This is a genomic window from Myxococcus sp. CA005 (genome assembly GCF_006518205.1).
Taxonomy (GTDB): Bacteria; Myxococcota; Myxococcia; order Myxococcales; family Myxococcaceae; genus Myxococcus; species Myxococcus xanthus.
The window spans coordinates 1-113,685 of record NZ_SRLV01000020.1 but is presented as its reverse complement, the minus strand read 5'-3'; the positions used below and the strand labels follow the sequence as shown (position 1 = coordinate 113,685).

General features: G+C 69.3%; 69 protein-coding genes and 1 pseudogene. 34 read left to right on the top strand and 36 right to left on the bottom strand.

The window, feature by feature from the left end:
- Window positions 1-570 (top strand): annotated as a pseudogene (locus FMQ63_RS11700) (hypothetical protein); the annotation flags it as partial.
- A gap of 84 nt (window positions 571-654) precedes the next feature.
- Complete coding sequence (locus tag FMQ63_RS11695; RefSeq protein WP_011554312.1) at window positions 655-1,464, top strand: sigma-70 family RNA polymerase sigma factor; 810 nt, start codon at window positions 655-657, stop codon at window positions 1,462-1,464.
- Window positions 1,465-1,504: 40 nt separating this feature from the next.
- Here FMQ63_RS11695 and FMQ63_RS11690 read toward each other — a convergent pair whose 3' ends face one another.
- The 5 genes from FMQ63_RS11690 to FMQ63_RS11670 form a co-directional block, all read right to left on the bottom strand.
- Window positions 1,505-4,951, bottom strand: coding sequence for a PD40 domain-containing protein (locus FMQ63_RS11690; RefSeq protein ID WP_043611997.1), 3,447 nt, complete (start codon window positions 4,949-4,951; stop codon window positions 1,505-1,507).
- Window positions 4,945-5,484 (bottom strand): DUF1318 domain-containing protein, encoded by a 540-nt coding sequence (locus FMQ63_RS11685; RefSeq protein ID WP_011554310.1) that lies wholly within the window; start codon window positions 5,482-5,484, stop codon window positions 4,945-4,947. The genes FMQ63_RS11690 and FMQ63_RS11685 overlap by 7 nt, the downstream gene beginning before the upstream one ends.
- The gene (locus tag FMQ63_RS11680) at window positions 5,481-9,170 is read right to left on the bottom strand and encodes an AsmA family protein (protein WP_011554309.1); all 3,690 of its coding nucleotides are present in this window, start codon (window positions 9,168-9,170) and stop codon (window positions 5,481-5,483) included. Before FMQ63_RS11680 ends, FMQ63_RS11685 begins: the two co-directional genes overlap by 4 nt.
- A gap of 143 nt (window positions 9,171-9,313) precedes the next feature.
- Window positions 9,314-10,828, bottom strand: coding sequence for an amino acid adenylation domain-containing protein (locus FMQ63_RS11675; protein WP_011554308.1), 1,515 nt, complete (start codon window positions 10,826-10,828; stop codon window positions 9,314-9,316).
- On the bottom strand, window positions 10,825-11,964 hold the full coding sequence (locus FMQ63_RS11670; RefSeq protein ID WP_011554307.1) for an acyl-CoA dehydrogenase family protein: 1,140 nt from the start codon (window positions 11,962-11,964) through the stop codon (window positions 10,825-10,827). The genes FMQ63_RS11675 and FMQ63_RS11670 overlap by 4 nt, the downstream gene beginning before the upstream one ends.
- 599 nt (window positions 11,965-12,563) lie before the next feature.
- On the opposite strand from FMQ63_RS11670, the gene FMQ63_RS11665 reads away from it, so the two are divergent.
- From FMQ63_RS11665 to FMQ63_RS11610, 12 genes are all read left to right on the top strand, one after another.
- Window positions 12,564-13,949: an alkaline phosphatase family protein gene (locus FMQ63_RS11665; protein WP_011554306.1), complete on the top strand. Its 1,386-nt coding sequence runs from the start codon at window positions 12,564-12,566 to the stop codon at window positions 13,947-13,949.
- A 52-nt stretch (window positions 13,950-14,001) separates the two neighbouring features.
- Complete coding sequence (locus FMQ63_RS11660; RefSeq protein ID WP_011554305.1) at window positions 14,002-16,545, top strand: NAD(P)/FAD-dependent oxidoreductase; 2,544 nt, start codon at window positions 14,002-14,004, stop codon at window positions 16,543-16,545.
- 78 nt (window positions 16,546-16,623) lie between these two features.
- Window positions 16,624-18,834: a beta-ketoacyl synthase N-terminal-like domain-containing protein gene (locus FMQ63_RS11655; protein WP_074960123.1), complete on the top strand. Its 2,211-nt coding sequence runs from the start codon at window positions 16,624-16,626 to the stop codon at window positions 18,832-18,834.
- The gene (locus FMQ63_RS11650; protein WP_171452183.1) at window positions 18,834-23,099 is read left to right on the top strand and encodes an SDR family NAD(P)-dependent oxidoreductase; all 4,266 of its coding nucleotides are present in this window, start codon (window positions 18,834-18,836) and stop codon (window positions 23,097-23,099) included. The genes FMQ63_RS11655 and FMQ63_RS11650 overlap by 1 nt, the downstream gene beginning before the upstream one ends.
- The gene (locus FMQ63_RS11645; RefSeq protein WP_011554302.1) at window positions 23,096-32,017 is read left to right on the top strand and encodes a hybrid non-ribosomal peptide synthetase/type I polyketide synthase; all 8,922 of its coding nucleotides are present in this window, start codon (window positions 23,096-23,098) and stop codon (window positions 32,015-32,017) included. Before FMQ63_RS11650 ends, FMQ63_RS11645 begins: the two co-directional genes overlap by 4 nt.
- Window positions 32,018-32,027: 10 nt before the next feature.
- Entirely contained in the window at window positions 32,028-37,589 is a 5,562-nt protein-coding gene (locus FMQ63_RS11640; protein WP_011554301.1) for a type I polyketide synthase, read from the top strand.
- Window positions 37,590-37,596: 7 nt separating this feature from the next.
- Window positions 37,597-43,086 (top strand): type I polyketide synthase, encoded by a 5,490-nt coding sequence (locus FMQ63_RS11635; RefSeq protein WP_011554300.1) that lies wholly within the window; start codon window positions 37,597-37,599, stop codon window positions 43,084-43,086.
- Window positions 43,083-47,390 (top strand): non-ribosomal peptide synthetase, encoded by a 4,308-nt coding sequence (locus tag FMQ63_RS11630; RefSeq protein ID WP_011554299.1) that lies wholly within the window; start codon window positions 43,083-43,085, stop codon window positions 47,388-47,390. The genes FMQ63_RS11635 and FMQ63_RS11630 overlap by 4 nt, the downstream gene beginning before the upstream one ends.
- Window positions 47,390-48,469 carry a patatin-like phospholipase family protein gene (locus FMQ63_RS11625; RefSeq protein ID WP_011554298.1) on the top strand — a complete coding sequence of 360 codons (1,080 nt, stop codon included), beginning with the start codon at window positions 47,390-47,392 and terminating at the stop codon, window positions 48,467-48,469. The genes FMQ63_RS11630 and FMQ63_RS11625 overlap by 1 nt, the downstream gene beginning before the upstream one ends.
- 18 nt (window positions 48,470-48,487) lie before the next feature.
- Entirely contained in the window at window positions 48,488-49,651 is a 1,164-nt protein-coding gene (locus FMQ63_RS11620; protein WP_011554297.1) for an ArsA family ATPase, read from the top strand.
- Window positions 49,651-50,121: a hypothetical protein gene (locus tag FMQ63_RS11615; protein ID WP_225909326.1), complete on the top strand. Its 471-nt coding sequence runs from the start codon at window positions 49,651-49,653 to the stop codon at window positions 50,119-50,121. The genes FMQ63_RS11620 and FMQ63_RS11615 overlap by 1 nt, the downstream gene beginning before the upstream one ends.
- A 75-nt stretch (window positions 50,122-50,196) precedes the next feature.
- The gene (locus tag FMQ63_RS11610; RefSeq protein WP_011554295.1) at window positions 50,197-55,728 is read left to right on the top strand and encodes a type I polyketide synthase; all 5,532 of its coding nucleotides are present in this window, start codon (window positions 50,197-50,199) and stop codon (window positions 55,726-55,728) included.
- A 4-nt stretch (window positions 55,729-55,732) separates the two neighbouring features.
- On the opposite strand, the gene FMQ63_RS11605 is transcribed toward FMQ63_RS11610, so the two are convergent.
- The 7 genes from FMQ63_RS11605 to FMQ63_RS11580 all read right to left on the bottom strand — a co-directional run bounded on the left by FMQ63_RS11605 (window position 55,733) and on the right by FMQ63_RS11580 (window position 61,776).
- Complete coding sequence (locus tag FMQ63_RS11605; RefSeq protein ID WP_011554294.1) at window positions 55,733-55,993, bottom strand: acyl carrier protein; 261 nt, start codon at window positions 55,991-55,993, stop codon at window positions 55,733-55,735.
- Window positions 55,990-56,778, bottom strand: coding sequence for a thioesterase II family protein (locus tag FMQ63_RS11600; RefSeq protein ID WP_011554293.1), 789 nt, complete (start codon window positions 56,776-56,778; stop codon window positions 55,990-55,992). The genes FMQ63_RS11605 and FMQ63_RS11600 overlap by 4 nt, the downstream gene beginning before the upstream one ends.
- Before the next feature lie 30 nt (window positions 56,779-56,808).
- Window positions 56,809-58,209 (bottom strand): hypothetical protein, encoded by a 1,401-nt coding sequence (locus tag FMQ63_RS11595; protein WP_225909325.1) that lies wholly within the window; start codon window positions 58,207-58,209, stop codon window positions 56,809-56,811.
- Window positions 58,210-58,353: 144 nt separating this feature from the next.
- Window positions 58,354-58,506 carry a hypothetical protein gene (locus tag FMQ63_RS37375; RefSeq protein WP_011554291.1) on the bottom strand — a complete coding sequence of 51 codons (153 nt, stop codon included), beginning with the start codon at window positions 58,504-58,506 and terminating at the stop codon, window positions 58,354-58,356.
- Window positions 58,507-58,567: 61 nt separating this feature from the next.
- The gene (locus tag FMQ63_RS11590) at window positions 58,568-59,896 is read right to left on the bottom strand and encodes a cupin domain-containing protein (protein ID WP_011554289.1); all 1,329 of its coding nucleotides are present in this window, start codon (window positions 59,894-59,896) and stop codon (window positions 58,568-58,570) included.
- Window positions 59,897-59,899: 3 nt separating this feature from the next.
- Window positions 59,900-61,159, bottom strand: coding sequence for a hypothetical protein (locus FMQ63_RS11585; protein WP_011554288.1), 1,260 nt, complete (start codon window positions 61,157-61,159; stop codon window positions 59,900-59,902).
- Window positions 61,156-61,776 carry a DUF6624 domain-containing protein gene (locus tag FMQ63_RS11580; protein WP_011554287.1) on the bottom strand — a complete coding sequence of 207 codons (621 nt, stop codon included), beginning with the start codon at window positions 61,774-61,776 and terminating at the stop codon, window positions 61,156-61,158. Before FMQ63_RS11580 ends, FMQ63_RS11585 begins: the two co-directional genes overlap by 4 nt.
- Before the next feature lie 98 nt (window positions 61,777-61,874).
- On the opposite strand from FMQ63_RS11580, the gene FMQ63_RS38355 reads away from it, so the two are divergent.
- From FMQ63_RS38355 to FMQ63_RS11560, 5 genes are all read left to right on the top strand, one after another.
- Complete coding sequence (locus FMQ63_RS38355; RefSeq protein WP_255509239.1) at window positions 61,875-62,000, top strand: hypothetical protein; 126 nt, start codon at window positions 61,875-61,877, stop codon at window positions 61,998-62,000.
- A 196-nt stretch (window positions 62,001-62,196) separates the two neighbouring features.
- Complete coding sequence (locus FMQ63_RS11575) at window positions 62,197-63,582, top strand: hypothetical protein (protein WP_020478652.1); 1,386 nt, start codon at window positions 62,197-62,199, stop codon at window positions 63,580-63,582.
- Window positions 63,579-65,774: a phospholipase D family protein gene (locus tag FMQ63_RS11570; RefSeq protein ID WP_011554283.1), complete on the top strand. Its 2,196-nt coding sequence runs from the start codon at window positions 63,579-63,581 to the stop codon at window positions 65,772-65,774. Before FMQ63_RS11575 ends, FMQ63_RS11570 begins: the two co-directional genes overlap by 4 nt.
- A complete protein-coding gene (locus FMQ63_RS11565) occupies window positions 65,761-68,691 on the top strand; it encodes a helicase-related protein (RefSeq protein ID WP_225909324.1) in 2,931 nt (976 codons plus the stop codon). The genes FMQ63_RS11570 and FMQ63_RS11565 overlap by 14 nt, the downstream gene beginning before the upstream one ends.
- Before the next feature lie 169 nt (window positions 68,692-68,860).
- Complete coding sequence (locus FMQ63_RS11560) at window positions 68,861-69,559, top strand: LysM domain-containing protein (RefSeq protein WP_011554281.1); 699 nt, start codon at window positions 68,861-68,863, stop codon at window positions 69,557-69,559.
- Window positions 69,560-69,681: 122 nt separating this feature from the next.
- Here FMQ63_RS11560 and FMQ63_RS11555 read toward each other — a convergent pair whose 3' ends face one another.
- On the bottom strand, window positions 69,682-70,593 hold the full coding sequence (locus tag FMQ63_RS11555) for a serine protease (RefSeq protein ID WP_225909323.1): 912 nt from the start codon (window positions 70,591-70,593) through the stop codon (window positions 69,682-69,684).
- Window positions 70,594-70,806: 213 nt separating this feature from the next.
- The gene (locus FMQ63_RS11550; RefSeq protein ID WP_011554279.1) at window positions 70,807-72,117 is read right to left on the bottom strand and encodes a serpin family protein; all 1,311 of its coding nucleotides are present in this window, start codon (window positions 72,115-72,117) and stop codon (window positions 70,807-70,809) included.
- A gap of 151 nt (window positions 72,118-72,268) precedes the next feature.
- Between FMQ63_RS11550 and FMQ63_RS11545 the strand changes: the two genes are divergently transcribed.
- From FMQ63_RS11545 to FMQ63_RS11520, 6 genes are all read left to right on the top strand, one after another.
- Entirely contained in the window at window positions 72,269-72,874 is a 606-nt protein-coding gene (locus FMQ63_RS11545) for a glycosyl hydrolase (RefSeq protein WP_011554278.1), read from the top strand.
- 52 nt (window positions 72,875-72,926) lie between these two features.
- Window positions 72,927-73,484, top strand: a complete 558-nt coding sequence (locus FMQ63_RS11540) for a hypothetical protein (protein WP_020478649.1) — start codon at window positions 72,927-72,929, stop codon at window positions 73,482-73,484.
- A gap of 173 nt (window positions 73,485-73,657) precedes the next feature.
- Window positions 73,658-74,875, top strand: a complete 1,218-nt coding sequence (locus tag FMQ63_RS11535) for a hypothetical protein (RefSeq protein ID WP_011554276.1) — start codon at window positions 73,658-73,660, stop codon at window positions 74,873-74,875.
- Window positions 74,872-75,144 carry a hypothetical protein gene (locus FMQ63_RS11530; protein ID WP_011554275.1) on the top strand — a complete coding sequence of 91 codons (273 nt, stop codon included), beginning with the start codon at window positions 74,872-74,874 and terminating at the stop codon, window positions 75,142-75,144. The genes FMQ63_RS11535 and FMQ63_RS11530 overlap by 4 nt, the downstream gene beginning before the upstream one ends.
- Window positions 75,141-75,725, top strand: a complete 585-nt coding sequence (locus FMQ63_RS11525; RefSeq protein ID WP_011554274.1) for an HMA2 domain-containing protein — start codon at window positions 75,141-75,143, stop codon at window positions 75,723-75,725. Before FMQ63_RS11530 ends, FMQ63_RS11525 begins: the two co-directional genes overlap by 4 nt.
- Window positions 75,726-75,762: 37 nt before the next feature.
- A complete protein-coding gene (locus FMQ63_RS11520; RefSeq protein WP_011554273.1) occupies window positions 75,763-78,195 on the top strand; it encodes a cation-translocating P-type ATPase in 2,433 nt (810 codons plus the stop codon).
- Window positions 78,196-78,198: 3 nt separating this feature from the next.
- Here the strand turns inward: FMQ63_RS11520 and FMQ63_RS11515 are convergent, their stop codons facing one another.
- The 7 genes from FMQ63_RS11515 to FMQ63_RS11485 form a co-directional block, all read right to left on the bottom strand.
- Entirely contained in the window at window positions 78,199-78,714 is a 516-nt protein-coding gene (locus FMQ63_RS11515) for an SgcJ/EcaC family oxidoreductase (protein ID WP_011554272.1), read from the bottom strand.
- 85 nt (window positions 78,715-78,799) lie between these two features.
- Window positions 78,800-79,288, bottom strand: a complete 489-nt coding sequence (locus FMQ63_RS11510; RefSeq protein WP_011554271.1) for an Hsp20/alpha crystallin family protein — start codon at window positions 79,286-79,288, stop codon at window positions 78,800-78,802.
- Between the two features lie 144 nt (window positions 79,289-79,432).
- Window positions 79,433-80,689 (bottom strand): hydroxymethylglutaryl-CoA synthase family protein, encoded by a 1,257-nt coding sequence (locus FMQ63_RS11505; RefSeq protein WP_011554270.1) that lies wholly within the window; start codon window positions 80,687-80,689, stop codon window positions 79,433-79,435.
- Between the two features lie 49 nt (window positions 80,690-80,738).
- A complete protein-coding gene (locus tag FMQ63_RS11500) occupies window positions 80,739-81,776 on the bottom strand; it encodes an alcohol dehydrogenase catalytic domain-containing protein (protein ID WP_011554269.1) in 1,038 nt (345 codons plus the stop codon).
- A gap of 47 nt (window positions 81,777-81,823) precedes the next feature.
- Complete coding sequence (locus FMQ63_RS11495; RefSeq protein ID WP_011554268.1) at window positions 81,824-82,564, bottom strand: CoA-transferase subunit beta; 741 nt, start codon at window positions 82,562-82,564, stop codon at window positions 81,824-81,826.
- Window positions 82,561-83,358, bottom strand: a complete 798-nt coding sequence (locus FMQ63_RS11490) for a CoA transferase subunit A (RefSeq protein ID WP_011554267.1) — start codon at window positions 83,356-83,358, stop codon at window positions 82,561-82,563. Before FMQ63_RS11490 ends, FMQ63_RS11495 begins: the two co-directional genes overlap by 4 nt.
- Complete coding sequence (locus FMQ63_RS11485; RefSeq protein ID WP_011554266.1) at window positions 83,355-84,041, bottom strand: TetR/AcrR family transcriptional regulator; 687 nt, start codon at window positions 84,039-84,041, stop codon at window positions 83,355-83,357. Before FMQ63_RS11485 ends, FMQ63_RS11490 begins: the two co-directional genes overlap by 4 nt.
- Window positions 84,042-84,194: 153 nt before the next feature.
- Between FMQ63_RS11485 and FMQ63_RS11480 the strand changes: the two genes are divergently transcribed.
- The 4 genes from FMQ63_RS11480 to FMQ63_RS11465 all read left to right on the top strand — a co-directional run bounded on the left by FMQ63_RS11480 (window position 84,195) and on the right by FMQ63_RS11465 (window position 88,677).
- Complete coding sequence (locus FMQ63_RS11480; protein ID WP_011554265.1) at window positions 84,195-86,303, top strand: nitrogen regulation protein NR(II); 2,109 nt, start codon at window positions 84,195-84,197, stop codon at window positions 86,301-86,303.
- Window positions 86,293-87,651 carry a sigma-54 dependent transcriptional regulator gene (locus tag FMQ63_RS11475; RefSeq protein WP_011554264.1) on the top strand — a complete coding sequence of 453 codons (1,359 nt, stop codon included), beginning with the start codon at window positions 86,293-86,295 and terminating at the stop codon, window positions 87,649-87,651. The genes FMQ63_RS11480 and FMQ63_RS11475 overlap by 11 nt, the downstream gene beginning before the upstream one ends.
- Before the next feature lie 122 nt (window positions 87,652-87,773).
- Window positions 87,774-88,187, top strand: coding sequence for a hypothetical protein (locus tag FMQ63_RS11470; RefSeq protein WP_011554263.1), 414 nt, complete (start codon window positions 87,774-87,776; stop codon window positions 88,185-88,187).
- The gene (locus FMQ63_RS11465; RefSeq protein WP_011554262.1) at window positions 88,180-88,677 is read left to right on the top strand and encodes a DUF6232 family protein; all 498 of its coding nucleotides are present in this window, start codon (window positions 88,180-88,182) and stop codon (window positions 88,675-88,677) included. Before FMQ63_RS11470 ends, FMQ63_RS11465 begins: the two co-directional genes overlap by 8 nt.
- Window positions 88,678-88,716: 39 nt before the next feature.
- Here the strand turns inward: FMQ63_RS11465 and FMQ63_RS38350 are convergent, their stop codons facing one another.
- The 9 genes from FMQ63_RS38350 to FMQ63_RS11420 all read right to left on the bottom strand — a co-directional run bounded on the left by FMQ63_RS38350 (window position 88,717) and on the right by FMQ63_RS11420 (window position 100,491).
- The gene (locus FMQ63_RS38350) at window positions 88,717-88,935 is read right to left on the bottom strand and encodes a cupin domain-containing protein (RefSeq protein WP_020478647.1); all 219 of its coding nucleotides are present in this window, start codon (window positions 88,933-88,935) and stop codon (window positions 88,717-88,719) included.
- Window positions 88,936-89,085: 150 nt separating this feature from the next.
- Complete coding sequence (locus FMQ63_RS11455) at window positions 89,086-90,870, bottom strand: GAF domain-containing protein (protein WP_011554260.1); 1,785 nt, start codon at window positions 90,868-90,870, stop codon at window positions 89,086-89,088.
- A gap of 87 nt (window positions 90,871-90,957) precedes the next feature.
- On the bottom strand, window positions 90,958-92,415 hold the full coding sequence (locus FMQ63_RS11450) for a CHASE2 domain-containing protein (protein ID WP_011554259.1): 1,458 nt from the start codon (window positions 92,413-92,415) through the stop codon (window positions 90,958-90,960).
- Between the two features lie 72 nt (window positions 92,416-92,487).
- Window positions 92,488-93,654 carry a FecR domain-containing protein gene (locus tag FMQ63_RS11445; protein WP_225909321.1) on the bottom strand — a complete coding sequence of 389 codons (1,167 nt, stop codon included), beginning with the start codon at window positions 93,652-93,654 and terminating at the stop codon, window positions 92,488-92,490.
- Entirely contained in the window at window positions 93,654-95,516 is a 1,863-nt protein-coding gene (locus FMQ63_RS11440) for an OmpA family protein (RefSeq protein ID WP_011554257.1), read from the bottom strand. The genes FMQ63_RS11445 and FMQ63_RS11440 overlap by 1 nt, the downstream gene beginning before the upstream one ends.
- A 133-nt stretch (window positions 95,517-95,649) precedes the next feature.
- Complete coding sequence (locus FMQ63_RS11435; RefSeq protein WP_225909320.1) at window positions 95,650-96,030, bottom strand: response regulator; 381 nt, start codon at window positions 96,028-96,030, stop codon at window positions 95,650-95,652.
- 110 nt (window positions 96,031-96,140) lie between these two features.
- The gene (locus FMQ63_RS11430) at window positions 96,141-97,508 is read right to left on the bottom strand and encodes a sigma-54 dependent transcriptional regulator (RefSeq protein ID WP_011554255.1); all 1,368 of its coding nucleotides are present in this window, start codon (window positions 97,506-97,508) and stop codon (window positions 96,141-96,143) included.
- Window positions 97,505-99,628 (bottom strand): PAS domain-containing protein, encoded by a 2,124-nt coding sequence (locus tag FMQ63_RS11425; RefSeq protein WP_011554254.1) that lies wholly within the window; start codon window positions 99,626-99,628, stop codon window positions 97,505-97,507. Before FMQ63_RS11425 ends, FMQ63_RS11430 begins: the two co-directional genes overlap by 4 nt.
- Before the next feature lie 182 nt (window positions 99,629-99,810).
- The gene (locus FMQ63_RS11420) at window positions 99,811-100,491 is read right to left on the bottom strand and encodes a phosphoribosyltransferase (protein WP_011554253.1); all 681 of its coding nucleotides are present in this window, start codon (window positions 100,489-100,491) and stop codon (window positions 99,811-99,813) included.
- Between the two features lie 387 nt (window positions 100,492-100,878).
- Here FMQ63_RS11420 and FMQ63_RS11415 point away from each other — a divergent pair, with 387 nt between their 5' ends.
- From FMQ63_RS11415 to FMQ63_RS11395, 5 genes are all read left to right on the top strand, one after another.
- The gene (locus FMQ63_RS11415) at window positions 100,879-102,066 is read left to right on the top strand and encodes an SRPBCC family protein (RefSeq protein WP_225909319.1); all 1,188 of its coding nucleotides are present in this window, start codon (window positions 100,879-100,881) and stop codon (window positions 102,064-102,066) included.
- Window positions 102,067-102,343: 277 nt separating this feature from the next.
- Window positions 102,344-103,234 carry a LysR family transcriptional regulator gene (locus tag FMQ63_RS11410; RefSeq protein ID WP_011554250.1) on the top strand — a complete coding sequence of 297 codons (891 nt, stop codon included), beginning with the start codon at window positions 102,344-102,346 and terminating at the stop codon, window positions 103,232-103,234.
- 400 nt (window positions 103,235-103,634) lie between these two features.
- Complete coding sequence (locus tag FMQ63_RS11405; protein WP_011554249.1) at window positions 103,635-104,825, top strand: sensor histidine kinase; 1,191 nt, start codon at window positions 103,635-103,637, stop codon at window positions 104,823-104,825.
- Window positions 104,800-105,513: a response regulator gene (locus FMQ63_RS11400; RefSeq protein WP_011554248.1), complete on the top strand. Its 714-nt coding sequence runs from the start codon at window positions 104,800-104,802 to the stop codon at window positions 105,511-105,513. Before FMQ63_RS11405 ends, FMQ63_RS11400 begins: the two co-directional genes overlap by 26 nt.
- Entirely contained in the window at window positions 105,510-106,616 is a 1,107-nt protein-coding gene (locus FMQ63_RS11395; protein ID WP_011554247.1) for a sensor histidine kinase, read from the top strand. Before FMQ63_RS11400 ends, FMQ63_RS11395 begins: the two co-directional genes overlap by 4 nt.
- Window positions 106,617-106,642: 26 nt before the next feature.
- On the opposite strand, the gene FMQ63_RS11390 is transcribed toward FMQ63_RS11395, so the two are convergent.
- The 6 genes from FMQ63_RS11390 to FMQ63_RS11365 form a co-directional block, all read right to left on the bottom strand.
- Window positions 106,643-108,556, bottom strand: a complete 1,914-nt coding sequence (locus tag FMQ63_RS11390) for a M56 family metallopeptidase (RefSeq protein WP_044275024.1) — start codon at window positions 108,554-108,556, stop codon at window positions 106,643-106,645.
- Window positions 108,556-108,951 (bottom strand): BlaI/MecI/CopY family transcriptional regulator, encoded by a 396-nt coding sequence (locus FMQ63_RS11385; RefSeq protein WP_026113894.1) that lies wholly within the window; start codon window positions 108,949-108,951, stop codon window positions 108,556-108,558. Before FMQ63_RS11385 ends, FMQ63_RS11390 begins: the two co-directional genes overlap by 1 nt.
- Before the next feature lie 79 nt (window positions 108,952-109,030).
- On the bottom strand, window positions 109,031-110,137 hold the full coding sequence (locus tag FMQ63_RS11380; protein WP_020478645.1) for a hypothetical protein: 1,107 nt from the start codon (window positions 110,135-110,137) through the stop codon (window positions 109,031-109,033).
- Window positions 110,138-110,247: 110 nt separating this feature from the next.
- Complete coding sequence (locus FMQ63_RS11375; RefSeq protein WP_011554243.1) at window positions 110,248-111,663, bottom strand: sigma-54 dependent transcriptional regulator; 1,416 nt, start codon at window positions 111,661-111,663, stop codon at window positions 110,248-110,250.
- Between the two features lie 27 nt (window positions 111,664-111,690).
- Window positions 111,691-112,188, bottom strand: coding sequence for an OsmC family protein (locus FMQ63_RS11370; RefSeq protein WP_011554242.1), 498 nt, complete (start codon window positions 112,186-112,188; stop codon window positions 111,691-111,693).
- A gap of 117 nt (window positions 112,189-112,305) precedes the next feature.
- The coding region (locus tag FMQ63_RS11365) for an SLC13 family permease (RefSeq protein ID WP_141276615.1) at window positions 112,306-113,685 on the bottom strand (1,380 nt) is incomplete at its 5' end.

The following is a 113,685-nucleotide window of genomic DNA, read 5'->3' as shown; positions in this document are numbered from 1 at the left end:
CTGCTCCGGGGGGAGGGCTGGAGCGTGCGCTATGATTCGGGCGTGGTGGTGTACCGCCCCGGGCCGGAGGGGGCATGGCGACCGCCGCTGCTCGTGGCCCGCGCCGCGCTCACCCTGGGCGCACCCGAGGCGGATGTGTATTCCCTCAGCCTGCCCATGAATGACTTCGGCCTTCGGCCGGGCCTCACCCTGGCCCTGCAAGGGAGCACGGAGCCCGGGGGCGACGCACGCTCCTGGGGCGTGGACGCGCTCCTGCGCCTGCGCCCGCTGGTGCTCTCGGCCGAGCTCCACCAGGTAGCATCCCCCCAGGGACACGCGCTGCTCGCTCACGTCCGCGCGGGCCTCAACCTGCCGGGGCCGGGGGCCACGGTGCTCGAGCCGTGGGCGCTGGTGGCGCGAGTCACGGGCGGCGCCCTGGCGGACGCCCCGGGCGGGGCGCGGCTGGATGCCGGGCTCAGTTGGTATCTCCGTCGGCAGGCGCTTCGAGCCACGCTGGGCGGGAGCTGGCGGCCTCCCGGGCACGCCGCGTCCGGGGGGCATCTCGGCCTGTCGCTTCAGCACCGGCGCTAGGTCTTGCGCGATGTAACCTCCTGGCGCCATCCAGGAAGGCATCCTGGTGACTGGGCGTTCTTCCGATGAGGAGGCGAAGGGCGGATGTCGACGCGAACCGATGAGCAGTTGATGGAGGCCGCGCGCGCTGGCGACGACAAGGCCCTGGACGAGGTCCTCGCCCGCCATGAGAAGCAGGTGTACCGATTTGGCCTGCGCATGTGCGGCTCCGAGGAGGACGCCATGGAGGTCCTCCAGGAGACGCTGTTCTCCGCCTTCCGGGGCATCCACGCGTTTCGGGGGGACGCGGCGCTGTCCACCTGGTTGTACCAGGTGGCCCGCACGCACTGCTTCCGCCTGCGCCGCCGTCGCGTCGGCGCGCCGGAGGACTTCCAGCCGCTCGACTCGCCCGCGGCCACGAACGTCGCGGCGGAGGAGGCGACGCCGGACATGGTCTCCCACGCGCGGCAGATGGGCGAGGTGTTGCAGGCGGCCATCCTCGCGCTGCCGGAGGCGCATCGAGAGGTGCTCATCCTCCGGGACGTGGAGGGGCTCACGGCCGAGGACGCGGCCAGCGTGGTGGGCATCGAGGTGCGTGCGCTCAAGAGCCGGTTGCACCGCGCGCGGCTCCAGATGCGCGAGCACCTCGCCACCCTCCTGGGGGAGGGCGCCCACGGACAGGGCGCGGGGTGTCCGGAGCTGGCGCAGGAGCTGTCGGAGTTCGCCGCGGAGGAGGTGGACCAGGCCGCCTGTGTGCGCCTGGAGGACCATCTGTCCCGCTGCCCCCGCTGCAGCGACGCGTGTGACGCGCTCAAGCGCACGGTGTCCCTGTGCCGGCGCATCCCCGGGGATGAGGTCCCCGCGCCCGTGCGCGCGGCGGTACGGCAGGCGCTGTCACGCGCGCTGCCCGCCTGAGCCCGCTCGCCTTGGAGCACCGGGAGCCCTGGGGCGCGGCCTACGGGGCCGAACGGGCCTCCTCGGCGGCGGGCGCCGCGAGCGCAGCGTAGATTTCGAACCACGCCAGGTACGAACGCCAGGCCGGGTCACGCAGCTCGACCAGGGTGCGGCGCGCCTTGCCCAGTCGCTGAGGCACGTCGAAGGGCAAGCCTCCGTCGCCCTTCACATTCAACTGTGCCGCGAACCAGAGCACGTCCAGTTGCCCCGGATCGACGTTCGCGTGCGTCCGCGCGACCAGCGAGTCGGAGTGCTTCAACGCCTCGCCCAGCCAGCGCGCCGCCTGTGCCGGGTCCTGCTGGTCCACCGCGTTCTCCGCCAGCCGCAGCTCCGCCAGCGTCACGGCGCGGATGTCCTCATCGCGGTCCAACTGGTCGAACTGCGCAAGGTACAGCTTGCGCCGCGTTTCGAGCGCCCGCGCCGCGGCGTCCAGGCGTCCCAGCCGGGTCTCCGCGTTCGCGCGCAGGCCCGAGGCGATGAGGCGGTAGGAGCGCAGGACATGCTCCGGCGTGGAGTGGGCCCACTTCAACGCGCTCCGGACACCGGGCGTCGCCAGGTCTCGCTCGACCTGCTCCAGGTCCTCCAAGGTCCGCTGCGGCTGACCAGCACCCAGCGCCGCTGCGCCGCGCGCCAGCCGCACCACCATCCGGTTGCGCAGGCCCTCTTCGTCCTGGGGGCTCGCTTCCACGAGCGGCAGCTCCCGGTCATAGAGCGTCAGCGCCCGTTCGAAGCGGCCCGCGGCGAGGTTGTAGAGCGCGGCGCGGTCCAGGGCCAGCGGGAGGAACCTGGACAGCCGCTGCGTGGTCTCCACCATGGCCAGGGCCTTGTCCGCCGCCTGGGCCGCGTCGGCTTCACGGTCGACGTGGAGCAGCGCGTGGGCCCGCGCCATGGACACCGCGAGCCCCGCCCAATTGTCCGCGTACGGCAGCTTGTCCCGCTGTTCGAGGTAGCCCAGGGCGATGTGGAAGTTGCCCACCTGCGTGTGCAGCAGCCCCAGCGCGCCGAGAATCATGGCCCGGTAGCGGACGTTGTTCCGCATCAGGTCCAGGGCCACCATGTAGTAGCGGTTGGCGCGCTCGGCGGCGGCGGGGTTGCGGTTGCGCAGGAAGTCCTCGTGATGGATGGCGCCCAGGAGCGCCTGCACCACGCGCTGGTTCTTCAGCTCCGGCCACGCGGCACGCAGCTCCCTCACCGCCGAGGTCACGGCCTGCGCATGGGCATCCCCCTCCAACTTGGAGAGCTGGCGCGCGGTGACGTAGGCCTTCACGAAGTGCGCGAGCGGCTTCGCCATGTTCGGAGCGGTGGTGGTGACTTCCTTCTCCACCACATCCGGACTGACGCCGGCTCGCAAGCGCAGGTTCATGGCTTCGACGGCGCTCTCCAGCGAGCCCGTCCGCTGCGTCACCAGGTCGAAGTCCGCACGCGCCATGTCCTGGCGTTGCCGCGCCAGCCGCCGGTAGGCGCGGCCCATTATTGCGCGGCGAAAGAGCCGCTCGGCGCGGCGTCGCTCCTCGCTCCCCGGTGGCGTGTCGTCGACGTAGACCATCGCCAGCGATTCCATGATGCCATCGGCGCCGAGCCCCGCCGCCCGCTCCACGGCGTCCTGAACCAGGACCCGTCTGCGCAGCGGGTCCTTCTGCTGCCGGTAGAATCCGAGCAGCGCCTCCCGCACGGCACGAGGAGGCCGCTCGCTTCGGAGCGCATTGATGTGGCGGCCCAGCTCCAGCGCGTACGCGTAGGCCGAACCAACGGGCGCTGTCGTGAGTGCCTGCGCCATCGCCGCGTCCGCCTCGTCGTAGGGGCGTCCCCGGTACAGGGCGCGGACCGCGGCGCGAGCGAAGTCGAGCTGGTCGTCGGCCGGGAAGATGCGGTGCTCGGAGAGCCGCCGGCCCGCTTCAATCAAGGGCTCGCGCTCATGGAGCTTCCGGTACAGCGCGTCTGCTCGCGCGTGGTACGCCTCCAGCACCGCGCGCGGCGTGGTGTCGGCGATTTCGGCCGCCTCCAGCTCCTTCCGGGCCCGCGTGAAGTCACCCGCGTCATCCGCCAGCTCACTGCGCACCACGCGCTGGAAGACAGCGGCCGCGGGGCTGGGCGCGTTCGCGGGATCCAGCGCGGCCATGCGCTTCTGCTCCGCGACACTCAGCTCCTCCACCATGCGGCCCCGCTCGCGCTCCTTCATGGCTCGCCGGTGTTCGATGAGGACGCGGAGCGGTTCCTCCAGGCCCGCGGTGGCGGGGTCGCTCACCGAGCCCAGGTGGCGGGCGTAGAACTCCGCCGCGCTGAAGTCCTCGTAGGCCAGGTGCAGCATGCTCATGCGCATCATCAGCAGGCGGCGAAGTCTGGGCCGCGTCTCGAGCAGCAGCCGGTGGCGATAGAGCAGCAGCTCATCGGCGCGGCGGCCCACCATCCTCAGCTCTTCGCTGAGCCGGCGTGCATCCCAGGCACTGGGGACCTGGCCATCCAGCGGCATCTGGTACACGTCCAGGGACTGCGCGCGTGAACAGGTCGCCGCCAGAGCCGTGGCCGCGGGCGCCGGGTACTGGCAGTTCCAGGAGGCACTGGTGAGCTGGTCCGGATTGGCGGCGGCGGCTTGCTCGGCGGCGTCGTCACGCTCCGTCGCGAATGGCACCCGGAACAGCACGCCGCTGTCGCTGGCATCGATGACGCCATCCGCATTCGAGTCCGTGAAGAACTGCACCACGTACAGGTAGCGCCCATCCCGGGAGAACGTCGGCTGTCCCGTCTGCCCCGGGATGTCGAGCGACAGCGGGACGGGCTTCGCGCCGGGGGCATCCAGGCGCAGCGCCTCCAGATGGGGCGCGGCGCGCGCGGCGAAGCCGGGGCCCACCTGCCGCACGGAGCGCTCGATGGGGACGTACACCAGCCAGCGCCCATCGGGGGAGAGGGTCGGGCTGGTCAGGTTCCGCTCGAGCAGGGGCGTCACGCGCCACTCGCCGCCCAGCTCGACGCGCGACAGGTGGAGGTCGCCCTGGATGGTGGTCCGGCTCACCAGCGCGATGTGCGACGCGTCCATCCACTCCGCCTGGAGGGCGTTGGCGTCTCCTTCGAGACACCTGCGCTCTTTCGCGGTGGGCAACTCGCGCACGCAAAGCTGGCCACCGGCCTGGTTGCGGAACGAGATGTAGAGCAGGTGCTTGCCGTCGGGACTGATGCGCGGCCAGGTGACATCCGCGCCTTCGTCGAACAGCCGGCGCTCGCGTCCGCGCTCCAGGTCCTGCGTGAAGATTTCGGTCGCGATGCTGCGGTTGGACGCGAAGATCAACGTGTTCCCATCAGGCGCCAACTGCCCCAGGAACTGGTCGCCCACGCCCACGGTGAGCCGGGTGGGCGTGCGCAGTCCTCCATCGTTCTCATCGTCCTGCGCCCAGACGCTCCCCGCGATCAGCGTCACCAGGGCCACGACGCCCCGTCTCCGCCGCGTCAGCACTGCTTCTCTCCCCAGGTCCCATCCTCGGCCTCGACCCAACCGCCGCAGACGACACCCTCCGCGTGCACCTTGTGCCAGTTCCGGCGCAGCGTCTCTTCCGGGACGTCGGGGCGGGCCGACCGCATCCACTTCCAGAGCAACTGACGGGAGCGATTCACCCGCTCGACCAGGGCCACGTCGTCGGCTGTCATTCGCCCGGCCTGGCAGCGGCGCCGGGTATTCACCAGCAGCCCGTCCCGCCCTTCGCCCACGCAGTGGCGACGGAGCAGGTCGTCAACGCGGTCCGCGGGCGTCCTGCCGATGTTCTCCACCAGCGGCGTGGGCTGGATGCCCAGCTCTTCCAGTTGATTGGGTGTGAATGGCACCGGCGTGGGATTCATGCCCGCGCGAGCCAGCCGCTGCTCCACGTCCTTGAACGAGCCCGAGGCCTGTTCCTCGAGCGCCGTCGCGCGGTCCACCATGACAATCTCCGGTGCGCTGATGCACCCGGACGTGGCGAGGGCGGCCCACAGCAGCAACCCACGGTGTTTCATGGCGTGGTCTCCGGAGGAGTCATGGATTTGATGAGCTGGTCGACGATGGGGCCCATGGGGATGCCTCGGATTTCGTCGATGCTGAGCAGCTTCGCCAGGCCGCCCATGGTGATGCGCAGGCTGCCGAAGCCGTGGTTGAAGCTCACCCGCACGTGCTCCGGGTAGCCCAGCCGCAAGGCATAGCGGACCCGGTTGGTGGCGGGGTTGACATGGCGGGGGTCTTCGATGTCGAGCAGGTCCAGCAGGTGGCGGTTGCCAATGCGCAGAATCTCCGCGCGGCCATTGATGCTGCGGTCCTTCGCGGAGATGACCACGGCGGCATTGCCGTCGAAGGGCTCGCCTCGGGAGGACTGGACCCCGGTGGCTCGCACGCGGGCCTCCAGGGTGGAGTGCTTGCCTTGCCAGTCCAGGAGCCACTGTCCGGTGATGCGCCCACCGCGAACCCCCATCTCCAACTGCGTCATGGAGACGACGTGCTGGTCGATGGACAGGTTCCCCGCCAGGGGCGCGACGGCGACGAGCGGCGTGCTGATGCGTTTGGCGGACACATACCCGCTGCGGGAGAGCAGGGGATGCTGGTCGGCGAAACGAAGCATCGGGTACGGGTTCACGTCGATGTCGCTCAGCAGCCGCAGTTGTCCCTCGCTGAACTCGAGGTTCTCGGTGAGCGGGACGTTGCCGTCCATCCCTTCAATCTCGAACCCCTGCTCGGGCAGGCGCAGGTTCAAGTCCTGGAGGAGCAGGTTGGAGACGGTCCGGAAGACGACGAGGTCGGGTGAGCCCACGCGGAAGTCGACGGTGACCTTGCCGCTTCCCTCCAGCATCCCGGGGCGCGCGAGCCTGGCCATGTCCTGCGACAGCTCGCCCCGGAGCCCCAGGCGGCGCCGGTCCTCGCTGAGGTCGAGCCGCCCCCGGACCTTTAAATGGGTGCTGGTCCCCGCGTTGGTCAGTTGGAGCTGGGGAACATGGATGACGCCCGTGGGCTTGCGCCGCGCGGAGAACGTCGCTTCCACGTCCTGGACCGGATAGGGCAGCGCCGGGTTCTGTTCGAGCGCGCGAAGCTTCAAGTGCTGCTTCAGCTCGATGTCATCCGCTTCCAGCGCCTCGGCGAAGCTGGCGGTGGTGTCGCTGGTCAGCTCCGAGAAGGACAGCCGCCGATCGCTCAATCCGACCGTGAGCTTCTCCACGCGCAGGTCACTGTGAACGGTTCGCTTGGGACCTTCGACGCGAGACGCCAGCTGCCAATGCAGCGCGGGAACGTTGAGCGAAAGGGCGTCCTGCCTCCAGCGCAGGCCCCGCGCGCTCACCACCGCTGTTCCATCGAAGCTGGCGGTACGCGCCGGGTCCGGGGCGAGTCGCGGGGTGCCATCGGCTGTGACACCCGTGAGCACGCCGCGAAGCGTGCCGTGCAGCTCGATGCCCACCGCGAGCCGCCCGGCATCCAGCTCCGGGGGCACCTGCGCCATGGCCAGCAAGGGCGCCAGGGGGCCCAGTGGGGGAATGTCGCCCTTCACGTCGATGCGAAGGGCGCGGGCCTTCCGGTCGAACGCCGCCGCGGCGTCCAGCATGACCTTCGGCCCTTCATGACTGGTGAGGCCCAACCGGAACGCGGGCTTCCGGCGGTTGAGGTCCAGGGTCAGCGTCTGATGCTGGAGCCCCATGTCCTTCTCACCAGTCCGGAGCCCTTCGATTCGCAGGTCCACATCGCCCTGGTGGCGCCAGGCGTCACCCCGCGAGCGCATCACGACGGCGACGTCGCTGGCCGTCACGTTGTCCCACGCGGGCCGTTGCAGCTTCAGCTCCGTGCGGTGCTCCAGCCGGGGCGCGGATGAGAAGAGCGCCTTCACGCTGCCCTTGGAGTCCAGGCTCACGCCCAGGTGCCGCCACGGAATGCGCGCCGCGACCGAGTCGGGAATGAAGGGGCGGGCGGCGGCGAGGTCCGGGGTCCGAGCGGCCAGGGTGTAAGACACCGCGTCGGTGTCCTTGGTGGCATCCAGGGACGCCTGAATGTCGCCGATGTCGAGCACGAGCTGCGCGCGGCCTCGGCTGAGCTGGGGCTCGTCGAGCTGTGGGAACGCGTTCGACGCATCGAGCTTCACGCGCACGGGGCCTTTCAGCAGCGTGCGCCCATCCGGCGACGACACATGGAGCGCCCCGACGGGCACGTTCGCGCTCAGTGCGAGGGGAGGTGCTGCCGCCAGCGGCGCGCTGAGCTGGAAGCCCATCCGTTCGGCCTGCGCTCGGAGGTCGGGAGTCCGGAGGTCCAGGGACTCCACCATGCCCGACAGGCTCGCGTTCCCGGCGACCTGGAGCGGGGATGAGGGCTCTGGGCGGAGCTGATGTCCCTTCACTTCACCGTGGGCCTTTGGAATCCGCAGGGCCGTGGGGCCTCCCACGTCGAGGCCATCGATTCCGAACGTCAGCTGCGCGGAGAGCCCTTGCCGCGGATCAGGTGTCGCCACCAGGGTGACGCGTCCTCCGCCGAGCGCCAGCCGGACTGGCTCACCCGTCACCCGGAGCGACGCGACGTCCACGTCCAGGCCCAGTCTGCCGCGAGGCCCCAGTTGAGGCATCGCGCTCAGGGTGACGTCTTGTGCGTCCAGCTTGACCTTGCCGCGCTCGAGCGTGAACGGACGCCATTCGGGAGGGATTGCCGCCAGCAGCCTTCCAAGCTCGATGTCCGCCAGGGCGCGTGTCACGACCGGGGGCGCGTCCGCGGCATCCGGGAGCACGGCCTGGGCCTCGAGCTCCGCGCTGTCCGTCAACTGGGTGCGCTCCAGCTCCACGGCGATGTGGCGCTTCTCGACATCGAACCGCGCGGCCACCGCGCCGTGAAGCAGCGACCGGACCGAGAAGCGTGGGTCGAAGGTCTGCTGGGTGACATCGAGGTCCACCTGCGCGCGAGCGGCCGAAGCACCAGCCTCCAGCGAAAGGGCGAACGCCAACTCCGCGAGGGCCGGGGGCGTGGCGGCGCCTTCGTGGCGCAGTTCCAGCGGCAGCGGGGCGCCCGCCTGGCCCAGGTTCGCGAAGACCTTCCATTCCCCGTCGTGTTGCTTCGCTTCGACCCGCGCCGCGAGCCCGCCCAGGGACCAGCGCTCGGCGACTTCGCCACGCTGGACGCGGACGTAGCTCAGCGACACGCCCGTCACATCGACGTGCCCGACAGGAAGCGGCGCTCCCAGGAGGTTGGCGACCTGCTGGGAGGCACTCACCGGCGCTTCAACGGGCGGCGGCTCTGGGGCTTCAGGTCCCGTCAGTCCCGTGAGGGAGGTGGCGCCTGAATCGTCAGCGACCAGGGCGAGCGCCACGTCCCGCACCACCACCCGCTCAATCCGGATGGGACCGGTCACCAGCGCACGGGGCGACCAGTGCGCCTCCAACGTGCCGACGCGCAGCAACTCGGGCGCGGCGGTATGGAACGGAGCGGGTGTCAGCACCACCAGCCCACCCAACTTCAACCCCGAGAGGAGCTCGACCTGGGCGACCTGGTAGTCCACCTGGAGCCCGGTGGCCGCCTTCACCTCGGAGACAATGGGCTGCTTCAGCCAGGGACTGTCCAGGTTGCGCAACACCACCACGGCAGCGACCAGTGCCAGCGCGGGGAGCACGACTAGGATTGTAAAAACCACGCCCGCGATGATTCGAGCCCACCGCCGGCGAGGACGTTCAGCTGTGGTGGAATCCATGTGGCCCGGTTGACGCGCGCGGCCATCATGGTCGGGGGCCTGTACGAAGTCGAGGAGACGTTGTGGGCAGGCGGGCAGGCATGGGGCGGTTGCACGGACGGTGTGGGGAGGGCCGCCAGGCTCCCTGGCGGCCCGTCACCGGCTCAAGGCGCCTGCGTCAGTTCCCTGAGCGCGCGCCGGTTGAGCTTGCCGTTGGGAGTCCGGGGCAGCTCGGGCAGCACGCGGACCTCGTCGACAATCATGTAGCGAGGCAACCGCTCCGCGCAGTGCTTCTTCACCTTGAGCAGGGAAGGGGGCTTGCTGGCGCCGCTGACCACGAAGGCCACCAGCCGCGCTTCCAGGCCGGAGCCGGTGGCAATCACGCCTGCCTCGCGGATGTCCGGGTGCGTGAGCAGCGCCGCTTCGATTTCGCCCGCTTCGATGCGGCGCCCGCGCACCTTCAGCATGTTGTCGCGGCGGCCCAGGTATTCGAACGTGCCGTCCGGCACCTCGCGGCAGCGGTCCCCCGTGGCATACGGCCCGCTCCCATGGCGGGGCTGGCCCCAGTAGCCCAGCATCACCGTGGGGCCTTCCACCATCAGCTCGCCCACGCCGTCGCCTTCCTCCCGCGCTTCCTCTGAGCCCGGCGGCGGCCGGGCCAACCACACGCGGTTGCCACAGCTCGCTCGGCCAATGGGCACCGGCTCGGTGCGGTGGGGCGAAATGTCCGTCACCTCATGGAAGGTGCAGACGTTGGTCTCCGTGGGTCCATAGAGGTTGAAGAACCGCGCCTGTGGCAGGTGCTCACGAAGCGGGCGCAGGTGCCGGATGGGGAACGGCTCGCCGGCGAAGAGCACGGCGCGGAAGGGCAGCGCCCCATGCTTCAGCAGGCCGCCTTCCTGCATCATCAGCATCAGCGCCGACGGCACCGAGTACCAACAGGTGAACCGCTCGCGGAGGACCAGCTCCACCAGCTTCTCCGGCGCGAAGGCCAGCGCCTCCGGGATGAGCGTGACGGACGCGCCGCCCATGAAGGCCGCATACAGGTCCAGCACCGAGAGGTCGAAGAAGAACGGCGCGTGGTTGCTGAAGCGGTCCTCCGGTGTGGTGCCCAGGAGCGCATGGCACCACTCGATGAAGGCCATCGCGTTCCGCTGGCTGATGCACACGCCCTTGGGCGTTCCCGTGGAGCCTGACGTGTAGAGGATGTACGCCAGGTCGTGGTCGCCCGCGCCGTGCGGCGGCAGCGGCTCAGATGAAAAACCGGACAGCCGGTTCCAGCAGATCTCGGGCCCCTTGTCGTCCACCAGCAGGTAGCGCAGCCGGCTCACGCCGGCGTTGTGGAGCTCGGACGCGCGCGTGGTGGTGGTCACCATCACGTCAATGCCGCAGTCGTCGAGGATGAGCCGCGTTCGCGTCGCGGGGTTCAGCGGGTCCAAGGGGACGTAGGCGGCGCCCAGCCGGGCAATGCCCTGCATCGCGGCGACGGCGCGCACGGACTTTTCCGTCCACAGCCCCACGCGGTCTCCCTGCTTCACGCCCAGCTCCTGGAGCGCGCGGGCGATGCGGTTGGCGAGCGCGTCCAACTGGCCGTAGGTGAGGGTCCCGTCGGGACCCTTGATGGCGATGGACTCGGGAGCCTTCGCCGCTGCACGGATGACGATTTGGTCGAGTGTCATAGGCCGAGCTGGTTGGCGATGATGTCGCGTTGGATTTCGGAGGTGCCGGAGAAGATGGCGCTGGGAATGGCGTCACGCAGCACGCGCTCGATGCCCGTTTCGGCCACGTAGCCCATGCCGCCGTGAATCTGGATGGCGTCCAGGCCGCTCTGGATGGCGGCCTCGCTGATGGCCAGCTTGGCCAGGGACACTTCCATGACGGCGTCCTGGCCTCGGTCCATCTTCCAGCAGGCCTGGTACAGCAGCAGCCGGGATGCCTCCAGCCGCTGCTTCATGTCCGCCAGCTTGTGGGAGATGGCCTGGTTCTTCCCCAGGGCCTTCTTGAACTGCTTGCGGGTCCGGGCGAAGTCCGCCGTCTGTTCGAGCACCCGCTCCATCACGCCCACGTAGGCGGCGAAGAGGCACGCGCGCTCCCACTGCATGGAGCGCTTGAACATCGCCGCGCCCTGGCCCTCCGCACCCAGCCGCGCGGACTCCGGGACACGGCACCCCTCCAGGTAGATGGGGGCGATGGGCGACGTGGACAGCCCCATCTTCTCGAAGGCGCGCCCGACGGACAGTCCCGGCGTGTCCTTCTCGACGAGGAAGGCGCTCAGGCCCATGTACCCATGGGCCGGCTGCGTGGCGGCGTAGACGAGGAAGACGTCCGCGGAGGGGCCATTGGTGACGTAGCTCTTGCCACCATCGAGCACGTAGCTGTCGCCGTCCCGCACCGCGCGCGTCTTCAGGGCAAACACATCCGAGCCCGCTTCGGGTTCGGAGATGGCGTTGGCGCCCACCCATTCCCCCGAGCACAGGCGGGGCAGGTACCGGGACTTCTGCGCGTCATCCCCGCTCTCCAGGATGGGCATCACGCAGGCGAAGAGGTGAGCTCCCACGGAGAACACCAGTCCGGTGTCCACGCAGCCACGCCCCAGCGCCTCCATCACCCGTGCAGTGGTCAGTGTGTCCAGCCCCAGTCCGCCATGCGCCGCGGGCACGGGCAGCCCCAAGAAGCCGAACTCACCACAGCGTTGCCACAAATCGCGTGGCAGGGCTTCCTTGCTGGGCTTTGCGGCCTCGGGCAACTGCGCTCGCGCGAAGGCGAGGGCACGGTCATAGAGCTCCACCTGCTCGTGAGTCCAACTGAAGTCCATGTTTTCCTGGCGTTCCAACGGGTGACAGCAACGAGGGGGCGCGCTTCGAACGCATTGCGCTCGCGCTGCATGGCCCTCGGAGATGGATGGTGAGACGTGAGAGGAGTCAGGCGAAGTCTCGCGTGCGCGGGAACGAGTCGTCAAGAACCTCGGGGATGGTGGTCGGGAAGTGTGTCTTTTGAGGTGGCGCTGGATGGGATTGAAGTGCGGGGCTCGGTAATTCCTATCTGCTGGGTCTGGCCCGAGGTGGACTCAATGAGTTACAAATGGGCCGGGACGCGATTTTCCGCTGCCGCGGACCACGTGGTCGCGAAGGCCGGCCGCGCATCCGCGATCGGCGGGGAAACGGGCTGAAATGAGGCCCATGACCCGCCCCTCCAGACCATGTATTCCGTTTCGTTTCACTACCCATTGCACTGGGTACGGTGTCACTCATTCCCGGCGCGAGCGCTCGCGCCAGTGCTTTCCAGCCTATGGCCGCGGTAAAATTCTACACGCGGCTGACCTGGTCGAACTGGCTGAGCACTCATCTCAGACCAGGGTATGGGCCAACCTGGTCGGTGATTGACTGGTTTGCTCGTGAGCAGTTTGCTTCGGGCATGGAACGTTGCGTCGTTTTGGATTTGCCTGGATTGAGCGCGAGGTATGTCGGCCCCTCGGCGCCAAACATGCAGGCATTCGTGGAGCGGGGGCGCATGGTGCCGCTCCAGCCCGTCCTGCCGGCGCTGAACTGCACCATGCAGGCGACGTTCCTGACCGGAAGATATCCCAGCGAGCACGGAATCGTCGGAGATGGATGGCTCAACCGGGAGTTGGGAGAGGTCCGCTTCTGGCCCCAATCCGATGGGCTCGTGCAGACGCCGCAGCTCTGGGACGCCGCCCGCAAGCTCGACCCCAGCTTCACCTGCGCCCGCGTGTGCTGGTTCATGAACATGTATTCGAAGGCGGACTACGCCATCACGCCGCAGCCGTCCTTCACCGCGGACGGGCGGGTGGTGCCTGACGTGTTCACGGAGCCGCTCCACCTGCGCAAGCCGCTCGTCGAGGCGCTGGGGAACTTCCCCGCGTATGACTACTGGGGACCCCGCTACAGCATCCGCTCCTCGGAGTGGATCGCCGACGTCGCCATGTGGCTGGAGCAGCGGCACAGCCCCACGCTCTCACTCGTCTTCCTTCCGCACCTGGACTACACGCCGCACACGTTTGGACCGAACGCGAAGGAGATCCACAAGAGCCTCCGGGAGATCGACGACGTCGTCGGGAAGCTGATTGGCTTCTACGAGTCGCGCGGCGTGCGCGTCATCATCCTCTCGGAGTTCGGCGCGGTCCCCGTGTCCCGGGCCGTCCACCTGAACCGCCTCTTCCGCCGCCGAGGGTGGCTGGCGATCCGGGAAGAGGGCGGCCGTGACGTCGTCTATCCCAGCGGCAGTGAGGCGTTCGCCGTCGCGGACATGCAAATCGCGCACATCTATGTCCGGAACCCGGCGCTCCTGGACGAGGTCAAGGCGCTGGTCGAGGCGGAGCCCGGGGTGGCCCAGGTGCTCGATGCCGAGGGCAAGCGCGCCCACCATCTGGACCACCCACGCTCGGGCGAGCTGGTGGCCCTGGCGGAACCGGATGCCTGGTTCACGTACTTCTACTGGCTCGATGACGCGCGTGCGCCGGACTACGCGCGCACCGTCGATATCTACCGCAAGCCGGGCTACGACCCGCTGGAGATGTTCGTGGACCCGAAGCTGGGTCTGCGCATGCTGGAACTGGGGGGCAGTGTCGTGAAGGAGAAGCTGGGCGTACGCTCGCGACTGGAGGTCGTCTCGATGGACGGCTCCCTCCTCAAAGGGGCGCATGGCCTGCCCACCGGCCCGGAGGATGGGCCGGTGCTGATGACACGACATGGCGAGCTGATCGAGGCAGAGACACTCCACGCTACGCAAGTCCACGACCTCATCCTGGCGCACCTGACCGGACAGCAGGCGGCGGCCTGAACGGCTTCCGCGAGCAACCCGAGCGTTGACGCTGCAAGAGGCGGGACACGGCATGAACAAACTTCCTGGGAGCGCCATTGTCATTGGCGCCAGCATCGGTGGGCTCTGCGCCGCGCGCGTGCTGGCGGACCATTTCGAGCGCGTCACCGTCATTGAACGGGACGTGCTCCAGGATGGCCCTCGCCCGGGCGCGCCCCAGGCCAATCACATCCACGTCCTGCTGCGAAAGGGTGTGGACCTGTTGGAGCAGTACTTCCCCGGCCTCGTCGAGCAGATGACGGCGGACGGCATCGAGCCCTTCGACTTCACCCAGGACCTCCGGTGGTTGCAGTTTGGTGACTGGATGCCGCGCCACCGCAGCGGCATCGTCCTGTACCCGCAGACGCGCTGCTCCCTGGAGCGCTACCTGCGAGGGCGGCTTCGCGCCTATTCCAACGTGGAGATCCTGGAGTCGACCTCCGTGCGGGCGCTGCTGGCCACGCCGGATGGGAGGCGGATTCTCGGAGTCCAGACGCATGACCGCCATGGGGACGGCGGCGCGGTGACGAACCGGCTCGCCAACATCGTGGTCGACGCGAGCGGGCGCGGATCGCAACTGGGCAAGTGGTTGTCGGAGTTGGGTTTCAGCCCGCCGGAGGAGAGCCGGCTGCCCATCAACCTCTGCTACGTGTCACGCCTCTTCGAGCAGCCGGAGACAGCCAGGGACTGGCGCGGACTGTGGATCACCCCGCTGCCGCCCGACAAACCGCGCGGCGGGGCGATGCTGGGCGTGGAAGGCAATCGCTGGATTGTGTCCTTGTTCGGCTACGAAGGACACCACCCGCCCCGCGACGAGGACGGATTCGTGGAGTTCGCCCGCAGCCTCCGCGAGCCGGACATCTACGAAGCCATCAAGGACGCGAAGCCCGTCTCGGACGTCGGGGTGTACCGGGTGCCGGACGTGAGATGGCGCCACTTCGAGCGCATCCGGGACTTCCCCGCGGGGTTGCTCGTCCTGGGGGATGCGTGGTGCTACTTCGACCCTGTCTTCGGCCAGGGCATGTCGGTGGCGATGCTGGAGGCGAACCTCCTCAACGAGGCGCTGCACCAACTCGACAGCCTGGAGGCGGTGACCCAGGCCTGGACGGCGTCCTACCTCCGCACGGGCGCGCAGTGGCTCCAGGGCCTCTGGTTCTTCGTGACGGCGGAGGCCATGCGGCATCCCCACGTCCCCGGTGAGCGGACGCGGCTCATCAAGCTGGCCCAGTGGTACGTCGAGGAGCTCTACGCGCTGAACCACGAGCATCCGGAGATCTACCAGGAGTTCCTCAAGCTGATGCACGTCCAGGCGGGGCCGGAGTTCCTCCTGCGCCCGGACATCGCCTTGAGGCTCGCGAAGCGCGCCTGGCAGCAGAAGTCCGAGAAGGGCTTGGGCACCGAGGCACTGTGGCCCGCCAGCCGGGTGGCGCTGGGAGCGCGCTACGCGGGACGGATGCTGGCCAACCTGGTGGTTCCTCAACGGGTCGGCCCGCGTGATCGCATCTGCCACTTCGACACGGAAGTGCTGTGGAAGCCGGACAAGACGCTGGGGTGGTTCGTCCGGGATGCCCTGCGCGCCCAAGGTCTGCTGAGCGAGGCCTCCGAGGTGCGGCGGTTCCTGGAGTACTGGCTCCCGGTGCAGGGCCTGGGCATCGCGAAGAAGGCGTTGATTGAGTTCTCCTATAACGCGGACGAGCCCGGCCTGGGCTTCATGCTCTACGGCGACAATGGGACGGTCACGCGGGCCTTCCGGGAGTACACGCGGCAGCTCGGCATCACCAACGAGGGCGTCGAGCGGTCCGTGGCCATCTGCGAGACGTTCCGGCCTTCGGACCTGGGCCTGGTGCGCGCGGAGTTCAAGCCCGGAGGCCCCACCCGGTATTCCATTGCCGCCAGCTGGCACTTCGACCCCATGCGCGGGCACTCCGGTTTCGATGAGGCGATGAGCCGCCTGCCGGAGCGCTTCCGGGCAGGGCCCTTCGCGGAGCGGGTGAAGACCCATGCTTCCGCGCTGCGGACCGAATACTACCCGCTGTTCCTGGGGTTGAGCTTCCTGGAGGACGGAACACTCGAATCCAAGATGTACCTGGTGCGCTTCGACGCGAATCGGCCTCCATTCCAGCCTGGCTCGGAGCTGTGGCGCTTCCTCCAGGAAATGGGTGTGTCCGCCCCGGAGCTGGAGCGGGTTCGCCAGCTGAACGCGCTGCTCTGGGAGCACTCCGCGGATAAGATGACCCAGGTCGCCATCGAGGCCTCCGAGTTCCAATCCCAGCCCAAGCGCGTCAACCTCATCTACTGCGGGATCCAGACCTCTGTGGTTCTGGAAGCCATCTCCCGGTTCGGGTATCCCGTGTCCTCGAAGCAATCCGTTCGGGACTTCGAGCGGATGATGCAGACCGATCGCGCGAAGTTCGTCGCGGTGCGGGTGGGGCCCGAAGGATTGAGTCCGCGTCTCAAGCTGTACAAGCACGCCCTTTTTGATTTTGGCGATCTGTCCGTGGTGGAGGACGGAGGCCTCGGGCCGCGTGATGCCACGCCGGCCGCAGTGAAAGACGTTTCGGACGTATGTCTTTATTGATTCTTGTTGGTTGAGAATGAAGTTCAAACAGGTGATGAGTCTGAGCGGCTTGCGAGTCGCCAGCGGAGCCGTGCCTTGATGTTGTGTGAACCCATTGCTGTGATTGGACTGGGCCTGCGTCTGCCCATGTCGGACTGCCCGCGTACGCTCTGGCAAATGCTATGTGATGGGATTGATGCGACGGGGGACATCCCGGCCGGGCGCTGGCCTTTGTCTTCGCTCTTCGACGCGGCACCTGATCGCCCTGGGACGATTCGCAACCGCAAGGCCGGACTGATTGAAGGCGTGGAGCTGGCCGACCCCGCGGCGTTCCGGCTGACGAAGCGGGAGCTGCGGCAGATGGACCCGCAGCACCGTCTCCTCTTCGAGTGTGCATGGCATGCGCTGGAGGATGCGGGCCTGCCCTTCGACGCCGTGCGAGGGAGCCGCACGGGCGTCTTCATGGGCGTCAACTTCAGCGACTTCCAGCGGATGCTGGCGAGGGACTGGTCCTCGCTGGATGGCTATTCCGTCCTGGGAACGACGGCGTCCTTCGCGGCCAACCGGCTCTCCTACGCCTTTGATTTCCGGGGACCCAGCACCGTGTCGAGCGTGGGGTGTGCCTCCTCGACGGTGGCCCTCCATGAGGCGTGCCGCAGCTTGACGCTGGGCGAGGTGGAGATGGCCCTCGCCGGGGGCGTCGAGCTGATGCTGTCTCCGGACAGCAGCATCATGCTGTCCCAGGCCGGCGTGTTCTCCGAGCGGGGGCAGTGCCGGACCCTGGATGCGCAGGCGGACGGCTACGTGCGCGGGGAGGGCGCTGGCGTCGTCGTCCTCAAGCGCCTGTCCAAGGTTGAGCCCGGTGACCGCGTGTACGCGGTGATTCGGGGCAGCGCCGTCAATCACAACGGCCGGAACGAGTGGATCATGGCGCCCAGCGCCTCGGCGCAGGCGGACGTCATCCGGCAGGCGTGTGAGCAGGGCGGGGTGGCTCCGGCGAGCATCGACTACATCGAGATGCACGGCTCGTCGTTCCTCAAGGGCGACGCGGCCGAAGCGGAGGCCATCGGGGAGGCGCTCGGGACGCAGCGGCCGGTGCCCTGCAGGCTCGGCGCCATCAGCAACAACGTGGGTTACCTGGGCGCCGCGGCGGGCATCGCGCAGTTCATCAAGGTGTGCCTGTCGCTGCACCACCGGACGTTGGCGCCGACGATTCACGTGGATGCGCCCAACCCGCTGGTTTCGTTCGACGCGCTCGGGCTGAGCATCCAGACGGAGCTGGAGCCCTGGGCCGCGCGGGAGCCTGGCGTGCCGCTGCGAGCGGGCATCGTCTCCACGTCCCTGGGCGGTGCCAACGGCTTCGTGGTCCTGGAGGCAGCTCCGGCTGCGGTGCTGGAGCGGACGCCCGCGCCGGTCCATTTCCTGGCGCTCTCGGCGCTCTCTCAGGACGCGCTCCGTCAGCGGGCGCTCCAGCTTCGGGACTTCCTCGCCACGACGCCGGACTCGGTGGCGACGCTGGAGGACGTCTGCTTCACGGCGGCGCTCAAGCGTCAGCACCACCGGCACCGTGCCGTGGTGATTGCGGGCGACCGGGCTGGGCTCGTGGCGCTCCTGGATTCGCTCGCGACGTCGAGTGGGACGGCGCTCCTGGTTCAGGAGGGCATGCCGCTGGAGCAGGTGGAGGCCGGGCGTGTCTTCGTCGCGGATGGGACGGTGCCGCCCGAGGTGTTCCCGGTGCGTGCAGGGCGCTGCGTGAGCCTGCCGGTCTACCCCTTCCAGCGTCAGCGCCTGTGGCCCGAGTGGCTTTCACCCGATGAAGTCTGCCGCTCACCCAAGGACGCGCGGCCGGACGCCGCCACCCTGCTTCAGGCCGCCGCGGTGGCCGCCGGGGATGCTTCCCGCGTTCCCGACGTGCATGGGGAGGCCCAGATGCGGGCGTTCCTGCGGGGGCACCTCGCGGACGTGCTGGAGGTCGAGCCCGCGACGCTCGATGTGCAGGGGCGGACCTTCTTCGAACTGGGCCTGAACTCCATTGGGGCCACGTTGTTGAAGGAGCGCATCTCGCGGGCGCTCGAGCTCCCGCTGTCGACGACGCTCTTCTTCGAGCTGCCCCGGCTGGAGTCGCTGGCGAAGCGGCTGCTGTCCCTGCTGGAGGCGCGGCGTGGCCGCCTGCCGTCGGACCCGGGCGAGGTGAGTACGCCCGAGCAGGAGGAGCAGGGCCTGATGGAACGCATTGCCGGGCTGTCCGAGGACGAAGCGCGCGAGCAGATCGCCCGGACGTTGGCCGAACTCAGCCTCGAGGTCGCGTGATGAACCGCAAGGACGGATTCATGGCGGAGTTGTCGCCACTCCAGCAGGCGTTGCTGACCATCGAGAAGCTGCAGAAGAAGCTGGCCACGGCCTCGAATGGTGAGCGGGAACCGATTGCCATCATCGGCATGGCCTGCCGCTTTCCGGGGGGCGCCACCAGCCCCGCGAAGTTCCGTGACCTGCTGTGGGGGGCACGGGAGGCGCTGACGGAGATTCCCAGCGACCGGCAGGCGCTCCAGGGGCTCTATGACCCGGACCCCTCCAGGCCCGGGAAGCTGGCCATGCGCCGCGCCGGCTTCGTGGACGAGGTGGACCGGTTCGACGCGGAGTTCTTCCACATCTCCCGGCGTGAAGCCGAGGGCATGGACCCGCAGCAGCGCTTCTTCCTGGAGGTGAGCTGGGAGGCCCTGGAGGACGCTGGCATTCCCCCACACCAGCTCCAGGGGACGCGGACCGGTGTCTTCGCGGGCGTCCACGCGAAGGACTACGCGTTCGTCACGGGGGGCGGGCTGGAGAAGGTGAGCGCCCACTACTCCACGGGTGTGGACGCCAGCTATGTGGCGGGCCGGCTGTCGTACCTCCTCGGGCTCGAAGGGCCGAGCATGGCGGTGGACACCGCGTGCTCGTCCTCTTTGTCCGCTGTGCACCTGGCGTGTCAGAGCCTGCGGACAGAAGAGTCGACGCTCGCCATCGCCGGAGGCGTGAAGCTCATCCTGGCGCCGCAACTCAGCGTGTTCCTGTCCAAGGCGGGAGCCCTCTCCCCCAGCGGCCATTGCCGCACGTTCGACCGGGACGCGGACGGCATGGTGCAGGGGGAGGGCTGTGGCGTGGTCGTCCTGAAGCGGCTGCGGGACGCCGTTCGGGATGGTGACCGCATCCTCGCGACCTTGCGTGGCACGGGCATGAACCACGACGGCGCCAGCGGTGGTCTCACGGTGCCGAACGTCGGGGCACAGGAAGCGCTGTACCGGCGCGTGTTGCAGCGCGCGGGCATCGAGCCCGGGCAGGTGGACTACCTGGAAGCGCACGGGACGGGAACGCGGCTGGGAGATCCCATCGAGCTGGACGGCGTGTCGCGCGTCTACGGCGCAGCGCGGACTTCGGAGCGCCCGCTGTGGATTGGCTCCGTCAAGCCGAACATCGGTCACACGGAGGCCGCGGCCGGCATCGCGGGACTCATCAAGGCCGTCCTGGTGCTCCAGGCGGGCGAGGTGCCTCCCTCCATCAACTTCGAGCACCCGACCCCGGAGTTCGCGTGGGAGGGCTCAGGGCTCGCGGTGCCTCGAGCGCGCACGGCCCTGGCGGAGAAGGACGGCCCTCATCGCGTCGCCGTGAGCTCGTTTGGGATGAGCGGTGTGAACGCGCATGCGCTCGTCGAGGCGTACGCGGAGGCCGCCCATGCCGCCGTGGACGCCGGGCCGTATGTGTTGCCCCTCTCCGCGCGCTCGGAGCCCGCGCTGCGCACACTGGCGGCGTCATGGCTCCAGTACGTGTCGGAGGCCGGTCCTGGGGCGCGGCTCCAGGATGCGTGCTTCATGGCGGGCGCTGGACGCTCACACCATGCGCACCGTGCGGTGCTCGTGGCGAGGACGCCCGAGGCGCTTCGAGCGGCCCTTCACGCTGTCACGGAGGGACGCGATGCGCCGGGTGTCAATCGAGGTTCAGGCGAGGGCGAGCCCGTCTTCCTCTTCGGTGGCACGGAGCCCGAGGCCAGCCGGTTGATGCGTGAGCTGCTGGGCCGGGACGTCTTCCGCGCCCACGCGGAGAAGGTGGATGCGGTCTTCCGGCAGGTGGCAGGTGGGTCCGTCATCGAACAGGTGGCGGGAGCGCAGGCGGGCGAAGGACACCCGGTGGGCACTCTCCTCGTGCTCCAGCTCGCATTGGCGGAGCTCTGGCGCGCGTGCGGTCTGACCCCCGCAGCTGTTTCCGGCTTCGGCGTGGGAGCGCTCTCCGCGGGAGTGGTCGCGGGAGCACTCAGCGTGGAAGACGCCGTGCGGCTCGCCTTGCAGTTGACGCCAGCGCAGCCCGTGCGTCCTCAACCCGTGAAGTACCCATTCTTCTCCACCGTCGATGGCGCCTGGGTCGAAGCGGGCGCCACGGTACCGGGCGCGTACTGGGAGAGACAGCGCGCCGCGGTGATCGACCCGGCGTCGTCCGTGGCGAACCTGTGTGCGCGGAACGCCTCGGCTTTCATCCAGGTCTCTTGTGAGGCTTCCGTTGGGGCGGCGTTGGAGGCCACTGCACGCAGCCGTGGAAGCAAGGCCGTCATCCTGCGTGCCAGCAGGCCCGGAGATGATGCCTGGACGGGTGTCCTGGGCGTCATCGCGGGTGGGTACTCCTCGGGTGGCTCCATTCGTTTCGAGGGGCTCTTCACGGGGGCGCGCAAGACGGTGGTGCCGACGTACCCGTGGCAGCGTGAGCGCTACTGGTGGGACGGAGCGGTCGCTCCAGCACCGAGCAGCGTGCAGCCCGTCCGGGATGCATCCCCCCGGGACCTCTTCTGCGAACTCACGTGGCATGCGCGTACGGTGGGGCAGGGGCCCGTGGACGCGGAGGGCCGCTGGCTCATCGTGAGCACGCAGCCGGCTGCCTCGGAGTCGCTGCGGCAATCCCTGTCCACCGCCGGAGGCACGGTGCGCGTGGCCATCGTGGGCTCCGAGCAGGCGTCGGTGCTCCGGGAGTGGCTGTCCGAGAGCCCGGCGCCCCGAGGCGTCATCTACCTGTCGGGTTCGGAGCATCCCGAATCACTGGAAGGGCTGCACACATCGGTTCAGCGAGAGGTCCACGCGGCGGCGTCGCTCGTGCAGACCCTGGCGCGGCACTCGGCGCCAACGCTGCCTCGGCTGTTCCTCGTCACCCAGGGCTCGCAAGCCGCTGACGGAGCGGCTGGACCCACGGCGATTGCTGGCGCGCCACTGTGGGGCCTGGGACGGGTTGTCGCCTACGAGCACCCGGAGCTTGCCTGCAAGCGCATCGACATCGAACCCGCGGCCTTCGGTGCGCTGGTGACGGAGCTGGCGCGCAAGGTCTCTGCTTCCGCTGACGACGACGAGGTCGTGCTGCGCGGCGAGCAGCGGCTGGTGCCCTCGCTCACGCAGACCCAAACGATTCCGGAAGGCACGGGAGCGTTTCGTCCCCGGCAAGACCGCACGTATCTGATTACGGGCGGGCTCGGTGGAATCGGACTGCGGCTCGCCTCCTGGCTGGTGGAGCGCGGCGCGCGGCACCTTGCCCTCTGTGGAAGAAAAGGTGAGACCGACGAGGCCCGCCAGGCCCTGGCGCCGCTGCGTGCGGCGGGCGCGCGGGTGGAGACCTTCCGCGTCGATGTGAGCCGCCCGGAGTCGGTGGCGGAGATGCTGGCTGCCGTCCGCCGAGGCGGAGCGCCGCTGGGGGGCATCTTCCACAGCGCGGGTGTGCTGGCGGACAGCTCGTTGTTGCAGTGGGAGCCCCAGGGCTTCGAGACGGTCATGGGCCCCAAGGTCGACGGTGCGTGGAACCTCCATGCGCTGGCCACCGACACCACCCTCGAGCACTTCGTCCTGTTCTCCTCGACGGCGTCGCTGATTGGCTCGCCGGGGCAGGCCAGCTATGCCGCGGCCAATGCATTCCTCGATGCGTTGGCGCACTTCCGTCGCGCACGGGGTCTGCCGGCCATCAGTCTCAACTGGGGGAGCTGGGGCGAGGTCGGCATGGCCGTCGCGGATGCTCGGCGTGGCGACCGGCTGGCGGAGCGGGGCATGTCGCCCATGTCCGTGGATGAAGCCCTGGCGGCCATGGCGCTGGTGCTCGCGGAGAACCGCGTCACCCGGGGCATCGCGCGCTTCGATGTGACGCGTTGGACTGCCAGCCATCCTTCCATCGTGGCTTCGTCGCTGTTCCGGACCGAGTCCGTCACCGATGCCGTCCCTGACGTCATGGAGGCGCCGCGCAAGCTGCGCGAGGTGTTGCTCGCGTTGGAAGGCTCCGCTCGCCGCGGCGTCCTGGAGGCGCGGCTCAAGGAGATGATCAGCGAGGTTGGAAAGATTCCGACGACGAAGCTCTCGTCCACGGACTCGTTCGACGCGCTGGGGTTCGACTCCATCATGGCGCTCGAGTTGCGGGACATGGTGCTGGGCGAACTCGACGTGAGCATGCCTCTCAAGAGTTTCGTTGATGAAAGTTCCATTGAGCAGGTGACGGCTGAGCTTCTCGGAAAGCTCGCTGTGGCCAGTGTGCTCGGCGCTGCCTCCTCGGAGCGCGATGATTCGAAGCGGGTCCTGCTATGACATTGAATGAGCTTCTTCAGGCCCTCGCTGGGCACGGCATCAAGCTGTCGGTGGAGGGGGACCGCCTGGCGGTCGATTCGCCCACGGGCGAGATTCCAGGAGCGCTGCGCGAGCAGCTCGTGGCGAACAAGGCCGCGCTGCTGACCCTGTTGTCGGAGCAGCGCATGCCCCAGGCGGAGACGCTGCCGCAAATCACGCCCCGGCCCGAGGAGCGGCACGCGCCGTTCCCGATGACGGAGATCCAGCAGGCCTACAGCGTGGGCCGGCAGGCCGAGCTCGAGATGAACGCGGCGATGCACGCGTACAACGAGATTGACTGCCACGCGCTCGACCTGGCCCGCTTCGAGGACGCCTGGAACCTGCTCATCGCCCGCCACGAGATGCTTCGGGTGGTGGCGCTCCCGGGCTTCCAGCAGCGCATCCTCCCCGACGTGCCGCGCTACGTCCTGCCCGTGGAGGACCTGCGCGGGCGCGAACAGGAGGAGACGGAGGCTCGCTTCCAGGCCATCCGCGAGCGGCTGTCGCAGCAGGTGCTGGCGCTCGACCAGTGGCCGTTGTTCGAGCTCCGCGTGTGCCAGCTCGACGGGGGCCGCTCGCGCCTCTTCATGAGCATCGATGGAACCTTCATCGATGGTTACAGCTTCCAGATTCTCTACCGGGAGCTCGTCCACCTCTACAAACACCTGGGCGGGGCGCCCGCGCTTCCCCAACTGGACCTGTCCTTCCGGGACTACGCGCTGGCGGTGCAGCATGCGCGCGGTGCTCGTCATGCGCGTTCGCTCGAGTACTGGCGCTCCCGCCTTCCGAACCTCCCGCCCGCGCCGGACCTCCCGCTGGACAAGGACCCGGGTTCGCTCCGGCGTCCTCGTTTCGGGCGCGTGTTCGAACGGCTGGGGCCGGATATCTGGCAGCCGCTCAAGCAGCGAGCCCGCGCGCGCAAGCTGACGGAGCCGGAGCTGCTGCTGGCGGCGTACGCGGAGGTCATGGCGCGCTGGAGCCGCAGCCCTCGCTTCACGCTCAACGTCCCGCACTTCAACCGGCTGCCCCTTCATCCCCAGGTCAACGAGATTGTCGGCACCTTCGCCAGCTTCACGCTGATTGAGGTGGACCACCGGCCGGAGCGGACGTTCACGGAGCGGGCCCTTGCCATCCGGGACCAGCTCTTCCTGGCGCTGGAGCACCGTGAGGTCAGCGGCGTCGAGCTGCTGCGGGAGCTGTTCAGGGCCCAGGGGCGTATCGCGGGCGCCATCATGCCGGTGGTGATGACGAGCTTCGCGTCTCACTCCAAGAGCAAGGACTCGCACTGGGTCGACTTCCTGGCGGAGGAGTTCGGCGAGCTCATCGAGGCGCTGACGCAGACGCCCCAGGTGTGGATCGACCTGCAGATTGTCTACCAGCGGGGCGGCGTCTTCCTGAACTGGGACGTGGCGGAGGAGCTGTTCCCGTCCGGCATGATTGAAGACATGTTCTCCAGCTTCTGCGCGCTGCTACGGCGCCTGGCGGAGGACGACGCCGCGTGGGACCAGCAGGGGCTGGACACCCGTCCGGTCCGGCAGGTGGAACTGCTGGCCCGCGTCAACGACACGGCGCGCCCGCGGAGCGGGGAGCTGCTCCACACGGGCTTCTACCGCCACGCCGCGGCACGCCCGGACGCCCTGGCGCTGGCCTCGTCGAGCGTCAGGCTGAGCTATGGCGAGCTCGCCCGGCGCTCCAGCCGGCTCGGACATGCGCTGCGCGAGCGTGGCGCCGCGCCCAACCGCATCGTCGCGATTGTGATGGAGAAGGGGTGGGAGCAGGTCGTGGCCGCGCTGGGGGTTCTCAGCTCGGGAGCGGCGTACCTGCCCATCGACGCGGGGCTGCCGCACGAGCGGCGCGTCTTCATGATGCGGAACGGCGGGGCCGAGCTGGCGGTGACGCAGCCGAAGTTCGCCCAGGAGTCCTGGCCCGAAGGGGTGCAGGTGCTGGTCGTCACGCCGGACGCCTTCAGTGAGTACAGCGAGGCGCCACTGGCGCCCGTGCAGAAGCCCGAGGACCTGGCGCACATCCTCTACACCTCCGGCTCCACGGGCCAGCCCAACGGGGCCATGCTCACCCACGCCGGGATGGTCAATGGCGTGGAGTGGACGAACCGGAAGTTCGGCGTCGGGCCGGAAGACCGCGTCATCGCGCTCAGCGCGCTCCACCACGACTTCTCCGTCTACGACGTCTTCGGCACCCTGAGCGCGGGCGCGGCCCTGGTCATGCCGGACGCCTCCTCGCGCAGGGACCCCTCCCACTGGGCCGAGCTGATGTCCCGTCATGGCGTCTCCATCTGGAGCACCGTGCCGGCGATGATGGAGATGCTGCTGACGTATCTCGAAGGCAGCAACGCCCGGCTGACCTGCCCGTTGCGTCTGGTGATGCTCGGAGGAGATTGGCTCCCCGTCACCATGCCCGCACGGCTGCGGGCGAAGTTCGGCGACGTGAAGCTGATGAGCGTCGGCGGCCCGACGGAGACGTCCCTGTGGAACATCTCCCATCCGGTCGTCGAAGCCGACGAGCGGCGCCGCAGCATTCCGTACGGAAAGCCCATCTCGAACACGAAGTACTACGTGCTGGACGAGCACCTGGACGAGCGTCCCATCTGGGTGCCCGGCGAGCTGTGCTGCGCGGGCGTGGGCGTGGCGCTGGGCTACGTGGGCGCGGGAGCGGGCTCGAAGAAGTTCACCGTGCACCCTCGGACGGGTGAGCGCCTCTACCGCACCGGCGACCTCGGGCGGTATCTGCCGGATGGCACCATCGAGTTCCTCGGCCGCGTCGACTTCCAGCTCTCCATCCGTGGACAGCGCATCGAGCCGGGTGAAATCGAGGCCGCGTTGCTCCAGGAGCCGAGCATCAGCGCGGCGGTGGTCGGGGCGGTCGGCGATCACCACGAAAAGCGCCTGGTCGCCTATGTCGTCGCCTCGGACACGAAGCGCGGCGTGGATACCCGGCACGTCCGCGAGTTCCTGTCCCGCAAGCTGCCCGAACACCTGGTCCCAGCGACCTACGTCGTGCTGGAGGCGCTGCCGCTGACCCGCAACGCCAAGGTGGACCGCAAGGCGTTGCCGCATCCGGACCACGTCGCGCGGCCCACGCAGCGCGAGGAGAGCAAGCCCGCTGCCGCCGCCCGTCCAGGCCGTGAGGCCCAGGCGCTTCAGCAGTCCATCGCGAAGGCCGTGGCGGAGGTGCTGGGGGTTCCAGAGGTCCACCCGGACCGGAACTTCTTCGAGCTGGGCGCCAACTCGGTGCACCTCATCAAGCTCCACCTCGAGCTCAAGGAGAAGCTGGGGCTGTCGGTTCCCGTCACGGACCTGTTCGGCAGGCCCACCGTCAAGGTGCTCGCGGCCAGGCTCGCGGCGGCGGGCGGTGAGGAGAAGCCCGAGGTGGCACTCGCGCCGCGGGAGGAGACGCCGCGGACGCAGGATGCGCGGGACATCGCCATCATCGGCTTGAGCTGCCGCTTCCCCGGGGCGTCGACGCCCGAGCAGTTCTGGCAGAACCTGATGCAGGGCGTGGAGTCGGTGGGCACCTTCACCGATGACGAGCTGCTGGCCGCGGGCGTCAGTCCGGAGGCGTTCCGGAATCCCGGGTACGTCCGCTCGTCGGCGGTGATGGATGACTTTGACGCCTTCGACGCGGAGTTCTTCTCGCTGACGCCCCGTGAGGCACGCGCGTTGGATCCGCAGCAGCGGGTGTTCCTGGAGTGCGCCTGGGAGGCGCTGGAGCACGCGGGCTATCCGCCGTCGGGGCGCAACGGGCTCGTCGGCGTGTATGCCGGGAAGAGCGTCAGCCACTATCGCTATCCCTACCCGGACCTGACGCGCCCCATCGGCTTCTTCCAGGACCTGATGGCCCAGGACAAGGACTTCCTGGCCACGCAGGTGTCCTACAAGCTCGACCTGCGCGGGCCCAGCATCAACGTCCAGACGGCGTGCTCCACGTCCCTGGTCGCGGTGTCCGCGGCGTGCGCGGCGCTGAATGAGGGCAGTTGCGACCTGGCGCTCGCGGGTGGCGTGGCCATCAAGGTGCCCCACCGCGTGGGCTACTTGTACGAGGAAGGCAGCGTCTTCTCGCGCGATGGCCACTGCCGTCCCTTCGACGCCGGGGCCAACGGAACCATCCCGGGAAGCGGCGCTGGCATCGTGGTCCTCAAGCGCCTGAGCCAGGCGCTGGCGGATGGGGACCGGGTGCTCGCCGTCATCAAGGGCTCCGCCATCAACAACGACGGGCACCGCAAGGTGGGCTTCATGGCGCCCGGCGTCGAGGGCCAGACGGACGTGGTGCGCCGTGCGCATCAGCACGCGAAGGTGGACCCGCGGACCATCTCCTATGTCGAAGCCCATGGCACCGGAACGGCCATTGGCGACCCCATTGAGGTCTCCGCGCTGACGGAGGCGTTTGGGGGACAGGTCCAGGCGCAGTCGTGCGGCCTGGGCTCGGTGAAGGGCAACATCGGCCACCTCGACAGCGCGGCGGGCATCGCTGGGCTCATCAAGGTCGTGCTCGCGCTCCAGCACCGCACCTTGCCGCCCACGCTCCACTATCAGTCGCCGAACCCGCGGCTGGAGCTCGACAAGACGCCCTTCTACGTGGTGGACAAGGCCCGGCCGTGGACCGCGACGCAGGGTGTCCTGCGGGCGGGGCTCAGTTCGTTCGGCATCGGCGGCACCAACGTCCATGTGGTCGTCGAAGAGGCGCCGCCGCAGGCGACGCCAGCGCCGGACGTGCAGCCGTTGGACCGCTCGCGGCACCTCCTGGCGCTCTCGGCGCGGAGCCCGGAGGCGCTGCGGCAGCTCGCGGGCCGCTACCGGGCGGCGCTCGAAGCACCGGGCGCATCGCTCGCGGACGTGTGCTTCTCCGCGAACACTGGGCGTGTCGCCTTCGACCACCGGCTCGCGGTGGTGGGGGAGGACGCCGCGCAGGTGGCCGCCGTCCTGGGCGCGGCGGAGCGGAAGGACGAGCACCCGGGGGTCGTCCAGGGAGAGGCCGACACGAAGCAGGCGGTGAAGGTCGCGTTCCTGTTCTCCGGTCAGGGCTCGCAGTACGTCGGAGCCGCGCGCGAGCTGTACCAGACGCATCCGGGCTTCCGCCGGCGCATCGACTCGTTCGACCAGATGCTCCGTGAGTATTGGGACCGTTCGCTGATCTCCGTCCTCTACGCGGAGCCGGGGACGCCATCGCCCATCGACCAGCTCGACTACGCCCAGCCGGTGGTCTTCGTGTTGGAGTACGCGCTGGCCGAGCTGTGGATGTCGTGGGGCATCCAGCCGGACGTATTGCTGGGACACAGCACGGGCGAGCTGGCGGCGGCCTGCATCGCGGGCGTGTTCAGCGTGGAGGATGGCCTGAAGCTGGCCGTTCACCGCGGACGGTTGATTCAGCAGCTTCCGGAGGGCGGCAACATCGCGGTCTCCGCCGCGGAGCCGGAGCTGCGCCAGTTCCTCGCCCAGGGCGGTTGGGCCAGCTCCATCGCGGCCGTCAACGGGCCGGACAACGTCGTCATCTCCGGCATCCCCGCGGAGATCGTGGAGATAGGCCAGGCGCTGGACGCGAAGGGCTACAAGGTCAAGCGGCTGAACATTCCGCGCGCGGCCCACTCGGTCATGATGGAGGCCATCCTCCCGGAGTTCCGGGCCGTCGCCGCGTCGCTGCGTTATTCGCCGCCGTCGATTCCGATGGTCTCCGGGATGACTGGCGAGCTCATCACGGACGGGCTCTGCACGCCGGACTACTGGTGCAGCCAGCTTCGCAACCCGGTGCAGTTCGGCCGGGGCGTGGAGGCGCTGTACCGCGACGGCATGAGCGTCTTCGTCGAGGTCGGCCCGAAGGCGACCCTGCTCGGCATGGCGGCGCGCTCGGTGCCCGAGGGCGCGGGCACCTGGCTGCCGAGTCTGCGCGCCGATGATGGGGGCTGGCGGCAGATGCTGGAGAGCCTGGCGGCGCTGTACGTGCGCGGCGTTGCGGTGGACTGGGCGGCAGTGGATGCCGGCTACCCACGGCGCAAGGTGGAAGTCCCCACCTATGCCTTCCAGCGTCAGCGCTACTGGGAGGAGGGCGCGGGCCTCCAGCGTCCCAACGGGCGAAGCGTTTCCCGCGCCGAGCACCCGCTGATTGGCGAGCGCGTGCCCCTGGCCGTCCTGGAGGCCGGTGAGCTGCTGTTCGAGGCCACGCTGGGGCCTGCCTCGCAGGCGTTCCTGGGCCAGCACCGCGTCTTCGGAACGCCCACACTGCCTGCGACTGGCTACGTCGAGATGGCATTGGCCGCTGGGACCCGGCTGTTGGGCACGACCGCGCTGGAGTTGACCGACCTGGCCATCCTCAACGCGATGACCTTCCCGAAGGATGCCGAGCGGAAGGTGCAGTGCGCCGTGCGCCGCGACGGAGAGGGCAGGGCCGCTGTGCGCATCTTCAGCCGGACGGGTGAGGGCTCGGAGCGCGCGTGGAGCCTTCATGCGACGGGCACGCTCGCCGTCCTCGGTGATGATGCAACGGCCACCGAGGCGCACGACCTCGACAGCGTGTTGAGGGACCTGCAGACCCCGCTTCCCGTCGAGGACTACTACCAGCGGGCACGGAACGCGGGCGTCGACTTCGGGCCGGAGTTCCAGGGCATCACCGAGCTGCGCCGGGAAGGCGAGCAGGTCCTGGCGCGCATCGAGCGCCCGGCGGGCCTCGGGAGCGGCGGTGGCTACCTCGCGCATCCCGCCCTGATGGATGCCTGCCTACAGGTGGTGGGCGGCGCCTATCCGGACATGGATGGCACCGAGCTGTACGTGCCGGTGCACATCGAGCGGCTTCACGTGCTGGGCAGCATCGAAGACGGCGTGTGGAGCCATGCCGTGGTGCGGCCGGTGGATGAGGCTGGGAAGCGGTTGCGTGCGGATGTCCGCATCTTCGGAAGAGATGGCGCGCTGCGCGCCTGGGTGCGTGGCCTGGAGCTTCAGCGCACGAGCCAGGAGGCGCTGCGTGCCGCGCTCTCCACCTCGCTGGATGAGTGGCTCTACGAGCGGCGGTGGGAGCCGCTCGCATTGGAGGGGACTCGTCCGGAGACGCTGGTGCCCGCGAGCGGCGCGTGCCTGATTCTCTCTGAGCGCGACGGCGCAGGGCAGCAGCTCGCACAGGTGCTGAAGCGCGATGGCCGCGCCTGCTTCGTCGCCATCCGTGGCACACGGTCGCACCGTATCGATGAGACCACCTTCGAGGTCCCCGACGCGCCCGACGCGCTCGTGGAGGCCTTGCGCGAACTGCCGCTTCCGGCGGCACTGTCCGACGTCATCCTGATGTGGGGCTCCCATACCGAGGAAGCGGAGACGCTGGATGCGGATGCGCTGGGGCAGGCGGCTCGGGTGACGGGGGGGGGCGCGCTGGGACTGCTCCAGTTCCTTCTGGACCGTGGGTACTCCGGCACCGTGTGGCTGGTGTCGCGTGGCGCGCAGCCCGTGAAGCCGGGCGTTCCGTTGACCGGGATCGCCCAGTCGTTGCTGTGGGGCATGGCGCGGCCCCTGACCATCGAGGCGTCGGAGTTGGATTGCCGGTGTGTCGACCTCGATGCCCAGGGCGAACCGAGCGCCCAGGTGGAGTTGCTCGCGCAGGAGATTCGCCGCCGCGCGGAGGTGGCGGAGGACCAGGTGGCCTATCGCGATGGCCGCTACGTCGCGCGACTCCGGAGGGTCGAGTCACGGAAGCTCGTTGAAGCATCCGCGGAGCGAGTCGAAGCCTTCCGGGCGGACCGAAGCTATCTCGTGGCGGGCGGGCTCGGACGCCTGGGCTTGCTGACGGCGGAGTTGCTGGCGAGCCGGGGGGCACGAAACCTGGTGCTGACAGGCCGGGGCGCTCCGGGGCCGCAGACGGCGGAACGTCTGGAGCACCTGCGCCAGCAGGGTGTCCGTGTCGAGTACCGGCAAGTCGACATCGCGGATGCGGAGCCGCTGGCCGCGCTGCTGAACGAGGTGGCGCGGGACATGGCCCCTCTGGGCGGCGTGTTCCACTCGGCCGGTGTGCTGGATGACGGCGTGCTGCGGCAGCAGCGCTGGGAGCGCTTCGAGACCGTGCTGCGGCCGAAGTTGCGCGGCGCCTGGAACCTGCATCGTCTGACCGCGGGCCTGCCGCTGGACTACTTCGTGATGTTCTCCTCCGTCGCATCGCTCGTCGGCTCGGCGGGACAGTCGAATCACTGCGCGGCGAACGCCTTCGAGGATGCGCTGGCGCACCACCGCCGTGCCCTGGGCCTGCCTGCCCTGAGCATCAACTGGGGCATCTGGGCCGGTGACGCGGGCGCCCAGGTGTCGGTGAGCGAGGAGGCTCGGACGCCGGGCTTCGGTGTCATTCCGAAGGCGCAGGGCCTGCGCGCGCTGGAGCTGCTCCTCACATCGCGCGTTCCTCAGGTCGGCGTGGCCGCCATCGACTGGGCCGTCTTCGGCAGCGGCCGGTCCACGCCCTACGCCGCGGAGTTGCGCGAGCGGGCAGGGGGCGAGCGCACGGTGGAGCGCGCGTCGTTCCTGGACACACTCACGGCGGCGCCCATCGAGATGCGTCGGCAGTTGCTGATGGACTACGTGCGCGAGCAAGTGGCGTGGATGCGAGGCGTGGGCTCCAGCGAGTCCATCGACCCGGCGCGTGGGTTCCACGAGCTGGGCATCGACTCGCTGGCGGCGCTCCAGCTCAAGAACCGGCTTCAGAGTGGGCTCGGCGTGTCGCTGCCGGCCACGCTCGTCTTCAATTACCCGACGGCAGAGAAGCTCGCGACGCAGCTCATGGACGCGTTCATCCCTCTGGAGTTCACGGAGGAAGCGCGCGTCACGTCGAAGTCAGACGCCCCGGTCGAGAGCCCACTGGAAGGGCTGGCTGAAGCGAACCTCGCGCACCTGCTCTCCGAGCAGTTGTCGAAGATGAACTAGGGACGGAACGATGTCAGCGCAAGGAAGCGATACGAGCTACGGCGAGCTGATGAAGCGCGCACTTCTGAAGTTGCAGGAGACGCAGTCGAAGCTCGATGCCCATGAGCAGGAAAAGCACGGGGCCATTGCCATTGTCGGCATCGGCTGCCGCTTCCCGGGGGGCGTTACCAGTCCTGGCGAATACTGGCGCCTGCTCTCCGAGGGCGTGGACACCGTCACCGAGATTCCATCCGACCGGTGGAACGCGGACAGCTTCTTCCACCCCGACCCGGACCATCCCGGTGGCATCTACACGCGCCACGGGAGCTTCCTGAGGGACATCGACCAGTTCGAACCGCGCTTCTTCGGCATCTCCCCGCGTGAGGCGGCGCGGATGGACCCGCAGCACCGGCTCTTGCTGGAGGTCGCCTGGGAGGCCGTGGAGCGTGGCGGCCGGAATCCGACGAGCCTGAGCGGGACGCGGACTGGCGTGTTCGTCGGGCTGATGGGGCAGGACTACACGCAAATTGCCACCCAGTCCCCGGAGCTCATCGACGCCCACACCGGCGCGGGGAATGGCGCGAGCGTCGCCGCGGGACGCCTGTCGTATTCCTTCGGACTCGAAGGGCCTAGCCTCACGGTCGATACCGCGTGCTCCTCGTCACTGGTCGCGGTGCACCTGGCCATCCGCAGTCTGCGTCAGCGGGAGAGCGACTTCGCGCTGGCGGGCGGGGTGAACCTGGTCCTCTCTCCCGTCGCGACGCTGATTGAGTCGCGCACGCACATGCTGTCGGCCGATGGCCGGTGCAAGACCTTCGACGCCTCGGCGAACGGCATCGGGCGAGGGGAGGGCTGTGGGCTCGTCTTCCTGCGGCGCCTGTCGGACGCGATCGCGGATGGGGACCCCATCGTCGCGGTGATTCGCGGCTCGGCGGTGAACCAGGATGGGCGGACCAGTGGGCTCACGGTGCCCAACGGGCTTGCCCAGCAGCGCGTCATCCGGGATGCCCTGCGGGACGGACAGGTGGAGCCCGCGAAGGTGGGCTACGTCGAGGCTCACGGGACGGGGACGTCGCTGGGCGACCCCATCGAGCTGGAGGCCCTCGCGTCCGTCTACTGCGCCAGGACGGGACGGCAGCAGCCCCTGATGGCCGGCTCGGTGAAGACGAACATGGGGCACCTCGAAGGTGCGTCCGGTATCGCGGGGTTGATCAAATCCGCGCTGTGCCTGGCGAACGAGGAGGTCCCGCCGCATCTCCACCTGCGCACGCCCACGTCGCATGTGGACTGGAAGCAGTTGGCCATCGAAGTGCCGACCGCGCGCCGTCCGTGGCAGGGGACGGAGTCGCGCTTCGCGGCGGTGAGTTCGTTTGGCTTCTCGGGGACGAACGCGCACGTCGTCCTGGAGTCCGCGCCACGGCCGAAGTCTCCGGTCCGGGATGTGGAACGCTCGCGTCACGTCCTGGCGCTCTCCGCACGCTCGAACGCCAGTCTTCGCAGGCTGGCCGGGTCCATCGCGGAGGAGCTGTCGCTGGGCCCCGCGGAAGGGCTCGCGGATATCTGCCACACGGCGAACACCGGCCGGAGCGCCATGGAAGAGCGCGTGGCCTTCACGGCTTCGACCTCCGAGGAGCTGACCGAGGCGCTGCGTGCGTTCAGCCGTGGAGCGCCCACGGTCCGCGAGACCTGCGTGGAAGGCCGCCGCGACGCCGAGGCACCGCGCGTCGCGTTCATCTTCACGGGCCAGGGTTCCCAGTACGCGGGCATGGGCCGGGAGCTGTTCGACACGCAGCCCGAGTTCCGCCGGGAACTCCTGCGCTTCGAGGGCATCCTGAAGCCGCACCTGGAGCGGCCGCTCACCGAGGTGCTCTTCCAGGACACGGAAGGGGCGCTGGACGAGACGCGATACACCCAGCCAGCGCTGGTGGCGCTGGAGCTGGCGTTGGCGCACCTGCTGCGAGCGTGGGGCCTGCGCGCCGACGCGGTCCTGGGCCACAGCGTGGGCGAGTACGCGGCGGCCATGTTCGCGGGCGTCCTGGAGCCCGAGGCCGGCTTGCCCCTGGTGGCTGAGCGCGCTCGGCTGATGCAGGCGCTGCCCGAGCGCGGCGCGATGCTGGCCGTGTTCGCCGAGTCTGCGCGCGTGCTGCCGCTCATCGCCGGGCATCCCCGGGTGACGGTGGCGGCCATCAACGGGCCGCGGAACACCGTCATCTCGGGGGACAGCGCGGCCATCGAAGCCGTGGTCCAGGCGCTCGTGGAGGCGGGCATCGAGAGCCGGCGATTGAAGGTGTCACACGCGTTCCACTCTCCGCTGATGCAGCCGATGCTGGCGGAGTTCGAGCGGGCCGCGAGCCGGGCCTCCTTCCAGAAGCCGCGCCTTCCCCTCATCTCGAACCTCGACGGACGCGAAGCAGGCGAGGCCATCACCCAGCCGGCCTACTGGTCCCGGCATGTCCTCCAGCCCGTGCGCTTCGAGGACGGCATCCGGACGCTCCTCCAGCGCGGGGTGCGTGTGTTCCTGGAGGTGGGCCCGAAGCCCTCGCTGTCCAACCTCGCGCGGGACGTGGTTGCGGGTGAAGAGGCGCTGTGGCTGGAGACGCTTCACCCCCGCCGCTCCGACTGGGCCGGCCTGCTCCGGGCGATGTCCGAGCTGTATGTGCGCGGCGCCAGGCTGGACTGGGAGCGCTTCGATGCGGGCTATGCGCGGACCCGCAAGGCCCTGCCGACCTATCCCTTCGAGCGGCAGCGGTACTGGCTGGATGTGCCCGCGCCGTGGACGCGCACGTCGCGCCGTGCGTCGACTCACCCGTTGCTGGGGACGCGTCTGGAGTCCGCCGCTTTGAAGGAGGGGACGACCGTCTTCTCCAGTGAGCTGTCGGCGGGAACCGTGCCTTTCGTGGCGGACCATCGGGTGTACGGCAAGGCGGTGGTTCCCGCGGCGGCCTACGTGGAGATGCTGGCCTCGGCGGCGGCGCAGGTGCTCGGAACGGAGTCGCTGCGGCTGGAGGACATCTCCCTGCTTCAGCCGCTGGTGCTCCCCGAACAGCAGACGCGGGTCGTCCAGACGTTGCTGGAGGACCAGGGCGAGGCGGGCCTTGCGTGCAAGGTGGTGAGCCGGGGGGACGAGCGCTCGGAGGAGGGCGGCGGCGGATCGCGCGCGGCCTGGGTCACCCATGTGACGTGCCGGGTGTCGGCACTGAGCACCGTGGCCCCATCGGTGGATCGGGAGGCGTGGGGTCGTGACTGCGCGACGCCTGTTTCCATTGATGAACTCTCCGCCGTCTTCACGCACCACGGGCTCGACTATGGGCCGTCCCTGCGGGTGCTGACGTCGCTGCATCGGGGGACTGGGGCCGCGCTGTCGTTGGGCCAGGTGGAAGACCGGAGCGGGCACTACCGCGTCCACCCGGCGCTCTTCGACGGCTGCTTGCGCACGGCGGCGGCGGTGTCGCGGCTCACGGAGGAAGACGCGCTGCACCTCCCCGTGGCCTTGCAGACGCTGGACCTGTACCGGCCGCTGCCGGAGCGGGTCTGGACGTATGCGGCGCAGCCTCCCCGGGAGGGACAGGAGGGCTTCTCCGCGACGGACCTGACCCTGTGTGACGACGATGGCGCCGTGGTGGCTGTCGTGTCGGGGTTCTCGGTGCGCAAGGCCGAACGCGACGTGTTGCTGCGTGGGCTCGAAAACGACTTCCAGGACTGGCTCTACCGCCTCAACTGGGTGTCGCGTGCCGTCACGGAGGAAGCCCACTCCGCGAATCAGCATTGGGCCGTCTTCGCCAGCGAGGACGACTTCGCCTCGGACCTGGTGCAGGTGCTTTCGCAGCGTGGCGAGCGCTGCACGTTGGTGCGCAAGGGGGAGTCATTCAGCAGCACGCCAGAGGGCTTCCGCATCAATCCCGCCAACCCGGAGGACCATGCGCGGTTGGTCAAGGCGTGGGCGAATCAGCCTCCCACGGGGCTGTTGTACCTCTGGGGCCTCGATGAGGGAGGCCATGCGGGTGACGCGGGCGCCAGGCTCGACGCGGCTCAGGAGTTGGGATGCCTGGGCGCGCTGCGGTTGACGCAGGCCCTGGCGCATGGACAGGGAGCGTCGCCCCGGCTGGTGCTGGTGACGCGGGGCACGCAAAGCCTGCCCTCCGATACGCACGGCGCCCGCGTCGCGCAGGCGCCGCTGTGGGGCTTCGGACAGGCCGTGGCGACGGAGTTGCCCGAACTGCGGTGCCTCCGCATCGACCTGCCCGCGGAGCCCCGGTCCGAAGACCTGGGCACCTTCGTGCGGGCGCTCGCGTTGCCGGATGGGGAGTCTGGCGCTGCCATTCGTGGCGGCGGTCTCTACACCCCCCGGCTCGAGCGGGCCCGTTCACGGTCGGTCGCGGCGAAGAAGGTGTCCATCATCGGGGAGGCCACCTATCTCGTCGCGGGAGGCCTGGGGGGACTCGGCCTGCGTGCAGCCAACTGGTTGGCGGCACAGGGCGCACGGCATCTGGTCCTGATGGGGCGCAGTGCTCCGTCGCCTGAAGCCCGCGCCCAGCTCGATGCGCTCGAGTCCCAGGGCGTGAAGGTGCGGGTCGCACGGGTGGACATCGCGTCTCACGACGCCATGGCGGACCTCTTCGCGAGCCTGCGCGAAGCCCCGCCCGTGCGCGGCATCATTCATTCGGCGGGCGTCCTCCGCGATGGAACGCTCGCCAACCAGACGTCCGAGCAGTTCCGGGAGGTGCTGGCCCCCAAGCTTCAGGGCGCGTGGAACCTCCATGCGCTCAGCCAGGGCATGGCGCTGGACTTCTTCGTCTGCTTCTCGTCCGCCGCGTCGCTCATCGGGTCGCCGGGCCAGTCGAACTACGTCGCCGCGAATGCCTTCCTCGATGCGCTGGTCCATCTGCGCCACGCGGAGGGGCTGCCCGCGCTGACGCTCAACTGGGGCTCGTGGGCTGAGACGGGCATGGCGGCGCGGCTGGAGCGGGCAGCCTCCGCGCGGCCGGGGGCGCAGGGCTTCGGCGCCATTCCCGTCCAGCAGGGCTTCAGCGTCCTGGAGCGGCTCATCGGGAGCGCGCAAGTCCAGTGGGGCGTCTTCCCCGTGGACTGGACGCGGCTGGCGGAGCAGTTGCCAGGGCTCGCGCGGCAGGCGCTCGTCCAGGGCTTGCTGGGGAGCGTGCCACAGCGGGCGCAAGCGCCGGCCTTCCGCGCGCAGTTGGACGCGGCGCCGCCGAATCGCAAGGCGGAGTTGCTGCGTCAGCACGTCGCGGGGCAGGTGTCCGCGACGTTGGGCATGCCGGAGTCGGAGCGGCTGTCCGGAAACGAGCGCCTGTTCGAACTGGGCGTCGATTCGCTGCTGGCCATCGAAATCAAGAACCGGCTCGCGAGCAGTCTCGGGCGAAGCCTGCGTTCGACGCTGATTTTCGACTTCCCCACCGTGAACGGACTCGTCGCGCATCTGGCCGAGGAGCTGGAGCTGGGGACAGAGGTTCAGAAGAAGCAGGAAGCATCGCGGGAGGCGCAGGGCGCGCTCTCCGCGGAGATTCAAGGGCTGTCGGAGCAGGAGCTGACGTCCCTCATCGACCAGGAGCTGGAGAGCGCGCTCACCAGATGAGACCCTGATGGCGAAACTATCTACACGCATTTCCGAATTGCCTGTCGTCAAGCTCGCGTACCTCGCGAGCCAGCTGCGCTCGAAGAAGGAGCTGCTGGCGGCCGAGCCCATCGCCGTGGTGGGCATGTCCTGTCGCTTCCCCGGCGGAGGTGACCTGCCAGAGACGTTCTGGGAGCTGCTCGCCGAGGGCCGCGACGCGACACGGGAGGTGCCCGCCTCACGCTGGGACGTCGACGCGTTCTACGACCCCACGCCCGGTGTCCCGGGAAAGATGTACACGCGCCGAGGCGCCTTCATCGACGGCGTCGACCTGTTCGACCCTGGCTTCTTCGGCATCACGCCGCGTGATGCCAAGGGCATGGACCCACAGCAGCGCTTGTTGCTGGAGGAGTGCTGGCGAGCCTTGGAGCGCGCCGGCATCCCACCCGCCGGCCTCACCGGGAGCCGCACCGGCATCTTCCTGGGGCTGATGCACAACGACTACAACCTGCTGGGCATCGCCGAGAACATGGAGTTCCACTCGGCGTCGCTCAATTACCCGTCCGTCGCCGCGGGACGCATCTCCCACACGCTGGGCCTTCAGGGGCCCGCGGTCTCCGTGGACACGGCGTGCTCGTCGTCCGCGGTGGCCATCCACCTGGCCTGTCAGAGCCTCCGCAACGACGAGAGCGACCTCGCGCTCGCCGCGGGCGCGAACCTGAACCTCTCTCCCGTCACGGTGATGGTGGAGTGCCAGAACCGCATGCTGGCGGCGGATGGCCGCTGCAAGACGTTCGACGCCTCCGCGGACGGCTTCGGGCGCGGCGAGGGTTGCGGCGTCGTCGTGCTCAAGCGCTTGTCGGATGCGCTGGCCCATGGCGATGCCATCCTCGGCGTCATCCGGGGCTCGGCGGTCACACATGACGGCCGCAGCAGCGGGATGATGGTGCCGAACGGACGCTCGCAGGAGCGCGTCATCCGGGCGGCCCTGGATAGCTGTGGCGTGGAGCCGGACCAGGTGGGCTACATCGAGGCCCATGGGACGGGGACACTGCTCGGCGACCCCATCGAGATGGAGGCGCTGCGGTCCGTCTTCGGGCGCAAGGGCGCTCGCGGTGAGCCGCTGTACGTCGGCTCGGTGAAGACGAACATCGGGCACCTGGAGGCAGCCGCCGGTATCGCGGGGCTCATCAAGGTCCTGCTCGCCTTGCAGAACGAGGCCATCCCCGCCCACCTGAACTTCGAGCGGCCCAATCCGAACATCCGCTGGGACGACCTGCCCGTCACCATCCCCACGGCCACGCGGCCCTGGCTGCGCGGTGACAAGCGCCGTATCGCGGGCGTCAGCAGCTTCGGCTTCAGCGGCACCAACGTGCACATGGTCGTGGAGGAAGCCCCCGTGCTGGCGCGGCCCCGCGTGGACGCGGAGCGCCCGGCCCATGTGCTGACGCTGTCGGCGAAGAGCGAAGCCGCGCTCGAAGCGCTGATGGAAGCGCAGGAACGCGCGTTGCCGGAGGACCCGGCGGCGCTGGGAGACTGGTGCTACACGGCGAACACGGGCCGCTCCCAGTTCGAGCACCGCGCCGCTGTTTCGGGCGCCACGGCCGCGGAGCTGCGCGCGAACCTGACGCGGCTGCGCGAAGAGAAGCTGCGCCCAGCGCGCGAACCCCTGCGCGGAACGGAGAGCCCCCGGCCTGTCTTCCTCTTCACGGGGCAGGGCGCGCTTCGCCCTGGAGTGGGGCGGGAACTCTTCGAGACGCAGCCGGTGTTCCGGGCAGCGGTGGAGCGGTGCTCGAAGGCGCTGGAGGGCCTGCTCGATTGCAGCCTCGAAGCGCTCCTCTTCGGTGAGTCTTCCGCGATGCTTCTGGAGGACACGCGCCATGCGCAGCCCGCGCTGGTGGCTCTGGAGTATGCGCTGGCGGAGCTGTGGGGCGCCTGGGGCGTCACGCCAGCGGCCCTCATCGGGCACAGCCTGGGAGAGTATGCCGCGGCCGCTGTCGCGGGGGTGTTCAGCATCGAGGAGGCGCTGCGTCTGGTCGTGACGCGTGCGCGGCTCATCGGCGAGCTGCTGGGCCCAGGCGCGATGCTGGCGGTCTCTGCTCCGCTCGACACGGTGAACCGGGCCATCGCGCCGCACGCCGGCTCGGTCTCCCTGGCGGCGGTCAACGGCCCTGATGACGTGGTCATCTCCGGGACGCCCGACGCCATCACCGAGGTGGAGCAGGCGCTGTCGAGCCAGGGCATCCAGACGAAGCGTCTGCGGATGTCCTACGCCTTCCACTCCACGCAGATGGAGCCCGTGCTGAAGCCGTTCGCCGAGGCCTTCCAAGGGCTCACGCTGTCGGCACCGCGCATCCCGCTGGTGTCCACACTGGAGGGCCGGCGTGTCGGCGACGAGGTCTCCCGGCCCGAGTACTGGTGCCGTCAGATTCTAGAGCCCGTCGCCTTCGCCAAGGCGCTGGAGGCGTCGCGGGAGGACGGGCACCGGACCTATCTGGAGCTGGGGCCGGCGCCCATCCTGGCTGGCATTGGCCGCAGGACGTTCCAGTCGGAAGAGCTGTGCTGGCTCCCCAGCCTGCGTCCGTCCACCGGAGAGACAGCGCAGCTGCTCTCCAGCGTGGCGGAGCTGTACATGCGTGGCTTCGACGTGGATTGGGCTGCGTTCGATGCGCCTTTCGAGCGGCGCCCGCGCTGCTTGCCGACGCATCCCTTCCAACGTGAGCGCTACTGGATGGACTTGCAAAGCCCCGAGAATCGCCGGGGCTATGCGGCGCGTGACGATGCCGCGCGAGGCGATGCGCACTCCCTGCCGGGGACACCGCTGTCGCTCGCGGGGGCGAAGGAAACGCGCTTCGCGGCCCGGCTGAGCAGGCACGAGCCCGCTTTCATCGAGGAGCATCGTGTGCTGGGCAACCCAGTGCTGCCGGCCGCCTGCTACGTCGAGATGGCGCTCGGCGCCGCGCACCACGCGACGTCTGGCGGGAAACCTCTGGAGCTCACGGCCATCGAGCTGGAGCGGGCGTTGGTCTTCGCCGAGGGACAGTCACAGGACGTCCAGACGGTGCTGACGCCCGAGGAGCAGGGCTCTCGCTTCGAAATCTTCGGGCAGGCGACAGGGACGGCGGATCGGAATTGGGCCCGGCTGGCGCAGGGCCGCATCACCGAGGGCCGCATGAACCCGGAGCACGTGGCCCTGGAGTCGGAGCTGTTGCAGGCGTTCCCCCGGCAGGGCTCCGTCAGCGCGCACTACGACATGATGGCGCGCGGTGGGTTGGAGTACGGCCCTTCGTTCCGAGGCATCGATGCGCTGCGGTTCGGCGGGGAGGGATGCCTCGCCCACGTGCGGCTGCCCGATGCGCTCGTCATCGGTTTGGGGGACTACTGGCTGCATCCGTTGCTGCTCGACGCATGCTTCCAGACGGCGGCGGCGGCGTTCACGGACGGCGGCGCGCAGGTGGCGGGAGAAGGGCAGGGACGCATTCCGGTCGCCATCGAGCGGCTGCGTTGGTTCAAGCGGCCTGGGAGCAGCATCTGGGTGCACGCCCGAACCGGGGCGCGCACGTCGCTCTCGGAGGGACTGGCGAGCGCCGACCTCCGCATCCTGGACGAGGACGGCACCGTCGTCGCCGAGGTGGAAGGCCTGCTGCTGAAGCAGGTCGACCGCCGCGCGTTCCAGGCGGCCTTCTCGGGGGCGATGCAGGAACTCCTCTTCGAGCTGGCGTGGCGGGAGCAGCCCGCGCCCTCCGCGCGTGACCAGGTGGCTTCGCAGTCCGGGCCTTGGCTGTTGCTGGTGGACTCGGATCGCGTCGCGGACGAAGTCAGGACGTTGGCGCGGCAACGCGCTTGGATCTGCGTGGTGGCCACGCCCGGTGCGTCCTACGAACGCGTCGACGCGAACCACTACCGGCTGAACCCCCATGACGCGGCGGGCTTTGACCGGCTGCTCCAGGACGTCTCCGCTCCAGCGGCAGTGGCCTATCTGTGGGGGCTCGGCGACCGTTCTCCCGAGGCCCTCTCCGGCGCGGTGACGTCGAGCACCTTGGGCGCGCTTCACCTCGTGAAAGCGATGGCGCGTGCCGGCTGGGCGCAGCCGCCTGCCCTCTGGATGGTGACGGAGAGCGCGGTGGCCGCCACGCCCACGGATGCGGTGGAGGGCTTTGCTCAGGCCTCCCTCTGGGGCTTCGGCCGCGCTGTGGCCATCGAGCACACGGAGTTCATGTGCCGCATGGTGGACCTGGAGCCGGGCTCCGAATCGCTGGAGCGCTTGTTCCTCCTCATGGCGCAGCCGCCGCAGGAGAACGTCTTGGCCCTGCGCGGCGGCCGGATCCTGGGCGCGCGCCTCGTGCGTCCTGGCAAGCCACCTGAACGCGCTGCCCCCGTGCGTATCCGCCCCGATGGCGTCTACCTCGTCACGGGAGGCCTCGGGGCGCTGGGGCTCGAGACTGCGGAGTGGCTGGTGGGGGCCGGGGCGCGGCACCTGCTGCTGGTGGGACGGAGCGAGCCCACGGACGCGGCGAACGCTCGGCTCGCGGCGCTGACCGCCCGGGGCGTCGGCGTCACCGTCGCGCGCGCGGATGTCTCACGACAGGAGGACGTGCAGCGACTGGTGGCGAGCGTGTCAGAGCGGGGCCTGTCCCTGCGAGGCATCATCCACACGGCGGGCGTGCTGGAGGACGGCGTCATCCTGCACCAGGATGCGGAGCGCTTCTCGCGCGTGTTCGCGCCCAAGGTGCAGGGCGCGTTGAACCTGCACCGCGCCACGGCCGGGATGCCGCTGGACCTCTTCGTCATGTACTCGTCCGCGGCCTCGCTGGTGGGCGTGGCGGGACAGTCGAACTACGTGGCGGCGAACAGCGTCCTGGACGCACTGGCGCACCACCGGAACCGCCTGGGTCTGCCAGCCCTCAGCATCAACTGGGGACGGTGGGCGGGCGCGGGCATGGCCGCGAAGAGCGCGGACCGGCCGGAAGCGTCGGATGCCGCCAGCCTCTCACCCGAAGTGGCGCTCCAGGTCTTCGAACAACTGCTGGAGCAGGGGGCCGTGCAGGTGGGCGTCGTGCCCTTCAGCGTCTCCTCGCTGGAGGCGGGGCCTTCGCCCGGCCATGGCCCCTTGTTCTCCGAGCTGATGCTCCGTGAGCAGGCCCGGTCCGCGGCGGCTTCGCGGATGCATGAGCTGATGGAAGAGCTGAAGCGGGCGGACGGGGAGCGCCGGCGCGCGCTGCTGACACGGTACGTACAGAGCCGGCTGGGGCCCTTGCTGGGCTTCGCCCCGGACCACGAGGTCCTCCAGAAGAGGATTTCCTTGAACGAGATGGGGCTCGATTCGCTGCGCGCGGTCGAGCTGAAGAACCGCATTGGCCGCGAGCTGGGAGTGGACCTGCTCATGGCGCGTTTCATCGACGGCACCACGCTCGACGGGATTGTGGATGCGCTGAGCACCCAGCTCGAGCTCAAGGAGCTGCTCGCGCGTGCTCCCGCGGCGGAGGCCGCAGCCGACATCGAGGAGTTGACGGTATGAATCTGGGGGAACTGCTCGCCGAGCTGAATCGGCGGGGCCTGGAAGTCCGGGTGGAAGGCGACGCGCTGAGGCTTCGCGGACCGAAAGGCGCCGCCACCGCAGAGCTTCGGCAGGCACTGGCGGAACACAAACCCGAGTTGCTCGAACTCCTGCGTGCCCATGACCGGGGGCAGGAGGAGGCGCCCATCGTCCCGGTTCAACGCACCGGGCCCGCGCCGCTCTCCTATGGGCAGACGCGGCTGTGGTTCCTCGACCGCTTGGAGCCTGGGAGCACCGCCTACAACCTGATGCTGGCGTTGCAGGTCGAAGGGCACCTCGACGTAGCCATCGTGAAGCGCTGCTTCACCGAGGTCATCCGCCGCCACGAGGTGCTGCGCACGCGGTATGCCGAGCACGCGGGCGTCCCGGTCCAGATTGTCGACCCGGAGCCCCGGTTCGACTTCCGCGTGCTCGACGAGCGCGAGGTGCTGGCCTCCGAACCCGCGGGCGTGGAGGCCTTCCTCCAGCGAGAGGGCAAGCGGCCCTTCGACCTGTCCACGGGCCCCGTGATGCGTGTGCTCATCATCGAGCGGGGGCCCCAGGGGCAGTACCTCCAGCTCTGCTTGCACCACATCGCGGCGGACGTGTGGGCGCAGGCCATCCTCGTCCGCGAAATCGTGACGTTATATGGCGCCTTCGCCAGCGGCCAACCTTCGCCGTTGCCGCCCCTGACGCTCCAGTACTCCGACTTCGCTGTCTGGCAGCGGGAGTACCTCCAGGGCGAGGTTCGCCAGAAGCTGGTGGACTACTGGCGCAGGAAGCTGGAGGGGGCGCCTCCGCTGCTCGAGCTCCCCACGGACCATCCTCGCCCCAAGGTGCAGTCGAACCGAGGCGGCGAGGTCCGCTTCGAAGTGGGCCCCCAGCTCACCGCCGCCCTGAAGGCACAGAGCCACACGGCCCGCACCACGCCCTTCGTGGGGATGCTGAGCGCGTTCTTCGTGCTCCTGCACCGCCTCACGGGGCGTGAGGACCTGGTCCTGGGCGCGAACTCCATCAACCGGACGCGTACGGAGCTGGAGCCGTTGGTGGGCTTCTTCGTGGACAACCTGGTGATGCGGGTGGACCTCGGTGGCGGCCCGGGGTTCGCCACGGTGCTGGAGCGCGTGCGTGAGACGGTGCTCGATGCCTTCGCTCACCAGGACCTGCCCTTCGACCTGCTCGTGGAGGAGCTGAGGCCCGCGCGCAGCCTGGGCTTCAACCCGCTGTTCCAGGTCGTGTTCGCCTGGGTCCGCGCTTCCGGCGAGGCCCAGGACGAGACGGGCCTCCGCATGCGGCCGCTCGAGTTCGAGGCGGAATCATCGCGCTTCGACCTCAACCTCTTCGTGGATGACCACGGCGACCGGCTGTCGGCGCGGATGGTGTTCAACCGCGACCTCTTCGAGCAGGGCACCATCCAGCACTACGTGGACTGCTTCCAGGTGCTGCTCGAAGGGCTCGTGGCCGAGCCCCAGCGGCCGGTGGGCGAGCTGCCCGTGCTCCCCGCGGATGTCCGCGAGCGCGTGCTCCGGCAGTGGAACGACACGGGGACGCCGGAGGCGGAAGGCGCGTGCCTCCATGCGCTCATCGAGGCCCAGGCGCTGCGCACGCCGGATGCGGTGGCCATCGTCGTGGACGACTGGGAGCTGACCTACGGCGAGCTCGACCAGCTCAGCGACCGGGTCGCAGCGTCACTCCAGGATTTGGACGTGGGACCGGAGGTGGTGGTCGGCGTCTACCTGGACCGTTCGGCGGAGCTCATCGTGAGCCTGCTGGCGGTGATGAAGGCAGGGGGCGCGTTCCTCGCGCTCGACGCAGACGAGCCCGTGGACCGGCTCCGCCACATCGTGGCGGATGCCCGGCCCCGGGTGGTGATTTCTTCCGCGAAGCTGTCCGAGCGCCTCTGGGGCATGGGGGGCTTCGTCACGCTCCACGTGGACGAAGGCTACCGGGACATGCCCGCCGCGCCGGGCCAGCAGCTCCGCCGCGACGTCCTCCCCGACCACCTGGCCTACATCCTCTACACGTCAGGCTCGACGGGCCGGCCCAAGGGCACGGAAATCACGCACCGGAGCATCGTCAACTACCTGCGCTGGAGCGTGGACGCCTACCGGCTTCGCGAAGGGACGGGGAGCCCGGTGATTGGCTCCGTCAGCTTCGACGGAACGCTGACGAGCCTCTTCGCGCCGCTCCTGGCGGGCCGCGCGCTGTTCCTCGTGCCACGTGGTCACGAAATCGACCAGTTGACGTCCCGGGACTACCCCGAGCAGGGCTTCAGCTTCATCAAGATGACGCCGTCGCACCTGCGGGCCTTCAACGGCCTGGGGCGCACGCGCGAGGTGCTCGGCCGCACCCATGCGGTGGTGCTGGGCGGGGAAGGGCTGCACGGCGTGGATCTGGCCCCATGGCGGGAGCAGGGCCTCCCCACGCGCGTCATCAACGAGTACGGCCCCACCGAGGCCGCGGTGGCGTGCTGCTTCGAGACACTGCTGCCGGATGGAACACCTCCCCCGGAGCGGGTGCCCATTGGCCGGCCCATCTCGCACATGCGGTTGTACATCCTGGACCGGTACCTCCAGCCCGTGCCCGTTGGCGTACCCGGCGAGCTGTACATCGGCGGCGTCGGACTGGCCCGAGGCTACCTGCGCCGGCCGGACCTGACGGCGGAGCGCTTCGTCCCCAACCCCTTCGACGGGGGCCTGGAGGGCTCGCGGCTCTACCGCACGGGGGACCACGCCCGGTACCTCTCCGACGGCCGCATCGAATACCTGGGCCGCCAGGACGACCAGCTCAAGATTCGCGGTCACCGCGTCGAGACGGGAGAGGTGGAGGCCGCGCTGGGCCGCCATCCCGACGTCGTCCAGGCCGCGGTGCTCCTGCAGCGCCTCCCGAGCGGGGCGCCGCGCCTGGTGGCCTACGTGCAGCCCCAGTCGATGGAGAACGGTGACCTGCGGGCCGAGCTGCGCAAGTCCCTGCGTGAGGTGTTGCCCGAGTACATGATGCCGGAGGTCATCGCGGTCCTCCCGGAGCTGCCGCTGACGCCCAGCGGGAAGATTGACCGCAAGGCGCTCCCGCCCGTGGCGTCCGAGGCCCCCGTCGCCAGCGCGCTGGCCCGCACGGAAGCGCGGACCGAGACGGAGCGGCAACTCCAGGCGCTGTTCGGTGAACTCCTGGGACTGAGCTCCGTGGCGCCCACCGACAGCTTCTTCGAACTGGGAGGCCATTCGCTCCTCGCCGTCACGCTCATCTCGCGCATCTCCGCGAAGCTGGACATCGAGGTGCCCCTCAACGAGGTGTTCGACCGGCCCTCCGTGGAGTCCCTGGCGCACTGGATTGACGAACACTCCAGCAAGGTCACCGCGCTGATTCGCCAGCTTCCCGCCTGTGTGGTGGCGCTGAAGCCCCTGGGACACAAACCGCCGCTGTTCCTTGCCCCGCCGTCCGCTGGCAGTCCGGCCGTCTACGTCACCCTGGCCCGCCACCTGGACGCGGAGCAGCCCGTGTTCGGCTTCCAGATGCCTGGCGTCATGGACGACCAACTGCCACCCGAGACCATCGAGGACACCGCCGCGCTGTATGTGGCGGCCCTGCGGCAGGTCCAGCCGCGCGGGCCGTACCGGATCGCGGGCTGGTCCTACGGAGGACTCGTCGTCTGTGAAATGGCGCGGCAGCTCGAAGCGCTCGGGGAACAGGTGGCGCTGCTCGGCTTGATTGACGGCGCGGCGTTGGACCGGTTGTCCGCGCACGACGGTACCCCGCAGGAGATTCCCGCGGGCTCCCAGCTCATCAAGGTGCTGGGGGAAGCCCAGATGCCGCGGGACTATGCCAGCCTGAGATTGATAGGCGAATGGATGGGAATCAGCCTGCCCGAGGCATGGGCAGACCTGCTTCGTCGGGATACAGATGGGCAGTATTCATACCTGTGGCGTTTCTTGCGAGACAGCGCGCTGACGGCCCGGAATTTCCTGGCAACACGCCGCTCGGAGCAACTCTATACGTTCTCTTCGTATGGAGGCTCCGCCACACTTTTCAGGACGGGTCCGGTGACGATTGGAGGCGATCCGCTCGTCGACAGTGTGCGCAGATTCGCGCTCGCGGGGACGGAAGTGATACCGGTTCCGGGCAATCACATGACGCTCATCATGGATGAACGGAATGTCGCCGTGCTTGCAATTGAAATACAGAAATGTCTGGATAGGGCTTTGACGCTCCCGCCAATCGCAGAAATGTCTCGGGCGGAAATGCCAGCAAAGGGGCTGGCTGCGCAGCTCCTCATGGAGGTCATGTAATGCCGCACCGAGTCCTTGCAATGGATGGTACGTCTATTTCCGGCGGTGAAGGGTATGTCACCGCGGGCTTGCTCAAGTCGTTGAAGGAGACGCTGACCAGCCGCGGAGGCGGGCAGAGCCTGCTGAACGACGTGGAGCTGTTCTCCGGCACGTCCGCGGGCTCCTTCAACGCCGCGTTCTTCGCCACCTACGAGAACCCCGATGACGCCTTCCCCAAGATCCTCGACTTCTGGGGTGAGGTCGTCCAGATGAACCGCAAGGCGGTGTCGCTGGGGCGGACCGCCATGGCGCTGACGGGCAACGCCGCGCTGCTCGACTCCAGCTACATGCGCGACTTCTTCTGCAGCTACTTCGGCGCCACGTTGCGCCTGGGAGACCTGAAGCGGAAGGTGGCGCTGCCGTCCTTCCAGCTCGACGGCCACCGCAAGTCGCTGCGGACCTGGAAGGCGAAGATCTTCCACAACACCGGTCCGGACAACGACTCCGACCACAACGAGCTGGTGGTGGACGTGCTGATGCGCAGCGGTTCGCCTCCGCTCTCCTATCCCGTCTACCAGGGCATCCGGGAGCAGGGCAGCGGCTACGTCGACGGCGGCATCTTCGCCAACAACCCGTCGCTGGTGGCGCTGGCGCAGATCATCAACAACATCACCCGCAAGAGCCGCACGGAGAAGGTGGAGACGCTGGAGACGGAGCCGCCCGACCTGACGAACATCCTGATGATGTCGGTGGGCAACGGCTGCATGTCGTCGTACCTCACGCCGCACTTCTGTAAGGGCGTGGCCAACTGGGGCTTCTCCAAGTGGCTGCTGGACTTCCACGACCCCATGGTGCTCGTGAAGATGATGCTGGAGGCCGGCTCGGACGCGGCGGACTACCAGTGCCGCATGATTCTGCGGAAGAAGTACTTCCGGCTGAATCCCGTGGTGGACCAGACGCTCTCCGCGGCGAACCTCAAGCAGGTGGAGTCCACCGTCCAGAGCCTGCTGAGCACCCAGTCCACCGTCTCGCAGCTCAACCGTGCGCAGACGTGGCTCGGGAAGTCGGGCTGGGTGTCTGACGCGGCCAAGGCGGCCTAGCGCGAGAGGTGGATTGAGATGGCCAGGATCATTCTTGTCTCCGGTACCGGCGGTTCCGGGAAGACCACGGTGGCGGCCGCGACGGCGCTCGCGGCTTCCCGCCGGGGTCTCCGGACCCTCGTGCTTTCGTTCGACCTGTCCCGCGGCCTCAGCGCCGCCATGGGCGTCGAGAGTCCGCTCTTCTCCGGCCCCCGGGGCGTTCCCGTGGGCGTCAACGACCACCTGTCCTTCCACGAGGTGGACGTTGGCGAAGAGCTCCGCCGGGGATGGAACGGGGGCCAGGGTGGACTGGCCGCGCTCGTGGATGGCGGGCCGGAGCGCGTGAACGCGGAGGAGGTGGCGATGACGGCCGAGGCGGCCCACGTCGTCATGCTCCTCCGGTTGGGCGAGTACCTCCACGAGCAGCAGCACGACCTCGTCATCGTGGATTGCCCGTCCACCCGCACGGCCCTGCAGTTGCTCAACACCGTGCCAGCGATGAGCTGGTACGCACGCCAGCAGCAGACCCCCACGCAGGCGGGGCGCAAGGCACGCCTGCTGGCGGCGAGCCTCCACGGCGCGGACGCGAGCCTGGAGGTTCGCGACCGGCTGAACGCCGTGGACGCGCTGCTGCACGACCCGGAGGTGACGACCCTCCGGCTGGTGACCACCGCGGACACGGTGGCCGGACAGGAGGCTCAGCGGGCGTACACGTACTTCAGCCTGCTCGGCCTGGCGGTGGACTGCGTCGTCATCAACCGACTCGCACCGGAAGCCGCCGACGCCGGCTCCGACCCGATGCGGGCGCAGCAGTCACACGTGGAGAAGCTCCAGCGCGCCTTTTCGTCGCTGCTGGTGTTGAAGGTCCCGCACCAGGCCATGGAGGTGGTGGGGGAGAAGCCGCTGGAGGTCTTCGCGGAGCAGCTCTACCAGGGCGAGGACCCCGTCCGTCTCACGGCCCCGCAGCCTGCCCTGGGCATCCGCAAGGACGCAGTGGATGCGTACTCGCTGGAGGTGCGGCTCCCCTTCGTGGCGAAGAGCGATGTCGAGCTCTCCCGCCGCGGCGCGGAGTTCGTCATCCAGGTCGGGGCCGTCCGGCGCAACGTCGTGTTGCCTCGGATGATTGCACTCCTCCCGACGTCGGGCGCCCGCATGGAGGGTGACCGGCTGATCGTGAGTTTCCAGAAAGAAAGAGGTGTTTGATGTCCACGCAAGATGATCGTTATCCGCAGGGTTCCTTTGGCGCTTCGCCGGAGTACGGCGCTCGGTTCGCCGAGCTCACCAACGCCCTGATTCCGGGCGGGCGGGGGCTGGTGCAGCAGCTCTTCCGCGCGAAGCAGGAGGCGCTCAAGGGCGTCGCGCAAATCCTCGATGCGCAGATTCACGAGCTGCAGCACATCGACGCGGCCATCGAGGACCGGGCGAAGCAGGCGCACACGGCTCCGGCGGCGGGTCAGCCGAACCGGTCCGGCGTGTCGTTTGGCGACGTGCTCCAGAAGGCGGGGGACCTGATCCTCGCGAAGCGGCCGAAGGGGACGACGGGTTCCGAGGCTGGCGCCCGGCCCAGTGACCGCCGTGCGCCTCCGGAGAGCGCTACCTCTCCGGATTCAAGCAGCCCGGCCTCTGCGTCCAGCTCTGCACCGGAACCGCTGGAAAAGATCTCCATCAGCTAGTCGAAGCGAAAGGGGTGGGCAGTGTCGGATGAGTCCATTCGAGTGAGGATGTCCAACGAGGAGAATGCTCTCTCGATGGAGTCGATGACGCCCTTGCAACGGGCGGCATTGGCCATCAAGACCCTCCGGGCGCGCGTGGATGGATTGGAGCGCGCGCGCTCGGAGCCCATCGCCGTCATCGGCATGGGGTGCAGGTTCCCCGGCGGCGCGAACGACCCGCGCGCCTATTGGGAGCTGCTGCGCGGCGGCGTGGATGCCGTGAGCACGGTTCCGCCGGACCGCTGGGACGTGGACGCGTACTACGCGGCGGACCCGGACGCGGGCTGGAAGATGGTGGTCCGTGAGGGTGGGTTCCTCAACCAACCCATCGCCGGCTTCGACAGTGAGTTCTTTGGCCTGTCGCCGCGCGAGGCGAACTACGTCGACCCGCAGCAGCGCTTGATGCTGGAGGTGTCGTGGGAGGCCCTGGAGGACGCCGGAATCGCCCCGGGCTCCCTGGTGGGCAGCGACACGGGCGTCTATGTCGGCTTCCTGAGCAGTGACTACGGGCGCGTTCCCTTCAACGCGGTGCAGACACGGGACCTGCCGTACATGGGGACCGGGAACGAGCTGAGCTTCTCCGCGGGACGTGTGTCCTACGTCCTGGGCCTCCAGGGGCCGTCCATGGTGGTCGCGACCGCGTGCTCCTCGGCGCTCGTCTCCGCCCACCTGGCCTGCCAGGCGCTGCGGCAGGGGGAGTGTTCGCTGGCGCTCGCGGGCGGGGTGAACGTGATTCTCCGGCCGGACAACAACATCGTCCTGTCGAAGATGCGGGCGCTGGCGCCGGATGGGCGCTCGAAGACGTTCGATGCATCCGCCAATGGCTACGGGCGCGGCGAAGGGTGCGGCGTCCTGGTGCTCAAGCGGCTCTCGGATGCGCAGCGGGACAAGGACCGCATCCTCGCCGTCATCCGTGGCTCCGCGGTGAACCATGACGGGCTCAGCGGCGGCCTGACGGTCCCCAACGGACCCGCGCAGGAGAAGCTGCTGCGCAAGGCGCTGGAGTCGGCGAGCCTGGCCCCAGCGGACGTGAACTACATCGAAGCCCATGGCACGGGGACGCCGCTGGGCGACCCGATTGAGCTGCGGGCGCTGGACGCGGTGCTCCGGCATGGGCGCGGCGCGGACGCACCGTTGCTCGTCGGCTCCGCGAAGACGAACCTCGGACACCTGGAGTCCGCCGCGGGTGCCGCGGGGATGATCAAGGTCGTGCTGTCACTGGGACAGGACGAGATTCCTCCGCACCTGCACTTCCGTACGCCCAACCCGGCCGTGGACTGGCAGCAGTTGCAGATCGCCATCCCCACGCAGGTGACGCCGTGGCCCAAGGGCGACAAGCCCCGCGTGGCCGGTGTCAGCGGCTTCGGGCTCAGTGGCGTCAACGCGCATGTCCTCATCGAGGAAGCTCCGCCCGCGCCTGCCCGGACGCCGGATGCGACGCCGCGGCCGATGCACGTCCTGACGCTGTCCGCGCGCAGTCCCCAGGCGCTGAACGAGCTGGCGCAGCGGCATGCGCAGGCGCTCGGCGGCCCGGGGCTCGCGTCACAGTCGCTGGAGGACATCTGCTTCACCGCGAACACCGGGCGGGACGCCTTCCGTCACCGGCTCGCGGTGCTGGGGAGCTCACAGGAGGCCATGCAGGCGCAGTTGACGTCCTTCCTGTCCGGGCAGACGTCATCGTCGGTGCTGCGCGGGAAGGCGGACGGGGCGCCCCGGCTGGCCTTCCTGTTCACCGGGCAGGGCGCGCAGTGGTTGGGCATGGGGGAGGAGCTCTTCCGCACCGAGCCCACCTTCCGCGAGACGCTCCTGCGTTGCGACGCGGTGCTGAAGCCGTTGATGGGCCAGTCGCTCATCGACCTGCTGCACCCCGCCGAGCGGGACGCGCAGGCGCGAGCCCGGCTGGACGAGACGGGCTTCACCCAGCCCGCGTTGTTCGCGCTCGAGTACGCCCTGGCGCAGGTGTGGATGCAGTGGGGCCTCCGCCCGGACTACGTGATGGGGCACTCCGTGGGTGAGTTCGTGGCGGCCTGCGTGGCCGGCGTCTTCACCCTGGAAGAAGGACTGGAGCTCATCGCCACGCGCGCCCGGCTGATGCAGTCCCTGCCTGCGGGCGGGACGATGGCCGCCGTGTCCGCGGATGCCGCGGAGGTGGAGGCGCTGCTCTCCCGGTATGACGGGCAGGTGTCCATCGCGGCCCTCAATGGTCCCCGCAACGTGGTGATTTCGGGGCGCGAGGCCGCCGTCAATGAATGCGTGGCCGAGCTGACGCGGAAGGGCAAGCGCGGCACGATGCTGCGCGTCTCGCACGCGTTCCACTCCGCGCTGATGGACCCCATCCTCGACGCGTTCTCCAAGGCCGTGGCGAAGGTGAAGCTCCAGCCCCCGTCCATCCCGCTGATTTCGAACCTGAGCGGGCACGAGGCGGGGAAGGAAATCCTGACGCCTGGGTACTGGGTGCAGCATCTTCGTGAGCCGGTGATGTTCGCCCGGGGCATGCAGACGCTGGAGCAGGCCGGTGTGAAGGCCTTCCTGGAGGTCGGCCCGAAGCCCACGCTGGTGACCATGGGCCAGTCCTGCATCACGCAGGAGGACACGCTCTGGGTGGGCAGCTTGAGGCCGGAGCGCTCGGACTGGCAGCAGATGCTGGAGGGGCTCGCGGCCCTTCACGTCGCGGGCGTGCCCGTGGACTGGCGGGGCGTGGACCAGGGGCGCGAGCGCCACAAGGTCGCGTTGCCCGTCTATCCCTTCCAGCGGCGCAATCACTGGATGGACCTCAACGGGTCCACCTGGGACATCCCGGGCGTGAGCACCGCGCCGGAGGCAGGGGCCACGCGAGGACATCCCCTCTTGGGCCATCCGCACGCGTCGCCTTCACAGGTGCGGCAGTTCGAGTCCTCCGTGGGCGCCGCGAAGCCCGCCTTCCTGAAGGACCATGGCGTCTACGGACAGATATTGATGCCGGGAGCGGCCTACGTGGAGATGGGGCTCGCCGCGGGAGCTTCGCTCTTCGGTGCGGTGGGCGGGACGGTGGACGAAATCACCTTCTCGCAGGCCCTCTTCCTCCCCGAGGAAGGGGCGCGCCGGGTGCACCTGCTCTACTCGCCGGAAGGCGAGCGCGCCGGGCGCTTCGAAATCCACAGCCAGGAGGAGCGCACGGGAGAGGGTGAGCCCGCGTGGATCCTCCATGCCCACGGAAAGCTCTCCGCGACGACGGCCGCGCCAGCAGAGCGCGTCGACGTGGAGCGTCTGCGGGCCTCGCTGACTCGCGAGGTGCCGGTGGAGGGCTACTACGCGAAGCTGGGGCAGGCGGGGCTCGCGTATGGCCCCAGCTTCCGAGGCATCCAGGCGCTCTGGCGGGGTGAGAACGCGGTGCTGGGGCGCCTGGCCCTGTCAGGCAGCGCTGCGGCGGACGCGGGGCAGTACCAGCTTCAGCCCGCGCTCCTGGATGCGTGCTTCCAGATGGTGGGCGCCGTGCTCGACGAGGAAGGGGATGCCGCCTACCTCCCCGTGGGTGTCGGCAAGGTGCAGGTGCAGCGCGGCGGGCTGGGTGAGGTGTGGGCCCATGCGACCCTGGCGCGGAGCGATGACCCGAAGGGCCCGGGCTACGTGTGCGACATCCAGTTGCTCACGGCGGATGGGGAGCGCGTGGCCACGGTGGAGAAGCTGCTGCTCCGGCGCATCACGCGGGAGGGACTCCTGGGCGCGAAGAGCAAGCGCTACCAGAACTGGCTGTACGAGCTGGAGTGGCAGGCCCGGCCGCTGGAGGCTCCAGCGGCAGGGGCGGAGGCGGCGCACGCCGGGACACAGTGCCTCATCCTCGCCGACGCGGCGGGGCTGGGCGCGCGCCTGGCCGAGCGACTGACGCAGCAAGGCTGGCACGTGGTGACGGTCCCTGCTGGAGCGCGAGCCACGGTCGATGGCCGCGATTCAGCGCTCGCGCTCCTGGGCCAGTTGCGCCCGGAGGCGCTGCAAGGGCCCCTGCATGTCATCGACCTGTGGAGCCTGGACGGTGGTGGGGACGACGTCCCCGCGCAGGCCCTTGGGCACGGCACGCGGGTGCTCGTGCTCGCCCAGGCGCTCGTCGAGGCCAAGGGAAAGAGCACCTCGCTCTGGTTGGTGACTCGCGGTGCCCAGGCGACCTCGGAGAAGGAGCGCATCACCCACCTGGGGAGTTCGGTCCTCTGGGGCCTGGGCAAGTCCATCACGCGCGAGCATCCGGACCTCCATTGCCGGCGTGTGGACCTGGATGCCAGTGCGTCCGAGCACGAAGTCGCGCAGCTTCATGCGGAGTTGCTCGGTGGCAGCGGCGAGGACGAGCTCTCGCTGAGAGGAACGACGCGCCGCGTGCCCCGGTTGGTGCGCAGCCGGAAGCTCCGTGGGGCGAGCGGCGAGGCCGCACTGAAGCCGGACGCGAGCTATCTCGTCACGGGAGGCCTTGGCGGACTGGGGCTCATCGTCGCGGAGCGGCTGGCGGAACGCGGAGCGCGCCACCTGGTCCTGATGGGGCGGCGTGAGCCGGGGCCCGAGGCGCGCACTCGACTGGATGCGCTGGAGCAGCGCGGCGTCACCATCCACTGCGTGCAGGGCGACGTGGCCGTGGCCGCTGACGTGGAGCGCGTCCTCGCCGGGCTGTCGGGACGCGTGCCGCCCCTGCGTGGCGTCATCCACTCCGCGGGCGTCATCGATGACGGCCTCTTCGTGCAGATGACGCCGGAGCGGCTGGCCAAGGCCTTCGCGCCCAAGGTCTCCGGTGGGTGGAACCTCCATCGTGCGTTGCAAGGCACGGCGCTGGACTTCTTCGTCGTGTTCTCCTCGGCGGCGTCGCTCATCGGATCGGCGGGACAGGCCAACTATGTGGCCGCGAACGCCTTCCTGGATGCGCTGGCCCGCTCCCGCCAGGCCGACGGGCTGCCCGCCCTGAGCCTCAACTGGGGCGCCTGGGCCGAGGTGGGCGCGGCCGCGGAGGAGCAGATCCGCCGCCGCATGGAGCAGTTGGGCTTCGGCGTGATTCCTCCGGAAGACGGCCTCCAGGTGTTCGAGCAGTCCCTGGGGCTGAGCGGTCAGCTCGGTGTTCTTCCCGTGGATTGGGCGGTGCTCGGGCGGCGCGGACGTTCGCCGCTGTTCGAGGCCTTCATCGAGAAGGCCAGCCCCGCGGCGAGCGAGGGGATTCGTCAGCGGCTGGAGCGGCTCGAGCCCAAGGAGCGGCGCGGTGCCTTGCGTGCGCACGTGGGCGAGCTGGTCAACGGCGTGCTGGGGCGTCCCACGACGGAGCCACTGGACCCGAACCAGGGCTTCTTCGAGTTCGGCATGGACTCGCTGATGTCCGTGGAGCTGCGCAACGTCCTGCAGCGGAGCCTGGGCACCTCGCTGCCCGCGACGGTGGCCTTCGACAACCCCACCGTCAACGGGCTGGTGGACTACCTGGCGGCCGAGGTCCTGGGCCTGAAGGAAGAGGCAGCCGCGCCCGTGGAGGAGGCTCCCGAGGACGCGGAGCTGGAGTCGCTCCTGGCGGACGTCGACAGCCTGGACGATGACACCGTCCAGGCCATGCTGCGTCGAGGCCGCTGAGCGGCTACGGCTGCCGGGGCCTCGCGTCGTAGACGAGGTCGGCGATGGCGGAGATCGTCTGGAGGTTTTCGACCTTCAGCGACTCCGAGGGAATGGTGATGCCGTACTTCTTCTGGACGAAGCCCATCATCCGGGCGGTCTCCAGCGAGTTCAGCACGCCGAGCTCCAAGAGGGGCGTGGAGGAATCGAGGTCCTCCGCGTCCCCGTCCAGGAGTTCATTCGCGACATAGCGGGTCAGGACATCGAGCAGGTCGTCTCTGTTCATGGTGCTGGGGTTGCTCCGACTGCGAGTTCGGCATGGACGGCCTGGACCACCTGGGCCGTCAGCTCGTTGAGAAAGAAGTGGCCGCCTGGAAACATCTTCATCGAGAAGGACTGCTGTGTTTGCAGTCGCCACGTGTCGAGCGCGGCTTCCGAGACGCGAGGGTCGCGAGTGCCACCGAAGGCACACAGCCGCACTGGAAGCGGAGGCTCCTCCTGGTAGGTGTAGCGCTCTGAAATCTTCAGGTCGGCGCGCAGGATGGGGAGGATGAGGTCCAGGATCTCCGGCTGCGCCAGGACCTGCTGCGGAATGCCGTCGTAGCGAGCGGACAGCTCGCGGATGAAGTCGTCTCGCCGCAGGCCGCTCAGTGGGGGAAGTCCACTGCGCCGGGAGGGCGCCTCGGAGCCGGAGACGAGCAGGGTGCCAGGCAGCGGAAGGCCCCGGCGGCGGAGTTCGCGCGTCAGCTCGAAGGCGATGAGCGCGCCCAGGCTGTGGCCGAAGAAGGCAAAGGGGCCATCGAAGAGGGGCGACAGCTCCCGCACGAGCGCGTCCAGCAGTTGTGGGAGCTCCTCCACGGACGGCTCATGCAGGCGGTTCTCCCGGCCGGGAGGCTGCACTGCGCACACCTCGATGTCCGCCTCGGGGAGCAGGTCAGGCCAACGGAAGTAGGGAAGGCTGCCGGCTCCCGCGTAGGGGAAGCAGAACAGCCGGAGACGAGGCGACGCCTGGGGTTTGCGGCGGACGAGCCAGGGGGACTCGGCCGCCGCGATGCTGGATTCAGGATTCATTGATGATGGATGAGGTGAGGGACAGAGGTTCTATTTCCGGCAGCCGTCGCGGACCCCGCGGGCCGTCGCCGCGAGGGCCTCGATTCCCAACGCGAGCCAGTCCGCGCCGTCGCGCGAGAACCGCTCGGCCAGCTCGGCGTCCACCACCGGGGCCCGCTTTGAGCCAGGGCGAAGCTGCTGGAGGAAGTTCTCCCGGGCGGTGACGGAGTTCCGCGCGGAGCGCTCCGCGAGCTTGATGCCGCTGGCGAACACCTCCGACAGGTTGGGGTCGCGCAGGTTGGACGGAGAGCCCTCGGTTGATTCGCGGCAGCGCCGCGCGAAGTCCGCCGCGGTGTGCTTGGAGGGCGAGGCCAGCAGCACGCGCTCCAGCACGGAGGCCTCCGGCCCGGGCACGTCGAAGTTCGCCGCGTCTCCCTCCGCCTCGCAGACACCCATGGCGTCCAGGGCCACTTCTGGCGCCAGCGCCCGAGGGCAGCCCCCGAGCTGTTGCAGCTCCCGCCGGCAGGCCTCCACGTCCACGGGCGGAAGCGGCAGGGCGGAGATGAGGGAGAACAGCGAGTGCAGCACGGGCAGCTTCACGGTCTCCGAGCCTGGCAGCGCCTTCAGGACGCGCTGCACGGAGTCCCAGGGCTTGGGGTCTCCGGGCGTGTACAGCTTGAGGTAGTCCTGCTGGAGGAAGCTCAGCCAGGCCTCCGCGAAGGACTGGGCGCGCTTGCGACTCTCCGGCGAGGCGATGCGAGAGGCTTCGTCATACACCGCGAGGAAGTACTCGAGGCAGATGGCCTTGCGCAGCCGGATGATGCGCTCCCCCGCGGTGGTGGCCAGCGTCGCGGGCGGCGTCATGGACAGTCCCAGCAGCTCGAGCTCCTCCGCGCTCAACCACAAGCGCCCCCGGTCGAGATCCGCCTGGAGGTCCACCCCGTCGTCGAACATCTGCAGTCCCACGGCGGAGAGCTTCGCGATGCGCCGCACCGTGGCTTCGTCCACGTCCGCGAGCTGGAGCCGCTGCGCCATGTAGGCGCCCGGAACGGCCTTCAGGTACCAGAGGGAGAACAGCTCGTGCGCAGTGAGCGGACGGCCCTGGTCCAGCGCGTCCCGTTCCGCGGCGAAGGCGCGAAGCTGCTCCACGAGCCTCCGGCGGCCGTCGATGAGCGGGGGCGCGGCGGCCATGAACTCCCGCAGCGCCACGATGGCGTCCAGGTCATCGGTGAGGAGGGTGGCGTCGTCGAGGGCCGCGTACCCGTTCGCGCGGACGAACGCATCGATGCGCCGGACGCCGAACCCGTAGTACGTCCAGAGGCGGCCTTCAGACTCCGTGGCGGCAATCTGTGGCAGGTAGCCCAGCACATCGGCTTCGAGGAGCCATCGCCGCATCGCGGCGAGGGAGATGTCGCTCAGTGGGTTGCCCTGCAGGTCGACAGCGCTTTTCATGTCACGGCTCCACGGGAGATCCAGGAGGGTGACAGGATAGTGAGGGGGGCTGCATGCTCCAGAATGCCTTACATCGGTTCTGCGAGGCACACTGCGCAGGTTGGGAAGCGGGCCGCTGGGACGATGCCCAGCGGCCCGAGGCCATCAGTAGGGGGAGCAGTAGATGCGCCTGCAGGTCAGGTTCATGGCCGTCGTGGCAGCGGGAACCGTGGCCTTCTCCATGACGTTCATCAGCTTTACGAGCTTCTGCTTGGTCTGCTTGGACGATTGGGGGGCCTTCGCCTTCGTCTTCGTCATGACACTCCTCCATCGATGGATGTGGACTGCTGGCCAAGCCTGGGCGCTGACGGCGGATGCGTCAAGCGCTGAGAGTGATTGCGCGAACTGCGTGAAGTTTTTTCAGGACGCCACGCATTCCTTCACGCGTTGCGGCGATGACTTCTGAATCATGTCTCGCAGCGCGCCGTGTCCCAAACGGGCTCAGCAACTCCTCGACGCTTACAGCCGCGCCGGAGTTCAGCTTTCGGAAGAATATTTCAATGGCGCGTCCACCACCCGCGCCGCGCAGGGCATGGCCGTTGGCGGAACAAATCCACCGTGTGGCGCTGTCTCGTTCGAAGAGGACGGGGAAGCTCGGGTCCACCCGCACGTGGTGTGAGTCACGCAAAGGCTTTTCACGGGTGGGCGGTGGCACGGGCTCGAAGCCTCCCGAGGTCAACCGCTTGAGCCAGGTGGATTGGATGTGCCGTCGCGCCTCTTTCGGGTGGCTGACATCGCGAAACGCGCGCACGGCTTCGGTGAGCGCCCGGGGCAGCTCCGTGGCCAGGACACCGTTCTTCGAGAGGGCACCGCGGGCCAGGGGCGAGGCCGATACCCGCGCGAGCCGCGTCTGCTTCCACTCCTGGTCGGCGAGCGACGTCTCGTCGAGCATCCCGCGCAGCAGGTCGTCCACGGAATAGATGACGTGGTGCTCGGTGATGGGGATGCCGACATTCAGGCTGCTGGCCACGCCTGCGCCGGCGCTCTCGCCCACGTGGTAGTACGTGGAGGGCCAGTAGAGGATGTCGCCGGGCTCGACCTCCGCGACGAAGGACGACGCCAGGTAGGGCTGGTAGTCCAGGATGGTGGAGACGTCCTCGCTCCACGGCCGCTTGTGCCAGAAGCGCATCCGCTTGCGTCCGCGCAGCGCGAACATGAACGTGGTGAAGCGGTCCAGGTGGACTCCCACGGGGCTGTGCTCGTAGGTCCCATGGAACAGCGAGGTGATGCCGCCCGTCACGGGCATGCCCACGCGCTGCCACAGGCCGGAGAAGAAGGCGCGTTGCCGTGACCAGAGCTGGAAGCCGGAGGCGTGCATCGTGGCGATGATGAGGGCGTAGCGGCGCTCGCCCAGTTGCGAGGCGATGCGGGCGTCATACCCGTCCAGGGAGCCATCGGACTTTCTGGGCAGCCACTCCCGGGAGCGGAGCTGCCGCAGCCGGTCCACCGTGAAGGTGACGTCGGGCCGTGACGCCGGCTCGTAGCTGCGGGACAGGTAGCGCTGGGTGGCGCCGGCCGATGCCTCGAAGACGTCGTCGACGGTGAAGGGGGAGGCCTGTGTTCCCTTGAAGAGCACGGGGCGCTGGTTCCAGTAGCGCCTGACGAAGGTGTCCCAGTCGAAGCGGGTCGCGATTTCCAAGGTGGGCATCCGTCAGGCCTCCGCTCCGGTGATGACGTGAATCCCGCGCAGCCGGAGGAGCGCCGCCAGCGTGGCGCGACTGGCCTCTCGCTGCGGACCGGGGCGAGCCAGTTTGCACAGCTCACCGACGCAAGGCGGCGCTTCCGAGGACAGTGCGTTGATGAGCCGCTGTCCCAGGGCCTCGTTGGGGCCGGGGAAGGCATGTCCGTTGACGGCCCAGATCCACAGCCCCGAAGGGTCCTTCATCCGGATGATGTCCACGGTCGGCGTCTTCCTCACCCGGTCGGGGTCTGACAGGGGTGGGGCCTGGTCCGGCGGCGGCACGGGCTCGAGCGCGCAAGCGCTGACCCTCCGGGCCCAGATGAGGCGCAGGACCTGCTGAACGTCTTCTTCCCGAGTCAGCGCGTGGAGCGTATCCGCGGCCTGCTCGACGGATGGAATGGTTGCCTGCGCGCCCCTGCGCGGCCGGCGCCAGGGGTAGGGGTGGTAGGGCACACGCTCATCGTGCGCGTGCCGCGCTTCGAGGAGCCCCACGAGCACGTCCTTGGCCGCGTCCGTGGGCCGGCTCCCCTTGACGGGAATCCATACCCGGACGGCCATGCAGTCCCCCTGGGCTTCTTCGAGCTGCCAGTAGCGAGAGGGGCTGTAGAGCAGCTCACCGGGACCGGCCTCCAGGGTGGTGGCCTTGTCCAGGTGGCGGTCGAAGTCCTCGGTTTCGTTGGGGGGCGAGCCCCAGAGCTTCTTCCAGAGCCGGACGCGCAGCCGGCCCTGGAGCACCAGCGTCACCAGCGAATGGTGGGGCCGCTTCGCGATGCCGTAAGGGCCTCGTGAGAAGCGGCCCAGCAACAGGTCGGTGGCCATGGGCAGCACCGGGACGCCCACGCGCTCCAGGAGCCCCCTGAGGAAGTCTCGCAAGGCGCTCCAGAGGGCGAAGTCGAACATGAACGGTTGTTCGACGTGGAGCTGGAAGGATGCGCCGTCCAGGTGCTTGGAGGCGCGGCGCGAGAACGACTCCAGGGACGCGTCGTCTTCACCCGGGAGGAGCGTTCCCGGGGCGGCGAGCCTGGCGGCCTCCACGAAGAAGCGCGCGTCGGGAAGGGCGCGAAACCGCGTCCCGTGGCGGAAGGGGGCACAGGCGGAGATCGCGGCCTGGAAGACCTGGTCGACGGGGAGGATGGGGCCGGGCAGTGCCAGGCGCGCGGGTGCCTTCTCCCAGTGTTGCTTCACGAAAGGCTGCCAATCGAAGGCGCGGTGCATGGCGGCTCCCGTCACGAAGGTTGGAATGTGCGGCGAATCTTCCGCGCATAGGCGGCGAGCGACGGCAGGTTCATCTCCTTCCTGCGCAAGTCGACGCCGGCCTCCTTCTCGATGGGGTAGGGGACGAGCTCTCCCTTCACCTTGCGGAACTTCGTTCCATAAAGCTGCTTCTTCCCCTCTCGCATGCGCACCACGTCCGTGAGGTAGGCCACCTGCTGGATGGGAACGTCGGCGCGCGCCGCCGCGTCCCGCAGCAACTTCAGGCAGCGTTTCTGGAAGGCCAGCGAGCAGTCGGCGTGTTGAATCAGCCGCCAGGCGGCCGCGGCCCCGCTTCGGCCCACGAGGCGATGCCCGGGCCAGCCGTGGACCTTGATCGTCTCACGCAGCCAGTCGATGCCCGCCTCGGTGAGCGCATTGAGCTTGCGTTCAAGAGCACGGTCCTTGAACTCCGTCGCCACCCACGCAGAACGCAAGGTGCTGTCGATGCGGTCCAGCCGTAGCAGTTGCGTGCGGAGGTCTCGATTGACGGTGGGGCGAGGTGCGGCGCTCGATGTCCGGGCCGCTCGCGAAGCCTTTTGGGACGGCCGTTCTTCATGGCGTCGTGAGTCCCGCAGTCGTTCAATGAGGCTCATGGCCGTCTACATTATCAGACAGTCGCGACCACTCCGTGGAAGGACTGCAAGGCAATGCCGTGCGTCATGACCCAGAATGCTTGGTGCCAGACGGGCGCATGGCTCTCGTTGGCGTGCTCCATGTCGACCGTGGTGTGCTCCAGCAGGTGAACTCCCGCATCTGCTCGAAGGTGGCGTGGTCACGCAGGAACGCGAAGATGGGGTGCGTGACGTTGGATGGATGAGGTTTGTTCACTGTGGGTAGTGGCAGCTTTGGCTCTCGGAGAGCTGGGACATTTTCAAGACACGGCTTTCAGAAGCCTTGTCATGAGCCACTGCGTCATGGGCCAGAGAGGTCCCCAATGACACGCTGGCCATACTCCCCGGGGAGTAGGTCCCCTGTCTTTCCAGCACGGCGCCGAGATGCGAGCCTGCGCGTGCATGCCCACGCTCACGCCGCTGAAGAGTCCCGCCGATGCCCTCTGCTGGGTGGCGCCGCCCGCGGAGAATCCCGAGCTGACCTCCGAAGACCCGCTCGCGCTCGACTATGTCTCGCAGCAGGTGGGGCTCTGGGGGTTGCCCACGCTGACGACCCGCTCCAGCAGGGCCCAGGCCTACGCGATGGTGCTCTATGGATTGCAGCTCGTGGAGCGGGCCATCGAGCACCATTCCTACCCCGCGACGGACGAGGTTCGGCGAGAACTCTTCGAGCGTTGGGAGCGCTTCTGGGCCCTGGCCACGCTGGAGTTCCGTGAGGGCCAGCTTCCTCGGGGCGATTGGGATTCCATGCGGGGCGTGCGAGGTGCGCGAAATGCGTGGCGCTCAGGTGCGTCGAGCCTGCCGCTCGACTTCCAGCTCATCTCGCGTCAGCAGGAGCTGGGAAACCTGGGGGCCTACCTGGCACCGCTGCGGCGCTCTGGGCTCGTCATCGAGGGTTCCCTGCGGCCGGGCCCGGGCGCGCTGGCGCTCATCGATGCGTTCTGGGACGAGCCCTCGGAGAACAAACACCGGGGGCGATACGAGGAGTACGCGCTGGTGGCGCTGGACAGGAAGTCGACGAGCATCGCGCGGGTTCACGGGCGGCTGACGTTGGCTCAGGTGGGGCGGTTCAGCCGTCTGAGCTCCCTGGTCGAGCGCGGACGCACCGCCCAGCAGCACCGGTTGTTCGAGGCCCTCTTCGTGCACGCACGGGACCCGCACTCGTTCGCGATGAGCCAGTTGGTCGAGTCGGCAGCGAAGGCCGGGGTCGCTGCTCCGCGAGACATCCTCGACGCTGCGCTGGCGGGCCGGCTGGGACGGCTCTCGGATGAGCTGCTGGCGCTCCTGCTGACGGCGCGCCGCTTCGGTGAGGTGATGCAGGGACTCGTCGGGGCCTTCGACCGGGTCTATTCCTGTCTGGATGGCGCCGGTTGGGTCGCTCCCCGCGAGCGCATCGGACGCGAGGCCCTCGATGCGGAGACACTTGGGGCGCTGAAGGGCGCATGCGCGGCGCTGCTGTCCTCGCCGAGGGTCGGTGCGATCCGGCGACTGCCCATGCATGGCGCCGCTTTTCTTCGATTGGTCGAGGCGCTGGTGGACGCGGATTCACTCGCGGCGCTAGACCTGTTGCTGCTCTATCACTCCAATGTACAGCGCGAGCGGCGACGCGGCGAAGGCTGGATTCGCAACGAGGCCGGCAAGCTCGTGCTCATCGTCACGTCCTACACCGCACGGCCAGAGTCGGCACGCTTCCCCTCGTTCAAGCTGGATGTGGTCCGCACGTTGCTGACGGACCTGGGACGGCTGCCCATGAGCCGGGAGCTGGATGTTCTGGAAGGTGCCGCATGATGATCGAATCCCGGAGGCTCATCGAGCAGGTCCTCGTCTCCGAGCAACCCTGCCTGGGAGCCGTCTTTTGCTCCTATACATTCGACCCTTCCTATTTCGAGGACCGCATCCTGCGTGCATTGCTGCGCCTGCAGGGGGACCCGGAGGAGGAGGCTGTCCGCTACCATGAGGAGGCCCGCGCGGCGCTGCGCGAGACACCGGTGGCTTGCTTCGTCGACGCGCGTGTCCGCCGGGGAGGCCGTCGCCTGCCGTATGACCTCCAGCTCATCCGGGAGCGGACGTTCCACCCGAAGGTCATCCTGGTGCTGTACGACGGGGAGGCGCGCGTCGCCGTGGGCTCGGGCAATGCCACCAGGCCGGGCCACGAGCAGAACGCCGAACTCTTCTTCACGCGCACGTTGCGCTACGACGTCCCCGCCGACGCGGCGTTCCTACGGAACGTAGACAGGTTCCTCAGAAGCTGCGCGGCGCTCGCGACCCACCCGGGCACCCAGTTGACGCTGGTCCGCTCCGCGCTCGCGGCAAGAATCTCCGACACGCCGTTTCCCAGCGGCCAGGCGCCGACGGATGCGCTCTTCGTGGACACCTTCAGCGCGTCCATGCTCGATCATCTGAGAGAGGCGCTCCCGGAGGACGCGCGAGTCACTCGTGTGGGCATCCTGTCCCCGTTCTTCGAACTGGATGACCTCGACATCGCGAATGACACGACGGGGCTCGCGTCGGTGCTCTCCGAGTTGCTCGCGCTTCGCCCCGGGAGTCCGCCGCCGCTGGACCTTGGCGTGCCATGGGAGGACGCACCACTCGCCCCTCCCTATGGCGGGGGAACGCCCGTGCTCGCGGAGGGCGAAGGGCGGCTGTGGGCCTCGCGTTATCGCGAGTCAGTCGACGGCGAGGACATCGAGCGCCTGGAGTACTTTGGGGTCAACCGCGTCACGGCGAAGCGTGTCGAGATCCAGCTCGGCTCCGGGCGGCCTGGACGGTACGAGAGAGACGCATTCGAGCATGAAGTCGCGGAGGGGCGGATGTGGCCCGTGGAGCCGCCGACGGTCCATGCGCCGAGGCGAATCCTCGAGCGCATCGTCCGCGAGCACGAGATCCAACTCTGGCTCCATCCAACGGCGACGCTGACACCTGCCGGGCGCGCGAGCCGACGCCCCCTGCATGCCAAGCTCTTCCTGCTGACGGTGACGACCGCAGGCAGGACGCTGACCTATGCGCTCATCGGGTCCGCCAACGCCTCCGCCGCCGCGCTTTCGTGTGGGGTGGAGCAGGGTGGCAACGTCGAGGCGGGCGTTCTGCTCTGCCTGGACGGAGAGGTGCGCTTGTCGGAAATGCTGCCCTCGCTGGTGTGCGCGCCCTTCGAGTCAGCGCGCTTCGAGGAGCGAGATGCGCCCGGGGCCGAGGTCGACTTCTCGGCGTGGCTCGAGGACGTCGTCCATGACGCGGCCGCTCGCACATTGACCGTCACCTGGAGTCAGCAGGGGCCAGGGGGACTGGGGGGCTGGGCCTGGTGGTACCTGGACAGGGAACTGGCGAAGGGCGTGGGGCCGCGCTCGGGTCCGGTGGTACTCTCCGACTTCGATCTGGCCGCGGCGGGAGCCGAGCTGGAGTTCCGCGCGGCGGGACGGTCGTGGCTTGTTCCCATCCGCGTCGCGGACCTCGCGATGCTGCCCACGAGTGCTCATCTCGCGGGCCTGGGAGTCCGGGAGTTGCTGGCGCTGTTGGCGCGGCGTGTGGGCGCGGAGCGGTTGTCGACCCTTCGCGAGCAGCGCGGCGTGGCGGGGGTCGACTCCGTCCTGGACTCCGTATTTGGCGAGGGCTTTGGCCCCACGGACGTCTTCAAGGCCTGGTGGGGGCTGAAGGAGGATTTGCTCGCCGCATCGACGGTCTCCGCGTTTCGTTATCGGTTGTTGGGGCCGACGGGGGCCCGGACGCTCTGGGAGCGGCTGCGCGACTTGCCTCGGGATTCCGTGTCCGATGACGAAATCTGGGTCTACGGCTGCGAGCTGCTTCGAGAGCTGGAGCAGCTCGTGTTGCCCGAGAGCGCGGATCTGGAGGCGAAGCAGGCGCTGCTCGCGGAGCTGCGGACCCTGCTGCGCGCGGACTTGACGCGGCTGCGACCGCGAGGTGCCGGGTGGCTGGACGGTGTCGTTCGTTTCTACGGGCTTGAGGGCACCCATGGAAAGACGTGAGCGGACGTGGTTGCGGAGCTTCCTGCATCTGGATGCACGGGCTGATTCGACGGTGCCCCTGCGTGACATCGAGCGACAGGAGGACACCGTCCTCCGCGCGCTGGAGCTGTTCGATGATCAGCCAGGAGTTGTGCTGGCGGATGAAGTGGGAATGGGGAAGACGTATGAGGCGCTCGGCGTCCTTGCGGCCCGGTTGCATGTGCTGCCGGATGCCCGGGCGCTGATTCTCACCCCGGGGCCCGACCTCAATACGAAGTGGTCCAAGGAGCTGCGTGCCTTCTGTGACACCAGCCGCCCCATGTACCGGGGCTTCGCGGGTCAGTCCAAGACCGCGAGCACCCTGGCTGAGCTGGTCGCGGCCACTCGCGAGACGCGAATCACCATCGCGCCCGTGAACATCTTCGCGGGAAGTCGCTCCTTGGCGGACCAGGCCTGGCTGCTTTCGTTGTGGGCGGATGCACAGGGGCTCGCCGGCAATCAGGTGGCGGCCATCTTTCGTCGCTACCGGGAGGGCGCGGTGGCGCGCGTGGACGTCGAGCAGCAGGCGTTCCTCGATACCTTCGAGTGGTCGGTCATCAGACCCCATGTCCGAGAGGCATTGAAAAGACACAAACAGCGCGCGGGAGAGGGCTCACTCGACGCGCTCTGGAAAAGCGAGGAGTACGACGGCTTCGCGAACCAGAGGTGGGTCGATGATGCGCTGATGGACCTGCGCTTTCGTCTGGTCGGGCAGCTCATCCCCGACTTCGACCTGCTCATCGTTGACGAGGCCCATAAGCTGAAGAACGTGGACTCGGTACGGGCCACCGGGGTGCGCACTGTTTTCGAGGGGCGCTTCGACAAGGCGCTGTTCCTCACGGCCACGCCGTTTCAGCTCTCTGTCGACGAGCTCAAGCAAGTGCTCTCGCTCTTCGCCCTGGCCCGGTCCGCGCCTGCGGACCTGATGGAGCAGGCCCAGCGATTGTTGGACGACGTGGGGGACTACAAGCAGGCCTATAACGAGCTTGAGCGCGTCTGGTCACAAGCGGACGAGGCCGTCGTCTCGGACTTCGGCGCGTTGTTTGCCAGGGACCCCCAGCTGGTGGAGGAGCCGGCAGATGCGTCCCTGCGGGCGGTGGTCCTGTGCGCGCGCCGGTTGCTGTCCCTGAAGACGGAGCGCATCGAGCCGGGCTTCCGGCGGTGGATGATTCGGAGCCTCCGGGAGGACAAGCGTGTCTACCGCAGGAGCCACCGCCCCCGACTGCGGGCCCAGGGTGGGGCGGGCGTTCCCTTCATGCTTTACGAGCGGTTCATCGCGGAGCTCTTCCGGGGGAAGAGCCGCACTCATAAGGCGGCGGTTCAGATCAACATGGTCTCCTCCTATGGGGCCGCGCGCGAGGGGGCGCTGCTCTCCAGTGAGCGGCAGGCCCTGCCCGACGGCGACGCCGAGGCCTACCGCGGGCTCTTGCGGAGCGTGGTGGGGGAACTGCGCGTGGAGCAGGGGGGGCACCCGAAGGTGGACCACGTCGTGCGGGACGCGCTGGAGGCTGTCGCCCGCGACGAGAAGACGCTCATCTTCTGCGCCCGCATCGAGACGCTCCGTGAACTGAAGCGGAGAATCGAGGCGGAATGGGAGCATCACTTGCTGGAGCGATGGAGGAAGGTGTTTCCGGCCGCGAGCCACGGCGACATCTTCGAGCACGAGCTGGACGGCAAGCGGGTGGATGGACATCACTCTCGCCTGCGTGATCGGTTCGGCCGCGCCCAGGATGCGCTCTACCTCGCGCTGCGAGAGCGGTATACCGGTACGCTGTTGGAGGGCGTCGTGGTGGAGGGGGCCCACCTTGAACTCGTCATCGAGCGGGCGAACGGCCTCCTGCGCCAGCAACGCGTTTCGAAGACGCAAGCGGAGCGGATGGACTGGTCCCTGGTCAAACGCTGTGTCGAGCAGGCCGTGGCCCTCTTCGTGCGAGACGGAGTATTGGCGGGGGATGTCGACCCGGAGGTGTTGAGGCGCCTGACGGACGCGCGCTTCGTGGCGCTCGGCTTCGATCTCGTCGCCGACGACGTCGAGGACTCCGCCGAGGGAGACAGGACGCCTTCCTGGACGATTGACGCAGGGGACGCGGCCCTCGTGCTTCGCCGCGAGCATCTCTGGTCCTACCTCAAGGGTGCCCTGTTCGAGGTACCTCCCGAGCTGCGGGTCCGCACCGTCGAGCGGCTCGCCAGCTACCTCGTCGCTCGCAATGTCCCCTTCCTTCCGGAGCTGCTGGCATTCGCGAAGGAGCAGGGCGTTGACGTGGAGGCGGTGGAGTCCCGGGCGCTGTCGTCGGTGGTGGACCGCTTCTGGACCACGCCTCGGGGACGGCCCTGGTTCGAGTTGCTGAAGCGCTTCCTGATCTATGCGGGGAAGCTCGACGAGGAGCGGCGGCGCGAAGTGCTCGATGATGCGGTTCGCGCGGGGGCGCTCGTCCGCCACACCGTGGAGGGCGAGAGCCGGGAGCGGCTCCGCGAGGCCTTCAACACGCCACTGTACCCGATGGTCCTCGTGGCCAACGAGGTCATGCAGGAGGGGCTGGACCTGCATCATCACTGCCGTCGGGTGGTTCATCACGACCTGGCGTGGAACCCCGCACAGCTCGAGCAGCGCGTGGGTCGCGTCGACCGGCTGGGCTCGCTCGTCCAGCGGCTTCGCGCGCGACAGCCGGACACCACCCTGGACGTTCACCTTCCGTTGATTGCCAACACCATCGACGAGCGCCTGGAGCGAACGGTTCGGCTGCGGGAGCGCTGGCTGGAGTTCCTCCTGGGGGCGGCGCCCCGCATCGAGGAGTACGGCTTGGCGGATGACCCCCTGAAGCCTCTGCCAGATGCTTTCGCACAGGCGCTCCGCGTGGAGCTGGGGCCGGTGGCGAAGGCACGGCTGCCAGACGGGTGATGCTCACTTCGGCACGGAGGCGGCATCGCAATCGAGCGCCTCCAGGTTCCTGGTTTTATTCGGATTTTCGCGATTTACGGCCCCTCATTTTCCTGCGGATTCCAAGATTTTGGGAAACCGGACGCAACTCCGGGAGGGCCGTGACGACAATGGGAACCAGGAGACCTGAATGTCCACGTCCATCAATTCGAGCCGCCGGGGAGCATCTTCCTCCTACCTGATTCGCAAGGGGGACACCCTCTCGGAGCTTGCCGCTCGCTTCAAGACGTCGGTGAAGGAGTTGGCGCGCATCAACAATATCGCCAATCCAGACCTCATCTACGCGGGTGCCACGCTGCGCCTCCCCGGGAGCGCTGGCGGCCGCGCCACGGGCCACAGCGGCAAGGATTCCTTCGACTCTGGCAAGAGCGGTCCGCGGGGCTCCGGCGGTGCGTCGGGCGGCGGAGAGGTCAGCGGGAGCGGCGGTGTGGCCCCGGGCCAGGCGACCCCCGCGATGCGCAGGCTCGCCGAGGCGGGCCGCCAGGCCGCGCTGGGCATGGGCGGGTACAACAGCCAGGGCCTGTGCGCCACGGGTGTGAGCCGGGCCATCCAGAACGCCTTCGGCATCAAGGTCTGGGGCAACGGCAACCAGATTGACAACAACCTGCCGCGCGACAAGTTCAAGCAGGTCAACATGTCGCTCGAGCAGGCGCTGAAGATTCCGGGCCTCGTCCTCACCTGGGAGAGCACCTCCACTCGACTGGGCAGCATCTACGGGCACACGGCCATCACCACCGGCGACGGCCACTCGTCCGCCAGCGACTTCATCGAGCGCAACACGACCAACAGCGGCCGTACCGGGTTCAAGGTCTTCATGCCCCTCATCTAGTTCCGCCGCACGGTGGAACCTGTCGTCTCATCGCCTCCGGGGCATTCGACCGGGGGCGATGTCGTGTCCGGGATTCAAGTTCACGGGGGACCGGCGCCTGACGGAGCCCTCTCACGCGCCCGCTATCTGACGGCGCTGTAGGTCCGGATCTGCGTGTTGATCCACGGGATGTAATTGGAGACCCGCGTATAGATGCCGGGCAACCCCGCCCTCGCGCAGCCCACGCCGAAGCTCACGATTCCCTGGAGCACGTACCCTTGGGGCCCCGGTACGATGAGAGGTCCTCCGCTGTCCCCTTGGCATGCGTCCTTGCCTCCTTCCTTGTAACCAGCCCCGAACATCGCCTGCTCGTTGATGGTGATTCCATGGGGGCGATAGCTATTGGCCACGTCCCGGTGATTCAGGGTGGGGACCCCCACCTGCAGCAAGAGGGAGGACGTGTCATACCCGCCCTCCCGTGTCAGGCCCCAGCCCGCGACGGTCGCCATCGTGTTGTCTGCAACCCGATCCCCGCTGGCAGGGAGACAGACAGGTGCGCGGGTGCCTCCAGATGCGTACTGCGCGGCCAGATTGGGGCGCATGGTGGATGACTGACCGCAGGCACCGGCAACGGCCTGGTCGAACTTGATGGGCCGGTCGAGCTTGAGAACGGCGATGTCGTTCATCGTCGTGTCCGGATTGTATTGCGGGTGAAGGACCGCCCTCACCACCCGGGCTGTGGCTTGTCCCGCGGTGGGGCGGTACAGGTCATGAGCCCCTGCGACCGCGGTGACGTTGGACGTACCGTCGTAGAAACAATGGGCAGCGGTGAGGACGATATCGCTCTCTTCCTTGGCGCCGACCCGCACGAGGGCGCCACCACAGAAGTGGCTGGTGCCCTGCTGCAAGCTGACAATCCACGGGAAGGAGTGAGGCCGAGCCTCGATTCCTCCCACAATCTCCTGGTCCATCTGGCTGATCGTATCGACCGGGTCTCGCTCCACCTCCGGACCACCGCACCCCAGCAGACCGACCGCGACGACCACTCCGCTCATGAATCGCAATGCAACCTCCCGTTTCAAGTGCGGAGGCCGTCAGCAATCCACATGCCGGATTGCTGCCCAATCGAATCACGTGCTTATCCGCGGAGCAGCAGGCCTTGCTCGCGTCATGACACGTCAAGTGGAGGCGCTTGACGCGTCAGTCGCACCTTCCTGAACCCTGTTCGTCGCGGGGCACCGGCGCGGGGGCGTGGTGCCACGGGGGCATCAAGGCTTCACGAACCGCCCCAGGAACAGCACGTTCTGCGTCGCCACGTGTTCGATGACGAAGATGAACGGCCGATTGACGTGGATCGGCTTTGGCAGTGACACGGGGACCATTCCCACGGCAGTCGCGGCGGCGGCCTCCGTCCCAAGCTCGTTCACGGCCACGAACGCCTTGTGATTCACGGTCGCAATCCTGAGCTTCGTGGGGGAGATGGCCGAAAAGTCAGCGCCCTCCGTGAACGCGTCCTCCATGCCCAGCGCCTGCAATGCGGGGATGAGGGGGAGCTCGGACTCGATCTGGAAGCGCGGCAGCTGGATGTCGATCTGATGGTTCTCGAGCCGTGCGCGGACGTCTTTGAAGAAAGCGGGAGACAGCCGGGATTCCACCTCCTCGAAGCGCTCCCACTCCGGGACGACGAGCACCATGCGGAAGGTGCCTCCGGCATAGTCCAGGGTGACGGCTTCGAAGCCATCCCCCTCCATGTACTGCCCCCTGCCGCCGCTCATCGTCGGGACCTGGTGGCTCGTTCCATCCAGGGCCCGGAAGGCCGCGTTCCGCGTTCCTTGCTCGCGGAACGGCCACGACCACGCGCCTTTGAAATAGACGGCGTTGATGAGCATCAAGCGCGTCGCGTTCGGGAGGGACTCTTCATTGACCAGGTCCTGGATGCGGTCTCTCGTGTTCACCTCGACCCAGCGGTTGATTTCCGCGCGCGCACCGGCCGCGTCGTTCTCGAAGTCCATCAGACGCATGCCGGCGCCGTAATGCCGGGCCAGGGTGTCGAGGAATCCGTCATGGAAGGTCATGCCCTGCTGACCCCATGCCGAGTTCAGGGAATGAAAGGTCGGCGGTGTCCCCGAAGCCGGGGGAGGGCTCGCGGGCTTCGCCAGGGCGCGCTCCAAGGCGTTCGCCGTGGGGTGGTGCCTCGACTGGGACAGGGAGAAGCGCAGTGCCTGGGCCATCTGCGCCTCGGTGTTCCCCCGTGCCCCGGCGTAGACCGTGGAGAGGGCCTGCGTGACGCTGTAGGGCGAGAAGAAGAGGTTCTGCTTCTCCTGGATGGCGCGCTGATAGAGCGCCACACCCAGGCTGGTGTTGCCGCTGACGAAGGCCGCCAGCTCTTCGTCGATGGTGGGCGCTCCGTCCCGAGGGGCCGACGAGGCGACGTACTCGCCCGGCGCTTGCTCCAGTTCCGGGGGAAGGCAGCTGGCGTCCGCGGTGGGCGGCTCCGAACCGCACAGGGTGCTCTCACAGCCAGCAAACAGTAGGGCAGCGGTGCAACAGGCGACGACTTGGATTCGAGGGACGACCATGGGGCCTCCGTGGATGTTTGGAAGAGCCGTGAGCCAAAGCAAGACGCGTGCTCGACGCGCGGCCAAGTGAATTCCAGGGCTTGTCGCTCCTGATGCTCCGGCGCGCCTCAGAAAACCGTGGACGCTCTCGACGGAGCAGCTGGGGGCCTGATTGGGCGCGGCGCGGATTGAGTCCATCCTCCGGGCGAATCCGCGCATCCAGTACCTGCTGCTCCTCAACGAGCCCAACCTCACGGACCAGGCCAACATGTCGCCGCAGGCCGCGGCGGAGCTGTGGCCACGGTATGAGCGTGTCGCCCAGAACACCGGCGTGAAGCTGGTGGGGCCGGCGATGAACTGGGGCACCTTGTCGGGCTATGGCGACCCCGTTGACTGGCTGGACGCCTTCTATTCCGCCTATCGCGCCGCCAACGGGAACCGCGACCCGCACATCGATTACCTCGGGTTCCACTGGTACGACTATGGCCTGGATTACAACCTGGACCGGCTCACGAAGTACGGCAAGCCGTTCTGGGTCACCGAGTTCGCCAACTGCCACAGCCAGCCGGATGGCGCGCAGATTGACTCGGTCGCCAAGCAGCGGGTGCAGATGACGGAGATGGTGGCCGTCTGCGAGCGGCGCGAGGACGTGTTCCGCTACGCGTGGTTCACGGGGCGGTGGACGAACGACCCGTGCTTCGCGAGCCTGCTCGGCGCCGCGGGCACGTTGACCGAGCTGGGTGAGCACTACGTGTCACTGCCCACGGGCGCACCGTAGGCCACGCTCGGGGTTGTCCCAGGGCCACCGCGAGGAGAGAGTGGGCGCCGCGATGAGTGAATCCCCTGATGCGTTCCTGCTCGGCATGTTCCAGAAGTCGGGCCTGGCCTGCGGCTCCGTGGACGAGGCCTGGCAGCGCTCCGAGTACCTCTATCCCTTGCTGGGCTGGCTGACGGCGCGGTTCCCCGAGCCCATGGCCTTCCAGATTTGTGCGGAGTGGCTGCGGCTGGCCGCGACACGCGTCGAGGGCGCCGCCGCCGCCGCGGACCTCTTCGCCCAGGCCCGCGGTGAGGCACCTCGCCAGGGGCACGTCATCGCGGGGGCGTTGGGGGACCTGCGCAATGCGTCCATCCTCGAACAGAAGCCCGCCGTCGCCGCGTTCGCGGACGCGGCCAGCCACCTGTGTGAAGTCTGGGCCGCGGTGACGACGAACGAAGCGGACGCGGAGACGAATCCCTGGGCCCGCGCCAAGGCCGCCGCGGGCGCCATGGTGACGGCGCTGGTGGCGCAGCGAGGTCAGGACGAGAAAGACCCGGCGGCGAAGGCGCAGGCGCGTGTCGAGCTCACCGAGCTCCTGCGCGCTGTCCGGGCGGCCATCACCGTTCGCTGAGGCCACCGTCAACCCGGCGGCGTAGGCGTTGCCCCGCAGGACCGGTTCTCCCGGTCCTCGAATCTCCCTAGCTTGAGTGCGCCGATTCCTGGAAGCCCACATCGGATGCACCCCCCACCAGCCGTGTCGCGCCCTCCAGGTCTGGCGCGCACGGCTGTTCCGCACTCAAGCCCATGACACGAACCGCTCCATTTCATCCGGAAGACGCCGCGACGCCGGCGGCCGCACTGCACCCTTTGCGAGACTTCGCCGAGAAGCTCGGGCGTGAGTTGCGCTTCGAGGACATCCGTTCGGGCGCGTGGCACGCCCGTCTGGTGACCGCCTACGTGCGTCACTACGAGGCGCGGCGCGCCGGTACCACGTCCGCCGTCCGTGCGTCCGAGACGGATGCCCTCATCCGGCGTGCCAGCAAGGAGGCTGCGCTGGTGGGGGCAAGCGCCGCGGGTATCTCCACCAGCGCGGCCATGTTCACCCTGGACACCGGCTTCGTGGGGGCGCTCGTGGCCGTCCCCGTGGCAGGATCCGCCATGGGATTGGACACGATGCTGCGCTCGCTCATCCAGGCCCGGATGATGTGCGACGTGGCGTCCGCGTTCGGCGTGCGCATCGACCCGGATGACCCGTGGGATCTGCTCCACCTGAACGCCCTCACGGCGGGCTCGGAGACGTGGGAGGACGCGGACCACGGCGGTGCGGGGCTCGTGGGCCGGATGCTGACCGAGGACACGGAGGCGGCGGAGCGGAAGCTGGGCAACCGCTTGATGGGAGAGGGCGTGCTGCGAAACCTCCTTCCCTTCGCCAGCGTCCTGACCTCCTCCGTCACCAGTTGGCGGCACACGCGCCGGCTGGGCGAGGCCTCGGTGGAGTATGCGCGCTACCGCCGCGCCCTGGACGATGCGTTCTCCGCCGTGCGGGCCGTGGACGCGCGGTGCGTGGAGCTGCTCATCGAAGGCGCCTGGTGCCTGTTCGGAACGGATGGGGTGCTGAGTTCCGAGGCGACGGTCATGCTGGCGCACCTGCTGCGCAACAGCCCTTCCGCGGCGCGCAAGCGACTGCTGGAGCGCCTGGGCGAAGACGAGGCGCAGTGGGTCGAGCGTCTCCACGAGGTGCCCGAGCCCGCGCGGGATGCCTTCCTGCACGCGCTCGAAGTGATTGCCGCGGTGGATCTGTCCATGTCGAACGCGGAGTGGCTGCTGCTGCGGCAGGCCGCCGCCGCGCTCAACCGTCCGGTGCGTCGCGAGCGGGTGCAGGCCCTGCTGAAGCAGTTCCGGACCCACGGGGTCGTTCGTTCGCCGCAGGGCGACTCGTTCGAGCCGCGCGACGGGCGGATGCCGTCGTCTCCCGTCGCCGGGCTGGGCGCTGACGCCCATGCCGCTCCGGGGGGGCTATGAAGACGGCGGTGGCATTCCTGGCGGGCGTGGCCAGCGGCTGGATGGCCCGGAGCACCGTCGACAACTCACGCGGTGCGGTCGTCTCCGTGGCGACGGCGGCGTTTGATTTGGTGGCGTGGACGCGGCGGGTCATCGCCACCGAGCGTGAGTACCTCTCCGACCTGGTGGCGGAGGCGCGCTCGCGGGCGAACCTTCATCAGGCCCACAGCCGGCGTGCGGCGGACAGTGGTGCCCGGCCCGTCGCGGACAGTCGAGAGGGGCACGCATGAGGCTCGACCCGGACTCGGGCGCCATCGAAGGGGAGTGGTTGTTGCTCGTGCACCACTCCCCGGGCCGGCTTCGTGTGCGCGCGAGCTGCTTCCGAGATGACTCGGCCGTCGCGGACCGCGTGCGCGGTGAGCTGGGGGAGACGCAAGGTGTGTTCGGCACCGTCCATTCCCCACTCACGGGCAGCTTGCTCGTCGAATACAGCCCGGACGCGGCCGACGTGGAGTCGCTCCTGGCGGCCATCGTCGACACGGCGGGCCTGGACGGCATCGTCGACGCCAAGTTCATGGCGAAGTCGCGGAGGGCTCCGGCCGAGCACCTGGTGAGAGGCGCCCGGTGGCTGGACGGACGGGTGCGTGAGCTGACGGGGGCGGGCCTCTACGAGTTGATTCCCGTGGTGCTGACGGCCACGGGCATCTACTCGCTGGTGGCGAACCCGTCGCAGAAGGGCTGGCTGCCTCGCTGGGACAACGCGCTGTACTGGGCCTACAGCGTGTTCCGTGACGGTGTGCGAGAGCAGGAGCTGGAAGACGCCGCGCGCGTCAGCGGGACGGTGCCCTTCCGGCCCCGGCCCCACGTGTGAGGTCGCGGTTGCACTGCGTTCAGCTCGGGGGGCGTTCATGCGGGCGGAGGTGGAGTTCCTGAGTGGCATGGCGCGCGGCTTCAAGGGGCGCGCGCACGATGTCCTGGATGGGCATCAGCGGCCCGTGTCCGTCCACGTCACGGACGTGGCTCCGGGCCGGCTCCTCATCCGAGGCGCGGCGGAGGATTCCAAGACGCTGCGCCAGTTGCTCGGCTGGTTGGAGTCCCGCCCCGAAGTCCAGGTGGCCACGTGTCAGCGCAGCACGGGCCTGGTCAAGGTGCACTACCAGGAGGCCTCGCGCTTCCCTGGCGCGTTCGCGCTGCGGGTGCGGGACTTCGCCTTCACGTTGCACCAGCTTCCGCCCAAGCCGTTCCAGGTGGAGGTGCTGCACGCACTGCCCGGTCGCGTGCGCTTGCACGTCCGAGGGCTCGAGGACGACGACATCCTCAAGCTGGCGGCCTGGGCCGCGACGCTGGCGGGGGTGCACAAGGCGAGCGCCTCGCCGGCCATCCATTCGCTGGTGGTGAGCTTCGACCCGGAGATGCTCAACGCGAGCCAGTTGATGGCGGCCCTGCGTACGAGCGATCCATCCACCTGGCCCGCCGCGCCCGAGCCGCCCCGGCGGGAATGGGCCGCCACTGTCTTCAATTCGGCGGTGCTCGCCGCGTGCGTCGTGAACGCGGCGCCCATGCCCGTGTTGGCCGCGGGCGTCGCGTTGACGAGCCTGCCGCTGGCACAGCGCGCCTTCCAGTCCGTCGCGGAGCGGCGCATCACCGTGGACCTGCTCGACCTGGTGGCGGTGGGGGTATCCCTGGCCACGGGGCAGGTGCGGACCGCGGCGCTCATCACCTCCCTGCTGGGCATTGGCGACTTGTTGATTGAGCGCAGCGCGGACCGCGCCCGGTCCGCCATCTCCCGGCTGATGCGGCTGGAGGTGCTGTACGCCTGGCGACTGCGGGTGGACGGAGAGGTGGAGCAGGTCCGGGCGGACCGGCTCAAGGAGGGCGACCTCATCGTCGTGCACGCGGGGGAGAGCGTGCCCGCCGACGGGACGGTGGTGTCCGGCACTGCGTGGGTGGATGAGAAGGCGCTCACGGGTGAATCCGAGCCCCGCGTCCGCGAGGCGGGAGACCGCGTGCTGGCCGCGTCCGTGGTGGGCGAGGGCAGCCTTCGGGTGCGGGTGGTGCGCGCGGGCGTGGAGACCACGGCGGCCAAGATTCTCCACATCCTCGAAGGCGCGGGCGCCAAGCCCATGACGCTGCAGGCGAAGGTGGACTCGGTGGCGAACGGCGTCGTGCTGCCGACCTTCGGGCTCGCCGCGGCGACGTGGCTGTGGACGCGCGAGGCGTCACGGCCCATCAGCATCCTCATCACGGACTTCGGGACGGGTGTTCGCATCGTCGTGCCGGCGAGCGCGCTGGTGGCGATGACGCTCGCGGCGCGTCAGGGCATCCTCATCAAGGGGGCGCAGTACCTGGAGCGGCTGGCCCAGGCGGACACCATCGTCTTCGACAAGACAGGTACGCTGACGTTGGGTGTCCCGGAAGTGGTGGACGTCATTCCCGTTCGGGGCTGGGACGCGCGCGAGGTGCTGTCGCTGAGCGCCGCTGCCGAGCTGCGTCAGTCTCATCCCGTGGCGGAGGCGGTGCGCAGGCACGCCCAGACGCAAGGCGTAGAGGTGCCGCAGCCCGAGGCGGGACTGGAGGAGTTCGTCCTGGGGCGGGGCGTCTGCGCCCAGGTGAACGGGCGCCGCGTCTGCGTGGGCAGCGCGCGCTGGATGCAGCAGCAAGGTGTGGACGTGACGGACGCGGGCTCGGCGCTGGCCCGGTCCGTGCCGCGCGATGTCGCCACCCTGTGGGTCACCGTGGATGGCGCGCTGGCCGGGTGCATCAGCTACGTGGAGACACTGCGGCCGGAGAGCGCGGGCGTGGTGCAGTCCCTGAAGGAGAACGGGCGCAGGCGCATCGTGCTGCTGTCCGGGGACTCGCCGTCGCGGGTGGCGGAGGTCGCGAGCCGGTTGGGCGTGGACGAGGCCATCGCGGAGCTGCTTCCCGAGGACAAGGCCACGCAAGTGCGCACGCTCCGGCGCCAGGGACGCATCGTGGCCATGGTGGGGGATGGCATCAATGACGCCCCGGCGCTCGCGCTCGCCGACGTTGGTATCTCCTTGAGGGGGGCGACGGACGTGGCGCTGGAGACGGCGGACGTGGTGCTGCTGCGAGGCAGCCTCGATGACCTGTTGCTGGCGTTCGACGCAGGCCGCGACACCCTGGCCCGCGTCCACCTGGGGCTCGGGCTGGTGCTGGTGCCCAATGCCGTGGCCATGGTGCTCGCGGCGCTGGGATGGCTGCCGCCTGTCGCCGCCGCCGTGGTCAACAACGGCTCCACGGTGGTGGCTGGCTTCGCCGCGCTGGCGCCGCTGTTCCGTCAGGCGCGCGCCGCCCAGCGCGAGGATTCCACCACCCACTGAGCATCAGGGCGTCTGGGGCGCGGCCGCCTGGGGCCTGGGCTTCACGTCCGTGTTCTGGCCGGCCATGATTTGCCACTGCCCGTTCACGTGCTTCATCACGTACCGCATCTGCGTGCGCAGCAGGCCGGGCTCGGTGTCCTGGACGCCGGGGGGCAGGCCGGGATGGCCCGTCACCTCGTGTGTGGTGTCGACAATGGCCAGGTCCTCCTGGATGAACTGGACCTTGCGCACGGTGACCTGGCTCTGGCTGCCCTTGAAGATGGTGGCGAAGATGCCCGCGTGGCGCTCCTGGATTTCATCGCGGCCTTCGAAGACGGTGCCCACGATGTTGATGAAGGCCGCGTCCGGGGCGAAGTCCTTGGACCAGGCCACCGCGTCCTGGCGGTTCCAGGCCTCCGTCTGATCACTCACGAGTTGGAGAATGTCCGCCTCCGCTGGCGCCGCGCCGGTGGTCGCGCACGCGGACGCCAGCAGGAGGAGGGTGGCCAGGAAGGGGAGGGGAAGGGCGCGGCGCATCATTGGGTAGCCTTCTTTCGGGAAAAGCCGGTTGTCGTGCCAAGTCCCATAACACGGCCGGCTTCTCCCGATCGCCCCTCCTGGTGGCTCAGGCTTTCGCCTTCTCACTGCGTTCGCTACCGCCGACCTTGATGCGCTTGGGCTGCTCCTCGGACTTCTTGGGGATGCGCACGTTGAGGACGCCACTCTTGAAGTCCGCCTGGACGTTGTCGGCATTCACACCCCGGGGGAGCGTGAAGGTGCGGCTGAACGAGCCATAGTTGCGCTCGTAGGCGTAGTAGCGGTCGCCTTCGTCGCGGCGCTCTTCTTCCCGCTTGCCGCTGATGGTCAGCCGGTTCTCCGCGAGGGTGATTTCCAGGTCCTTCTCCTCCACGCCGGGGACATCGGCCTTGAAGATGAAGGCATCCTGGGTCTCCTTCACCTCGAAGTCGGGCACGAAGCCGCCTTCCCGTGTGCCCTGGGGGCCGAGCATCCGGCCGAGGTCGAATCCCAAGAGCTCCTGCATGCGCTCGAAGGGGTCCCAGCCGCGTGGGGCTCCCAGCATGCTTCCGCCTCTGCGGGCAGGTAGGTCCGCCATGATTCCGTCTCCTTTCAGCCGTGCCCCGTTCATCGAGGCAGGGGTTTCGAGGTTCACGGTAGGGAGATGGCGGCGGAAGGGGAGGCACCGGGAAGCCTGCCGGTGCCTCGTCACGCGTCTGGGATGGGCGCCCGGCGCCCTGCGTCAGTTCCCTTCGGCGTACTGGCGGCGGTGGTCGCGAATCTCCGTCAGCCGGAAGGCTCCGGGCGACGGGGCCACGGCCTCGGGCGCATCCGCCGGCAGCTTCATCAGGCGCTCGTATTCCTCGATGGAGACGCGCTCGCGCCGGGCCAGCACCGCCTCCAGGTCCGCCTTCGCCATCCGCTCGGCGGCCTTCTCGCCCACCGTGCCGGAGTAGAATTCGGCCGCGCAGCCGCTGCCGTAGGACAGCAGGCCAATGCGCTGTCCCGCCAGCGCGCCGGCCTCGTGTTGCAGCAGGCCCGCCAGCGCCAGGTAGAGGGACGCGGTGTACACGTTTCCGATGCGCGAGTTGAGTCCCAGTGAAGTCGCCACCTGGGCGTCATAGCTGGCGGCCGACTTCGCCTGCGCCTCCCGCGACTCCGGCGTCGAAGCCGCCGCGTCCGCCGCATCCTCCAGGTCGCACAGGCGCAGTTGGGTGTGCGCCTTCCGGGCCATCTTGCAGAAGGGCACGTGGTAGGCGATGCGCGCCAACTGTTCGCCGGGCAGCGCGTCCGACCAGCGGACCAGCCCCGCCGCCAGGGCCTTCTCGCGCCAGCCCCGGTAAGCGCCGGACAGGGCCTCCAGGTAGCAGGTGATGGAGTAGTGCCCGTCCACCAGCGCCTCCCGCCGGCCCACGGGCCGCCAGAAGTCATACACGTCCATGCTGCACACGCCGTTGAGGCCCACGTCCATGGCGAGCAGGTCGGGTTGCTCGGAGACCAGCAGCGCCACCGCGCCTCCGCCCTGGGTGGGCTCGCCCGCGGTGTTCAGCCCGTAGCGCGCGATGTCCGAACACACCACCACGGCCACCTTGCCCGCGCCCGCGCCGGACGCAATCCACTCCACCGCCGCCATCAGCCCGGCGGTGCCGCCGTAACACGCGTGCTGCGTGTCATAGGTCCGCATGGTGCGCGGCAGCTTCAGCAGGCCCTGCACGTGCGAGGCGACGGGTTTCGAGTGGTCGATGCCCGTCTCTGTGCCCACCACCAGCATGCCGATGCGGGACGGGTCCACGTCCTGCTGACGGATGAGGCGGGCCGCCGCGGTGGCCGCGAGGGCCACGGTGTCCTCTCCGGGGTCGGTGACGGCCATCTCCCTGGCGCCCAGGCCCGCCGTGTACTTGGCCGGGTCCACGCCGCGTGCCCGGGCCAGGTCTTCGATGTCCACGTACCGGGACGGCACCGCGACCGCCAACGCTTCGATTCCCACGCGCTTCTTCATCGGACTCCTCGATTCCTTGTCGTGCTCTGGATTCCAGCCGCCGCTTTGCTCACGCCTCGGGGGGCACCAGCACCAGCCGGCCCGCCACTTCGCGGTTCTCCAGCCGGAAGTGGGCCTTCGCGGCCTCGGCCAGGGGCACCGCGTCCGTCACGAACTGCCGCACGCCGCCGGTGGCCGTCAGGCGCAGGGCCTCGTCCAGCTCCGCCTGCGTGGTGGCGTAGGCCCCCAGGATCTCCAGCTCCTTGACGATGACGAGCCCCGGGTTGAGCTGCACCATCCCCGACTCCAGGTTGCCCACCACCACCACGCGGCCTCCGGGCGCCATGGACTTCAGCGTCTGGTCGAACGTGGCGCTGCCGACGATTTCGACGGCCACGTCCACACCCGCGCCCTGGGTGCGCTTGCGGACGTCCGACGCGAAGTCCAGCCCGCGCGACACGATGACCTCGTCCGCGCCCGCCTCCTTCAGCGCCTGCACCTTCGCCTCGCTGGACGTCACCGCGATGACGCGCGCGCCGTCCAACCGCGCGAGCTGCACGGAGGACAGGCCCACGCCGCCACTGGCGCCGGTGATGAGCACCGTCTCGCCCGCGCGCACCTTGCCGCGCGTGCGCACCGTGTGGACGGCCGTGCCGGTGGTGCAGCACACCGTGGCCGCCTCGTTCCAGGGCAGCGACGCGGGCACCCGGCCCAGTCCGCCGACGGGGGCCACCATGAACTGGGCGTAGCCACCGGGCAGCTCCTCGCCGAAGAAGCGGTTGTCCGTCTTGCAGAGGCTGTTGCGGCCGCTGCGGCACAGGGCGCAGTCGCCGCACGACATGCGCTGGAGCGTCGCGGCGCGGTCTCCCGTCTTCCAGCCTGGCGTGTCCGGGCCGACTTCAATGACTTCACCCGCGGCCTCGTGGCCAAGAATCGCGGGCACGCTGGTGCGGGGCAGGTTGCCTCGGCGGTTGATGACGTCGTGGTAGCAGACGCCACAGGCATGCACGCGCAGGAGGACCTCGCCACGCCCGGGACGGGGCATGGGCATGGTCTCCATCTTCAGGTTGCCCGCTTCACCAAAGCTGCGCAGTACGACGGCTTTCATCTGGGTGCCTCCGTGCATCTGAATTCGTGGAAGGGGAACGGCCCTGCTCAGGCGCCGACGAGCGCGTCGCGGTAGCCGTGCGGATCGATGGCGCGAATGGCCGCCACCGTCCGGGCATCCGGAAGCGAGGTGACGGACAGCGCTTCGGAGACCTGGAAGGCGAAGCCCGTGCGCTCCGCGATGTGCTCTTCCGAGGCCCAGGGGTGTCGCGCGAGCAGCCGCGCGCCGGACGCGCCCAGTTCGAACACGCCCAGGTCGGAGATGAGCGTCACCGGCCGGCGCGGATCTCTCGTGGTGGCGACCTGCACCTCCGGCACCAGGTTGCGGCGCGACTGGCGCGGCACCAACAGCACCGGCCGGCGCACCCACTGCCGCAGCGTCGCTGCGCCCGCCACGCCGGGGAACTTCGTCCGCGGCTTGTCCAGGCTGCCGCTGGCCGTCATGTTGGTGCGGCCCTCGGCATCCACCTCGGCCGCGCCGAAGAAGACGGTGTCCACCCGGCCGCGCCGCGCGTGGTCGAACAGGTCCGGAATGGTGATTTCCGCGGACCGGCCATCCAGGTAGCCCAGGTCCTCGGAGGAGGGCAGCAGCGTGGGAATCTCCGGATCCAACGAGCCCACGCAGGCCAGGTACGTCAGGTCCGGCGCGTGCGTCGCGCGCGCCACGGCGATGGCCAGGATGGCCAGCGGTGACGCCACGCCCGTGGCCACCACGCCGCCGTCATCAATCTGCCGCGCCAGCAGGGAGACCACGGTCTCCGCTGGGGTGATGTCCAGCGTCGCGCTCATGCCGCCCTCCGCGTCAGCAACGTTTCCAGGAACTCCGCTTCACGGCCCGTCTCCGCCAGCGACAGGTAGCGGGCCAGCATTTCGTCGTCGTGCGGGTAGAGTCCGGCGCAGCCGGTGGGCAGGGCGCCGCCGGGAGCCAGGACGATGCGGTCCACCTGGAAGCCGGGCAGGGTGGCGCGAGGCAGCTTCGCCACCCGCTCCTCCACCGTGGCAATCACCCGCTTCGCCGCGCCCGCCACCAGCAGGTCCGTGGTCGGGTCTTCCATGTAGAGGTTGCCGCGCTCGTCCGCGGCGCGCGCGTGGAGCAACGCCACGTCCGGATAGAAGGCAGGCTCCACCGCCACGCGCAGGCCGGTGAAGGGGTCCTCCACCGTGGGAGGCGGCTCCGTCCGTGCCAGCCCGGACACGTCCGCGTCCGGCGCGGGGATGAAGGGCAGCCCCATGGACGCGGCGCGCAGCCGCTGGACGACGCGGTAGCCATCATGTTCGCGCCAGGCGAGGGTGCCTTGCTCCATGGCCCGCTTGAGGCAGGGCATGGGACGCACGCGGCCCTGGAGGCTCAGCGCGCCGAAGGCAATCTCCAGCCTGGCCAGACAGCCGCCCGCCACGAGGAACTCCGCGGGCAGCGGGTTGGGGAGGGAGATGAGGCCCAGGTCGCGCTTGCCCTGCGCGATGAGCTCCATCACCAGCGCCATGGGGGCGCGACCCAGCATGAAACCGCCGGTGGCCAGCGACGCGCCATCCGGAATGGAAGCCACCGCCTCCTCCAGCGAGCACCAGCGCGCCGTCTTCATGCGTCCTCCGAATCCGTGCCGGTGGCCGACACGCTCGGCACCATGCGCAACGGGGAGGGCCCTGCCTGTCCAGCGGTGTCCCCAGCGGCGGCGAAGGGCGGGAACAACATGCCCACCATGCCGTCGGCGATCTGCTCATCCGTGAGGCGCCCGTCCGGCTTGAACCACTTGTAGATCCACAGCACCATTCCCAGGAACGAGAAGGCGCCCACCGTCGGGTCCACGGGGCGGATGAGGCCCTGCTGCGAGGCCTGCGAAAAGGCCTCCTCCAGGAAGTCCACGTACTTCTTCTTCCGGGCGTCGATGAAGGCGCGCGTCTCGCCGGTGAGCGTGGCGTGCTCGTGGAGGATGATGATGACCTCCTTGCTCCACCCCCGCGTCACCAGCAGGATGTTGTGGCGCATGCACGCGCGAAGCCGCTCCACCGGATTCGCGATGTCCTGCACCCGCGAGAGGACCTGCTCCTCGAACAGGTCCATCCCGTAGTTCATGATGGCGAAGAGCAACTGCTCCTTGTTCTGGATGTGGTGGTAGAGGCCCGCCTTCGTCATCCGGCACGCGGCGGCGATCTCCTGCATCGACGTGCCCTCGTACCCCCGGTCACAGATGAGCCGCGCCGCCGTTTCAAGGATGGCTCGGTAGCGCTCGCCCTCGTCCGGCTTCCGTCCTCCGGTGTTCGTCACGTCTGCTCCCTTCTGGAGACCTACCGACCGGTAGGTAGCAGCGCCCGACGCGGAGTGTCAATCGCCAAAGTCGGCCCCCGGGCCGGCGAGCCTCCTGATTTCCCTGCTATTTCAAGGGGTTGGGGAGGGGCTGGCGGTTAGACTCCGCGGGCCATGCGGTACGCGCTCGTCCCCATCCTGTTGCTCTGTGTCGCCCTCACGACGGTGGGGGTGGGGGTGTTCACCCTGTTGGAGCGCAACCGGGAGGCGCAGTGGCACCAGTTCGCGGTGGAGCGCCAGGCCCAGTTGGATGAGGCCACACGCGGGGTGGCGGAGACGCTGGAGGACGTGGCGGAGGACCTGCGCTTCGCCGGGGAGCTGATGTCCCAGCCCGGCACGTTGGCGGAGCACCGGCGGGAGATGCGGGCCCTGTTGGAGGCGGTGGGCCAGTACAAGGTCCTCATCGCCTACGACGCCAACGGCAAGGAATGGCTGCGCATGTTGGACCGGCGCATGGGCAAGCAAGTAGCGCGAGCGCCCGTGTTGGCGCAGATGGCGGAGGCGGCCCGGCGGGCCCTGCTGCGGCCGCCGGGGGACGTCACGCTGTCACCTCCCATGGAGGATGGCGGCTTGGACTCGCTGCGGGTCATGGCCACGGCGCTGCCCGTGGATGAGCAAGGCCGGCCCGAGGGCGCGGTGGCGGTGCTCGTCGACACGACATCCTTCTTCACGCCGCTGCGCATCGTGACGTCGGACCCGGACGCGCGGCTGTTGCTCCTGGGCACCTATGGTCATCCGACCTCCGCCAGCGACGCCACCCTGGCGGACTGGTTCCGGCGCCTGGAGACGGAGGGCGCATGGGTGCCGGGCTTCACGACGCTGGCGGCTCGCATGCGCGAGGGGGAGCGCGGCGCGTTGCCGCTGCGCGCGGAGGAGGCCGAGCGATTGGGCCTGGGCCGCTCGGAGGCCATCGCCGTGTTCACGCCCATCCGCGTCCGAGGTGGCAGCCATTGGGCCGCGGCCACGTTGGTGTCTACCGCGACGCTGCGATCGCATCAGCAGGCCCTCATCTGGCGGCTCCTGGCCGCGGCGCTGCTCGTGGCGCTCTTCCTGGTGACGTTCGCCGTGTACGTGGTGCTGGCGCAGCGCCGCGCGGCCGCCTTGCGAGAGAGCCGTCAGCACGCGGACCAACTGGCGCACCTGCACGACAAGACGCAGAAGATTCTCGACCACATTCCTTCCGGGGTGCTGGCGCTCACCGTGGACGGGCGCATCAGCGCGGTGAACCAGGTGCTCCGCGAGCGCATGCCTCCGGACGCCATTGGCGCGCCGTTGGAGACGGCGTTCCCCCAGGCACCGGCACCCGTGGTGTCCCGGATTCGCGCCCTGGTGGAGGCCGCCGCGAGCGAGTCGCGCGCCCATGGCATCCTGGGTGAGACGCTGGTGCTCTTCGGCGAGGAGGGCCGTTTCAATCTCCACGCGGTGCCGCTGGAGGCGCGCCACCCGGAGGTCCAGACCTTGTTGGTGGTGGAGGACCTGAGCAACGTGCGCGCGCTGGAGACGCAGTTGCTGCGCGCGGAGAAGCTGGCCACGGTGGGGGTGCTCGCCGCTGGTATCGCGCATGAGATTGGCACGCCGCTGGGCGTGGTGCGTGGGCGCGCGGAGTACGTGCTGGGCAAGCTGGGCAGGGAACACCCGCAGGGGCCTGGCATTGCCGTCATCATCGAGCAGATCGACCGGGTGAGCCGCACGCTGCGGCAGCTCCTGGACTTCTCGCGCCTCCAGCCCACGGCGGTGCGGCCGGTGCCGCTCATCTCCCTGCTCCAGGACGTCCAGGAGTTGCTGCGCATGGAAGTGGAGCGGCGCGGGGTTCGCTTCGAGGTGACCGTTCCGGAGACGCTGCCTCCACTGGCCGCGGACCCGGACCAGCTCCAGCAGGTGCTGGTGAATCTGGCGCTCAACGCCTGCCACGCGTGTGGCGAGGGCGGGCAGGTGACGCTGGCCGCGGCGGTGCCAGAGGCGGAGCCGTGGGGGCTGGTGGCGCTCACCCTCCGCGACGACGGCTGCGGCATTCCCCGGGAGCACCTCAATCAGGTATTCGACCCCTTCTTCACCACCAAGAAGCGGGGACAGGGCACGGGACTGGGCCTGACGATGGTGGCTCACGTCGTGCGCAACCATGGTGGCCGGCTGGAGCTGGAGAGCGAGGAGGGGCGGGGCACCTGCGTCACGGTGCTTTGGCCCATCGCGAAGCCCAGCGCGGAGGAGCGGCATGTCGGTTGAAGGACGCATCCTGGTCGTCGATGACCACGTGGACATGGGCCTCATGCTGCGGGAGCCCCTCACGGACGCGGGGTATGTCGTGGACCTGGCTACGGGCGGCGAAGCGGCCATCCGGATGGCGCGCGCACAGGCCTACGACGCGGTGCTGTGTGACTTGCGCATGGAAGGGGTGGACGGCCTGGACGTGCTGGAGGCCGTGCGGGCGCTCGACTCGGACATCCCCGTGTTGATGATGACGGCCTTCGGCGGCGTGGAGAGCGCGGTGGAGGCGATGAAGCGCGGCGCGTACCACTACTTCACCAAGCCCTTCCGCTTGGATGAGGTGCTGCTCTTCCTCGAGCGCGCCTTGAAGGAGCGCAGGCTCCAGGTGGAGAACCGGGCCCTGCGGCGCGCCGCCGCCGAGCGCAGCGGGCTGGGGGCGCTGGTGGGCCGAAGCGCGGCGATGCGGAACCTCTACGAGCTCATCGACCGCGTGGCCTACGCCCAGGCGGCGGTGCTGCTGCGAGGCCCGAGCGGCACGGGCAAGGAGTTGGTGGCGCGCGCGCTGCACTTCCAGGGGCCTCGCGCCTCCGGGCCCTTCGTGGCGGTCAACTGCACGGCGCTGCCACATGACTTGCTGGAGAGTGAGCTGTTCGGTCACCTCAAGGGGGCCTTCACCGGCGCGACCCACGCCCGCCGCGGCCTCTTCGTGGAGGCGGATGGGGGCACGCTGTTCCTGGACGAGATTGGCGACATGCCGCTGGAGCTCCAGGCCCGCCTGCTGCGCGTCCTGGAGGACGGCGAGGTGCGCGCGGTGGGCGCCGACGGCAGCCGCACCGTGGACGTGCGCATCGTCGCCGCCACGCACCAGGACCTGGACGCCCGCGTGCGCGAGGGCCGCTTCCGCGCGGACCTGTTCTACCGGCTCAATGTCGTGACACTGCTGTTGCCTCCGCTGGCGGAGCGGCGCGAGGACATCCCCTTGTTGGTGGAGCACTTCACGGCTCGCGCCCGCGCGCGCAACCCTCGCTCCCGCATGCAGTCCCTGTCTCCGGAGGCGGTGGCCGCGCTCGCGACCTTGCCTTGGCCGGGAAACGTGCGTGAGCTGGAGAACCTGATAGAGCGGCTGGCGGTGATGGTGGCGAGCGAAGTCGTGGGGCTGGAGGAGTTGCGCCCACACCTGCCACCCGAGGCGCCGGAGGTGCAGCCCTTGGTGATGGCGCAGCACGCGCTGTGGCCCCTGCGGCGGCTGGAGGCGGAGTACATCGCGTGGATGGTGACACGCTGCGGCGGGAACAAGACGCGCGCCGCGGAGGTGCTCGGCATCGATGTGTCCACCATCCACCGGCGCGAACGGGAGCGCGGGTAGGGGCGCGCGAGACACCGTGGTAATCCGCCAGGGACGTCTGGCGTGATGCAACGGTTCATCCGCACGTTGCCCGGGCTCTCGGGGCGGGGACAGCGGGCATGGGCATTGCTTGATGTTGCAACGTGAAGTCCTCGTCCATTGCCCGTGCCCTCCTGCTCGGAGGGGATGCGTCGCTCAGCTCGCTCCTGATGGACGTGCTGGCCGAGCTGGGCATCGCGCTGGAGTCGGGCGCGCCGGCCGGTGGGTGTCCAGACCTCGTGCTCGTCCACGTCGAGCGCGGTGAGAGTCTCCAGCGCCGGCTTCAGCGCGCCCGGGAGCTTTCGCCCCAGGGGCCCATCATCGTGCTGCTGCCCTTCGCCGATGAGCGGCTGATGGGACTCGCCCTGCGGCTGGGCGCCCGCGACTGTTTCGCGCTGGGCGGGCCGCTCGGTGAGCTGCGCCGGGTGTTGCTGGCCCACGTTCCAGGTCATCCGAGTTCCGTATTCATCTCTCCCGGCGGGGCCGTGCCGCCGTCGACCGAGTCGCCCCATGATTGAGCCTCTCGCCGTGTCCGCGGTGCCCGCCACTCCCGCGTTTCCGGACCGCCCGCTGGTTGCGCCGCCCGCTCCTTCCGAAGTGCCGCTCTTTCAGGACGCCGGCCTGCGTGTGACGACCGAGCGGATCGTCGCCCGGGGCAAGACGCTGCTGCTCGCGGACGTCCAGCGGGTGGAGACGGTGCGGCGCACGCCTCGCATGGTTCCTGTGTTGGCCACGCTGGGCCTGTGCATGAGCGTGGGGCTGCCGGCTCTGTCCGCGCTGTCCGTCTCCAGCAGCACGGCGAAGGGGGGCTATGAGGCGGCGCTGATCGCCGTCGTCATGGTCATCTTCGGCTGCATCGCGCGGCTCGTCCTCGCCGAGGAGTCGTACCGGCTGGTGCTGCATACCCGCGCTGGCTCCTGGCGCGTGCGCGCGAGCAAGGATCCGAAGTCCCTCATGCTGCTCGCCGGGCTCATCCAGGACGCCGTCGCGGCGCGGGGGCAGCACTGAGCGAGCTCGCTGCGGCGGAGCCAGAATCGTTCGAAGGCTTCAGCGCCCATTCACGGCCCGCGTGAAGACGTCTCGCAGCCAGTCATTCACGTCGCAGTCCAGCACCCGGTGGACGCGGTCGGTGTCGCTGGGGTTGTCCACCCGGTGGGGACGGTTGAAGTCCAGGTACCAGCACTCACCGGGCTGGAGGACGACTCGCTCGCCGCCGAGGAAGAAGGCCACGTCGGGGTGCGTGGTGATGGGGACGTGGAGCCGCACCTCGCCGTCCGCGCAACCACGCCTCGGCGGACAATGCCGCGAGCTCCTGCTGGCGCGGCGCGGCGTCGAAGTGGAAGGGCAGGCGCAGGCGGTCGGGCACGGGCGTCGACATGCGGTGCTCCTCGTCGCGGTGAAGGGCTCCAGCGTGGCTCATGCCAGCCGCAGTGGCCGGTGCTCCGTCTTGGCCCGGATGAGCGCTGCCTGGGCTCGGGCCAGCGTTCCCTGAGGGTCTTCCTCACCCTCGACGGTGACGGTGGCGGACACCACATCGGGAGCGCCAGGGGTGTCGCGCAGCTTCTGCCGCAATGCTTCGGCCCGCGCTGCGTCCACACCAGGAAGGGCCAGGAGGAACGCCCCGCCTTCCCATCGCACCGCGAAGCCTCCAGGGACTCCCAGGGCTTCGGTGATGCGGGCTCCGTCTCGCAGTGTGGCGTCCCCCGCGTCGAAACCTCGGGTCGCGTTGATGCGCCCCAGTCCCACCAGGTCCGCGAGCAGCACGCTGAAGGGCATGCCATCCCTGCGGCAGCGGCCAATCTCGCGCAGCACTCGTTCCTCGCCCGCGCGCCGCGACACCAGTCCCGTCAGCGCGTCCACCCGGTGCTGCCGCTCCCGCTCCTCACGGGCTGGCCGGGTGTGTCCGATGTCGGTGAGCGTCAGCATCTGCGCCATGCCGCCAGGGATGGCGAAGGGCCGGGCCACCCAGCGCAGCCGGTGCGGTTGGGGCCGCTCCAGGACCAGCGTCAGGCGGAGGCCTCGGGACGATTCGGAGGCCAGGTCGAGCTGCCGCAGCGTGCTCGCCGGGTCCGCGGTGAGTCCCGCGACGTGCTGGCAGAAGGCATCGAACGTCATGGCCGGGAAGGGCTCCGGCGGCAGGCCCAGCAGGTCCGTCATCGCGGTGTTGCACGCGTGGGGTTTGCGTCCAGGCGCCACGACCAGGGCCGCTACATCCAGGGCCTGCACCGCATCACGCAGGAGTCCCAGGGCCGACGCTTCCGTGAGCGCGGGCTCTGCCGGGGCCTTTCCGGTGGCCGGTTTCATCCGGGCCCGTTGTTCCAGGTCCTCCGCGACACGGTTCGCGAGCTCCCGCAGCGCGGCCAGGTCCTCGGCTCCCAAGACGAGCGGGCGCGTGTCGATGACGCACAGCGAGCCCAGGACTTCGCCCGTGGAGGTCAGCAGCGGTGCGCCCGCGTAGCTGCCCACAATGCCGTCGCGCACCAGTGGGTTGTCACGAAAGTAGGGATGGCGCCGGGCGTCCGGTACGACGAGCGGCTCGCGCCCCTGCACCACGTGATGACAGAACGCCCAGTCGCGCGGCGTGCCCCGGTCCTTCGCGAGGGTGGGTGGCAGGCCGACGTGGGCCTTGAACCACTGGCGCTCGCCCAGCACCAGCGTCAGCAGCGCCACGGGAACACCGAAGGCCTGGGCGACCTCCTTCACGAGCTGCTGGAGCTCCGCCTCGGGCGGTCCGTTGTCGACCAGGTGCATGGCCGCGATGCTCGCCAGCCGTTGCCGCTCCTGCTCCGCGGCCCCCTCCGCCGGAGGCGGCTGTGGTGCGAGCTGCCCTGCGAGTACGCGACGCAGCGTGTCTCGCATCACCTCCGCGGAGGCCCGGCGACTGAGCAACGCATGGATGCCCAGCGCCTCCTTGAGCTGCCATGCGCGGACGCGGAGCTCGTCGAAGGCAGTGACCACCACGACCTGTGTTGCGGCGGAGTCCTCCTGTTCCCGAAGCCACGTCAGCAACGCGAAGCCGTCCAGCCGGGGCAGCGCCAGGTCCGTGACGAGCAGCAGGGGCGCACCTCGCTGGCGCACGACATCTTGGGCATCCGCTCCATCCTTGGCGACGACGCCTTCCAGGCCTTCCTCCGTCATCAGGGACAAGAGGCCAGCGGCTCGCTGTGGGTCGGGCTCGGCGATGAGGGCGTAGCGGAGCATGTAGGAGCGGGGATGCTGCCACGGCTGCTGCCTGGCTCAAGGCTTCGTGTGGCGCGGGTTCGCCCGGAGCGGTTCTTTGGCTATCCGCTAGTCCTGGTGCATTGCGTCGGCGCGGGCGCGCTGGGCATCTCGCTGTGGCGCCGCCGGCTCCACGGATGCCTGGGGGTAGCGGATGAAGAGCCGACGGAGGGCGCCTCGCTGCCGGCCCATCTCCTGCGCGCGCGACGCCGCGTCCACCACCAGCATCAGCAGGAGGCCCACCCACGAGGGGACCAGCGGAATGACCCAGCCTGGGTCCGACGCCAGCCACGCCACCAGCGCCGTGTGCAGGACCGCCAGCGTCACCGCCCATCGGAGGACCGCGCCGGACGTGCGCGCGCGCCGGCAAAGCCAGACGAAAGCCGCGAGCACCGCCGCGGTCTCCAGAACGCCCAGCAGCGCCACCAGTCCCGACGAGCGCATCAGCCGGCCCGACCGCAGGTTGTCCAGGGCGAAGGCGTGAATCTCCACGCCGGGCACCGCCACCTGGCCGGGCAGGGTGCTCTGGCCATGCAGCCCCGTGGCGGTGACACCCACGAAGACTGTCTTGCCTCGCAGCGCCAGGTCCAAGCCCACCGAGCGCGGGTCCGCGTGGAGCAGGTCCGCCAGACTCACCCGGGGAAGCCAGTTGGGTGCGGGCAGCCGCATCAACGGCGCGCCGTGGTCCCATGCCGCCAGCTCACGCAGAGGCTCCGCCCGTTCGGGCGTCAGGTGCAGCGCGGTGGCCAGTGCCAGCGAAGGCCAGGCCTGTCCGCTCACGCCCACGGCGTAGGGATATCGACGGATGACGCCGTCACCGTCCACCAGCATGTTGAGTGTTCCACTGCCCCGAGCCGCCATGCGCAGGGGCGCGATGCTTCCCGCCACCTCCCGGGCCTGGAGCCGCAGTGCGTGGGCGGGCAGGGCCAGCGGCGTGCCGAGGGCGCCATCCTGGAGGGGCGCCATCACCGGGACGTCGTCCGTGAGCGCCGCGGCTCCCAGGACGACACCGTTCCCTTCCGAAATCGCTTCGGCCAGCCGGGCATCGCCGTCGCGCGCGAGGAGCCGTGCCTCCAGGTCCGCCGCCAAGGCTTCACCCGCGGGCTGCTCCGTCAGCCCGGAGCGGCGGAGCGCCTCCAGGATGTCCTCACCCAGTTCCAGCGCGTCACGCGGCCCGGGCTGGTCGAAGACGACGTCCACCGCCACTGCGGCGGGGCGCTGGGCGGCGAGCGCATGGAAGGCGCGGGCCCACGTGGTGCGTGACAGCGGCCAACGCTCGCTCAGCGTCGCGAGGGCGCGGTCATCCACTTCCACCAGCACCAGGTCCGCGCTCGGCGGCACGGCGGGCAGCAGTCGGCTCACCGCCTGGTCGTAGAGCGGGCGCTCCAGGAAGCCCGGTGCGCCACCGGTGGCCGCCGTCACCCCCGCCAGCGCGATGCCCACGCATGCACCCAGCACCCGCAGTACTGCGGGCGATGGCAGACGGAGGCCGTCGCGGCGGTGGGGCTCGGCGGGACTGGAGTCCATGGGCGGGGGCCTGCTGGGAGGCAGGGCCCGGCCATCATGCGTGTGCGAATGGGCGCACGCAACGCAACAGTCTCAGGGCTGGACGTCGAAGGCGTAGATCTTCGAGGGGAAGCCCACGAAGCCGTCTCCGTCCACGGCCATCACCCGCCAGAACCACTTGCCCTGGCGGGGCCCGGGAATCGCCAGCTCCGGGCTGGCGCTGTCATACGTCTGGACGCTCGCGGCGAAGTCCGCCGTGCGAGCCACCTCCACGCGGTATGTCGCGGCGCCCTCCAGCGTCCGCCAGGACACCTTCGGGGCCGTGGCGAACGCGCCTCCCCGAGGGCCCACCAGCGTGGGCGCCGGCAGCAGCGGGCGAGGCGGCTCCGGAGGCGAGCCCGGCTTCGCGCGCGAACCATGTCCGCCCGACACCTCGACCTCGGCCTGCTCCGCGCTGAGGGCCACCTTGCCTTCCAGTGTTTCCAGCCGGCTGGTGCCGTCGTCCTGGGCCGACACGCGGAACCGGGTGCCCCGCACACCGGCCACCGCGCCGCGCGTGCGGACCTCGAAGATGGAGCCCGCGCCACCCGGCGCCGCGTCCGTCTCCACGGTGCCTCGCAGCAAGTCCAACTGCACCTTGCGCTGGAGGTTCGCCATCAGCTCGATGGCGCCCACCTTGATGAGACTGTTCTCCACCACGCGCACCATGCTGCCGTCCGCCAGGGCCAGCTCGGCCCGGGCGTCCTCGCCGGTGCGCAGCAGCTCGCCCGGGTAGAGCGCGTCACCCACCGTCCGCGCGAGGAGTTGGGCTTCCGTCGCGCCGGCCTCCACCGCGCCGCTGGCCGCCCGTAGCCGGGCCACCGCGGGCTGGGCGGGCCGCTCCACGTAGGCGAACTGGAGCTGTGCGGGCTCGCCCTCCACGGACGGCGGCGCCATGGCGGACACGCGCGTGCGGGGCACGCCCGCCGCCACCAGCACATCCGCGGCCCGTTTCGCCGCGGCCAGGCCCTGGCCGTCCAGCCGTTCTGCGTCCGGAAGCTTCGCCGCCACCGTCACGGAACGGATGGCGGGGCGCGCCAGGAGCGCTTGGGCTACGTGCGCCAGGCACGCGTCCGTCTCCGCGCCCTGGGGGGCCAGCGGCCGGCCGAACACGATCCGGCCGCTGTCGAAGCGCAGCCCGCCGCACGGCGCCTGCGTCTGCGCGGCGAGCGCGGGTGGACCCGCCAGCATCACCGCCATCATCCAAGGGGCTGTCCGCATCAACGCGTGCCTCCTCCCGTCGAAGGCTCGGCGACCTTCACGATGTTGAACTCGACGCGCCGGTTGTTCTCGCGCCCCTTGGCCGTCTCGTTGGTGTCGACCGGCTTCGCTTCACCATAGCCCACCGCGTCCAGCCGCTGCGCCGCGATGCCTTCCTTCACCAGGAAGGCCACCACATTCCTCGCCCGCCGCTGGGACAGGTCCAGGTTCTTCATGTCGTTGCCCTGGTCATCCGTGTGGCCTTCCACACGGACCATCAGGATCCGCGGGTTCGCCTTGAGCGTGGCGGCCACCTGCCGCAGCAGGCCGTGGGACCTGGCCAGAATCACGTCCTGGCCCGTGCCGAAGTACACCTTGTCCAGGATGACGATGCGCGCGCCCTCCACGCGCACCTGCGCCTTGCCCTTGTCCGGGCAGCCGTCATCATCCTGCACGCCGTTGATGGTCTCCGCCTCCAGCGGGCACTGGTCCTCGGCGTCCGGGATGCCATCCTGGTCGTTGTCGGGGTCGGGGCAACCGTCCTCGTCCTCGAAGCCGTCCAAGTCCTCCGGCTCGGTCTGGCACAGGTCCTCCGAATCGACAACGCCATCCTTGTCGGTATCCACCGGCGCGGGCGGCAGCGCCAGGGGCGCCGGGGCCGGTGCGGGCTGGCCCGCTTCGGTGGGTGGCTGGTGGGCGTTCGGGTCATCCGGGCAACCGTCCTCGTCCTGGAAGCTGTTGAAGGTCTCCGGCTCGGTGGGGCACACGTCGGTGACGTCGGGGATGCCGTCACCGTCATCGTCCGGGTCCAGGCAGTTGTCGTCGTCCTGGAAGCCGTCGAAGTCCTCGGGCCCCAGGTCGCAGACCGGCGCGGTGGAGGCGGGGCCGCCCTTGGATTCAAACGGCGTCCAGGCCACACCCGCGAGCACGCGGAAGGACGGGGTGCCATAGCCCCGCGACAGGCCCGGGCCCGCGCCCACATGCGCAGCCAACCCCGGGGTGAAGCGGTATTTCAGCGCGGCCAGGACTTCCATGGGCCGCTCCTCGGCGCTCGTCTCCTTCAGGCCCAGCGCGCCCGCCAGGGTGGCTTGCGCCGTGAGGGCCTGCGTGAGGGGCACCTCGGCGCCCACCGCGTAGGCGAACTCGTTGCCCACGCGGAGGTTGCGCAACTGCTCCTCGCGGCGGACGTTAAAGCCCACGTTGGCCAGCAGGCGGACGGCGGTGGTGGCCCACTCCGCCACGAAGCGCGGCTGGAACGTCACCGTGTCCGAGCCCAGGAACTTCGAGCCGCCGCCCGTGGGCAACGTCAGGGGCGCCGTCACCGCCAGGTGGATCCCGCTGTCGGTGGAGAGCAGGCGGACCTTCGGCACCAGCCGCAGGTCACCCACGCCCGTGGTCCCCACGCCGTTCGACAGGTCCGGCGCCACCGCGGCGGCGGGTTCCGACGTCGTGTGGGAGATGGGCAGCGCGACGCCAAGCTCCACCCGGTCGAACAGGGAGATGGCGCCCATCAGGTCCAGCGTGAGCTGGCTGTCCACGATGCGGTAGAGGAACCGGTCCGCTCGCGGGTCCACGAGGTTGAGCGGATCATTCGCGTAGTTGAGCGACGCGCCCAGGTTCCAGGAAAGGTGCGGCGCGATGCGCGCGCCGTGCATGCCGAGCACGTCATAGGCACCCGGCGCCGGCTTGTACTGCTGCACGTCGATGGCCTGCGACGCCGCGGGTTGGGCGCTGGCGGTGGCTGAAGCCACCAGCAACAACGGGGCGGCGAGCCGTGTCACGCGGCGAAGGAAGCTGCGCGGTGAGGACCGTGTGAAGTGAGGAAGGCGCATGGAAGGTCGAGGCTGGGACGGGCCCCGCCGAGGAGCCGCGAAGGTTGTCATCGGCGGATGACTGACTCAAGAAACGATGAGCCGTCGGTGTCCCAGTTGTTCGGGGCCGTCCCGGCGAAATGCAACTCGATGACGCATCGTCGCGCGGAGCCAGGGGGCTCGCACGCGGCGGCAGGGGCGCGAACTACACGGCGGCGGCGGCGAGCAGGCGTGAGACGTGCTCAGCCAACGTGGGCAGCGGCTGCGGCTTGGAAAGCACCAGGTCCACGCCCAGCGCCTGCGCGCGGTCGGTGAGCTCCTGGGTGGCGAACGCCGTCAGCAGCACCACCCGCGTCTGGGGCGTGTAGCGGCGCACGAAGTCCGCCAGCATCAGCCCTTCTTCGGAGAGCGTTCCGCTCAGGCGCAGGTCGCTGATGACCAGGTCGTAGCGGCCCGTCGTCATCAGGTCCAGGGCCTCGTCCAGCGCGCCGGCCGAGTCCACGCGGTAGCCGGCCCCGGAGAAGAACTGGCCCAACACCCAGCAGAGGGAAGACTCGTCGTCGACGATCAGGATGTTCTGAGCCACTGAGCGGGCCCTCAAGCAAGCTCAGGGCCAGAGACAGGCTTGTCTCGGTTCCAAGCAAATTCGGGTGCTTGCTCCCGCGCAACGGCTCAAGACTGCTTGCTGCGTCCAGACTACGGATCCGGTTTCTGGAATCCGGACCGGTTGATGCCCAGGCGCTTCAGCCGCTCGTAGAGGGATGACCGGGGGATGCCGAGCCGCGCGGCGGCGCGCTCCACGTGGCCGTGCTCGCGGCGGAGGATGCGCTCGATGTGGCGGCGCTCCAACTCCTCGAGGGTGAGGTGGTCGTCGGCGTCGGAGGCGGGCTCGCCGGCGGTGGCCTCGAAGCGCAAGTCTCCCCGGGACAAGGGCCCGCCGCCGGACAGCAGCACCGCGCGCTCCAGCACGTTGCGCAGCTCGCGGATGTTGCCAGGCCATGCGTAGCAGGTGAGGGCCATCTCCGCGTCGGGTCGCAGCCCCACGCTGCCGCGGCCTCGAGCCGCGCCCAGCTCTGCCAGGAATTGGTGCGCCATCCCGACGATGTCCTCGGGCCGCTCACGCAGCGGGGGGACATGGAGGATGAGCGTGCTGACGCGGAAGTAGAGGTCGCTGCGGAACCGCTTGTCCCGAGCGGCCACGGCCAGGTCCTGGTGCGTGGCCGCGATGAGGCGCACGTCCACGCGGCGGTCCCTCACGTCGCCCAGCCGCCGGAAGCGCTTCTCCTCCAGCACCTTCAGGAGCTTGGGCTGGACGGCCGAGTCCATGTCGCCAATTTCGTCCAGGAAGAGGGTGCCTCGGTCGGCGACCTCCAGCAGGCCCTGTTTGGCGGCCACCGCGCCGGTGAAGGCGCCCTTCTCGTGGCCGAACAGCTCCGAGTCGAGCAAGTCCTTGGAGAGCGCCGCGCAGTTGAGGTCCACGAAGGGCGCGTCCTTGCGCGGGCCGCCTTCATGCAGCCACCGCGCGAGCACGCTCTTGCCGCTGCCCGTCTCACCGGTGATGAGCACCGGGCTGTCGCTTTCGATGATGCGTTCGGCCTGCGCCTGGAGCGCGCGGATGGTGGCGCTGCCACCCATGAAGGGATTCACCGTCCCACGGAGGATGCGCGAACGCTCCGCCAGCAGCCGCTGCCGCTCGCGGCGCTGCGACACCAGCCGGTCCAGCACCACCTTGAGGACGGCCAGTTCCACCGGCTTGGTGAGGAACTGCTCGGCGCCTTCCTTCACGGCCTGGACGGCCAGCTCGATGGACCCATGGCCGGTGAGCACCACCAGGGGCACCGAGGCGTCGATGTCCTTGAGGCGCGGCAGCAGCTCCAGCGCGGTGCCGTCCGTGAGCCGGTAGTCCACCACGGCCACGTCGGGACGCGAGGTGCGGAACGCCTCTTGCGCCTCGGCGAGGCTGGTGGCCTCGTCCACGTCGAACCCATGGGCGGTGAGGAAGCCTCTCATGCCCAGGCGGATGCCGGGCTCGTCGTCCACGAGAAGGATTCGGGTGCGCGTCATGAAGTCAGGGAGTCTACGTGCTGGGTTGATACACGCGAAGAAACAGCAGGAAGCAGCAGTGTGACTTCCGCGCCGCCCTCCGGGTGATTGCGCAAGCGGATGATACCCTGATGCTCCTCCAGGATGCGTTGGACGATGGACAGGCCCAGCCCCGTGCCGCCGCGCCGCTTGCTGAAGAAGGGCTCGAAGACGTGGGACAGGTCCTCCGCGCGAAAGCCCGGCCCACCGTCGCGCACGGTGCACCGCACCCAGGCCCGGCCCGCCTCTTTCACTTCTTCCGTCGCCACCCGCACCGCGCTGCCCGCCGGTGAATGCTGCACCGCGTTCTCCACCACGTTGCGAAACACGTGAAACAAACGCCGGGCGTCCATTCGAACGCGGGGCAGCTCCGCCGCCAATTCGCGATTCACATTCACACCGGCGCGTTCACTGGCCAGGGCACATGCGGAGAGTGCATCCATCATCACCGGGAGCACGGGACCTTCCACCCATTCGCCGCGGGTGGGGCGGCCGTACTCGAAGAGCTCCTGCGTGAGGTGGTTGAGGCGCTTCACCTCGCCGCGCAGCACGTCGACGTAGGGCTTGAGCTCCGCGCGCGCGCCGAAGGTGGCCTCCACCGCGTCGACCACCGCGGAGATGGAGAAGAGGGGGTTGCGGACCTCGTGGGCCACGCCCGCGACGATGGCGCCCATGGCGGCCATCGTCTCACTGCGCCGCAGGCTGGCCTGGAGCTCCAGGAGACGTGTCACCTCCGTGGCCACCAGGATGATGCGCGAGTCCTCGCCGCCGGCTTCCTCCACCCAGGTGGCGGACACCTCCCACGTGCGGCGCGACACCGGGTCGCCCAGCTCGCGGGTGGCGCTGGCGCGGGTGCGGCGCAGTTCCTCCACCAACGGCAGTGCGTGCGACCAGGGTGGGGCACTGGCCGCGGTGAACAGCGGCTGGCCGGACGGGTCCATGCCTCCGAAGAGCGCGATGGCGGCGGCGTTGAGACGCTGGACGGTGCCATCCGCCCCCAACACCATCAGCGGCGAGGCCACCGCGTCGAAGGTGCGGCGCCATTCCTGGGCGGAGCGGCGGAAGCTGTCATGCAGGCGCTGGCGCAGGTCATCCGCGAGCCGCCGGTCGGTGATGTCGGTGACGACACAGCCGACATGCAGCTCCGCCTGCGCATCCAACGCGGAAGCGGCGGCGCGGCTGCGCACCCAACGCACGCGGCCGTCGGCGCAGATGAGCCGGTGCTCCAGCTCCGCCTCGGCGCCGGGGGCCAGGCCCTCGATGCTGGCCCGGTAGCGGGCGCGGTCCTCGGGGTGGATCATCTCCGCCCACAGCGGCGGCGGTCCGCCATCCGGTGCGGGCTGGACGAACGCGGAGGCGGCATAGCCGGTGGTGCGCTCGATGACGGGCGTGCAGTAGAAATCGCGCAGCCTCCCGCCGCGCAGCTTGCCGCCCCACAGGTAGTCCGGCAGCGAGCGCGTCAGCACGTCCAGCCGGCCCTCGTGCTCCTGGAGGCTCTCCTCCGCGCGCATGCGCTCGGTGAGCTCGGACATCGCGGCGATGACGCCCAGCACCTCGCCGTTCGCGCCGCACACGCGCAGATAGCTGCCGAACCAGAAGCGGCTTTCGCCCGGCGCGGCGGGCGTCTCCACCTGGAGCAGGGTGTCCTGGATGGAGGCCCCCGTGCTGAGCGCCAGTTGGAGGCGCGGAGCGATGAGCTTGCCCAGGTCGGGCATCACCTCGGTGACGTGCCGGCCCAGGTGCCGCTCCGTGGGCAGGCCATGCATCGCCGCCAGGGCCGTGTTGATGTGAACGTAGCGCAGCTCGCGGTCGAAGAAGGCGAAGCCCACGGGCGTCACGTCCATGACGGCTGCGCGAAGCGCGCTGGCGTCATCCGCGCTGCGCAGGGCGGCGTCCCGTGCGCGGTGAGCGCGCTCCCGGGTTCGCAGGAGCAACAGCGCCAGGGTGCCGCTGATGAGCAGCCCCACCGCGGCGGTGAGGAGGACGCGAGCAGGGGGGCTCACCGCCCCGGAGTAGCTCCAGACTCCCTCGACAGCCGCGGAGAGAGTCGTGGCCACCAGGACGGCCAGCATCAACTGTCGACGGGAAGGAAACTCGTGCATGCGGTGGGCGGCGAGCGTGGGAGCTTAACCGCAATCCCCGGTCGGACGGTGGCTCGCCGGGCATTGGCGTGCCGCCGTGGTGGCGCCGCGGACGAGGGAACGGGCCCATGGATGTCCACATCCGGTTCGAGGGCCGGGCGCGCAGCGGCGCGGAGTTCTCCGTGCGGCACGAGGCGCCGGGCTCAGGCGGAGGGCTGTGCTTCGCTGGCAGCCCCTTCCCGGGTTGCCTCGGCGAGCAGGGCGCGCACCTCGTCGTCCTCCGTCTGCGCGAAATCGCGGTACCACAGGCCCACGGAATAGAAGGGCTCGGGCATGCGGACGCAGATGACCTCGTCCGCCACCTGGGCCAGGCTTTCGCAGGACTCGGCCGCGGCCACGGGCACGGCCACGATGATGGCCGCGGGCTCCAGGAGCCGCAGCGCCGCCACGGCCGCCCGCATCGTCGTTCCAGTGGCCAGCCCGTCATCCACCAGGAGGACGGTGCGCCCACGCACGTTGGGGGGCGGCCGGCCTTCCCGGTAGCTCTCTTCACGCCGCTGGAGCTCCACGGCCTCGCGGCGGGCCGCGGCTTCAATCTGTTCGCGGCCGATGTTCAGCTCGTTCACGACCTCGCGGTTGAGCACCCGCACGCCCCCGGAGGCGATGGCGCCCATGGCCAGCTCCTCGTGGCCGGGCGTGCCCAGCTTGCGGACCAGGAAGACATCGAGCGGCACTCCGAGCTTCCGTGCGACTTCGGCGCCCACGGGCACGCCGCCACGTGGCAGCGCCAGTACCAGGGTGCCGGGTTGCCGCGCATGGCGCCGCAGGTGGTCCGCGAGCACGCGGCCTCCCTCATAGCGGTCCTGGAATTCGGGCTCTCGCATGCCGCCACTCCTCGCCGCTCCCTGGAATGGAACGGGCGCTCGTCAGGAGAAAGCTGGCCACGCCGGTGGCCTCGTGGAACGGGGCGGGCGTTCGCGTTGGCACCCGTTGCTCGCCTGGGCTCCCGCCCTCCCACCGCGTGGGTGCGGCGTGCTCGTCCGCCGCGCTCCCGGTGTTGAGCACGCGATGAATTCCGACCGTCCAGGCGGATTGGGCACCGTCCTGGCTGCCCAGTCAGCGCGAGGACCTCCGGGCCCCGGGCCGCCCGGTTGGTGATCAGCCATCCCCCGCGGACGCGAGCGAGGCAGCCCCTTCCCGTCTGCTGCACCGCGCCATCGCCGCCGTCACGTTCCGTGGAGCGAAGGACACGAGCCAGAAGGAGGCGGACGATGAAAGCTGCCCTATGGGGAATCGGTGGCGCGGGGCTGGGCCTGGGGCTGATGTACTGGACGGACCCACGCAGTGGCCGCTGGCGCAGGTCCCATCTGCAGGGGAAGGCCGTCCACGCGGCGCATGAGGCGGGAGGCGCGGTGGGCGTCGTCGCTCGGGACCTCTCGCAGCGCTCGCGCGGCGTCTTTTTCGAATCGATGCGCAAGCTGCACCGGGAACCGGTGGAGGACCTCGTCCTGGAGGAGCGGGTGCGCTCGGCTCTGGGCCGGGTGTGCTCGCATCCCGGAGCGATTCGCGTGATGGCTCGGGATGGCGTGGTTCGGTTGGAAGGCCCCATCCTTCGCGAGGAACTCCGGCGCGTGCTGCCCCGCATCGGCAAGGTGCAGGGGGTGCATGGGCTGGACAACCAGCTTGTTCCGTATGCGGAGGGCTCAGCGCATCCGGCGCTGCAAGGAGGCAGCATGCGCTCGGGTGAGTCGAGGCCCTTCTTCCAGGAGCACTGGTCGCCGTCCGAACGGCTCTTCGGGGCGCTGGGCGGCCTGACACTGACGGCCTGGGGGCTGGGACGCCGCGGAGTGGCAGGAACCCTGGCGGCTGTGGGCGGCGTGATGCTGGGCACGCGGGCCTTCACGAACCTGGGGCTGCGGCGGCTCACGGGGATGGGCGCGGGACGGCGGGCCATCACCCTTCACAAGGACATCAACGTGAACGCGCCGGTGGAGGAGGTGTTCGCCTTCTGGAGGGAGATGCAGAACTTCCCCCGGTTCATGACACACGTGGATGAAGTGATTCCGGGCGTCGAGGGCCGCTCGCACTGGAAGGTGCGCGGGCCCGCGGGGCTGCACTTCGAATGGGAGGCCGTCGTCACGAAGTTCGTGCCCAACAAGGTGCTGGCCTGGAAGAGCGTGGAGGGCACGGCGGTGGAGAACCTGGGCGTCATCCACTTCGAGTCCACGCCGCGAGGCGGCACTCGGGTGGACATCCGGCTGTCCTACAACCCGCCAGCGGGGGCCATTGGCCATGCCTTCGCGAAGCTGCTGGGCGCGGACCCGAAGAAGCAGATGGATGACGACCTGCTGCGCTTCAAGTCGCTGCTGGAGCGGGGAAGGGCCACCGGCCGTGAGACGGTGACGCGCGAGCAGATCGCGCCCCGACGTATGTCGTCCCGGGGCCCCCTCACTCACTAGGCGGTGCCGGCCCCGGCGCTTCAATCACTTCCTGATTCGCTGGGGCTCCGTTTCCCTGCCGGGGCTCGTGGCGACCATTCAGCGGGCCAAGACACCTGAAGCCCCGCTGCGGGCCTTCATCTGCCACGTTCCAACTGTCCGGCCGCATGGCGATTTCAGTGGGCGCGCTCAGGCGCCCGACGTGCGCTGACTGGACCATCCGGCGTGCTCTGGCACAATGCGGAGCGTCTCGTGACTCCCTTCGGACGCACCGGAGGCAGCGTGCGCAGGGGGCGCGATGCGACTCGACCTCGCGGATCTTCGCTTGTTCCTCTGCATCGTGGATGCGGGGAGCATCACGCAAGGTGCCCAACGCGCGAACCTGACGCTGGCATCCGCGAGCGAGCGCCTGCGAAGCATCGAGGATGCGGTGGGCGTCAAGCTGCTCGAGAGGCGGCCTCGGGGCGTGGTGACGACCGAGGCCGGTGACGCACTCGTGCACCACGCTCGGTTGATCCTGCATCAACAGGAGCTGTTGAAGGATGAGTTGAATGCGTTTGTTTCAGGCCGGCGCGGCACCATTCGCCTCTATGCCAACACCGCGGCGCTGACCGAGTACCTGCCCGAGAAGCTGGCGCCATGGCTTGCCAGGCACCCGAGGCTGAACATCGACCTGAGAGAGCGAACCAGCGCGGATATCGTCAAGGCGGTCGAGGCAGGCCTGGCGGAGGCCGGACTGATTTCGGACGCCGTGGAGACGGGCACGCTTCAAGTCCGCCCGTTGGAGCCCGCCCCCCTGGTGCTCATCATCCCCGCCGGGCACCCGCTGGCTGCATCCAAGAGCCTCGCGCTCCGCGATGTGTATCGGGAGCCCTTCGTCGGCCTCGCGGCCGAGAGCGCCTTGCAGGAGCACATTGATGGGCACGCACGTCGCGCGGGATTCGACGTGTCCTTCCGCGTCCGGATGAAGGGCTTCCGGGGGCTGTGCGAGATGGTGTCTCACGGCGTGGGCCTGGGCATCGTCCCGGAGCGCGTCGCCAATCGGCATCAGCGGGAGGGCACCTATCGGAAGGTGCCCCTTTCGGAGGCCTGGGCCCAGCGTCGGCTCTGTGTCTGTTTCCAGGACTGGGACGGCCTGTCATCTCCTGTTCGTGCGTTGCTGGAGTACCTGCTCGGTGGAGGGGAATGACGGCACACCCGTGTCAAGGGGGAGCAGGCGCATACCAGAACAGAGTGCAGTCTGAGGGCTGTGGGGATTCGCCGTGCCCCCATGTTCGCGTGCAAACCTTGCGCCCGTTGAATCCGGATGCGGGATGCGCGCACTTCCTGCACGCGTCCTTGGGCCGCCCTCCGTGCACAGGCACTGGCCTGGGGCTTGCTGAAGCGCCCTCGCCGGGCCGGAATGACCTGGCTCCAGGAGCCTTCATGGCCATTCGCGGTGCGCCACAGGCGGTCCATGTCACGTCCCCGGCGGAGTCCTTGGACTCGCGGGCCGTGGCCCCTGGGCGGCGTGCCGAGCCATCGCGAAGCGGGGGAGGAAGTTCCTGCGCTCATGCGTTCAGCGCGGATAGGCTCTTACCCCAGGACTCATGGCGGAAACCTTGTTCGAGGAATTGAAGCGGTACGTGGGGTTCAGCTCGGCGGACGAGCAGGCTCTCGTGACCTTGCATGCCACCGCGAAGCCCCACTTCGCGCGCTTCGCTCGCGTCTTCTACGACCGCATCCTGGAGCACGAAGGGGCTCGGCAGGCGCTTGAAGGGGGCGAGAGCCAGGTGGGCCACCTGCGCGGCACCCTGCAGGTGTGGATGGACCAGCTCCTCCGCGGCCCCTGGGACGAGGCCTACTACGCGCTGCGCTGCCGCATTGGCCGCATGCACGTGCGCATCGCCCTGCCGCAGCACTACATGTTCGGCGCGATGAACATCCTGCGGCAGGAGTTCAACAGCCACATCGACGCCACCTACCTGGAAGAGCCCGCGGCGCTCCGCGCGGCCCGCTCCGCGGTGGGGAAGATTCTCGACCTGGAGCTGGCCATCATGCTCCACACGTACCGGGAAGATCTGCTGGCGCAGCAGGCGCGCAGTGAGCGGCTGTCCACCTTTGGCCAACTGGTGGGTTCCATCGGCCACGAGCTGCGCAATCCGCTGGGCGTCATCGAGACGTCGCTCTACATCCTCCGGGGGCGCCCGGGGGCCATGGACGAGCGCACGACGAAGCACCTGGACCGCATTGGCGACCAGGTGGGCATCGCCAACCGCATCGTCTCCGACCTGCTGGACATGATTCGGGACCGGCCCCTGCACCGGCAGGAGGTCTGGTTGGACGAGGTCTGGCAGGAAGCGCTCAAGGCCGTGCAGCGGCCCGACGCTGTCGTCGTGAGCGCGGAGGGACTGACCTCATTGCCCGCGGTTCAAGGAGACGCGGGGCAGCTGCGCCAGGTGTTCGTGAACCTGCTCGACAACGCCGTCCAGGCCCTGGAGGAGACGGGCGGGACGGTGTCACTGTCCGCTGCCACGCGCGAGCCGGAGATGGTGGAGCTGGTGCTGGAGGATTCCGGGCCGGGCGTCAGCGACGTCATCCGCCGCCGCCTCTTCGAGCCGCTGATGACGACGAAGGCGCGCGGCATCGGGCTCGGGCTCGCGCTGGTCAAGCGCATCGTGGAGCGGCATGGGGGGAGCATCGCGTATGTCCCCCGTCCCGGCGCGGGAGCGCGCTTCGTGATTCGGCTTTCCCTCGTCGCTTCGGAGGAGACGCATGCGCCAGTACCTCCTGTTGGATGACAACGTGGCGTTCGCGGAGAACCTCGCGGAGATTCTGCGCGACGGCGGGGACGCGGCCACTGTCGTCACGAGCGGTGACGAGGCCGTGCGGTTGGCGCGCACCACGCGCTTCGACGTCCTGCTGACCGACATGCGCATGCCCGGCATGAGCGGCGCGGATGCCGTGCACCACCTCCGCCGCGTGGACCCGGGCCTGGCCGCGGTGGTCATCACCGCGCACCCACGCCAGGATGACTTGGAGACGGCCCGGCGCGAAGGTCTGCTCGCGGTGCTGCCCAAGCCCGTGCCCATCCCCACGTTGGTGGAGCTGCTGTCCGGTGCTCGCCGGGATGGGTTGGTGGTGCTGGTGGAGGACGACCCGGCGCTGAGCGACAACATCGCCGAGCTGCTGCGCGGGCGCGGCTTCTCCTGTGTGACGGCGGCCTCGGTGCTGGACGCGGACCGAATCCTCTGCGTGCAGCCCTTCGCCGCGCTGGTGGACCTGCGCGTTCCCGGTGGGCCGGATGGTGAGGCCCTGCGACGGCTGCGCGCGCGCTATCCTCACCTGCCCACGTTCGTCATGACGGCCTATCCCGACGCGGCCCCGCTTGACGGGACCACGGGCGTCTTCTCCAAACCCTTCGACCCAGGCGCGCTGATGGAGGTGCTGGAAACGGCGCACGCGGCACGTCCCACCCACGCCTTATGAGCGAGCCCACCTCTCCGTCCCGTCCGTCCGTCCTGGTGGTGGATGACAACGCGGCCTTTCTGGACAACTTGGAGGAGTTGCTCGGGGACGCGGGCTACGCGGTCCGCGGCGCGTCCAGTTGCAAGGCGGCACGCGAGCGGGTCCGGGAGGGCTTCGACGTGGCGCTGGTGGATCTGCGCCTGCCAGACGGAGACGGGACGGCGCTGGCCGCCGAGCTGAAGGCCGCGTCGCCGGACTCGGAGGTGGTGCTGCTCACGGGCTTCGCCACGTTGGAGACGGCGGTGGCCGCGGTGCGGGCGGGCGCGTGTGCGTACCTGATGAAGCCTTGCGCGCCGCAGGAGCTGCTGCTGACGCTGGAGCAAGCGATGCGGCAGGTGCGCCTGCACGCGGAGAAGCGCGAGCTGGCGCGGCGCGCCCAGGTGACGGAGAAGCTGGCGGCGGTGGGGACGATGACGGCGGGCCTGTCCCACGAAATCCGCAATCCACTGAACGCGGCGGCGCTCCAGCTCTCCGTCCTCGAGCGGCGTCTACGGCGTCTTCCGGATGGACAGCAGGCGCCCTTGCTGGAGCCGCTGCTGTTGGTGCGCGATGAGATTCGCCGCCTGGATCACATCCTGGAGGACTTCCTCCAGTTCGCGAGGCCACGCGAGTTCCGTCCCGCCTCCGTGGACGTGAACGAGATGCTGCGGCGGGTGGTGGATCTGCTGAGCGGGCAGGCCGCGTCCCGCAAGGTGTCGCTGGAAGTCACGCCACGCGAGGCGCCGGTGCCGTCGGTGGCGGGCGAGGAGGAGCGGCTGCGTCAGGTGCTCATCAACCTGTGCCTCAACGCGCTGGAGGCCACGCCAGCGGGAGGCACCGTGACGCTGTCTGCGGGGCACGAGGGCGGGCGCGTGTGGCTCACCGTGGACGACAGCGGCCCGGGTGTTCCCCAGGAGGCCCGGGACCGCATCTTCGAGCCCTTCTTCACCACGAAGGCTCAGGGCTCGGGGCTGGGGCTGTCCATCGTCCATGCCATCGTCACGCAGCATGGTGGTTCGCTGGAGGTGGACACCGCGCCCGGTGGGGGCGCTCGTTTCATCCTCCGGATGCCGCTGGCGGGGTAGGGCCCGTCAGCGGAATGTAGGATGCGCTACCGGCGCGCCGTCGGGCTGTGGAACTCGAAGGTGTCGCAGTCGTCGCACGTCCCTGGGGCCGCGGCGCCCACCACATCGGAGAGGTCGAGGCCCGCGAAGTGCCGGGATTCGTGCGTTCCGCCGCCCGGCTCCTTCGTGAACCAGACGTCGAATACGTAGCGCACGGCCACGGGCTTCCCGTTGAGCGTGGCGGGCTCGTAGCGCCAGGTGGAGAGCGTGCGGATGACGCCTTCCTCCAGGCCCCGCAGGCCCTGGATGGGCTGGCAGTCGGTGACGGAGCCCTGCGTGGTGATGATGCAGCGGGCCACCACCGCGCCCTTGGGGAAGCCTCCGAAGTGGGACTGAATCCCGTAGACGATACTGGGAAGGTGGATGCGCTCGCCCGAGAGGAACCGGGGCGGGGTGATTCCGGGCCGGAGCGTCTTGACGGGAGCCGGCGCCTTCATGGCCTTGTAGACGGCGTCGAACGCGGAAGCGCGCGAGGGTGCCGGCGCGGAGACGACCACTCGGGGCAGCTCGGCGGCGTGCTCGTCGGCGTGCGCGGAGGCGGCCTCGGCCAGGGTGGCGTCGGGCGACTCCAGGGAGGTGTCCTCGAGCAGGACGGGCGCGGCGGGCTCACCGTCGAGCGAGTAGGGCACGCGCGACAGCTCCGTGCGGGCAATCGTCCCCATGTCTGGGATGAGGAGGGGGGCGGGCCGCGTGGGACGGGGCTTCGCCGCGGGTGCTCGCTCCGCCTTCGCCGCCGCCTTCGGGCGCTCGATGGGCGCGGGGGCCTGCGGGGTCTGGGCGGAGAAGGTCGCCGGGGCCACGAGCAGATGGTGCATGGGCGTGGCGCTGGACAGTCGCTGCACGGTGCCGGGGGTTGCCTCCGCGTGGAGGGGCGGCGTGCTCACCGGCTCCGTGGCGTGGGCCGTCTCCGGCAGTTGCGACGACCCCAGGGCCACGGCGAGCACGGCGCTGCCCAGTCCGCTGGCGAGCCGCCAGGACCTGCGCGGCGTCATGCCCTCGGACGCGGACAGCAGCCGTCGCACGCGCATCAGCAGCGAGCCATCGCTGACGCCCAGGGCGGGGTGGGGTGATGGCGCCAGGCGCAGCTCCTCGATGTGGGCCAGGGCGCGGGCGTAGAGCAGCGCATCCCCGCAGCACTGGACGGCCAGGTCATCCGCGCAGTGCTCACGCTCCTCGCGGATGCAGTGGGACAGCCACCAGACGGCCGGGTGGTAGAACAGGAGGGTCTCCACGAAGGACTGGAGGAGGTTGACCACGTAGTCGTGGCGCCGGATGTGGCCCAGTTCGTGCGCGAGGATGGCTTCCAACTGCGCGGCGGACAGCCCGGTGATGGCACCCGCCGGCACCAGGATGAGGGGGCGCCACAGGCCAATGACCATGGGCACGTCGACGCGGGTGGAGGCCAGCAGGCGCACGGGCCGGGACAGGCGGACGTGGTGCAACGCACGAGTCAGTGCCTCACGCCAGTGGGCCGAGGGGGCCTCCGTCTCCTGTCGGGCCATCCGGTGGGTGATGATCCATGCGCCCACGGTCCGGGCCGACAGGAGGAGCACGCCGCAGCACCACGCCGGCAGAAGCCAGGGGCGGAGCACCTCCGTCCAGTGAGGAGCCGCCAGGGACGCGGTCTCCGTCGTGGCCACGGTCAGCATGCTGGACTGGGTCAGGGACCCGAAGGCGCCGAACGTCACGGCGTGCGAGGCCTCCGCCAGCGCGGTCAGGAACGTCACCACGGGCAGCACGGCCATGGCCACCATCCCCAGGCATGCGGTGGCGTAACGCGTCCGCGCGGCGCGCTGCGACGTCAGGGACAGGATACCCGCGACCGCCAGGGCTACTACCGCGCCCTGCCACAGGAAGCCGAGCAGCGCCTGCTCCAGGGCGTGGAGATAACGCGCGTCCATCACTTCCCCCGCTTTTCGTGTGCGTCGAGCAGCCTGCGAATCTCCGCCAGCTCCTCGGCGGACGCGCGCTTCATAGACAACGCCTGGGCCACGACCGACGTGGCGGACCCCCCGAAGGCCCGGTCCATCAAGTCGCGCAGGAGGTCGCGCTGGGTGCGCGTCTCGCTGATGGCGGCTTCATAGACATGGGTCCGCTCGCTCTCGTCACGCTGGACGATGCCCTTCTCCGTCATGTTCTGCAGGAGCTTGAGGACCGTGGTGTAGCCGGTGTCCTTGTCCTGGGTGCCCCGCATCAGCTCATGCACCTGTCGGACGGTGCTGGGGCCCTGCTTCCAGAGTACACGGAGGATGGCCAGCTCGGCCCGCGTCGGCTGCGGGAGGGCGTGGGTGGTCATCTCGCGGAGTATTACGACGGCCGTCGTAAGAGTCAACGACGCCCGTCGTAGATGGCCGTTCCTGGAGGCATTGCCCTTGCTAAGGGGCGGGGGCCAGGGCTTTGAGCTCGCGGAGCGGGTCGAGGGTGGTCAGCGAGGATGCCAGGATTTGGAGTGCGAAGGGGCCCCTGAGGGCGCTCGTGGGAATCAGCCGCGCCGCCAGGGGACGCTCGTCCCCTGCACCCGGCCCTGTATCGTCATCCGTCACCGTGAGCCCTTGCTCCCAGATGGACGCCAGCAGTTGCGTGGGGCAGTGGCCCGCCGCGCTGGCTGTCTTGAGTTCCAGGTACGCCTGCTGGTGCGTGCCTTTCGCATAGGGTTCCAGGTAACGGCCGCGAAGGGCGGCTTCCACCAGGCCAATACAGCGGCCAATCGCCGGCTCACACGTGCGTGCCTTCTCGCTGACCTCCACGGGAGAAGCGATGCTCGAAAAGGCAGAGGCGGACCACAGCACGGCCTTGAAGCGCCTCTGTTGTTCAAGGCTCATGGGCCGCCAGTCAGGCGGGGGATTCTCCAAGGTGGCGTGGATCCTGTGTTCGACGGTGAGCAATGAGAGGGCGACCATGCCGCCCAACAGCGTGTCCGTGCGGTAGGCCAGCCACGCGAGCTGCCTCACGTCGCGCACGGCTTCCAGCGGCGTCCCCTGTTCAATCGCATGCCGGAGCCGCAACTTCGACCAGAGCACCAGGAGCGAGAACTCCGGAAAGGACGCGGACATCAGGTCGAAAGGCTTGCCCGGTGCGATGGACGCACGGGGAATGGCATTCCAGTGGTCGAACGCATGCATCTGGCGCATCCAGCCGAAGTCCAGGCTGGAGAGGTCCAGGTCCGACGTTATCCAGTCCTCCATGCTCTCGGCTTTCTGGAGCAACAGAAGGTGTGCCGGGAGCCGAAGGGGTGACTCTTCCAGACCGGGCGGGCCGGAAGCCACGCGGAGCCATTCGTTGAGCAGCGGGCCTGCATCGCCCGAGCCCCGCGGTTCGTGAAACCACGGCTCCGCGCCCACCAGCGCCTGTTGTTCGCAGAAGAAGTCCACCTGCGCCGTGACGTCGGCCCGGAACTGCCCGATGGCGGGGCCATATTGGCGCTGAGACCAGACGTGGAAGGCCGCGAGGGCCAACACGGCGAGCAGCAGGATTCCGCTCACACCCCATCCCAGGACCCTCAGCAGCACGTTGCCCCGGTGAACCGAGGCTCGCCTCGAATGCCATCCCATCCAGGGCACGGTAGCAGTGCCCCAGCCCACCCATCAAACCGCTACGACTCCGCGGCCAGGTCCTCCGCCTCATCGGCCACGACCTTGAGCGGCGCGCCATCCGGCGTGCTGTATTCCTTGAGCCGGTACTGAATCTTCCGCACGCTGATGCCCAGCACCTCGGCGGCCCGGGATGTGGAGCCCTGCACCATCTCCAGCGTGCGCAGGATGGCCTCGCGTTCAATCGCCGCCAGCGTGGCGCCCGGGATGAGCGCGCCCGTGGACGTCCCGTGCGGCCGGGGCCCACGCAGCACGGGCGGCAGGTCATCCGTGGACAGCTCCTGCCCCTGCGCCAGCACCACCGCGCGCTCGATGGCGTTCTCCAACTCGCGGATGTTGCCCGGCCAGTCATGGGACAGCAGCGCCTGGAGCGTCCCGGGTGCCAGGCCTCGCACCTGCTTGCCGTATGAATCGCTGTACTTCTCCAGGAAGTGGTTCACCAGCGCGGGGACGTCGCTCTTGCGGTCCCTCAGCGGCGGCAGCGTCACGCTCACCACGTTGAGCCGGTAGTAGAGGTCCTCGCGGAACCGCCCCGCCTTCACCTCGGCCACCAGGTCCCGGTGCGTGGCCGCGACGATGCGCACGTCCACCTTCAGCGTCTGGGTGCCACCCACGCGCTCGAACTCACGCTGCTGGAGGACGCGCAGCAGCTTCACCTGCACGGCGGGAGAGATTTCTCCAATCTCGTCCAGGAACAGCGTGCCACCGTCCGCCAGCTCGAAGCGGCCTTCCTTCCGGGCCAGCGCTCCCGTGAATGAGCCCTTCTCGTGGCCGAACAGCTCGCTCTCCAGCAGGTTCTCGGACAGGGCCGCGCAGTGCACACGGATGAAGGGCTTGTCCTTGCGTGGCGACTCCTGGTGCAGGGCCTGGGCAATCAACTCCTTGCCCGTGCCCGATTCGCCCAGGATGAGCACCGTGGCACGCGTGCCCGCCGCCCTCCGGATGACGTCGTAGATGCCTTGGAGCTGGGGCGATTCGCCGATGATGTCGTGGAAGCGGCGGACGCGCGAGCGCACCTGGTCCCGCAGCGCCTCGGCCTCCTGGCGCAGGCTGCGCTTCTCCAGCACCTTGCCCAGGGTGACGAGCACCTGGTCCGCGTCCAACGGCTTGAGCAGGAAGTTGTCCGCGCCGGACTTCATGGCCTCCACGGCCGTCTCCACGCTGGCGAACGCCGTCATCATCACGAAGGTGGCGTCGCTGCCCTGCTCGCGGGCCGTCTTCAGCAGCGTGAGGCCGTCCATCTGCGGCATGCGCACGTCGGTGAGCACCACCGCGGGGGAGAACTCGCCGATGCGAGCCAGGGCCTCGGCGCCATTGGCGGCCTCGGCCACTTCGTAGCCTTCCTCATTCAGGATGGTGGCAATCGCCCGGCGGGCATTGTCCTCATCGTCGACGACCAGGATTCGCTGTGGGGACATGGGGGAGGTGGAGCCTTTGCTGTCAGGTCAGGATGCGGGGGCGGTCGCGGCGGGTACGCTTCGACCACTGCTACGAGCGTGCCACGTCTCGACCACCGGTTCGATGCGCGGAGTGATGTTGATGACGGAGCTGGGGAAGCAGTGCGCGGGGAGCTCGGTGAAGATGAGGCGGACGGCCTCCGCGTCGGCTTCGGTGGCCACGGCCACGTGTGGGCGCACGATGAGATCCGTGAGATGCGGCGGCTGGTCCGCGCCACACACCACGCGGGCCACCGCGGAGCTTTGGTAGAAGAGCACGCGCACGTCCGCTTCCCGCGCCTGCTCCAGGAACGCCAGCAGGGTGCGTCCCTCCACCGCGCCCACGAGCAGGGCCTCCGGGGACCAGGGGCCCACGGCCACGGTGTCCTGCCCGGTCAGCGGCTGGCCAATGGGCACGGGCGGCGCACGGTCGCTCGTCAGCACGGCGCCGCGCTCTCCCTGCCAGTAGAGGCGCGTTTCATACTCAGTGATGGTCACGTTCGTCACGGGCTCACCTCCGCCGAAGCCTGAGCAGGCAGTGCCCCTTCAACGCGCATGCCGCGCGACTGCTTCTTCCGGGACGCCGCGTTCGTACCGTGGTGCCGAGCAAGCTGGGAGAGAAACTCATGGCAACCCAAAGAGGCGCAGCACGGCAGGGCCCGAGACGCTCACCAGCAGACATCCGCCCAACATCAGGGGAACCCCCAACTTCATCAGCTCGGAGGAGGCCAGCCCCTCGCCCACCGTCATCGCATTGGGCGGGGTGCTGATGACGAAGGGCATGCCCAGCGAGCACCCCAGGGCCACGAGGACCGGCGTCGAAACGGCGGGATGCAGTTGTGTGGCCAGGGGGATGAGGAGCGCCGCCGTCCCCGTGTTGCTCATCAGCGCGGACAGCACCGCCGCGACGGCCACCAATACCCCCAACTGCACCGGCACCGGCCAGCCCGCAAGGTCCGCGCCGGCAAGTGCGCGAGCGATGAGCCCGGAGTGCTCCAGCAGCCGGCCCAGGGCGATGCCGCCGGCGATGAGCAGCAGCGTGGCCCAGTCCAACCGGCCCAGGTCCTCGCGCTTCAACAGGCCGCTGCCGAAGAGCAGCGCGGTGGCGGCCAGCGCCACCACGGGCGCGGGCACACCGTGGAGCGGCTCTGCCAGCCAGGCCACCACGCACGCCGCGCTCACCCAGAGCACGCGCCGTCCCGAGCGCGCCAGGGACACGGGTGCTTCGGGGGGCAGCGTCAGCCTGCCGCCCACGCGGAAGCGCAGCAGCACCAGTCCGAAGCCGGCCAGCAGCAGGAGCATCGTGAGCGGCAGGGCGAAGGACATCCACTTCGCGAAGGTGACTTGCGCATACTCGGACGCGGCGGATACGGCGAGCGCATTGGGACCGCTGCCCACGGGCGTGGCGATGCCGCCGACGTTGGCGCCCAGGGCCACGCCCAGCAGCAGCGCGGGCCGCAGCGGCGCGCCCGCGGGCATGGCCTGGAGCAGGGGACGCAGCGCGGCCAGCATCATCGCCGCCGCGGCCACGTTGGACATCCACATGGAGAGGAAGGCGACGCCCGCCATCACCAGCAACACCAGCCGCCGAGGCCGTCCACCCGACAGCCGCATCACGTGCCGCGCCACCGAGGCATCCAGTCCGTGCCGCATGGCGGCCACTTCCAGCGTGAAGCCACCCAGGAACAGGACGAGCACCGGGTCCGCGCACCACGCGAGCACCGACGGCAGCTGATAGGCACGGTCCAGCGGCCCCAGGAGGACGGGCGTGGCGCCCAGCAGCAACAGCGTGGGTACGAACGAGGGCACCACCTCCGTCAGCCAGAGCACCAGACAGGCACCGCCGATGAGCACCGTGCGCGTGGCCACCGGTCCCTCGACGCCGAGGAGCGCCACCAGCGCGACCCCCGTGAGCCCGGCCAGCGCGAACGCATGCCGGGGCGCGGAGACGCCGGGTGGAGTCGCGGAGAGGGGGGCCTCGGCGGAGGCCGCTCCTGTCAGGGG

Coding starts and splice junctions, on each gene's coding strand:
- FMQ63_RS11490 (WP_011554267.1), bottom strand. CDS start 83,358: ATGAAGACGGCGCGCTGGTGCTCGCTGGAGGAGGCGGTGGCTTCCATT.
- FMQ63_RS11445 (WP_225909321.1), bottom strand. CDS start 93,654: ATGCGGACAGCCCCTTGGATGATGGCGGTGATGCTGGCGGGTCCACCC.
- FMQ63_RS11400 (WP_011554248.1), top strand. CDS start 104,800: ATGCGCCAGTACCTCCTGTTGGATGACAACGTGGCGTTCGCGGAGAAC.
- FMQ63_RS11420 (WP_011554253.1), bottom strand. CDS start 100,491: ATGCGAGAGCCCGAATTCCAGGACCGCTATGAGGGAGGCCGCGTGCTC.
- FMQ63_RS11610 (WP_011554295.1), top strand. CDS start 50,197: ATGGAGTCGATGACGCCCTTGCAACGGGCGGCATTGGCCATCAAGACC.
- FMQ63_RS11555 (WP_225909323.1), bottom strand. CDS start 70,593: ATGAGCGGAGTGGTCGTCGCGGTCGGTCTGCTGGGGTGCGGTGGTCCG.
- FMQ63_RS11535 (WP_011554276.1), top strand. CDS start 73,658: ATGACACGAACCGCTCCATTTCATCCGGAAGACGCCGCGACGCCGGCG.
- FMQ63_RS11685 (WP_011554310.1), bottom strand. CDS start 5,484: ATGAAACACCGTGGGTTGCTGCTGTGGGCCGCCCTCGCCACGTCCGGG.
- FMQ63_RS11510 (WP_011554271.1), bottom strand. CDS start 79,288: ATGGCGGACCTACCTGCCCGCAGAGGCGGAAGCATGCTGGGAGCCCCA.
- FMQ63_RS11385 (WP_026113894.1), bottom strand. CDS start 108,951: ATGACCACCCACGCCCTCCCGCAGCCGACGCGGGCCGAGCTGGCCATC.
- FMQ63_RS11550 (WP_011554279.1), bottom strand. CDS start 72,117: ATGGTCGTCCCTCGAATCCAAGTCGTCGCCTGTTGCACCGCTGCCCTA.
- FMQ63_RS38355 (WP_255509239.1), top strand. CDS start 61,875: ATGGCTCTCGTTGGCGTGCTCCATGTCGACCGTGGTGTGCTCCAGCAG.
- FMQ63_RS11675 (WP_011554308.1), bottom strand. CDS start 10,828: ATGACACTCGACCAAATCGTCATCCGTGCAGCGGCGAAGGCTCCCGAG.
- FMQ63_RS11500 (WP_011554269.1), bottom strand. CDS start 81,776: ATGAAAGCCGTCGTACTGCGCAGCTTTGGTGAAGCGGGCAACCTGAAG.
- FMQ63_RS11440 (WP_011554257.1), bottom strand. CDS start 95,516: ATGACAACCTTCGCGGCTCCTCGGCGGGGCCCGTCCCAGCCTCGACCT.
- FMQ63_RS11635 (WP_011554300.1), top strand. CDS start 37,597: ATGGCGAAACTATCTACACGCATTTCCGAATTGCCTGTCGTCAAGCTC.
- FMQ63_RS11495 (WP_011554268.1), bottom strand. CDS start 82,564: ATGAGCGCGACGCTGGACATCACCCCAGCGGAGACCGTGGTCTCCCTG.
- FMQ63_RS11645 (WP_011554302.1), top strand. CDS start 23,096: ATGACATTGAATGAGCTTCTTCAGGCCCTCGCTGGGCACGGCATCAAG.
- FMQ63_RS11405 (WP_011554249.1), top strand. CDS start 103,635: ATGGCGGAAACCTTGTTCGAGGAATTGAAGCGGTACGTGGGGTTCAGC.
- FMQ63_RS11410 (WP_011554250.1), top strand. CDS start 102,344: ATGCGACTCGACCTCGCGGATCTTCGCTTGTTCCTCTGCATCGTGGAT.
- FMQ63_RS11640 (WP_011554301.1), top strand. CDS start 32,028: ATGTCAGCGCAAGGAAGCGATACGAGCTACGGCGAGCTGATGAAGCGC.
- FMQ63_RS11505 (WP_011554270.1), bottom strand. CDS start 80,689: ATGAAGAAGCGCGTGGGAATCGAAGCGTTGGCGGTCGCGGTGCCGTCC.
- FMQ63_RS11530 (WP_011554275.1), top strand. CDS start 74,872: ATGAAGACGGCGGTGGCATTCCTGGCGGGCGTGGCCAGCGGCTGGATG.
- FMQ63_RS11615 (WP_225909326.1), top strand. CDS start 49,651: ATGTCCACGCAAGATGATCGTTATCCGCAGGGTTCCTTTGGCGCTTCG.
- FMQ63_RS11465 (WP_011554262.1), top strand. CDS start 88,180: ATGATTGAGCCTCTCGCCGTGTCCGCGGTGCCCGCCACTCCCGCGTTT.
- FMQ63_RS11680 (WP_011554309.1), bottom strand. CDS start 9,170: ATGGATTCCACCACAGCTGAACGTCCTCGCCGGCGGTGGGCTCGAATC.
- FMQ63_RS11425 (WP_011554254.1), bottom strand. CDS start 99,628: ATGCACGAGTTTCCTTCCCGTCGACAGTTGATGCTGGCCGTCCTGGTG.
- FMQ63_RS11415 (WP_225909319.1), top strand. CDS start 100,879: ATGAAAGCTGCCCTATGGGGAATCGGTGGCGCGGGGCTGGGCCTGGGG.
- FMQ63_RS11595 (WP_225909325.1), bottom strand. CDS start 58,209: ATGAAAAGCGCTGTCGACCTGCAGGGCAACCCACTGAGCGACATCTCC.
- FMQ63_RS11660 (WP_011554305.1), top strand. CDS start 14,002: ATGAACAAACTTCCTGGGAGCGCCATTGTCATTGGCGCCAGCATCGGT.
- FMQ63_RS11670 (WP_011554307.1), bottom strand. CDS start 11,964: ATGGACTTCAGTTGGACTCACGAGCAGGTGGAGCTCTATGACCGTGCC.
- FMQ63_RS11450 (WP_011554259.1), bottom strand. CDS start 92,415: ATGGACTCCAGTCCCGCCGAGCCCCACCGCCGCGACGGCCTCCGTCTG.
- FMQ63_RS11395 (WP_011554247.1), top strand. CDS start 105,510: ATGAGCGAGCCCACCTCTCCGTCCCGTCCGTCCGTCCTGGTGGTGGAT.
- FMQ63_RS11570 (WP_011554283.1), top strand. CDS start 63,579: ATGATGATCGAATCCCGGAGGCTCATCGAGCAGGTCCTCGTCTCCGAG.
- FMQ63_RS11480 (WP_011554265.1), top strand. CDS start 84,195: ATGCGGTACGCGCTCGTCCCCATCCTGTTGCTCTGTGTCGCCCTCACG.
- FMQ63_RS11565 (WP_225909324.1), top strand. CDS start 65,761: ATGGAAAGACGTGAGCGGACGTGGTTGCGGAGCTTCCTGCATCTGGAT.
- FMQ63_RS11580 (WP_011554287.1), bottom strand. CDS start 61,776: ATGAGCCTCATTGAACGACTGCGGGACTCACGACGCCATGAAGAACGG.
- FMQ63_RS11375 (WP_011554243.1), bottom strand. CDS start 111,663: ATGTCCCCACAGCGAATCCTGGTCGTCGACGATGAGGACAATGCCCGC.
- FMQ63_RS37375 (WP_011554291.1), bottom strand. CDS start 58,506: ATGACGAAGACGAAGGCGAAGGCCCCCCAATCGTCCAAGCAGACCAAG.
- FMQ63_RS11390 (WP_044275024.1), bottom strand. CDS start 108,556: ATGGACGCGCGTTATCTCCACGCCCTGGAGCAGGCGCTGCTCGGCTTC.
- FMQ63_RS11600 (WP_011554293.1), bottom strand. CDS start 56,778: ATGAATCCTGAATCCAGCATCGCGGCGGCCGAGTCCCCCTGGCTCGTC.
- FMQ63_RS11605 (WP_011554294.1), bottom strand. CDS start 55,993: ATGAACAGAGACGACCTGCTCGATGTCCTGACCCGCTATGTCGCGAAT.
- FMQ63_RS11625 (WP_011554298.1), top strand. CDS start 47,390: ATGCCGCACCGAGTCCTTGCAATGGATGGTACGTCTATTTCCGGCGGT.
- FMQ63_RS11695 (WP_011554312.1), top strand. CDS start 655: ATGTCGACGCGAACCGATGAGCAGTTGATGGAGGCCGCGCGCGCTGGC.
- FMQ63_RS11455 (WP_011554260.1), bottom strand. CDS start 90,870: ATGCTCCGCTACGCCCTCATCGCCGAGCCCGACCCACAGCGAGCCGCT.
- FMQ63_RS11475 (WP_011554264.1), top strand. CDS start 86,293: ATGTCGGTTGAAGGACGCATCCTGGTCGTCGATGACCACGTGGACATG.
- FMQ63_RS11525 (WP_011554274.1), top strand. CDS start 75,141: ATGAGGCTCGACCCGGACTCGGGCGCCATCGAAGGGGAGTGGTTGTTG.
- FMQ63_RS11630 (WP_011554299.1), top strand. CDS start 43,083: ATGAATCTGGGGGAACTGCTCGCCGAGCTGAATCGGCGGGGCCTGGAA.
- FMQ63_RS11560 (WP_011554281.1), top strand. CDS start 68,861: ATGTCCACGTCCATCAATTCGAGCCGCCGGGGAGCATCTTCCTCCTAC.
- FMQ63_RS11665 (WP_011554306.1), top strand. CDS start 12,564: ATGGAACGTTGCGTCGTTTTGGATTTGCCTGGATTGAGCGCGAGGTAT.
- FMQ63_RS11655 (WP_074960123.1), top strand. CDS start 16,624: ATGTTGTGTGAACCCATTGCTGTGATTGGACTGGGCCTGCGTCTGCCC.
- FMQ63_RS11430 (WP_011554255.1), bottom strand. CDS start 97,508: ATGACGCGCACCCGAATCCTTCTCGTGGACGACGAGCCCGGCATCCGC.
- FMQ63_RS11650 (WP_171452183.1), top strand. CDS start 18,834: ATGAACCGCAAGGACGGATTCATGGCGGAGTTGTCGCCACTCCAGCAG.
- FMQ63_RS11515 (WP_011554272.1), bottom strand. CDS start 78,714: ATGATGCGCCGCGCCCTTCCCCTCCCCTTCCTGGCCACCCTCCTCCTG.
- FMQ63_RS11540 (WP_020478649.1), top strand. CDS start 72,927: ATGAGTGAATCCCCTGATGCGTTCCTGCTCGGCATGTTCCAGAAGTCG.
- FMQ63_RS11590 (WP_011554289.1), bottom strand. CDS start 59,896: ATGCCCACCTTGGAAATCGCGACCCGCTTCGACTGGGACACCTTCGTC.
- FMQ63_RS11520 (WP_011554273.1), top strand. CDS start 75,763: ATGCGGGCGGAGGTGGAGTTCCTGAGTGGCATGGCGCGCGGCTTCAAG.
- FMQ63_RS11620 (WP_011554297.1), top strand. CDS start 48,488: ATGGCCAGGATCATTCTTGTCTCCGGTACCGGCGGTTCCGGGAAGACC.
- FMQ63_RS11575 (WP_020478652.1), top strand. CDS start 62,197: ATGCCCACGCTCACGCCGCTGAAGAGTCCCGCCGATGCCCTCTGCTGG.